Below are 111,884 nucleotides of genomic sequence, written 5' to 3'. Positions count from 1 at the left end.
TGTGGTCGATGCTGAGCACGTTCGTCCGTCCCGGTTCAGTGGGTGAGAGGTTCTTCGATGTCGCCGCGGTGGGTGGCGGACGGGTGAGAGGGCGCCGGCCTTGCCCGTAGCCGGTTGCCGGCCACGGTGACCGCCGCGCAGGCGACGAGCGACACCGCGATGAAGTACAGGCCGCTGTCGAAGTTCCCGGTGCTGTCCCGAAGCCATCCGACGATGTAGGGCGCCATGAAACTGCCGATGTTGCCGAGCATCGTCGTCATGGCGATGCCGACCGACATGGCGACCGGTCCGGTCAGATGTCCCACCGGGATCTGCCAGACGAGGAACAGGGCCGCGTAGATGCCGGACGTCAGCAGGACCGTGCCGAGCAGGGTGACCCACAGATTCGGGGCGTTGACGGTCAGCACGGTGCCGGCCGCGGCCAGCAGCGCTCCCCAGGCCACATGGTTCACACGCTCGTTGCGCCGGTCGGAGCTGGCGACCCAGGCAAGGGCGACGAAGGTCGCGGGGACGTAGACGAGGCCGGACAGAAGGCCGGTCTGAACCAGGCTGAGTTTCGTGTGGGTGTGCTCGGAGAAGCCGGAGACGATCAGAGGGAGGAACGAGGTGATGGCGGCGAAACCGACCCACAGGAGACTGACGGCCACCGAGAGGATGATCAAGCGGAGGTCGCGAAGACGGTCGAGGATGTCGCGTGCGCCGATCCTCGGCTTGTTCCCGGTCTTCTCCGCCGTGGTCAGCCGCAGCAGAGCCGCCTTCTCCGTGTCCGACAACCAGGTGGCACTCGCGGGGGAATCGGTCAGGAACCGCAACAGCACCAGGCCGATGACGATCGTCGGCGCACCTTCGAGAAGGAACATCCACCGCCATCCGGCCACACCGGCCGCACCGTCGGCGTACTGCATGATGTACGCCGACAGCGGGGTGCCGAGAATCGCGTAGAACGGGAGGCAGACCAGGGCGGTGATCCGTCCCCGCATCCTCTGCGGGAACCAGATCGTCAGGTACATGAAGATGCCGGGCAGGAGTCCCGCCTCGACGGCCCCCAGGGTGATCCGGACCACGACGAGGCTCTTCTCACCCTGGACCAGGCTCGTCAGCATGGCGACCACGCCCCAGGAGATGGTCAGCAGACCGAGCCATCGCCGGGGGCCGAGCCTGTTGAGTGCCAGATTGCTGGGGATCTGCAGGGCGATGTAACCCGCCGAGAAGATTCCGGTGGCGAAGCCGAAGGCCGCGGCGCTGATTCCGAGGTCCGAGTTCATGGTCAGCGCGGCCGTTCCGAGGTTGACCCGGTCGACATAGCCTGCGGTGTACAGCAGGAGAACCAGCGGTGCGAGGCGTCTGGCGGCCTTTCTCAAGGCCTGGCGCTCGACCAGTGAAGCGTCTGTCACGGCGGGGTCCTTCTCAAGCGGTCGAGGTGTCGTCACAGGTCGAGGAACGCACGTGCGTTGGTGGTGAGCGCTTCGGCGGCCGGTCCGTGGTCGGTGGCGAACCGGACCGGGTCGTTCTGGGCCATGTCGAAGGGGTGGTCGCTGCCGCAGACGACTCCGCCCTCGGACGCGTGCGCGCTCAGCAACCGGAGCAGATGGGGATCGTGCGTGACGGTGTCGAAGAAGAGCTCGCCGAAGACCTCGTCCGGTGGCCGGGTCGAGTCGCGGCGCACGTCGGCTCGGGTGTGCCAGCCGTGGGTCCACCGGCCGAGCAGCCCCGGTGCGCATCCTCCGCCGTGCACGAAGCAGATCCTCAGCCGGGGCAGTTGCTCCTTGACGCCCCCAAGGAGCAGGGCGGCGACCGCGGTGGCGGTCTCGACGGGGTTGCCGACGAGGTTGGAGAGATAGTGCTCCGACCACTCCGGCCGGGGCAGTTGCATCGGGTGGACGAGCACGGAGAGGCCGAGGTCTTCGGCGTCGGTCAGGATACGCCGCAGGGAGCCCTGATCCAGGGACCGGCCGTCGACCAGGGGCGGTACCGCGATCCCGGCCATGCCCTCGGTGCGTGCCAGCTGTTCCATCTGGACGCGGGCCTCGGCGGGATCGTCGAGGCTCACCATTCCGAGCCCCACGAGCCTGCCGCCGGCGTCGGCGACCACGCCCGAGAGCGCCTCGTTGAACGCCGCCACGTACGATCCCGCCCCGGCCGCGCCTCCTACCGGAAACGCGAACGGTGGCGCTGACAGGACCCGTACGCCCACTCCCGTGGTGCGCATGTCGGTGAGGATCGCGGCGACGTCGCTCATCGCGCGGGTCGGGATGGACAGCGGAATGTCGCCGAGATAAAGCGTGCCCTCACGGTCCTGCATCCGCCCGTACGGCGTCCCCGGAGGGAGATGGAACAGCTCGGCGGGCAGCCAGTGGGCGTGGACGTCGATCACGCCGTCGGCGATGGGTGCACTGATCACGCCTGCCCCTCCGGCCGGTCGTCCGAGCGGCCCTGGACGTCCAGGGGCGGGTTGGCGCTGTCCAGATGTTCGACGGTGGTGAACACCAAGGGGGTGTCGCCGATGTTCTCGATGTCGTGCAGGAGGTATTCGCCCGGGCCGAAGGTGAAGTGCCGGGTCTCTCCGGCGGAGTAGGAGACCTCCCGGACCGTGCCGTCGTGGGTGTGCTGGCGGCTGCGTCCCGCGTTCACCGCGGTCCAGAAGTAGTCCAGGACGTGCCGGTGAGCGTGCCAGCGCTCGCCGGGGGCGAGCCTGATCTCCCACACCCGTACCCGATCGGTCTCGCTGAGCAGCCGTGAGCCGACCCTGCCGTCGTGGGAGTGCTCCTCGAACTCGGCGCGCAGCTCATCGGACCAGCCGTCGAAACCGGTGGCGACCAGGTCACCGGCCAGCGGCAGGTCGGACAGGAAGGTGGCGTCGGACATTTCGTCTCCTTTCAGCGGTCGGGCCCGTAGAGGCCGAACCGCAGGCTGGGGTCGCCGGGTGTCCAGGTGTTGTGCGACTGCGAGCGTTCGCCCATCGCGATCACCCGCTCCAGCAACCGGGCACTGAGCTCGAGTTGCGCCGGCTCCCACTTGCGCAGGGCCGCGGGGATGTCGCCGTCGGCGGCGGTGAGGGCGTCGGCGAGCGCCCAGGCGTCCGCGGCCGCCTTGGCGGTGCCCGCGGCGGCATGCGGTCGTGCCGCCGCGGCGGCGTCCCCGACCAGGGCCACGCGGCCGTCGGCCATCCGGTTCGAGCGGACGTCGGACACCACCTGGATGTAGGGGTGTTCGGTGGCCGTGACGACCTCGGCCGCGGCGGGCGCGAGCAGCCGGGCGGCCGTCTCGCGCATCTCGTCGACGTAGCGGTCCTGGACCAGGCCCGGATGCAGGGACACGGTGCCGGTGAAGCCGCGCTTGTCGATGAGCATCTCCGCGAGCTCACCGCCGGGCGGGACGTTTCGGTACCAGACGTAGTTCATCAGCCGGTCCTGGCGACCGGTGCCGCGCTCGCCGGGGATCGGGTAGAGCGTGATGTGCGAGTGCGGGACCACGCTGTAGGAGATGGCGTCGCCCAGCAGAGCGCGGGTCGTCTCCGTCAGCTCGTGTTCGGGGACGGTGCCCCGCCAGCCGACATAGCCGGAGTAGTCGAACCGGGCGTCGGGGTCGAGCAGAGACCGGCCGATCGAGGTGATGCCGTCGGCGAAGATCACGAGCTCGACCTCGGCCCGGTGACCGCTGACGAACCGGACCGTGGCGTGGTCGCCGTCCTGCGCGACACCGCAGGCGAACTCTCCGAGGTGGTAGTGGTCGGTGCCGAAGTCGGCGAGCAGGGCCCGGTAGAAGGTGCCCCAGGAGGTGTACGTCCAGCGGCGCCGATCCCGATGAATGATCCCGTTGTCGTGGTCGAGGTACTGGACGTACTCCGTCGCGGTGCTGAGAGTCTCGAGACGCTGTGTGCTGCGCTCGGTGAACCAGCGGACGGTGTCGGGCTGGAGGACGATCCCGCCGCCCCGTCCGTCCAGCGCGGTGGGAGTGCGCTCGAAGACCTCGACCGAGAAACCGAGGTCGCGCAGCAGCAGGGCGGTGGTCAGCCCGCCGATGGAGCCACCGATGACGGCGGCGCGGGCACCTTCGTAGTGGGTCATCACCCGGTCTCCTCTGCGGTGGGGACCGCGTCGCGGTCGCGATGGGCGGTCGGCGTGTCGTCCGCCGACACGGGAGTGGCGGGTACGGGGTCGGTCGGCAGCGGAGCGCCGCGCGTCTCCGGCGCGAAGAACAGTGCGGCCGCGCCCAGCATCCCGACGGCGACGACGCAAGTGGTGGCGAGGCCGAGGTCTCCGCCGAACCAGGAGGCGGCGACGACCCCGGCGACCAGCGGACCGGCCGCGGTGATGTAGCGCCCGATGCCGTTGTAGAGCGCCATGCCCGTCGCCCGCACGCTCGGCGGGAAAAGCTCGGGCCCGTAGACCAAGATCCCGGAGAGGGCGCCGTAGAGGCCGAACCCGGCGACTGGAATGACCAGCAGGAACGTGGTGTAGCCGTGGGGGAGGGGGAACAGGAACACGACGCTCGCACCGGAGACCGCGAAGCTGGCGGCGAAGGCCTTACGGCGCCCGATCGCGTCGGCGAGGAGGCCCCAGGTGGCGTAGCCGAGGACGCCGCCCGCGTTGAACAGCATCGACGCGACCGCGACACGACTGTTGGCGACGCCGGGTGACAGGTCCGCCGACGCGGCGGCCTGCCGGATCACCTGCGGGTACCAGGTCGAGACGCTCCAGAAGGCGATCAGTGAGCCGGTGGCCAACGCAGTCCCGACCAGCGTGTGCTTCAACAGCGGGCGGGTCAGCAGCCTGCGCAGCACGAACCGGTCCTCCGCGGTGCGGTCGCCGCGGGCCTTCCGCTCCCGACGCGCGGCGATGGTGTCGCGAATCTCCGGTGGCTCGGGGACATGCCGGCGGATGAAGTACACGAGCAGCGCCGGAATGACGGCGATGCCCATCATCGGCCGCCAGCCGTGCCCGCCGAGAAGGTTGTAGGCCAGCGCGGCGATGAAGAAGCCCATGGCGTAGCCGGACATCATCACGCCGGACGCCCGGGCCCGGTAGCGGTTGCGCCAGGCCTCGGCGACCAGTGCCGCCCCGACCGGGGCCTCGACACCGGACCCGAGGCCGGCGATGAAGCGGAACACGCCAAGCTGCCACCAGGTGTCGGCGAGCGCGGCCAGCGCGGTGAACACCGCGTAGGTCACGATGCCGGCCGACAGCACGCGGACGCGTCCGAAGTGGTCGGCCAGGATTCCGAACAGGATGCCGCCGGTGCCCCATCCGAACAGGAACAGGGCGACGGTGAGGCCGCCGTAGAGGCCGATGCTGCCGGTGTCGGCGGCGATGTCGCTGTGCGGTAGCAGCTCCGTCATCGCCGGGCCCAGGACCAGCGTGTACAGGCTGCCCGCGAACCCGTCGAGGGCCCAGCCCATCGTCGTGCCCAGCAGAACGAGCCACTGCGTGCGTGTGATCTCGGTGTACCAGCGGCCGGGCGGTGACAGGGCGGACACACGGTTCGACATGGATCGTCTCCTTCGCCGAAGTCGAGCAGAGGTCAGTTGAGGCGGCCGGGCGTGTCCGCGCCGTACCAGTCGACGTCGTCGGACGCGGTGCGGGTCACGACGGTCTTGATCCAGGTGAAGTCCTCGAAGGACTCGGAACCCGCGTCACGGCCGGTGCCGGACTCCTTGATCCCGCCCCAGGGCAGAGAAGGCTCGAGCCGGTGGTGATCGTTGACCCAGACCATCCCCGCCGCGAGCCGATCCGCGACGCGGTGCCCACGGGCCAGATCACGGGTCCAGACGCCGGCGCCGAGGCCGAACCGGTTGTCGTTCGCCTTCGCGACGGCGTCGTCCTCGTCCTCGAACGGGACGACGACGGCGACCGGGCCGAAGATCTCCTCCTGCGCGACCCGCATGGAGTTCGCGGCGTCGCCGAAGACGGTGGGACGGACGAAGAAACCGCCGCTCAGCGGCTCGGGCAGGTCGGGGACGCCACCGCCGGTGACGAGCCGCGCGCCTTCTTCCATCCCCATCGCGATCACGCGCAGGACCTTGTCCCGTTGCACGGCGCTCACCAGCGGGCCGAGCTGTGTCCGCGGGTCCGACGGGTCACCTATCCGAATCGCGTCGGCGCGCCGGGCCAACGCCGCCACGAATCGGTCGTAGCCGCCTCGCTGCACGAGGAACCGGGAACCGGCCACGCAGGACTGCCCGGCCGCGACGAAGGCGGAGAACGCCGCGCCCTCCGCGGCGACCTCCGGTGCGATGTCGTCGAACACCACGATCGGGGTCTTGCCGCCGAGCTCCGCGGTGACGCGCGCGAAGCGCGCCGCGGTCGCGACGGCGGCGGAGCGTCCGGCCTCGGTGCCGCCGGTCAGCGTGATCTTGGCGATGTCCGGGTGCCCGGTGAGCCGCTCGCCGACCTCACGACCGCCCGTCACGACGGTCACCACGTCCTCCGGCAGGCCCGCCTTGCCCAGGAGTTCGACCAGCGCGAGCGTGGACAGGGGGGTGAGCTCCGACGGCTTGACCACCACGGTGTTTCCCGTGGCCAGGGCGGCGGAAAGGCTGCGCGCCAGGATGAGCAGGGGGTGGTTGAAGGGCGTGATGATCCCGCAGACACCCAGAGGCGCCCGGCGCTGGTAGGTGAGGTAGGGGCCGTCGGACGGCAGCACCGCGTCTCGCTGCGCGGCGAGCAGGCCGGCGTTGTAGCGGAACCACTCCGGAACCCGGGAGAGCTGGGCACGCGTCTCCGTCACCGGCCGGCCGTTGTTCCGGGTCTCCAGCTGGTAGAGCGACTCCGCACCCTCTTCGATCACATCGGCCGCGCGGAGCAACGACCGGCCCCGCTGGGTCCGGGTCAGCGTCGGCCACGGCCCCTCCAGGAATGCCGCCCGTGCACGGCGGACCGCGGCGTCGACCTCGTCGAGGGTGCTGTCGGGCACCGTCCGGATCACGGTGCCGGTGGCCGGATCGATGATCGGCCGGTCGCGCCCGGCCACGACACCGTCTGTGACGGGATGCGGGGAGTTCGTCGGCGTCGACATGCGATGCCCTTCCGGGTAGGGAGGCTCGGATCAACACAGTGTGACCACGGAGTACGGCCGGGACGATGTCTGGAAGAACATCGTTTTCCTGTAGGGATGTCATCTCGTACATTCACGGGATGGACAGCAGAGAGGCCCCGGGGCTACGAAGGTGGCTGGCCGCGATCAGCGCCCTGACCGCGGCGGTCAACGCCGGCACCGGACTTCGGGACGTTTTGGACCTCGTCGCCGCGACCGCCAAGGAACTGCTCGGCCTCGACTTCTGCGGCGTGCTCGTGCCGGACGCCGCAGAGCGGACCCTCGTCATCGCCGGCTGGAGTGGACTCACCGAGGAGTACGTCGCCCGCGTCAACTCCGACCGCCCGGTCCCTCTGGAAGCCGACGCGACCGGCGGCGCCCCATCCAGCCGGGCGTTCCGCTCCGCCCGGCCCTGCGCGATCGCCGACATCTCCCGCGAGCCGAACTTCATCTGGGGCGGCGTCGCTCGCGAGCAGGGCTACCGGTCGATGCTGTCCGTACCCCTGATCACCGCATCCGGGGTGATCGGCACGCTGAACAGCTATCGCTCAGCCGTGCACGAATTCGGCCCCGAGGAGATCGAACGACTTCAGCTGCTCGCCGAACACGCGGCCCTCGCCATCACTTCCGCGCGGGTCCTGGACGATTTGCGCCATCAACGCGACCTCATGATCCGCTCGGAGAAGATCCACGAACGCCTGCTGCGCGTCGCCGTCCGCGGAGGTGGAGTCGAGGGCATCGCCGGTGCTCTGCGCGATCTCCTCGGCGTTCCGGTCCTGGTGCAAGACGTACGCGGCGAGATCCTCGCCTACGCCGGAGAACCGCCCGCGCCCGACGCGAGGGATCTCCTCACCGTCGGGAACGGTCGGCGCGCGCCGGGGGCCGAGATCGTCCACGAGCAGGGCCGTCACGTCGTCGTCGATGTCATTCTCGAAGGAGAGGTCACCGCCCGAGTCTGGATCCCGGGCCAGGCCGGTTCACTCGCGCCCTTGGACCGCCGGGCCTTGGAACACGCCTCGATCGTGCTGTCCCTCGAACTGCTCCGCCGGCGCACCGCCCTTGAAGTCGAGCAGAACCTGCGCGGCGACCTCCTCACCGACCTCCTCGCCGGCTCCGACCCCGGTTCGTCTTCCGTACGTGACCGCGCCAGGCTGCTCGGCCACGATCTGACGCGGGACCATCTCATCCTCGTCGCCCAGCTGACCGCAGGCGGGCGCCCGGCTCCGGCAAGCACGATCCAGCGAGCGCTGGCCGACGCCGCCCGACTCGCGGCCGCCGTGCGTCCACGACCGCTCGTCGCGGTGCACCGCGACGTCATCGTCGCCCTGTGGCCGGTCGAGGCGACGGGCCCGGCGGCGCACAGACCCGCCGCCGACGCCCTCCGACGGGTCGTGGCCTCCGCTCACGGCGTCGACGACGTGACCATAGCGGTCTCCAGCCCCGCCCAGCGGGACGTCGTGAGTGCGTACCGCACCGCACGGGGCGCACTAGCCGTCGCCGGCCATGCCGGGCGGAGCGGAACGACGATCACGCTTGATGACCTCGGAGTCGCGGGACTACTCCTGCAACTCGGCGACCCCGCACGCCTGCGCGCATACGCCGACCGCACCCTCGGCACCCTGATCGACTATGACCGCGACCACGGAACCGCGCTGTTGCGCACACTCCGTGCCTACCTCGACTCATGCCTCGACCGCCGCGTCACGGCCCGCACTCTCACGTTGCATCCGAACACCGTGAGCCAGCGTCTGCGCCGGATCGAAGCGCTCACCAGCCTTGACCTCCGGTCCTCACAGGCCGTGGTCGACGCCCGCACCGCCCTCATCGTGCTCGACGTGGCAGAAGGAACCGACCGCCCAGAGGGCTCGACCACCTCGCGACCGTTCTGACCCGAGAACCACTCTCGTTGATGCCGCGTCGGCCCGGACCGGGTCGGCTTCATCAGGCTACCGTTGCTCCACATGACGCATGCCGAGATCGAGGTCACCGCGGAGTTGGTGCGGGATCTGCTGCGCGACCAGCACCCCGACCTGGCCGACTACCCGGTGAGGCTCGGCGCGCGTGGCTGGGACAACCAGCTGTGGCGGCTCGGCGACGACCTCGCCGTCCGGTTGCCCTGGGCGACGCCGTCCGCGGACGCGCTGCTGCGCAAGGAGCACACCTGGCTGCCCGCCCTCACTCCTCGCCTTCCGCTGCCCGTTCCCGTTCCGCAACGTCTCGGCGAGCCCTCCGCGCGGTTTCCGCGGCCCTGGATCGTCACCACCTGGGTGCCGGGCACACCTGCCGACCGTGCCCCCGTCACGCGCGCCGCGGAGGCGGCCACCGCCCTGGCCGCCTTCCTGACGGCACTTCACCAACCCGCTCCCGATGAGGCGCCCGCCGGCCGGGGCCGCGGAGGGCCGCTGACCGGCTACTCCGAGGGTTTTGCCAAGCAGCTCGCCTCGGCCACCGAGCTGGGACTCATCCCCGACCCTGACGCCGTCCGCGCGGTCTGGGAGGACGCCCTCGCCGCGCCCGACTGGGCCGGCCCGGCGCTGTGGCTCCACGGCGACCTGCATCCGGCCAACGTCCTCACCGCCGACGGCACCCTCTGCGGCGTGATCGACTTCGGTGACCTCTTCGCTGGCGACCCGGCCTACGACCTCTCCGCCGCTTGGAGTCTGCTGCCGGACGACACCGCCGATCGCTTCCACGCCGCCTACCGGCCGGCCCCGGACGCCGCGACTCTGCGCCGCGCCCGCGGATGGGCGGCCGGACGCGCCGTCGCCGGCATCCTCATCGCGGACGCCGGCGTCCACGGCCGGCCCGGCGGCAAGCCCACCTGGGGCCCGCCCGCCCACGCCGCACTGCGACGCCTCATCGCGACCCATCGCTGACCAACCGGCTTCCCCACGCGCGCAGAAGGCGGTGACGCGGTCGATGCTCGACCGAGCGGGCAGGGTACGGCTGTGGGAGCACCCGGCCCCGTACCCGTACGGCACCTTCGCGGGAAACCCGGCACGCTCGCGAGCGCGGCCCCGAGCCTGTGCCACCCTTCCGGGCCGTGACGCGCGCCGCGCCTGCACGGCCGGGGCGTGCGGGCGCGGCGGGTTGTCGCCCGATGCTGTCGGCACCACCCGGCATGATGGCTGCTCGTCCGCCGCCCGGCGGGCAAAGGACACACCGAAGGGACGGACTCTGATGGCTCTGCCGACGATGACGCCGGAGCAGCGTCAGGCGGCGCTCGAGAAGGCAGCCGAAGCGCGTGCCGCACGAACCGCGATGCTCAACGAGGTCAAAGCGGGCAAGCTGAGCCTGGCCGCCGTGCTCGGTCGCGATGACGATACGGCGAAGAAGACCCGCGTCTCCCAGCTCCTTCGGGCGCTGCCCGGCGTGGGCAAGGTCAGTGCGGAAAAGGCCATGGCCGATGCCGGCATCGAGGCGAACCGCAGGGTCGGCGGGTTGGGCGCCCGGCAGCGTGAGGCGCTGAACGTGACGTTCCCCCAGCAGTAGCGGCGGGACGTGAACCGGCGGCGGCTCCACGGCTGCCGCCGGTCGGCGCGTGCGGCCGGACAGAAGCCGCGGCCGCACGGTGAGGCGTTCGACGTCGCCGCGGACGATGCGGATTATCAGCTCGGCCGGGTCATCGGCGCTGGCGGCGGCCGCCGCGTTCGCCGATGCGCGGGTCGCCGTGCACACCGGCCGGTACGCCGATCCGGCGCGGTTGGTCGATGCCGCGCTCGCGTCGTTCCCGGAGAAGTGGTGGCTGGCCTACGCCCACGCGGCCGGGGCCGAACTCGCGGTCGTCGCGGGATCGCCCGACGCCGGCGAGCGGCTCGCGGCGGCCGAATCCGCCGCCGCCGAGAACGACTGGGCGGCGGCCTGCCTCGCGCGCGCCACCGCCCGCCACACCGGTGACGTCCGGCCGGCGATCGAGTCGGTGACCCGGTGGGAACGCATCGGCGCCCGGTTCGAGCGCGCGGTCACGCTGATGCTGGTGCCGGGACGAGCCGAGCGGAACTTCGAGCGCTCAAGGCCACGGTGCCGGCTCCGTAGTGGATTCCGTGGTGGCCACGGATGTTCCCTCGGCGGCCGCTGACCAGACTCATGGTCATCCCGCTGAAGGCGGGGCGGATCCTTAGGAGGAGAGACCATGGGGAACGTTGCGTCGAGCATGTCGATGTCGCTGGACGGGTTCGTCACCGGACCGCACGACAGCCGTGAACGGCCGCTGGGTGAGGGCGGTGAGGTTCTGCACGACTGGCTCGGGCCGGCCGGGACACCTGCCGACCAGGCCGTGTTGCAGGAGATGGTCGATGGTGCCGGGGCGATCGTGATGGGCCGCCGCTCCTATGACTTCTGCGTCGGTGAGGGAGGCTGGGGCGAGGGCGGCCCGGCCGGTGACGTGCCGTGTTTCGTGCTCACGCATCACGCACCGGACCCGGCCGGTGTGCCGCCGGTGTTCACCTTCGTCACCGACGGGATCAAGAGCGCCATCGCCCAGGCGCAGGCCGCCGCGGGCGATCGTACGGTCGGCCTGCACGGTGCGACCGCGGCTCAGCAGGCGCTGGAGGCCGGCCTGCTGGATGAGATCCAGGTGCACCTGGTCCCGGTGCTGCTCGGCGGCGGGGTGCGTCTTTTCGACCTGCTCGGCGCGGGCCCGGTCGAACTCACCCGCGACCGGGTCATCGACGCCGGCAGCGGAGTCACCCACCTGCGATACCGCGTCAACCGGTAACGCCACGCCGGTCGAGCCGCCACCTCGCGGCCAGGCCGCCGACCGATGACGTCGCTCGGTCCACCCCGCCATAGGGACACTCTCGCTCGCACGAATACGAAGGAAAGCACATGAGCAACATCGGCCACGCCGCCGCTCCGTCCGCGACCGTCATGACCTCACCTCGCACCGTCCCGCTGTGGCGTACCGGCGGGCTCGCCGCCATCGCCGCCGCCCTGGCCACCACCGTCATCGCCGCCGTCGCCACGAGCGCGGGAGTGTCTCTGAAGGTCGGCGGCCAGCCGATTCCGCTGTTCGCCTTCACCCAGCTGACACTGGCGGGCGCCGTGATCGGCATAGTGCTGGCCGCGGCGCTGCGGCGCTGGGCCGCGGCGCCCAGGCGCACATTCGTGGCGGTCACCGCCGTTCTCACGGTGCTGTCGGTCGTGCCCGACCTCGTCGTCTCGGCGGCACCGTCGACCAGGGCCGTCCTCATTGCCGCCCACCTCGTGGCCGCGGCGATCGTCGTCCCGCTCGTCGCCCGCCGCCTGCCCACCCGCATCCGCTGACACCGCGAGGGAGGCACCTGATCACGCGGGCCCCACCGCCCAGCAGAGAGGTGGGGCCCGCGTCGTACTGGTGCTGACGGGTTCGGCGTTCCAGTGCGCCGCGAGCGCCGCTGATCGTCCCGGGGGCTACTTCAGCGCGAGCGGGCTGATGGGGGAGCCGACCGCGCCGGCGACCTTGAGCGGTGGCGCGGTGAACAGGAACTCATACCTCCCGTCGTCCGCGCAGTCATCCGCCAGGGCCTCCAGGTCGAAGATCTCGCCGAGGGGGATGCCCACGTCGCGGAGCAGCACGCAGTGCACCGGGTTCGTGGCGGCGAGGTCCTCGCCGGGCGCGACTTCGATGCCCCAGTTGTCCATGGCCAGCGCCGCGAGGTCGTGGTCGCGGATCCACCGTACGCAGGCGAGGCCGAGTCCCGGTTCGGTGCTGATCCACCCGGCGCCGTCCCGCTCGGCGGCGAACTTCCCCCACCAGCCGGTCCGGACGAGCAGGATGTCGCCCGGACGGATCTCGGTGCCCTGCCGCTCGGCGACCGCGTCCAGGGTCTCCGGGCCGATCACGTGGCCGCCCTCCAGCCAGTCCACGCCGGAGTGGCGGGCGACGTCGAGCAGGACGCCTCGCCCGGTGACCCCGCCGGCGAGGGCGTCGATCGAACACCGGCGCGCGCCGTGCGGGCCGATCGTGTCCTCCGCGAAGCCGTTGTAGAGCATGCCGTCGTACCAGACGTGCGCGAACGCGTCCCACTGCGTGCCGGCCTGGAGCGGCATGACGACGTAGTCGTCGGACCACCTCGCGCCGCCCGGGTACTCCTGCCCCGCCCCGGTCTCGGTCATGAGGTGCAGCGGGGCGATCCGCCCGGGGAAGGCCGGCGGGCCGTCGCCGTCGAGCGGGACCCCCAGCTCGAACACCGCGCCCTTGCGCACCAGCCGGGCCGCCTCCACGATGTGCTGGGGCGTGATCAGGTTGGTGGTGCCGCGTTCGTCATCGGCGCCCCAGCGGCCCCAGTTGCTGACCGCGGCGCCGATTCGGCGGAAGTCGGCGGGCGTCATGAGGCGGCCCTGCGCTCGTGCAGCACCGCCGCCACGGCCAGGTCCTCCCAGGCCATCCCGACGCTCTTGAACACCCGCGGTCTCCCGTCGTCGGCGACGGCCCGGCCTCGTACGAGGTCGGCCAGCTCGATCAGGTCGGCCTCGTCGACCGCCCCGTGGGCGAGGGCGTGGACCACCTCTCCGGCCTCGGTCACGGCCGCGGCCCGCGACTCGACCACCACGTGTGCGCCGGCCATGACGTCGTCGCCCAGCTCACGGGCGTCGGGGTGGTGCGAGCCCATCGCCACGACGAGGGTGCCCGGCGCCAGGAGCTCCGCCTCGAACAGTGGTTCGCGCGCGCTCGTGCAGCAGATCACGGCGTCGGCCTCGTGTACGTCGCGCGCCGTGCCGGGCCGGACGCGGAGTCCGTCGTCGGCGCAGCGGCGGATCAGCCGCTCGGTCCGCTCCGGGTCGCGCCCGACGACGACCACGTCGCGCAGGCCGTACAGCGCGTGGAAGGTCTCGATGTGCGCGCGGGCCTGCGGTCCGCTGCCGAACACGACGGCCGAGCGGACCGGGCGGGTCGCCATGTGGCGTACCGCGAGGGCCGACACGGCCGGGGTCCGCAGCAGGGTGAGCTCGGCACCGTCCATCATGGCGCGCAGCCGGAGCGTACGGGCGTCCATCAGCAGGTACAGCCCGGAGATCGTCGGGAGCCCCTCACGCGGATTGCCCGGCGCCAGGCCGAGGACCTTGACGCCGACGTAGTCGGCGCTCTCCGACGGCATCAGCAGCAGCTCGCCGTGGCTCGTCGGCCGGGAGACGCGTCCGGGTTCCGCGGAGGGCCGGATGTCGGCCAGCAGGGCCCGCTCCAGCGCGTCCACCAGGAGCCGCGCGTCGGTGAGCCGTCGCAGCCTCCGGGCCTCGATCACCTCGGTGCTCATCGGCGTCTCCCATCGTCGATCGAGATCTCGGCGCTCTCGTCCGTCGCCGACACCGTCACCATCCCCTTTCGTGGAAGCGCGTCGAAGTCCTCGGCGGACAGGACGACGATCGGCACCTCGATCGAGTACAGCTCCCGTACGACGATCGCCGCGAGCGTCACGATCGCGTCGGGCCGCCGGAGCAGGACGGCCGCCGGCGACACACCGCGCCGCATCTGCTCGGCGAGCACGCTCGAACTCGAACTCGACCCGCGGCTCCCGGACATGACCAGCACCCGTCCGGCGGGCGAGGCTCCCCGTTGCGGGTGGTGCACGTCGGTGATCTCGCCGGTCGCCACGTCGGTGCCGCCCCAGAACGACAGCGGCTCGTCCAGGAGCAGCAGGGGAGCGGTCGCACACCCCGGGCTGAGCGGGACCCCGATCATGGCACCCGCCAGAGGCCGGGGTCGCGGACGACGCGCCCCGCGCGCGCGGACAGCACGCACTCGGGCAGCGAGGCGAACACGACATCGATGCCGAGGTTGGTCGGGGCGTACCAGGCCCACTTCGCGGAGTTGGTCATCACCACCCGTGCCGAGGTCCGCAGGACCGGGGCGATGTAGGTACAGGTGTCGACCAGGATCCGCGCGCCGGCCCGCCGGCAGGCCGCGGCGTCGCCGTTGCGCTCGGCTTCGGCGAGGACGGCCCGGCTCGTGGAGATCCAGAACTCGATGTCCTCATCGAACGGCGGGCCGTCGGCCACCAGCGCGGCGAGCGCGCGGAACTCGGCGACGGAGAAGTGCGGCGTGCCGACGCTGATCGCGTCGAGCCGCCCGTCCGGCGCCGTGGTGAGCTCGTCGCGAGCCGCGAGCAGATCCGCGGCGGTCACCTCGTGACGTCGTTCGGCTGCGCGTCCGCCGAAAGCGGTCGCGGCATCGGGCGCCTCCGGAGTCAGGCCGACGGCGTGGAACAGGGCGACGCCGCCGGCCGAGGCCGCCGCGGCGCCGAACGCCTTCAGGCGGTCCTCGTCCGCGTCGCCGGGCAGGCCGGTCAGCACGGGGACGCGCGTACCCGAACGGCGGCCGACGAGATGGCCGAGCGCCGCCCAGGCGACGTCCGACGCGAACGCCCCGGCCGGCACCCGCGAGCAGTCGAACAGGACCTGGCCCGCGCGGTTCTCGTCCCGGTGCAGACCGACGTACGGCGCGGAACCGGTCACCGCGGCGCAGATGTCGGCGAAGTCGCCGTACCGGTCGGTGCGGGCGCCGAGGACCGAGTTGGCGAACACGATGGCGTTCGACTCCGCCCACGCCACGTGCCGCCCGTACGCCGGTCGTTCCCGGAGTTGGTACGGAGCGCAGGTCCACGTGGGTTCCGCGCCGAGCGCGACGTAACCGTCCATCAGCCGCCGGGCGTCCGCCCGATCGGCGGCGTCGCCGCGCACCACGCTCGGGTGCAGCAGGTCCAGCGAGCCGACGTTGAGCGTCGTGGGAACGGCGACCCGGGCGCCGCCGGCGATCAGCCGCTCGACCAGGTCGATCCCCACCTGCCCGTGGAAGAGACAGCCGTCGACGTGCGCGGAGTCGACGGGGATCAGCCGGTCGGCGCCGAGCGCGCGGGCGAGCCGGACGATCACCCGCATGGCCAGCGCCGCCCCGTCGCCGCGACGGCCCGCGAGCATCTCCCGCTGCGCGGCCGTCAACTCCGGATCGCCGACGGCCTGCCTCATGCGGCCTCGCCCGCCCGTTCGCGGCTGTGGACGATCCGCCCGTCCTTGATGACCAGCCGGATCCGCGCGAGCGCGCCGATGTCGGTGCCGGGGTCGCCCTCGACCAGCAGCAGGTCGGCGAGCTTGCCGACCTCCACCGTGCCGGTGTCGTGAAGGACGTCCATGTTCTCGGCGGCGTTGCGGGTGGCCGCGCGGATCGCCTCCTGCGCGGTCAGCCCGTACTGGACCATGAGCTCCAGCTCGCGGACCAGATCCGTGTGCGGGTTGTACGGGGTGCCCGCGTCCGTACCGGCCGCGATCCGCAGACCGGACCGGACCGCCGCCACGAAGCTCTCGCGGTGCCGCTCCGCCTCGTGCACGGCCTTCTCGAACACCCAGGGCACCATGCCCGCGCTGTTCTCCGCGTTCACGATCGAGGCCACGGCGAGCAGGGTCGGCACGAGGTACGTGCCCTGCGCGACGGCGAGTTCGAGCGCCTCGTCGTCGAGGCGGATCCCGTGCTCGATCGAGTCGACGCCCGCGCGCAGGGCGTTCTTGATCCCCTGGTTGCCGATCGCGTGCACGGTGATCCGCCGTCCGGCGTTGTGCGCCTCCTGCGTCGCGACCGCCAGCTCTTCCCGCACCAGCCCGGTCTGCCCGGGATCGACGCCGGCGGTCAGGACACCGCCGGTCGCCATCGCCTTGATGAAGTCGGCACCGGCCTTGATCTCGGCCCGGGTCGCCGCCCGGACACCGTCCGCTCCGTCGGCCTCACGTCCGATGAAGTGGCCGTGGCCGCCGGTCATCGTGATCACGCGTCCGGCCGCCTTGACGCGCGGTCCGGGGATGAGGCCGTCGTCGATCGCCTTGGCCAGCTCGATCACGATCCCGTCGGCGGCGCCGCAGTCACGGACGCCGGTCACCCCGGCGCGCAGCGCCAGCTCGGCCATCTTGGCGCTCTTCAGCGTGGCGAGCGGCACCGAGTCCGACTCGATCTGCCGCGTGAAGTCCGGCCCGCCGTCGGCGGACAGGTGGACGTGCGCGTTGATCAGGCCGGGTAGCAGGCTGCATCCGGCCCCGTCGACGACCGCGTGCGGCGGAAACGACGGGGCGGAATCGGACGGGCCGATCCACTTGATCCGCCGGCCTTCGACGACGACCGCGAACCCGGGCCGACCCGGTCCGTCGTTGCCGTCGATCAGGTTCACGTCCCGGATCAGCAAGTCCGCCGCAACGTTACTCATGGGCCCTCCTCGTCCTGTATCACCGCTTTGATCGGATAGTGACAGGCGGCCCTGCGTTCGCGCGAGGGTAGAAGATCGGCCAGGATCGGCGGCTCCACCGCGCAGCGGGTCCGGTCCTCATGGGTCCTCGGCCCGTAGCGACATCGCGGGTGGAACACGCATCCGGACGGCGGATTCGCCGGATCGGCGGCGTCCTCGGTCGCGAGCCCGCCGGCCGCCGCCGGCGTCGACCGGCCGCTCGGGTCGGGCCGGCTGTCGCGCAGCAGCTCGGTGTAGGGGTGCGCGGGACGGGTGAGGACGTCGGTCGTGCCCTGCTCGACCACCGTGCCGAGATACAGGACGCTCAGGTCGGTGCACATGTACTGCGCGATCGCCAGGTCGTGGGTGATGAAGACGTAGGTCAGGCCGAGCCGTTCGCGCAGGTCGAGCAGCAGCTCCAGAATCTCGGCCTGCACCGAGGTGTCAAGCGAGGACGTCACCTCGTCCGCGATGATCACTTCTGGCCGGACCGCCAGGGCACGGGCGATGACGATGCGCTGACGCTGACCGCCGGAGAACTCGTGCGGCAGCCGCTTCGCGGCGGAGCCGTCCAGCGCCACCGATTCGAGCAGCTCGGTGATGCGTTCACGGTGGGCGCCGGCGCGAAGCCGGCCGCGCGGGTCGATCGCCTCGGCCAGCGTCCGCTCCACCGACATCCGCGGGTCCAGCGAGGAGTACGGGTCCTGCGGGACCAGCTGGATCCGGCGCCTGGCCGCGAAGCGCTCCCTTCGCGACAGCCGCCGTACGTCGGTGCCGTCGAGCCGGACCACGCCTCGTATCGGGGTCAGCCGCCCGACCAGCACCTGGGCCAGCGTGGACTTGCCGGACCCGGACTCGCCCACGATGCCCATCGTGCCGCCGCGGCGGACCGCGACGTTCACGTCGTGCAGCACACTCCGCGAGCGCGAGCCGGAGCCGTAGCCGGCCGACACCCCCACGGCGCTCAGCACGCTCTCGTCGGTGTGGGTCATGACCGGACCTCCGCGGCGGCTGTCTCGACATGGCAGGCGACGGCGTTGCCCGAAGGCTCGGCGACCAGCGGCGGAACGATCTCGGTGCAGACCGGCACGGCGAGCGGGCACCGGGGCGCGAAGGAGCAGCCCGGGCCCTGGTCCTCGGCCGCCGGGGCGCGTCCGGGCAGCGGCACGAGCCGCGCTCCGTCCCGCTCCGGCGCGGTGTCGGGTGAGGCGGCCAGCAGTGCTCGCGTGTAGGGATGCCGTACGTCGCGCCGGCGCAGGTCCTCGACCGACAGTTCCTCCACGACGCGTCCGGCGTACATCACGCAGATCCGGTCGCAGAGCGAGGAGACCACGCCGATGTCGTGCGAGATGAGGAGGATCGCGGTGCCGTGCGTCGTGTTGATCTGTTTCAGCAGGCGCAGCACGTCCGCCTGCACGGTGACGTCCAGCGCGGTGGTGGGCTCGTCGGCGATGATCAGTTTCGGTTCGGGCAGCATCGCCGCGGCGATCATCGCGCGCTGCCGCATGCCGCCGGAGAGCTCGTGCGGATACTGGCGCATCCGCAGCTCGGGCGAGGACACCCGGGTCTCGGCCAGCCGGGAGACCGCCAGGGCGTGGGCCTGCCGCCGGGACATCTTCGCGTGCACCCGGAGGACCTCTGTGAGCTGGGTGCCGATCCGCAGCGCGGGGTTGAAGCTGCTCGACGGGTCCTGGAAGACGATCCCCAGCTCGGTCGCCAGCCGGGCGGGCGGTGCCTTCGCCGGATCGGCCAGGTCGACGCCGTTCACGTTGAGGTGCGCCGCGGACCATTCCAGCTCGCGAGGCAGCAGCCGCGCGAGGGCGAGCGCGGTCAGGCTCTTGCCGGAACCGGACTCGCCGACGATCCCGACGATCTCGCCGGCGTCCACGGTCAGCGAGATCCCGTGGACCAGCTCCCTGCCGTCGGGCCGCCGGATCGACAGGTCGCGGACGGACGCCACCGGTGCGGCACCCCCGGCCCGGCTCGCGTCACCGGCCGTCGGCGGGTCGGTGGACCGGCGCACGGCGCGGTGCGGCCGCGACGTCCCGCGCGGGTCCATGTGCCGCACCAGGCCGTCGCCGACGAGCCCCGCGGCGAGGCCCGTGACCAGGATCGCCGCGGCGGGACCGAACGCCTCGCCGGGGTTGTCGTACAGGTTGCGCAGCCCGCTCGCCAGCAGGCTGCCCCAGTCATAGGACGGCGGCTGGACGCTCAGTCCGAGGAAGCTGAGCCCGGAGACGGTCACCACGCTGGTCGCGAACCCCACCGAGGTGAGCACGAGCAGCGGCGGGGCGATGTTCGGCACCACGTGCCGGGTGACGACGCGGAACCGGCCCACGCCCAGCAGCCGCGCGACCGTGACATAGTCCCTCTCCTGCACCGACAGCGCGAGCCGGTTGGTCAGCCGGGCGAACTGCGGGCAGAACGCCAGGCCGATCGCGCCGACCACCGACGCGCGGCCCGGGGAGAGGATCGCGGTGAACGTCAGCGCGATGATGATCGGCGGGAACGACAGCAGCAGGTCGATGACCCGGTCGCCCAGCGTACGGACGGCCGGCCCGGCGGAAACGATCACCGCGCCCAGGAAGGTGCCGAGTGCCGCCGCGATCGCGGTCGCGGCGACCGCCATCTCGATCGTCGACCGCGTGGCGACGACGGTACGCCAGAACACGTCCCGCCCCAGCGCGTCGGTGCCCAGCCAGTGCGCGCCCGAGGGGCCCTGGCGGATGTCGCCGGTCAGCGCGTCGGCGCGCGCCTGCCACAGGATCGGCCCCGCGACGGCGACCAGAACGATGACCGCTGCCAGGACGAGGCCGACGAGCAGCATCGCCGGAAGCCGGGTACGTACGCCTCTCATGAGCGCGCCCCCGTCAGCACTCGTGGATCGAGCAATCCGAGCGTGACGTCGACGATCAGATTGATCAGCACGGCGACCAGGCCGAGCACGAGGATGATCCCCTGGACCTCCGGATAGTCGCGGCGCACGATCGCGTGCACGATCTCCGCGCCGGCGCCCGGCATGTTGAAGACGTTCTCGGCGACGACCGTTCCCCCGAGCAGCGCCACGAGGATGAGCCCGCCGAGGGTCAGCGTGCTGGTCACGACGTTGGGCACCACGTGCCGCAGCAGCAGGCGTGTGTTCGACAGCCGCTTGCTCATCGCCATCGTGATGTAGTCCTGCGACAGCACCGCCGCCGTCTCGTTGCGCACCAGACGGGTGAGGACCGCGGCCGGCGCGATCGCGATGGACAGGGCGGGCAGGATCATCGCGGTGGGGCCCGAGCCGCCCTGCACCGGCAGCCAGCGCAGGGTCAGGGCGAACACGTAGACGAGCACGGTGCCGGCGATGTACTCCGGCATGGCCCCGATGACCGAGGCGCCGACCCCGAACGACGACGTCGCGACGCGGGCCCGCCCGCGCTGCTGGGCCACCCCGACGGCGGTGCCCAGCGGTATCGCGACGACCAGCACGATGACCAGCGCGCTCATCGCCAGCTCGACCGTGAGCGGCAGACGCTGCGACAGCATCGACGACACCGGCTGGCCGGTCGTGAAGGAGGTACCGAGATCACCGTGCGCCAGGCCGCGGAGGTACGTCCCGAACTGCCGCCACAGGGGTTCGGTCAGCCCCAGCCGCTCACGGACCTGCCGCACCTGCTCCTCGCCGGCGGTCAGCCCGACGATCTGCCGGGCCGGATCGCCCGGCACCCAGCGCACGATCATGAACGTCACGACGATGAGGAAGGCGAGCACGGCGACCACACCGCCGAGCCGCCGGGCGAGGTAACCGGCCCACGGGGAGCCGGCCACCCGCCGGGCGAGTCCGCGGCGTACGGCCGGTGCGCCGGCAGCGGTCGTCGCCATCGTCAACCGCTCGCCTTGCCGACGCGGATCGACGCCGGTACCGCGAACCCGTTGAGGACGCTGCCGCTGATGCCGCCCGCGAACAGCACGTGCACCGGCGCGGTGGCCAGCGGCAGGACATCGTTGCTCCGCAGCAGCGACTGCTGGAACGTCGTCAGCGCCGCGCACTTCTCCTTGGCGGAGCTGGCCGTGGCCGCGTCGAACGCCTGCTCGGCGGCCGGGTTGTTCGTCGCGCCCAGGTTGAGCCCCTTGGGCGGCGCGCCGTGGACGAAGAACTGCCCGACCGGCAGGAAGCTCGACAGCCGGTTGCCGTACACGAAGATCGTGACGTCCCAGTCGTTCTTGCCGCTGAACAGGTCCGACACCCACGCCTGGTTGTCCATCGTGTGCACCGTCGCGGCGGCGCCCGCGGCCTGCAGGGCGGACATGATCTGGTCGTTCGCGGCACCGCCGGCCAGGATGTTCGTGCCGATGACCTGGAGCTTGACCCCCTTGAGCACCTTGGCCGCCGCGGCCGCGTCGTACTTGGGGATCTGCGCGGCCGAGCCGCCGTCGAAGCACTCGTAGGTGGATCGGCCGAGGCTGGAGATGAGCTGGCCGGCGCCGAAGCTCTGGACCTTGTTCAGCACGGAACGGTCCAACGCCTGGGAGATGGCGAGCCGGACGTTCTGCTGGGAGGTCGCGTGGCCGGCGGTCTCGTTGAAGACGAGCATCGTGTCGGACTGCGGTGATGCCTGAGCGCTGATCCCGGCGGTGGACTTGAACCGTTCCCACACGTTCGAGGTGAACGAGGCGACCTGGAGTTCACCGGTGGAGGTCAGGTTGGCCCGCGTGTTCTCGTCGTCGACGACCTTGAGCACCAGCTTCTTCGGCGGCTCGCCCGCCGCCTGGTCGGCGTACGCCGGTCCCCATGTGTGCTTCGCCCGGCGGGCCATCGTGTAGCTGGACCCGGTGACCTGCGACTCGGAGACGAAGGCGCCCGTGCCGGCGGACTTCGTCCGCAGGCTCGACGGGTCCTTCGTGCCCGCCGGGCAGACGATGCCGGCGTACGGACCGGTCATCCCGGGCACGAGGTCCGACCAGGGCTTTCCCGTGGTGATCGTCACCGAGTCGCCGGACGAGGTCGCCTTGGCCGTGTTGCCCGGGCCGATGGCCTGGCCGATGAGAGGTGCCTTGGTCGCGGGGTCGAAGAGCCGGTTCAGTGACGCCGCCACCATCGCGCCGGTGAGGGAGGTGCCGTCCGAGCAGGTGACACCGTTCTTGAGGTGGAAGGTGGCGGTCTTCTTCGTGGAACTCCACTTGTCCGCCAGGCCTGGGATCAGCTTGCCCGCGGGGTCGAAGTTGACCAGCGTGTCGTACAGGGCCGCGAGGGCGACCGCGTCCTGGAACGTGCTCGCCTGGGTCGGGTCGTAGCTGCTGACCGGACCGTCGAGCGTCATGGAGACGACGCCGTTCGTGACGTTCGGAGGCGCCTTGCCGCTGGACTTCGACGAACCGCCACAGCCCGCGACGAGCAGAGCACTTACGGTGACACTCATGACGACTGCCTGGTGCCCGGTTTTGATTCTCATGGTGGTCCTCGGGTGATCTGGCCGGATGAGAAGTGCGGCGCCCCAGAGCGGGCTCGGATCGCGTTCATCAACTGAACTCGTGTTCGGCCATGGTGACGATCTGGATATCCGATGTCAATATGTTGAACGCCAGACCGTTGGAAGCGCGCGCAACGCCCGGCGCGAGCGCGCGTCAGAAGGAGGGCGGCGTCATCGCGCCGATGAGCGCCGCGTTGTGGCCGGTGGCGTTGCGGTACCAGTGCGGCAGGCCGGAGTCGTAGGTGAGCGAGTCGCCCTCGTGGAGCGTGTACACCGTGCCGGCGACGCACACGATGAGCTCACCCTCGGTGATCATGATGCATTCCTCGCCGACGTGCTTGAACGGCGCGCTCTCGTTGCTCCATCCGGCGGCGATCTGCACCTTGATCATGCCGAGCCTGCCGTTCATGTGCGGCGTGATCAGGGTGTACTCGAGATTCTCGTCGGCCGTCAGCAGCCGCCGGTGCGCGCCGGCGCGGACCAGTGACCCCGCCTCGGCGTCGGCGAGGAAGAACCGGCCGACCGGCACGTCGAGCGCCTGCGCCAGCTTGACGAGCGTGGTGAACGACGGATTTCCCTGACCCCGCTCGAGCTGGCTCAACAGTCCGGGACTCATGCCGGCGGCCTGGGCGAGGGTGGCGATGCTCATGCCGGCGGTGCGGCGCAGCTCGCGTACGAGGTTCCCCACGACCGCCATCGTCGGCGCCGAGGCGCTCGAGTCGCCGGCCTGGGCCGCCCTGGTGTCGCGAGGCATGCGAACAGCCTGCCCGAGTGGGCAGGCGTCGTCAATATATTGAACAACCTGCCACGACGCGCGTCGTCCGCTCCGCGCTCCTTGACGCCCGTCTTTTCGTAAGTATAGCTTACGCCACCTAAGCCACAGTAACGATGCGGTCGATCAATCCCACGAGCGGAAGGCCGGACTCCGTGGCCTCTACCAGCGTTTTCGACACTTCCCTCAGCGGTCTCCTCACCGGACGGGTCGCTCTCGTCACCGGTGCCGCCGGGGCACTCGGCGAGTCGATCTGCCGCACCTTCGCGCGCGCCGGCGCCGAGGTCGTCGGCGTCGACCTGGTCGACGGCGGCGCCTGCGACTTCGTCGCGGACGTCGCCACGGCGGAGGGCAACCGGCTCATGGTGGCCGAGGCCGTTCGCCGCCACGGGCACCTCGACGTGCTGGTCCTCAACGCCGGCGTGCAGTTCGTCGCGCCGATCCCCGAGTTCCCCGAGGACGAGTGGGACCGGCTCATGAACGTGATGGTCAAGGGGCCGTTCCTGGCCCTGAAGGCGGCCTGGGCGGAACTGACCGGCCGGCCCGCGTCGCGCGTCCTGATCACCTCCTCGGTCTCCGGTCTGGTCGCCGAGCCGTTCAAGGCCGCGTACGTCTCGGCCAAGCACGCGGTCAACGGCCTGACCAAGGTCGCCGCGCTGGAGGGCGCGCCGCACGGCCTGACCGCCAACGCGGTCGCGCCCGGCTGGATGTCGACGCCGATGGTCGAACGCCAGCTGCCGGAGCAGATGGCCCTGCGCGGCCTCACGAGGGAACAGGTGCTGGAGCTCCTGCTCGACCGCCAACCCGTCAAACGCCTGATCGGCACGGACGAGGTCGCCGCCCTGTTCGCGTTTCTCGCCAGCGACCTGTCCTCCTCCGTGACCGGGGTCTGCCTACCGGCCGACCTCGGCACGCTCGCGTCCTGAAGCACCACCTTTACCGAAGGGATCGGTCATGTTGCGCGACAAGTACGAGCCGTGCGTCCTCACCGCGGCGGTGACGGGCGGCGACGTCCTCCCGAGCCAGAGCCCCCACATCCCGTGCGGGGCCGAGGCCATCGTCGACGAGGCGATCGCCGCCGCCGAGGCCGGAGCCACCTGCGTCCACCTTCACGCCCGCGAGCTCGACGGACGCCCGACCGGCGACCCGGCCATGTTCCGCGAGATCGTCACCGGCATCCGTGAGCGGTCCGACGTCGTCATCAACATCAGCACCGGCGGCACCCCCGGAATGCCCGAGGACCAGCGCCTCGCCGGCATCCGCGCCGGCCGGCCGGAGATCGGCACGCTGAACCTGGGGACGATGAACTATGAGGGCTTCCCGAACCGGGCGCGCTGGCCGAAGGTCCAGCACGCCTGGGAGCAGGAGGTCCTGGACAAGTCCGGGGAGGGCGTGTTCACCAACACGCTCGGCACCGTCCGCCGCTTCGCGGCGGAGTTCCGCGACCTGGGCGTCACGCCCGAGCTCGAGGCCTACGACCTGGGGCACCTGTCCATGGCCCGCTTCCTGCTCGACGAGGGGACCCTCGAGGCCCCCATCCGGATCCAGCTCGTGCTGGGCGTGCTCGGCGGGGCCGGCAACGCCCTGGACGACTTCTTCATCCTGACCCAGGCGGCCGACCGTATCCTCGGAGCCGACGCCGCGAGCATCAGCGTGGCCGCGACCGGTTTCCCGGGCGAGTTCCGCCATGTCGCGACCGCGCTGTCGTGGGGCGCCGACTGCCGGGTGGGCCTGGAGGACAATCTGCGGGTCCGTCGTGACCGGCAGGCGAAGACCAACGCGGAACTGGTGAACGTCGCGACCGAACTCGCCGACCGGCTGGCCAGGCCGATCGCGACGCCCGACGCGCTGCGCGCCGAGCTGGGTCCGTGGTACAAGGCGACATAGAGGAGTGGAAGCGAATTGGCTGCTCGCCGGCCGTCAGCGCATCAGCAGGGCGGCGACAGACGCCAGGGCCACTTCGGCGGCCCGGCCGCCGACGGCACCCGTGCCGAGGAGGGCGCGCGTGCCGAGGAGGGCCCGGGCGAAGGGCCGCCACCGTTGGTCCCGGACAACGACACCGATGCCGACGCCGTCAAGGCCCTGCTCGGCCGCAACATCAACAACCTGCGGACCCAGCGCGGCATGGCGGTACGCGACCTGGCGGAGCAGGCCGGCGTCTCGGCCGCGTTCATCTCCCAGGTCGAGCACGGTACGGCGACGCCCTCAGTGCCGACGCTGGTCCGCATCGCCCAGGCGCTCCGGGCCCACATCGGTGATCTTTTCCAGGCGTCCCTGTCACGCAGCCAGATCGTCCGGCAGGACGAACGCGCGGCGTACGAGTATCCGGACCGCGGCATCACCGAGGCCCAGGTCAGCTCGGATCCCAGCGGAAGCCTGGAAGTGCTGTGGGTGAAGCTCGAGCCCGGCGGTGGAACCGGCCCGGAGCTGTTCGCGCACGGCGCGGACACCGAGTTCGTGTTCATCCTCAAGGGGCGGGTCGCCGTGACCGTCGGTTCGGAGGTCCACCGCCTCTCGGCCGGGGACAGCCTCACCTTCCCCGGCAAGGACCTGCACGGCAGCCAGAACCTGTCCCGCGGTTCCTCCGAACTGCTCTGGGTGCAGACCCCGGCCTCGTACTAGCCGGGGGTCCGCCTCACCCTGTCCCTGTGGTCGTCGGGAGACGCCGGTGAACCTTTCCGAGAAGCCGACCGGCTTCGTCACGATGCCCCAGGGCGACGTGGCCTACTGGCGCGTCGGCACGCCCGGCCGCCCACCCGTCGTGTGCCTGCACGGCGGGCCCGGCATGCCGCACTCCTACCTCGAGCCGCTCGCCCGGCTGGGCACCGACCGTGAAGTGATCTTCTACGACCAGGCGGGCTGCGGCCGGTCCGAGCGGAGGCCACCGCGGTCATCATGGTCGATCCCGTACTTCATCGAGGAACTGCGGACGGTCGTGGCCGCCCTCGGCCTGGGGGAATTCCACCTCTTCGGCAACTCCTGGGGCGGATGGCTCGCCCTGGAGTACGTGCTGGGCGACCCGCCGGCGATGCCGGTCTCGCTGCTCCTCAACAGCTCTCCGCCGAGCATCGCGAACTGGCTCGACGGGGTACACGCACTGCGCGCCCGGCTTCCCGAGGACGTGGTCCGGACGCTGGATGAGCACGAACGGGCGGGCACGGTGGGCTCACGCGAGTACCGGGACGCCTTCGCCGTCTTCAACCGCCGTCACATGTGCCGCGTACGGCCATGGCCGGCGCCGCTCAAGACCGCGCTCGGCGGCTTCGGCGACGAGGTGTACGCGGCGCTGTGGGGGAGCGGCGAGTTCGGGCCGGTGACCGGGGCGTTGAAGGACTGGGACGTCACGCCACGGCTGCCGGAGGTGACCGTGCCCACCCTGGTGACCTGCGGACGGCACGACGAGGCGGTGCCGGAGCACATGGCCACGCTGGCGGACGGCGTCGACGGCGCCCGGTTCACCGTCTTCGAGCACAGCTCGCACATGGCGTTCCTCGAAGAGCCGGACGCCTTCCTCGCCGAGCTGTCGGCATTCCTCACCGGTGTCGAGACGCGGCGCCGGTCTCTCTCGACAAGGAGGGGACGATGAGCGAGCCCAAGGTCGGACGAGTAGGCCCCAAGTCGACGGCGGAGGGCCGGACCGCGGTGTGCTCCAGCGCCCATCCGCTCGTGACCGACGCGATGCTCGACATCCTGCGCGACGGCGGCAACGCCATCGACGCCGCCATCGTCGGCTGCCTGCTCAACGCGACGATCCAGCAGGACATGACCAGTCACGCCGGCACGGTGACGATGCTGTTCTGGCACGCCGAGCAGGGCCGGTGCTACGAGCTCAACAGCATGGGCACCATCGTGCCGGGGCTCGCGCCGTTCCGGCCGGTCGCCATCTCCTCCGGTCCGTACACCGCGATACCGGAGGGCCCCTGCGCGGTCATCCCCGGTTTCATGCCGGGTCTGAAGGCGATGCACGAGCGGTTCGCGTCACGGCCGTGGGACCGGCTCTGCGCGCCGTCGATCCACTGGGCCGAAGAGGGGCACGAGGTCGACTCCTTCGAGCACCTCGTCCTGGGCCAGAGCGCCGAGCTGTACATGAACACCGATTCCGGGCGACGCCACTTCACCCCGGACGGCTACCTGCCGCAGGTCGGCCACCGCTGGCCGAAGCCGGAGCTGGCCCGGACGCTGACGCGGCTGGCCGCCGAGGGGCCGGACCTGTTCACCGAGGGGGAGTGGGCGCGGCTGTTCGTCGAGCGCGCGAACGAGGTCGGCTGGCCGATCGAGATGCGGCACATGCGCCAGGACGAGCCTCGATGGGGAGACGGCCTTCGCTACCGGCACCGCGACGTCGAGATCATCCAGCAGGCGCCGCCGGAGCGCCAGGCCGTCATGTCGGCGATGGTCCTCGGCATCCTCCAGGAACTGGGCGTCGCCGAGCTCGGGCACTACGCCGAGTCGGGGCGGTCGCTGTACTACATGGCGCACGCCCTGCGCCGGGCCGCGTACGAGACCGGGTTCATCAACGACCCGGAGGTGTTCGAGGACCCGAGCAGCGTGCTGATGTCGCGGGAGTACCACCGCGCGCTCGCCGCCGTACTCCGGATGAGCCGTACCAAGGTGGACCTCACCGAGCATGTGCGGCTCACGTCGACGGCGGGTGCGCTGACCGAGGCGACCGGCAGGTCGAAACAGTCCGTCGGAAGCTGCGAGCTCAGCGTCGTCGACGCGCAGGGCAACTGGGTCCAGCTCGTCAACACCGTGCAGGGTGGAGGAGTGCCGGGCCAGGTCATCGGCGGAGTACCGATGATCGGCAGCACCATGACGAGCAGCCTCACCGCGATGCTCGGCGGCTGGCTGACCGGCGGCGGGCGCATCCGTTCGGTCATCGGCAACACGCTGGTCCTGCGTGAGGGCCGGCCGTGGCTCGCCCTCGGCACGCCCGGCATCCCGCACATCACGGTCCCGCAGGTCATGACGAGCATCCTCGAACACGGCCTGGACCCGTACGCCGCGGACGACGCGCCGCGCATGATGCCGCTCGCCGACGACTACTCGGTGACGGTCGAGAGCCGGCTGTCGCCCGAGGTCGTCGCCGAGGCCGCCCGCATGGGTGTCCTGGTCCGCCCGATGGCGCCGTACCAGTACCAGATGGGCAGCTTCCACATGACCTGGCGTGATGAGGCGGGCGCGCTGCACGCCTCCGCCGGCCCACGCCGTGCCGGACAGGCCGCCGGATTCTGACGGCCGGGTCACCGAGGGGCGCGGGTCAGGGTCGTCCAGCGTGGGTCGACGTGGCCCAGCCACAGGTCCTGGTCGTCTGCCAGCGGTCGTTTCAGCGGTAGCGGCAGGAAGCGGCAGGCGAACGTCAGTCCCACGTCGTCTCCGTCGCCGTACACGGTGTGGTTCCAGGCGTCGGCCGTGGCCGGAGGCGCCTGCAGCTGGAAGTAGGTGGTCCTGCGCGGACGGCGGGTGTCGGGATGGGGTCTGTCCTCCACGGTGACCCGCCGCACCACGGAGGCGGTGAGCAGACCGGTCTCCTCGGCGACCTCGCGCAGGACGGCGTGCTGTAGGTCCTCGCCGGAACGGACGCCGCCGGCGGGGACCTGGGTGCCGGCCTGGGGCATACCGACGTGGTCGAAGACCAGGAGCTCAGGGCCCGGCAGATGCCTGGTCACATAGGCGGCGACGCGGATTCTGGGCCGGTTCACCCACGCATTCTCCGCCGCCACGGCATCACGCTCGGCGGGCGCACGCGACGGCGGCGGCGAGTCGGTCATCGGATGCGGGGCTGGTCATGCTGGGACACCGGCCCGAGTTCGGCTTCGAGGCGGGAAAGGAGGCCGCCGAGCAGCGCGTTCAGCCGCGCCAGCCCGTCACGGTCGAGGGCGGCGTCGAACAGCCGCAGTTCCTCGGCGGTGCGCCGCGCCGTGGCCTCGGCCCAGTGCCGGCGGCCGCGTGCCGTCAACCGTACGGGGCGGCTGCGGCCGTCGGCGGCGGGCACCGGCTCGACGAGGCCGGCCCGCGTGAGGCGTTCGATCCGCACACTGATCGTTCCCGAGGTGAGGGCGAGCGCGTCGGCGAGCTGCTTCGGCGTGCGCTCATACGGCGGGCCCGAACGCTGCAGCACGGACAAGGCCTCCCAGTCGCCCAGCGTGATCTGCTGCTCGTCGGCGACGCGTTCCAGCAGCCGTTCGAACAACCGCGCGATCCGGCCGATCCGCTGCCGCGCGGCCTCCACATCGGGGTCGACCCCGGGAGGCATCTGATCCATCCACGTGGCGATGCCGGCGCCGACCGAGTCGATGGGTTCCACGGGTTTGGCACTTCCTTGAGTCTCAAAGTACTTTGTTTGAGTATCAAGGTAAATCTACAAGGCGCAGAGGATGTGCACCGAGCATGCCTGTCAACGGAGTCGACGAAGGCCCGCGCGTCTGGTTCATCACCGGCACCAGCACCGGACTCGGCCGCGCGATCGCGGATGCCGCCCTCGCACGCGGCGAACGTGTGGTCGCCACGGCGCGCGACCCGCGGGCGGTCAAGGACCTTGCCGACCGCGCTCCCGAGCACGTCTGCGCGTACGCCCTCGACGTCACCGACCCGGCCACGGTGACGGCCGCGGTCGCCGCCGGCATCGAGGAGTTCGGCCGGATCGACGTCCTGGTCAACAACGCCGGGCACGGTCTCGTGGGTGCGCTGGAGGAGCTGTCGGAGGAGGAGATCCACGCGGTGCTGGGCACCAACGTGCTCGGGGCCGCGACGGTGACCCGCGCCGTCCTGCCGCACATGCGGGCCCGTCGCAGCGGGCACATCGTGCAGATGTCCTCGGTCGGCGGCGTCGTCGGCAACCCCGGTCACGCGATCTACGCGACGTCCAAGTTCGCCCTGGAGGGCATGTCCGAGGCCCTGGCCGGCGAGGTCGGTCCCCTCGGCATCCGCGTCACGATCGTCGAGCCCGGCCCGTTCCGTACCGACTTCGCCGGTCGGTCGATGCGATTCGCCACCCAGATCGCCGACTACCGCGACACCCCGGCCGGCGCGATGCGCGAGCGCTTCTCCGACCAGGACGGAGCACAACCGAACGACCCCGCCAAGGCCTCGCAGGCGATCCTGCGGGCGGTCGACGACGACACCTCGCCGCTGCGCCTGCCGCTGGGCCCAGAGGCCGTCACCCGCATCCGCCACAAGCTCCAGCGCCAACTGGCCGACCTGGACTCCTGGGAGGCGATCTCCCTCGACACCCGCTACCCCGACGCCTGAGCCACCTGCGCGTACGGCGCGACCGGGCTGCCCGACCCGAACTCCCTGGGCGTCGTACCGAGGGTGGTCACCCCCTCACCACGGGATGACGTCGTCCAGGGAATCGGGCCCGCGGAAGGCGCCGGTGGGGCCGTCGGAGGGGATCGTCGCGAGCAGGGCCGGGACGACCGCGCCGTCCGCCGGGGTGCGGTCGCCGCGGGGGAAGGGCGCGGCGGCGTTCTGGTCGGTCGGCACCAGGCCCGGGCCCGCGGCGTTGACCTTGATGCCCTCCGCACGGAGGGCGTTGGCGTAGATCACGGTCAGGGCGTTGAGCGCGGCCTTCGACGAGCCGTACGCGAGAGATCCCCGCGTCGACAGCGGGTTCGCCGGGTCACTCAGGAACGTCAGCGACCCGAGCCCGCTGGACATGTTGACGATCCGCGGGTTGGGGGAGCGGCGGAGCAATGGCACGCAGGCCGACGTGACAGTGACGACCCCGAACACGTTGACCTCGTAAACCTCGCGGAGCCGCGCGGCCGTGACGTCGGCGGCCCGTACGCCCCACTCGGTCATGATCCCGGCGTTGTTGACCAGTACGTCCAGCCGTCCCGCCTCGGTCTCGATCTTCTCGACGGCCGCCTCGACGGATCCGGGGTCGGTCACGTCGAGCCGTACGAACCGGACGTCCGGCCCGCCCACGGGTTCCTCGGCCGCCGCCTCCCGCGTCAGTTCCTCGACGGCCGAGTGGCCGCGCTCCGGGCTACGGGCGCCGAGGTACACGGTGATGCCCTGCCGGGCGAGCCGGCGGACGATCTCCCGGCCGATGCCTTTGTTGCCGCCCGTGACAAGTGCTACTTCGCTCGCGTTCATGCGTCCCACCTCAGCCACCGAGGCGCCGGAAGGAAAGGACCGGTCGGGTGTGGCCCCATACCCTGGCGGTATGCCGGAGCCGGAAATCCGTGAACTGCGCTATTTCTGCGCCGTCGCAGAGGACCTGAACATCACCCGCGCGGCCGAACGGCTCGGCATCGCTCAGCCGCCGCTGTCCCGGGCCATACGTCAGCTGGAGCGTCGGCTCGGGGTCGCCCTGTTCGATCGCAGCGAGCGCCGGCTGGCGCTGACCCGGGCCGGCGAGGTGCTGGTCCAGGAGGCGGCCGTCGTCCTCGGCGCTCTGGATTCGGCCGTACGCCGGACGCGGCGGGCCGGCCTTCCCGACCGCAGGCTCGTCGTCACCGCCAAGCCGGGGGTGGCCACGGAGTTGCTGCACCGGGTCTGCGAGCGGTTCCGTGCGGAACCGGACGCGCCGCAGGTCCAGGTCGTGCTGAGCGGGTTCGGCGAGCAGGCCGCCATGGTCCGCGACGGGCGCGCGGACGTGGCGATCGCCGCCTGCTTCGACGGTCACGGCCTCGACACCGAGCTGCTGAGCACCGAGCGACGCGTCGCCGCGCTCCCCTCGGGACACGCACTGGCCCGGCGCGATGTTCTCAGTACCGCCGACCTGATCGCCGAGCCGGCGCCCCGGTGGAGTGTTCCGGCGGTCGTCGACCGCGACCACTGGCTGGGCCATCCGGATCGGCCGGCCGACGGCCCGGTCGTACGGGACAGCGCGCAGTTGCTGGAGGTCGTCGCCCTGGGCCAGGCCGTGGCCCTGGTGCCCGCCTCGCTGGCCGCGAGGAACGTCCGGCCCGACGTGACCTACCGGCCGGTGCCGGACGCGGCGCCGTACCGGACCCTGGCCCTGTGGCGGACGGGCGGCCGCTCACCGTGGATCGCCAAGTTCGTCCAGACGGCCCTGAACGGCTCGCACTGAGGTCCCGGGCGGATCAGCGAGCGCCCGCCGTGAAGGCGGTGAGCAGGGCGCGACCGAAGTCCGATCGGCCCAGGCCACTGGCCGAGTTGATGTGGCCCGCACGGCTCACGCCGATGCGGTCGAGTCCCCAGGCGTCGGCCAGGCGCCGCGCGGCATCGACGGTGCAGTACGGGTCGTCGTCGCTGGAGACGACCAGCCCGGGCACGCCGAGGGGCGTCGTGTCCAGGCCGGTGAACGTGCCGGCCTCGGCGGGGAAGGCGGGTCCCGCACTGTCAGCCACGCGGTGTCACAGGCGGTCGGGGTGCGGGGTGCCCGCGCCGCGGAGCAGGGTGTCCACCACGAGCGTCGCGAGGGCGTCGGCGTCGTTCTCGTCCCGGTTCTGTGCGGCCTCGTGGATGAGGGCGTAGTAGACCCGGCGCGTCCACGCGATGTCGACGTCCGCGCGCAGAACGCCGGCGTCCCTGGCCCGGCGGAACAACCGTTCGCACGTGTCCCGTACCTCGCCGTGGACGCGCGCCACCTCCGGGTCGGCCGAGGTGGCCTGGCTCATCGCGAATCCCCAGCCGACCTTGACGCCGAGAACGTTCGCGGTCGTCTGGTAGAGGGCGACCAGCGGCGGAGCCGTGTCCGGGTGGGCGGCCTCGACCGCGGCGGCGAACCGCTGGGTGGCCCACACCGCCAGGGCGTCGACGAGCGCCTCGCGGGTGGCGAAGCGCCGGTGCACGGTGGTACGCGCGACGCCGGCGGCTTCGGCGATCTGCTCCATCGTTGCCGCGGGATCGTCGCTGAGGGTGCGTTCGGCCGCCTCCAGGATCGCCGTCATCGTCCGCTCGGCGTCCGCGCGCAGCGGCCGGGCCCCGGCGGGTGTCGACCGCCGCTGTGTCTTCATGGAGAGAGCATACGGCAGCGTCACAGTTCTTAGGCAACTTGCGTCATTAATGTTGCAACTTGTAGCGTCATCGCGTCCTTGATGATGCGCCTAGGGCGCTTTCGGAAGGTGGAACCCATGGAGTACACCCGCCTCGGCCGCAGCGGCCTTTCGGTGTCCCGGCTCGTCCTCGGCACCATGAACTTCGGGTCGCGAACGTCCGAAGAGGACAGCCACGCGATCATGGACCGAGCGCACGAGCACGGCATCAACTTCTTCGACACGGCCAACGTGTACGGCGAGCCGCAGGGTGAAGGCGCCACCGAGCAGATCCTCGGCCGGTGGTTCGCCCACGGCGGCGGCCGGCGTGACAGGACCGTCCTCGCCACCAAGGTCTACCTTCCGATGGGCGACCGGCCGGGCGACAGCGGGCTGTCCGCGCTGCACATCCGGCGCGCGTGCGAGGCGTCGCTCGAACGCTTGCAGACCGACCACATCGACCTGTACCAGATGCACCACATCGACCGGAGTACGCCGTGGGATGAGATCTGGGAGGCGTTCAGCGTTCTGCGCCAGCAGGGAAAGGTGCTCTACTTCGGCTCCTCCAACTTCGCCGGCTGGCACATCGCGCAGGCCCAGGAGGCCGCGCGGTCCCGGCACTTCCTTGGGCTGGTCAGCGAACAGTCGATCTACAACCTGATGTCGCGCTGGGTCGAACTGGAGGTCCTGCCCGCGGCGCGGGCGTACGGGCTGGGCGTGATCCCGTACTCGCCGCTGCACGGCGGTGTGCTCAGCGGTGTCCTGCGCAAGCAGCGTGAGGGGGTCGCCGCCCGCAGCGGCTCGGGCCTGTGGGCCGCCGCGTTCGCCGAGCGACGGGAGTCCGTCGAGGCGTACGAGAAGCTGTGCGCCGAGATCGGCGAGGATCCGGCCCACGTCGGACTGGCATGGCTGCTCGCGCAGGACGGAGTGACCGGGCCGATCGTCGGGCCGCGGACGGTCGAGCAGCTCGACGGCTCGCTGCGCGCGCTGCGGATCACGCTCGACGACGGCACGCTCGCCAAGCTGGACGAGCTCTTCCCGCCGCCCGCGCCCAACGGAGCCAAGCCCGCGCCTGAGGCGTACGCCTGGTGACCGCTGGTCGGTGTGCTGTCGGCGGTCAGGAGGTCAGGTCGGGTTGGTGGCGAGCACGCAGGCGACGGGCGGGTCCAGGTCGAGGGTCTTGACCTGCGGGTCGGCGAAGCCGGCCCGGGTGAGCAGGTCCTGGAGCTCCTGGGCGGCTCGGGCCGTGGTGTCTCGGGTGGCGCCGGGGCAGCGGGGCTGGCTGACGAGCGCGATGCGTCCTGCCGGGCGGAGCAGGCGGCGCAGTTCGTGCAGCCGCTCCACCGCATCGGGCCAGAACCCCACGGTGTTGACGGCGAGGACGGCGTCGAGCGGTTCGTCGAAGCTCGGCAGCCGCTCGACTGAGGCGTGCGTGAGGTGCACCCGACGGGCACGGACGGCGGCGGCATTGCGGCGGGAGGCCTGCCGGACCATGGCCTGGGAGTGGTCGATGCCGTAGACGTGGCCCCGGGTGGCGCAGCCGGCGAGTTCGGCGATGGCGACGCCGGGACCGAAGCCGATCTCGAGCACCCGGTCGGTCGGCTGTACGTCCAGCACCGACACCGCCCAGATGTTGCGCTGCCGGTTGGAGGGGCGGTGTGCGAACATCCTGCCGATCGCCCACCCGACGACGCCCTGGGGCTGATGGGCCTGTCGCACCAGATATCTGATCGCGCGTCGCTTGAGAGAGGTATCTGCCGTCTGCATGATCACCAGCCAACGACTTCAAGTACGCTTGAAGTCAAATGGGCGAGCAGCTGACGATCGGTGAATTGGCGAGCCGTACGGGTGTCGCCACCTCTGCTCTGCGCTACTGGGAGGAGCTCGGCCTGCTCCCGGCGCCGGCCCGGGTCTCGGGCCAGCGGCGTTACCCGCCCTCGGCGGTCGGGCTGGTCGGGATCGTGTTGTTGCTGCGGGACGTCGGTTTCACGTTGCGGGAGGTCAAGGCCTTCCTCGCGGCTCGTACGCCGGCCGGCGACGGCTGGCGGGAGCTGTACCAGCGCAAGCTCACCGAGCTGGACCAACGGATCGCCCAGGCGCAGGTGGCACGTACCGCCATCGCCCATGGCCTGGCCTGCCCGCACGACGACATCCTCGAGTGCTCCAACTTCACCGGCGGGGTCGCGGCGTTCCTGGCGGGATCCTCTCTCGAAGAGGCGCACGAGCAGGTTCACTCGCACTGACCCCCCGCGGCGTCTACTCGATCTCGGTGTCCTCGGGAGCACTTCTGGCGAGTGCGGCGAGCGTGGCCAGCGCCCGGGCGAGCGTGTCGGGCGGTGGTGCCGACAGGGCGAGACGAACGGCGTTGGGCGCGTGGGCCGCGACCACGGTGAAGGCCGCGCCGGGGGTGACCGCGATGCCGCGCCGGGCGGCGGCCGCGACGAACGTGTCGGCCCGCCACGGGGCGGGCAGCCGCCACCAGCAGTGGAACGACTGCGGATCGGCCTCGACGGCGAACTCCGCGAGGTGCTCACGTACGAGCCGCTGGCGTGCCGCCGCGTCGCGGCGCTTGATCTCCTGAAGGGCGGCGACCGTGCCGTCGGTGAGCCATCGCGTCGCGGCCTCGACCGCGAATCGCGGAGCGGTCCAGCCGCCCGAGCGCAGCGCCGAGGCGACCCGGTCGCCGACCGCCTCCGGTGCCACCGCGAAGCCGACGGTCAGCCCCGGGGCCACGCGTTTGGACAGGCTGTCGGCGACGATGACCTGGTCCGGCGCGAACGCGGCCAGCGGCGGCGGGCCGTCGCGCAGGAACGCGTAGATGCCGTCCTCGACCGCGTGGATCCCCAGATCCCGCAGGGCGGCGGCGACTTCGGAGCGCCGCCGTTCGGGCATGGTCACGCCGAGCGGATTGTGCAGTGTCGGCTGGAGGTAGACGGCGCGCAGCGGCCCGGCCGATCGGATGGCCTCCGGGAGCACCCCGAACTCGTCCATGGCGAGCGGGACCAGCGTGAGGCCGAGGCGGGCGGCGATGCCCTTGACCAGGGGATAGGTCAACTCTTCGACGCCGACCCGTTCACCGGCCGGGACGAGGGCCGTGAGCGCGGCGGCGATCGCCTGCCGGCCGTTGCCCGCCAGCAGCAGCCGCCCCGGATCGGGACTCCAGCCCGGACGGGACAGCATCGCGGCCGCGGCCTCCCGTACCGCCCGGGTGCCCGCCGCGCCCATGGGGGTGAGCGCGTCCGCCAGCACGTCCGGACGCAGCATTCCGCCCAGGCTCCGCGCGAGGAGCGCGGGCTGCTCCGGGGGTAGGGAGAAGTTCAGCTCCAGGTCCACCCGTGCGCGGGCCGGCTCGGCGAGCGCGGGTTCGCTCGACGGCGCGGCGGCGCGGATGAACGTGCCGCGCCCGACCTCGCCGACCGCGAGGCCGCGGCGGACCAGCTCGCCGTACACCCGCGCCGCGGTGGACCCGGCGATGCCGTGCCTGCGGGCGAACTGCCGCTGCGGCGGCAGCCGGTCTCCGGGCCTGAGCCGGCCGGCGGCGATCTCCGCCGCGAGCGCATCCGCGATCCGCCGATAGTCGTCCAATCCCGCCCTCGCTCCGACATTGCTCCGAGAGCAATTTTGCCATTGCACCGAGATATTGCTCTCAATAGCATCGAGTCGTCAAGCCGAGCAGGAGGGGCACACGGTGGGCACTTTCACCAACGGGCAGATCGCCATCGCCTATGACGACCACAACCCCGAGGGCGCCGAGCCGCCGCTCGTGCTCGTTCACGGCCACCCCTTCGACCGCTCGATGTGGGCGCCCCAGGTCCGGCACGTCGCGCGGGACGGGCGCCGGGTGATCGTCCCTGATCTGCGGGGCTACGGCCGGAGCGGTGTCGTCCCGGGCAAGACGCCGCTGCGGACCTTCGCCCAGGACATCGCCGGCCTGCTCGACCACCTCGGCGTCGCGGAGATCGTCCTCGGCGGCCTGTCCATGGGCGGCCAGATCGTCATGGAGTTCCACCGCCTGTTCCCGGACCGGCTGCGCGGACTCGTGCTCGCCGACACCACGCCGCAGGCGGAGACCGACGAGGGCAGACGGGTCCGCGACGCCATGGCCGACCGGCTGCTCCGGGAGGGCATGGGCGGCTATGCGGACGAGGTGCTGGCCAAGATGGTGGCGCCCGCCAACATCCGGCGGTTTCCCGCCGTGGCCGAGCACGTCCTGGCCATGATGCGGGCGACGTCCCCGGACGGCGCGGCCGCCGCGCTACGCGGCCGGGCCGAGCGCCCCGACTATGTGGCGTCGCTGTCGCGCGTCCGCGTGCCCACGCTCATCGTCGTCGGCGGCGATGACGAGTTCACGCCGATCGGCGACGCACGGCTCATGCACCGGATCATCCGCGGCTCCACGCTCGCCGTCATCGAAGGCGCCGCGCACATGCCCAACCTGGAAAGGCCGGCCGAGTTCAACGAGGCGCTGGGCAAGTTCCTCGCCTCGATCACCGGGATGGGATGAGGGCGCGGGCGAGGAGGCGCTGCAGTACGTCCTGCTCCTCCGAGGACAGGGGCGCCAGGGGAGAGTCCTGGGACAGCAGGCCGAGGAGGCGTTCGCGGAGTTCGGCGCCCTCGGGCGTCAGGATGAGCTGTTTCGCGCGGCGGTTGCCGGGGTGCGGGTGGCGTTCGAGGTAGCCCTGCTCTTCGAGGCGGTCGGCGACGAAGGTCGCGTTGGAGGGCTCGCAGCTCATCCGGTCGGCGAGTTCGCGCAGGGTCATGGGGCGGGTCAGCTCCCGCAGCGCGACGCCCTGCGAGGCGGTCAGCCCGAGGGTGGCCGCGCGGACGCGAAGGTGGGCTTCGATCTGTTTGGCCAGGCCGTTGACCAGCCCGCACAGCTGGCGATCGGCCTCGGTTCGGGTCTCGGGCTCCGCGGTCACGGCGTAAGTCTACTGCAACTCGAATGATTGCAATTAGAACGATTAGAGTTGTAACGTTCCGGTCGTGCCGCCGCCCGGCGGCAGCCCCGAGCGTGAGGCAGGACCATGGCCACGGCCATTTTCGATCCCGCGCGGTTGAGCCGCGCACCGCACCGTCGTTCGCTCCGCCTGGGCGACCTGACGATCAGCTACGTTCCCGACGGGCTCGTCCGGCTCAAGCCGCGCGGCTGGCTGCCCGCCGCCGACTGGGCCGCCTACCCGGACCACCTCGACGCCGACGGCTTCCTCGTCGCCGGCATCGGCGGGCTGCTGGTCGAGCGAGGCGACCGGGCGCTGCTGATCGACACCGGGTTCGGGCCGGAGTCCCACGACGACGACCCGGCCGACCCGCTGCTGGGCAGGGTGTACGGCGGCGAACTGCCCGACGGCCTGCGACGGCTGGGCCGCGAGCCGCGCCGGATCGAGGCCGTCGCCATCACCCACCTGCACACCGACCATCTGGGCTGGACCTGGAGCGCCGAGCCCGGCGCCGGCGCCCCTCCCTTCGCGCACGCCACCCACTTCGTCGCGGCGCCCGAGTGGCACCGGCGCGAGCTGGCCGCCGAGGGCGGGGCGACCGGGGAACGCCTGGCCGCCTTCGCGCCGCGCGTCCACGCGGTCGAGGACGGCGAGGAGATCTTCCCCGGTGTACGGGCCTCGTTCGCGGCCGGGCACACCGTCGGCCACACCACCTACACCATCACCGGTGGCGGCCGGCGGCTCCTCGCCTTCGGCGACGCACTGCACTCGCCGGTCCAGGTCGCCCACCCCGAATGGTCGTGCGGGATAGACCACGACCCCGCGGAGTCGGCCGAGCACCGCCGCCGCCTGGTCGAGGAGCTGAGCCGCCCCGACACCATCGGCTACGGCGGCCACTTCGCCGACGTGGTCTTCGGGCGCGCCGAGCGCCGCCCCGACGGCCGGTTCACCTGGATTCCCGTCGCCTGAAACATTCAGGCATTTGCCTAAAAGCCTTAGGCATGCGCATAATGCCTGTCGGCAGACGGGAGGTTCGTTATGGTTCGAGCGGGGCTGAGCGCGGAACGCCTGACGCGTGCGGGGGCGGAGCTGGCCGACGAGGTCGGCTTCGACCAGGTGACCGTCTCGGCGCTCGCCCGGCGGTTCGACGTCAAGGTCGCGAGCCTGTACTCGCACCTGAAGAACTCCCACGACCTCAAGACCCGCATCGCCCTGTTCGCCCTGGAGGAGCTCGCCGACCGGGTCTCCGCCGCGCTGGCCGGGCGGGCCGGCAAGGACGCCCTCGCCGCCTTCGCGGACGCCTACCGCGACTACGCACGGGAGCACCCCGGCCGCTACACCGCCGCCCGGTTCAGGCTCGACCCCGAGACGGCGGCCTCCAGCGCGGGTGTCAGGCACGCGCAGATGACGCGGGCGATCCTGCGCGGCTACGACCTGGGCGAACCGGACCAGACGCACGCGGTCCGGATGCTGGGCAGCGTCTTCCACGGCTACGTCAGCCTGGAGGCGAGCGGAGGCTTCAGCCACACCGCCGTCGACCCGCAGGAGTCCTGGTCCTGGATCGTGGACTCCCTCGACGCCCTGCTGCGGAACCGGACCACCCCCTGACCTGCCGTACGGCACCGAACACTCGATCAGCAAGGCCAAGACGATGAACACCGAACACCCCTGGGTCACCACACCCATCCGCGAAGACCTCCTGCGCGGCGCCCTCGACGTGGAGCACACGGCGTACGGGCTGCTGCCGCACCGGCTGCCCGCCCGGGCCCGCCGCCAGATCCCCGACGAACAGCTGGCCATGGCCGAGGCGCAACCCTCCGGCGTACGGCTGGCGTTCCGTACCCGGGCCACCACCGTCGAACTGGACACGCTGCCCACCAAGCGGGCCTACCGCGGGCTCCCGGCCCCGGCGGACGGCGTGTACGACCTGCTGGTCGACGGGCGGCTCGCCGCCCAGGCCACGGTCGGCGGCGGCCGGGTCCGCATGATCGACATGGCCACCCAGTCGGCCGAGCTGCACGAGGGGTCTCCCGGCACCGCCCGCTTCACCGATCTGCCCGCGCGCGACAAGGACGTCGAGATCTGGCTTCCGCACACGGAGATCACCGAGCTGATCGCCCTGCGCACCGACGCCCCGGTCGATCCCGCACCGGACCGCGGGCGCCGGGTGTGGCTGCACCACGGCAGTTCCATCAGCCACGGCTCGAACGCGGCCAACCCCACCGCCACCTGGCCGGCCCTGGCCGCCGCGCAGGGCGGAGTGGAACTGGTCAACCTGGGGTTCTCCGGCAGCGCGCTGCTCGACCCGTTCACCGCCCGCGCGATGCGGGACACCCCCGCGGACCTGATCAGCGTCAAGATCGGCATCAACGTCGTCAACGCCGACGCGATGCGCCTGCGCGCCTTCGTCCCCGCGGTCCACGGTTTCCTCGACACCATCCGTGAGGGACATCCGGCCACGCCGCTGCTGGTCGTCTCCGCCATCCTGTGCCCGGTCCAGGAGGACACGCCCGGCCCTCTCGCGCCCGACTTCGACGGCGGGACGGTGCGGTTCAAGGCCACGGGCGACCCGGCCGAACGCGCCGCCGGACGGCTGACGCTCAACGTCATCCGCGACGCGCTCGCACAGATCGTCGAACAGCGCGCGGCCGACGACCCGGACCTGCACTACCTCGACGGCCGGGACCTTTACGGCGAGGCGGACCACGCCGAGCTGCCGCTGCCCGACGCGGTCCACCCCGACCCCGCCGGACACCGCCGCATCGGCGAGAACTTCGCCCGGCTCGCGTTCGGCGCCGGCGGCCCCTTCGCCGCCCCGGAGACGAGCTCGGCCATGCGGTAGTTTCCTGTCGCGCGAGCGGGAGAGAGGTGGTCGGTGATGTCGGAGAGCGTCGAACTCCTGTCGTCCTCTTCGCCGCCGGAGCTGCGCGGCACCGCGCCGGCGCGGACGCCCCACGAGCTGGCGAGCCTGCTACGGGCGTCCGGGATGGCCGAGGCCGGGCTGCGCGCGACCGCCATGTGGCTGGTCTCGGGCCGGCGCGAGTCGCCGCACACCCGTACCGCCTACATCCGGGACGTGAGCTGGTGGGTGCGGTGGTGCGCGGAGCAGGGCGGGACGCCCGCCGAGGCGTCGACCTCGATGGCGGACCTGTACATGGCGGCGCTGAAGGCGTCGGGGCTGGCGCGGGCCACCATCGGCCGGCGGGTGGCGGCCGTGTCCTCCTGGTACACCTATCTGATCCGCGAGCGGTGCGCGGCCCTCAACCCCTTCGAGGGCGCCGAGCGGCCACGGCTGAACACCGCCGACTCCGGCACCCGAGGGCTGTCCCGCGAGCAGATCACCTCGATCCTGAGCCATTCGGCCGCGCACGAGTCCGCCCGCACCTACGCGCTGCTGTGGCTGATGTTCGCCACGGCGGGCCGGATCAGTTCGGTGCTGGACGCGCGGATCGAGGACCTCAGCCAGGACCGTCACCATCAGGTTCTGGACCTCCAGGTCAAGGGCGGGCGGACCAAGAGGTTCGCCATCCCCCCGGCGGCGCTGGCGGCGATCCACGACTACCTCGCCGAACGCGGCCACCCGGACAACGGGCTGATCTTCGTGTCGCGGAACGACCGCCGGCTGGTGCAGTCCTACGTGTGGAAGCTGGTCAACCGGGTGGCCCGCGCCGCCGGGGTCTCGTACGGCATCTCGCCGCACTCGTTCCGGCATTCGGCCATCACCATCGCGCTCAGCGACGGCCGGCCCCTGCACGTCGTCCAGGACTTCGCCGGCCACGCCGACCCCCGTACGACGCGCCGCTACGACCGGGCCCGCGAATCCCTCGACCGCTCACCCGCGTACGGCCTCGCCACGTCCGTCGCTCCGGAGATGTAGCCGCGAGGCCGCGTCAGTCCGGTCAGGACCAGTGCCGCATCGGGCAACGTTCGCCCTGATGCGGCGCTAGAGGGTGAGTACGATCTTTCCCCGGGCGTGGCCGGTCTCGCTCAACCGGTGTGCCGCGGCCGCGTTCTCGATGGTGAAGGCGGCCGCGACCGGCACGGTGAAGCGGCCCTGCTCGGCGAGAGCGGCGGCCACGGCAAGTCCTTCGACCGCCTGCGGGTCCGCTCCCGGGCCCGCCGAGCGTGTTCGGTGGACTCCGTACTCCGCGGCGTTCATGTCGGCGATGGTCACCACTCGGTCCGGGCTTCCGGTGAGGTCCACCAGATCGGGCAGCGAGCCGGATCCGGCGCAGTCCAGGACGACGTCGACTCCGTCTGGTGCCAAGCGCGTCCGGCTTCAGCGCCCAGGCCGCCAAGACGGCGTACTCGGCGTTCGCGCCGCCGAGTACCGCGACGTCGACGATGCCGAAGACCTCGTCGCCCGGCCGGATACCGGTTACCCCTGTGCCGACCTCGCCGACCACACCCGCGGCATCCATGCCGAGCACGTGGGGCAGGCGGAGCGGTGCCATTTCGCGGAACCGGCGCGCACGGAGGTGGCAGTCGGCGGGCGTGAGGCCCGATGCCCGCACGCCCACCCGGATGTGGCCTGGTCCCGCGTGTGGTTCCGGTACGTCGGCGACTTCCAGCACGCTCGCGGGACCGTACTCGGAGAATGTCAGCGCTCTCATGGCGTCGGACACGACGTCGCGGCACAGGCACGGCACGGCCTCGATCGATCGCCCGGGATGGCGTGAGGCGATGCCGTGGGTTCCGAAGCCCTGTTAGAGCACGGTCCGCACAGGCCCTAGTCCAGGCAGAACTCGTTGCCCTCGGGGTCGGTCATCACGATGAAGCCGGCGCTCATCGGGGGAGCGGGCTCGTGGCGCCGTACCCGCGTCGCCCCCAGCGCGACGAGCCGGTCGCACTCGGCCTCCAGTGCCGCCATCCGCTCCTGTCCCCGCAGGCCGGGGGCCGCGCGGACGTCGAGGTGGACGCGGTTCTTGGCGGTCTTGTCCTCGGGCACCTGCTGGAAGAACAGCCGCGGGCCGTGCCCGGCGGGGTCCTCGATGGCCGATCTCGTGTCGCGCTGCTCCGGTGGCACGCCGGCCCGCGCGAGGAAGTCCTCCCACGCGGCCAGCGGGTCGGCGCCCGCGGGCAGGTCGACTCCGGGTGGGCCCGGGTGGACGTAACCCAGTACCTCGCGCCAGAAGGACGACAGCGCCCGTGGGTCGTGGGCGTCGAAGGTGATCTGAATGTGGCGGCTCACTCGGGCTCCTCGTCTCATGACGGATGTCAGTTGGAGCCACCCTGGCACCTCTGGCGGACGGTATCGGTCCGCTATCTGGCAGGGTGTACGCGATGGACGGTGCGGAGCGGGGCACGACGGAACGGGTGTTCGCCCTGCTCGGGCTGTTGCAGCAGCGCCGGTCCTGGACCGGCCCCGAGCTCGCCGGCCGGCTCGGGGTCACCACGCGCACGGTACGGCGTGACGTCGAGCGGCTGCGCGCGCTCGGCTATCGCGTCCACGCCGGGCAGGGCGTCGGCGGCGGCTACCGGCTCGGCCCGGGCCAGGACCTGCCGCCGCTGCTCCTCGACGACGAGGAGGCGATCGCCACCGTGGTCTCGCTGCTCGCCGGCGCGGGTGGCGCGGCCGCGGGCGACGCCGCGCTCCGGGCGCTGACCAAGCTCGACCAGGTGCTGCCCGTCCGGTTGCGGCACGAGGTGCGCGCGCTCTCCGGCTCGGTGGAGTCCTTCGGCGCGGGCCGCGCGCCGGTGGACCCCGAGGTGCTCATGACCCTGGCGAGGGCCTGCCGCGACGAGGTCGAGGCCGGCTTCGGCTACCCGTCCGGGAACGAGGTGCGACGGCGGCGGGTCGAGCCGTACCGCCTGGTCGCCTCCGACCGGCGCTGGTACCTGTTCGCCTACGACCTCGACCGTGACGGCTGGCGCACCTTCCGCGTCGACCGGATGACCGAGGTGTCCGCGCGGACCTGGCGCTTCCGCCCGCGCGCGGCGCCCGACGCGGCGGCGTACGTGCAGGAGGGCGTGGCAAGCCGGGTCTACCCGCACCGGGCGCGCTTTCTCGTGTACGCGCCGGCCGGCACGGTGCGCGCGCAGATCCCGGCGTCGGCGGCCGTCGTACGAGAGCGGGAGGGCGAGCGGTGCGAGGTCGTCAGCGGCGCCGGCAGCCTGGACTCCGTGCTCATGCACGTGCTCCTGCTGGGGCACGCCTTCACGGTGCTCGACCCGCCGGAGCTACGGGCACGCTGTCGCGTGCTGGCGGAGCGGCTGCGGTCGGCCGGTGCGGCGCCGGTGCCGGACCTGGAGAGGCCAACAGCCGCGGGAGAGGACGTGTGACGATGAGCGAGCCGTATCCGCCGATCGAGCCGTACGACCAGGGGATGCTCGAGGTGGGGGACGGCAACCTCGTGTACTGGGAGGCCTGCGGGAACCCTGCGGGCAAACCCGCGCTCGTCGTGCACGGCGGACCCGGATCGGGCCGCGGCACCTGGACGCGCACCTACTTCGACCCGGAGCGCTACCGCGTCATCCTGTTCGACCAGCGTGGCTGCGGCCGCAGCACCCCGCACGCCGCAGATCCCGCGACCGACATGCGGCACAACACCACCGGGCATCTCCTCACCGACATGGAGCGGCTCCGGCGGCACCTGGGCGTCGACCGGTGGCTGCTGTACGGCGGCTCGTGGGGTTCCACGCTCATCCTCGCCTACGCCGAACGGCATCCCGAACGTGTGTCGGAGATCGTCATCTCCAGTGTCACCACCACCCGGCGCTCGGAGATCGACTGGCTGTACCGCGGGGTCGGCCGGTTCTTTCCCGAGCAGTGGGAACGCTTCCTCGCCGGCGCCCCGGGCACGCCCCGCGACGGGGACGTCGTCGCGGCGTACGCGCGGCTGATGGAACACCCCGACGCCGCCGTACGCGAGCGGGCGACGGCCGACTGGTGCGCCTGGGAGGACACGGTGCTGTCCGGCGAGACGAAGGGCGCCTCCCGCCCCTACGGCGACCGGCCCGCCTCGGCCCGGGTGGCGCTGGTGCGCATCTGCTCGCACTACTTCTCCCATGGGGCGTGGCTGGAGGAGGGCGCCCTGCTGCGCGACGCGCACCGGCTGGCCGGGATCCCGGGTGTCCTGGTCCACGGCCGGCTCGACCTGGGCGGACCACTCGACACGGCCTGGGAGCTGGCCCGCGCCTGGCCCGACGCCGAGCGGGTCGTCGTGGAGGACGCGGGCCATCTGGGCGGCGCCACGACACGCGGTCACGTCCTGGCGGCCCTCGATCGGTTCGCCGCCCCGTGAGACCCGATGTGCTCAGAAACCGGTGAGGGTGATCTTGCCGACGGCGGTTCCCGACTCCATGATCCGGTGGGCCTCCCGCAGATGGGCGGCGTTGATCACGCCCAGGTCCCGCGTGGCCGTGGTGACCAGGAGCCCCCGGTCCACCAGCCGCGCGATCTGGGTGAGGATGCGGTGCTGCGCCGCCATGTCCGGGGTCTGGAAGAGCGAGCGGGTGTACATGAACTCCCAGTGGAAGGAGATGCTCTTGGCCTTGAGCACGCCGATCGGCAGGGACTCGTAGTCGTCGATGGCGACGATGTGCCCGAACGGTTTGAGCAGGTCGGCGTAGGCGGTGAGGTTGCGTTCGGTGCCGGTGGTGCTGAAGACGTGGTCCAGGCCGTACGGCGCCGGTCCGGCCAGCTGCTCCTTCAACGGCTTGTGGTGGTCGACGACGTGGTGGGCGCCCATGCGCCGGGCGAAGTCGACGGTCTCCGGCCGGGACGCGGTGCCGATCACGGTGAGGCCGGTGAGGGTGCGGACCAGCTGCGTCACCATGGCGCCGACGCCGCCGGCCGCGGCGGTCACCAGCAGCGTTCCGGTCTGGTCCAGGGCGCCGAGGCGCAGGCCGAGGCGTTCGAAGAGTCCCTCCCAGGCGGTGAGGGAGGTCAGCGGGAGCGCGGCCGCCTCGGTGAAGGAGAGGGTGGCGGGTTTGCGGGCGACGATGCGCTCGTCGACGAGGTGGTAGCGGGAGTCGGCGCCGGGCCGGTCGATCGCGCCGGCGTAGTAGACCTCCTCGCCGACCGTGAACAGCTCTACCCGGTCGCCGACCGCGACGACGGTGCCCGCCGCGTCCCAGCCGAGCACCTTCGGCTCGCCGCCGGGGTCGTTGTTCTGACGCACCTTGTAGTCGACCGGGTTGACGGCGACGGCCTCGACCCGGACGAGCAGGTCGCGCGGCCCGGGGCGGGGGACGGGCAGCTCGACGTCCACCAGGCTCTCCTCGTCGTCGACCGGCAGGCTCTCGCGGTAGGCGACGGCGGGCATCGTCGTCTCGATCGTGCTCACGGTGGGCGGGCTCCTCGTTCTGGTTCGGGCGGTACGGGACTCGGCGCTGCACGGACTCGCGCAGGTCGGTAAACCTATTCGTGCGGTAGTGGTTACCCGCAAGGGCCACAGGTACCCATTGGGTACCGTAGGCCGATGACGACGCGCCCCTCGGCTTCCTGCACCGACCCCAAGGACGTCTATGCCGCCGCCTGTCCCTGCCGCGACATGCTGGACCTGCTCGCCAACAAGTGGAGCGCCCTCGCCCTGGGAGCGCTGGAGGGCGGTGCGCAGCGCTTCGGCGCACTGCGCACCCGCCTTCAGGGCGTGAGCCCGAAGGTGCTCACCCAGACTCTGCGCCGCCTGGAGGACCATGGCCTGGTCCACCGGGAGATCTACGCCGAGGTACCGGTCCGCGTGGAGTACAGCCTGACTCCGCTCGGCGCCGACGCCTGCGTTCCCCTCGCCCACCTGCGCTCCTGGGTGGAGCAGAACATCGACCGCTTTCCCCTGGAGCCGTGATCTGGCGGCCGCAAAAAGGGTTGGACGGGTGATGCTCGGGCTTGTAGCGTGCCGTTGACCGTGACACCGCCCGAGGAGGTGAGACCCATGAACGCTGTAGCGATGTGGGTGCTCCCCCTTCCCGTCACGGCCGGGCGACTGACGTAGGTGTCGCCGGGAGCGCCTCACCAACAAGGCACTCCCGAAAGGCGACACCATGCACTCTCAACAGGTCACCACCGACACCTTCGACGTGATCATTGCTGGATGCGGGCCGACCGGTGCGATGCTGGCCGCCGAACTGCGGCTGCACGACCTGCGGGTACTCGTTCTGGAGAAGGAAACCGAGCCCAAGTCGTTCGTCCGCATCGTCAGTCTGCACATTCGCAGCATCGAGCTGATGGCGATGCGCGGACTGCTGGATCGCATTCTCGAACACGGAAGGCGGCGTCCGGTCGGCGGATTCTTCGCCGCCATCGCCAAACCCGCGCCCAAGGATCTGGATTCCGCGCACGCCTATCTGCTGGGCATCCCGCAGCCGGTCCTCGAACGCCTGCTCGAAGAGCATGCGATCGAACTGGGTGTGCAGGTCCGGCACGGTTGTGCGGTGGCCGGTCTCGAGCAGGACGACGAGGGTGTGACCGTCGAGCTGGCCGACGGGGAACGGCTGCGTTCGCGCTATCTCGTCGGCTGTGACGGCGGGCGCAGTACGGTGCGCAAACTGCTCGGTGTCGGCTTCCCCGGCGAGCCCTCGCGAACCGAGACGCTGATGGGCGAGATGAAAGTGGGGGCGCCGCAGGAGGAGATCGCCGCCAAGGTGGCCGAAACCCATCGGCGATTCCAGCTCCGGCCCTTCGGCGAAGGGGTCTACAGCGTCGTGGTCCCGGCCGCGGGAGTCAGCGACCGTGCGGAACCGCCCACCCTCGAGGATTTCAAACGCCAGTTGCGCGCCATCGCCGGAACCGATTTCGGCGTGCACTCCCCGCGCTGGTTGTCTCGCTTCGGGGACGCCACCCGGCTGGCCGAACGGTATCGGGTCGGGCGGGTGCTGCTGGCCGGCGATGCGGCACACATCCATCCACCCACCGGCGGACAGGGCCTCAACGTCGGCGTTCAGGACGCGTTCAACCTCGGCTGGAAACTGGCCGCACAGATCCGCGGCTGGGCGCCGGAGACACTGCTGGACACCTACCAGGCCGAACGCCAGCCGGTCGCCGAGGACGTGCTGGACAACACCCGCGCCCAGATGGAGCTGCACTCCACCGAACCGGGCCCACAGGCCGTGCGCAGGCTGCTCACCGAGCTGATGGACTTCGACGAGGTGAACCGCCATCTGATCGAGAAGATCACCGCGATCGGCGTCCGCTACGACCTCGGCGAAGGCCCCGACCTGCTCGGCCGCCGCCTGCGCGACATCGACGTGAAACAGGGCCGCCTTTACGATCTGCTGCATCGCGGCCGCGGCCTGCTGCTGGACCGCACCGAACGCCTGACCGTCGGCGGCTGGTCGGACCGGGTCGATCACCTCGCGGATGCCACTGCGGGACTGGATGTTCCGTGCGTCCTGCTACGCCCCGACGGCCACGTCGCCTGGATCGGCGACGATCAGCAGGACCTGGACGACCACCTCTCCCGCTGGTTCGGCGAGCCCGCCGGCTGATCCTGCCGCCGTTCACCCCCACCGGTGCGGCCCGCTTTGACCTTCAAGCCGGTTGAAGGCCGACAATCTCGCTCATGGACGACTCCGAGGGGTTCGTGAGCATCGGTGCCTTCGCGCACCGGGTGGGGCTGGCGCCGAGCGCGCTGCGGTTCTACGACGACTGCGGCGTGCTGCGGCCGGCGTTCGTGGACGAGGCGACCGGCTACCGCTACTACCACCCCGACCAGGAGCCCCGCGCCGTCCTCGTACGGCGGCTGCGGAAGGCCGGGCTGCCGCTGACCGAGGCGACGCTGGTGCTGGACGGCCCCCGGGCGCAGGCCCGCGCCGTGCTGGAGGAACACCTGGAACGGGCGCGGGAGACGGCCGCGGCGGCGCGGTCGGCGATCGAGTCGATCCTGCGCGACCTGGCGCCGGGCGAGCCGGTGTGCGGGGCGCGGGTGGGCGGCGCGGAGCTGGCGAGCGCCGTTCGCCAGGTCGCGCCCGCCGTGGCCGACCCGGCGGTCGCCGGGGAGTTTCCCGTGCTCGGCGGGGTGCTGGTCGAGCTCGACGGGCAGGAGCTCCGCCTGGTCGCCACCGACCGTTACCGCCTGGCGGTGCGCACGCTGCGGGCGGAGCTCGTCGAGGGCGGCCCGGGCCGGGTCGTCGCCGACGCCGCGGCGATGAAGGAGGTCGCCGCCTGGGCCGTACGCCATGAGCAGGTCGAGGTGGAGCTCGACGGCTTCGGGGCGCGGGTCCGGGGCGGCGGCCGGGTACGGACGCTGCCGGCGGTCGAGGGGACGTTCCCCGACTACCGGATGCTCCTGGAGGACCGGCCCGCCGTACGGCACCGGCTGATCGCCGACCGGGCGGCGCTGCGGGACCGGCTCGCGGAGGCCGGTGAGACCGTCACCCTGCACGCCGAGGACCACCGCGTCCGCGTCGTCGGCGGCGAACCGCCCGAGGCCGCGGTGCCGGCGATCCGCATCGGCCCGCCGCTGTCGGTCGCCTTCGACCCGGTCGTGCTGGTCGCGGCCCTGGACGCCGGCGTGGGACCCGACGTCCTGCTGGAGGTCTGCGACCCGAGGTCGCCCGTTGTCGTGCGCTCCGCCGACCAGGGCAGCTTCACCACCTTGGTCATGCCGGTCCTGCCCCGGCCCGAACGACAGGCGTGAGGAGAGATACCGATGGATCCGCAGAACCCCGTCGTAGGGCTGTGCGCGGAGGGCATGCGCGCCGAGACCGAGGGCCGCGCCGCCGACGCGCGCGCGCTGTTCGAGCAGGCGTGGCGTACCGCCGCCGACGACTACGAGGCCTGTGTCGCCGCGCACTACCTGGCCCGGCACCAGCCGACGCCGCGGGAGACGCTCCGCTGGAACCAGGAGTGCCTGGAGCGGGCGAACCGGGTCGGCGACGAGCGGGTCACCGGCTTCTACGCCTCCCTGCACCTGAACCTGGCCAAGGCCCACCGGGACCTGGACGAACCCCAGGAGGCACGGCGGCACTTCACGGCCGCGGCCGCGCACGTGAACGACGCGCCGCCGGGCCCCTACGCCGACGGGCTCCGCTTCGCGATCGCCGAAGGGCTGCGCGAGGACGGCGCCGCCGAACGGGCGGACGACGACGCGCTGCGGGACCTGCTGCTGCGGCTGTGCGCGCGGCGGGACCTGCGGGCGCTCGGGCTGGTCCTGCCCGCCTACCTGGGTGACCTGGGGAGCGAGGAGGACCGGGCCCGGCTGGCCGGCGCCCTGCACACGCTGCACGCGACGCGGTGGCTGCCCGAGCGGGAGCAGGAGGCCCTGGGCCGGGTCATCGGCTCGCTCACCGCGGCCTGACGTCCGGCCCGGCGTTCAGCTCCGCCGGCGTGCCGTGGCGGCCAGGGAGCCCAGAAGCCGGAGCGCCTGGCTGCTCGGGGAGGCCGGTTCGGCGTGGTAGACGACGAGTTCCTGCCCGGGGCTGGAGCGGACGTCGAAGGTCTGCATCGTCAACGTCAGCGTTCCGACGTCGTGGTGGTGGAAGCGTTTGCGTTCGAGTGCCTTGCCGCGGGCGTCGTGGTGGGCCCATAGTTCGGCGAACTCGGGGCTTTGGTCGAGCAGTTCGGACAGCACCCGCCGGATGCGCGGGTCGTGCGGTGCCTTGCCGTAGCCGAGCCGGAAGCCGGCCACGGAGTTGCGTGCGACGTCGTGCCAGTCACGGTAGAAGGCGCGCGCGGCCGGGTCGGTGAACACGATGTGCATGAGGTTGCGCGAGTGCGACCAGTCGTGGAAGAGCGCGTCGGCGATGGCGTTCGAGGCGAGCACGTCGTAGGCGCGGTTGTAGACGATGGCGGGGTTGTCCGGCCAGGCGGCCATCAGCTGGAGGAGGCTCGGGTCGACGCGGTCGGGTACGGCGGCGACCCGGGCGCGCGGGCTGAGCCCGGCCAGGCGGTACAGGTGCTCGCGGCCGTCCTCGTCGAGGCGCAGGACGGCGGTCAGGGCGTCGATCACCTGCGCTGAGGGCGTGCGTTCGCGGCCTTGCTCGAGCCGGATGTAGTAGTCGACGCTGACACCGGCCAGCAACGCGACCTCCTCACGTCGCAGGCCGGGGACTCGCCGGTGGCCGACGCTGGACAGATCGGCCTCGCCCGGCGTGACCTGGGCCCGCCGGGCGCGCAGGTAGGCGCCGAGGTCGGAGGGTGTCATACCGACATCGTATGAGCGCGGGCCGGCCGGTTCCTGGGTGCGTTGCTCCCAGGAAGAGGGCGTCCTCCCGCATCGGTTCGGCGGGGCGCAGTGTTGAGGTCATGCCGACGAACCAGACACAGGAACGCCGGGCGGCCGACGGCAAGGTCGTTCTCGTCACCGGGGCCAGCAGTGGCATCGGCGCGGCCGTCGCCGCCCGGCTCGTACGCGAAGGACACCAGGTGGTCGCCGGGGCGCGGCGGACCGACCGGTTGCGGGCGCTCGCCGAGGACACCGCGGAGACGGCGGCCCGCTCCGGCGGGTCCCTGCATCCGGTGCGGCTCGACGTGACGGACCGCCGCGACGTCGCCGCCTTCACCGAGGCCGCCCGGGAACGCTTCGGGCGGGTCGACGTCTTCGTCAACAACGCCGGGGTCATGCCGCTGTCACGGCTCGACTCCCTGCTGGTCGATGAGTGGGACCGGATGGTCGAGGTGAACGTCCGCGGGCTGCTGCACGGGATCGCCGCGGTCCTGCCTCACTTCACCGCGCAGGGTTCGGGGCACTTCGTGACGGTCGCGAGCATCGGCGCGCACCAGGTCGTGCCGACCGGCGCCGTCTACTCCGGCACCAAGTACGCCGCCTGGGCGATCACCGAGGGACTGCGGCAGGAGAGCGATCCGGCGATCAGGGTCACGACCATCTCCCCGGGAGTGGTCACCTCCGAACTCGCCGACTCCATCACCGAGGAGGGAGCCGCGGAGGCCATGCGCACCTACCGGGCGCACGCGATCGGACCGGACGCCGTCGCCGGGGCCGTCTCCTACGCCCTCGCCCAGCCGGCCGACGTGGACGTCAACGAGATCGTCCTGCGGCCCGCCCGGCAACGCTGACACCCCTACCGACGATCGAGCAGAGGAAACATGACCACCAACCAGAACCTCCCGGCTTCCTGGGACCTCGGCGGAAGGGTCGCCGTCGTCACGGGCGCCGCGCGCGGCATCGGGCACGCCACGGCCACGCTGCTGCGGGAGCGCGGCGCCCGCCTGGTCGTCACCGACCGTTCCCCGGCTGTCCGGGAACTCGCCGCGAGCGACCCGGGCGACGTGACCGCGCTCGTCGGTGACGTGGCCGACGAGGAGTTCGCGCGGTCGACCATGCGCGCGGCCACCGACCGGTTCGGCCGGCTCGACATCCTGGTCAACAACGCGGGCCGTACGCTGAACAAGCCGATCACCGAGACCAGCGTCGAGGACTTCGAGGACATCCTGCGGGTCAACGCCGGCGGCAACTTCGTCTAGGCGCGCGAGGCCTTCCGGGTGATGGAGGCCGCCGGCGGCGGCGCGATCGTCTCGATCGCCTCGGTCTCGTCGGTCGTCGCGTTCGCCACGCAGACGGCCTACGCCGCCTCCAAGGGCGCCCTGGCCCAGATCACGCGGGTGCTGGCCATCGAGGGCGGCCCCAAGGGCATCCGCTCCAACGCCGTGCTGCCCGGAGTCATCGACACCGACATCATGGCCGGCGTCGTGGACGACGGCCGGGCGATGCTCGCCTCGTTCGGCGACGCTCACCCGATCGGCCGGATCGGGCGTCCCGAGGAGGTCGCCGAGACCGTCGCCTTCCTCGTGTCCGACGCCGCGAGCTTCGTCACCGGCGCGCTCGTGGCCGTCGACGGCGGATGGACCGCCCAGTGAGCGGCCGCACCGGCGGCGGGGCCGTGTTCGTCGTCGGCGCGGGACCGGGCATCGGCGCCTCGGCGGCCCGCCGCTTCGCCCGTGAGGGCCACCCGGTCGGGCTCATCGCCCGCGACCGGGCCCGCGTCGAGGGCATCGCCGATGTCCTGCGCGGCGGCGGACACCGCGCCGCCGCGGCCACGGGCGACATCACCGACCCCGGCGACATCGCCCGGGCGCTCGGCGAGCTGACCTCGGCCCTCGGGGTTCCCGAGGTCGTCTGTTTCAGCCCGCTCCCGGACGTCCGCCTCATCCGGCCCGTCCTGGACACGACCGCCGAAGACGTCGCAGGCGCCCTGGCGCTGACGGTCGTGGGCGCCACCGCCGTCGTCCAGGCCGTCCTGCCGGGGATGCTGGAGCGCGGCTCGGGCACGCTGCTGTTCACCACCGGCGGCGCGGCCGTACGGCCCAGCCCGGAGCGCGCCGTCAGCGCGGTCGTCTACGCCGGGCTGAGCAGTTACGTCGACCTGCTCGCGCAGGCGCTGCCGCCACGGGGGATCAACGTCGGCCGCGTCACCATCGTCGGCGCCGTGGGGCCGGGGCTCACCCACGAACCCGACGACGTCGCGGAACACCTGTGGCGCCGGCACGCCTCGCCGGCGGAGACGGTGACCGTACTGACCTGAGGTCAGCCCGCCTCGTCCGGCACGCCCACCGGCTGCTGGGAGCGGTGGCTCACGAGCCCCCGCTCGTTCAGGTCCTGCCCGCCGGCGGTCCCGAGCGGCGGGAACTGGAGGACATCGCCCGGCTGGGCCGGGAGAAAGGCGCGATGCGCGCGTTCGCCGCGTTCGGCGCGATGACGATGCCTCGCCCGCCGTGGATCTTCCGCTCCGCGGGGGGACAGGCGGCGCTCGTCCTCGCCGATCGGCTCGGTGTGTCCTGTGCGCGGTTCCCCGGAGGTCACACGGCTTACCAGCAGGGCCCGGAGGAGTTCGCGACTCGGCTCACCGCGATTCTGGACCGGTGTTCCTCCGCTGCCTGCGGGAGTACACCCTCGGGCACGCCCAGAGCGTCGCCGTGCTGCGGCTCGGGGCCGCCGCCCGCAGCCGAAAGCCCAGCCCCGGCGAGCCCGACGACAACGTGCCGGCCGAGGCCGCCGACGTCACCGAACCCGACGACCACTTCGAACTCGGCCTGGCCGCGATGCTGGACGGCTTGCAGTCGGCGCAGGCCGCCAACACCGGATGAAGGCTCACGGCCGACGCGGGTTCTCGTTCCCTTGAGCAACCCAGCGATCGAACCGTCACGAGGTCCCGGCCGTCCGATGCTGCTCAAGGGCCGCGTCACCGGCGGTGGTGTAGCGGGTGAGGGCGGGCACGGCGAGGCGGAGCAGGCCGGCGCCCAGCAGGACGGTGAGGCCACCGCCGACCGCGCTGACGGCCGGGGAGGTCAGCGAGGCGAGGGCACCGGCGCGGAAGTTGCCGACCTGGGGCCCGGCGGCGCCGATGACGAAATCGACGCCGGTGACCCGCCCGCGGAACCCGTCGGGCGTGGCGAGTTGCACGATCGTGGAGCGGACGATGACGCTGATCGTGTCGGCCGCGCCCGCGATGACCAGCAGCGGCAGGCCGAGCCACAGCGTGCGGGCCAGACCGAACCCGGCGATGGCGGCGCCCCAGACCGTCACGCTCGCCAGCAGGGCCCGGCCGGGCCGGGCGATGTGCCCGACCGCGCCGGACAGCGCCGATCCGGCCAGCCCGCCGACGCCGGGCGCGGCGGTGATGAGGCCCAGGGTGGAGGCGGCGCCGCCGAAGTGGGCGGCGTTCAGGGCGGGGAACAGCGCGAACGGCATGCCCAGGACCATCGCGTCGATGTCGGCGAGGAAGACGCCGGCCAGGATCGGCCGCCGGCGGATGAACCGCAGTCCGTCGGCGACGGCGGCGATGCCCGGCCGGGCCGGGCCGCCCTGCGGCGGCATGGCGGGCAGGCGGGCCAGCGCGTACAGGGTGCCGGTGAAGCTGACGACGTCGGCCAGGTAGCACAGCCGCAGGCCACCGGCGGAGGCGACGACCCCGGCCAGCGCCGGGCCGGCCATGAGGCCGACCTGGAAGGACAGCTGGGTCAGCGCGACCCCGGCCGCGACCTGCCCGGCGGGCAGCAGCCGCGGCACGAAGGTGCGGCGCGCGGGCGCGCCGACCGTCCCGAGCAGCGCCTGGACGGCCACGAGTGTGTACAGCGGCCACAGCGCCCGGAGGCCGGCGAACGCCTGGGCGGCCAGGAGCGTGGAGACCACGATGGAGCCGATGTTGGTGACCAGGACGAGACGGCGGCGGTCGACCGCGTCGGCGAAGGATCCGCCGAACAGCCCGAGCAGGATCATCGGCAGGCCCGAGGCCAGCCCGACCGCGCCGACGGCGGCCGAGGAGTGCGTCGTGCGGTAGATCTGCAGGGTCACCGCGAAGGTCGTCATCTGCCCGCCGACGACCGACAGGGACGATCCGACCCACAGGCGGCGGAAGTCCGCCGACCCGCGCAGCGGGCGGATGTCCAGTACCAAGCGGCGATGCCCGGCCACGTCTCATCCCCTCGATCCGCGTACGGTGGGTGCGACATGCGCACGATCACGCACTCCGGCGAGTACGAGCTGGACGTCCGGCGTTCGCGGTTCGTCTGCGCGCTCGCCCGCGTCACCACTGAGGCGGAGGCGCAGGAGTTCATCGCCGGGCGCCGCAGGACCCACCACGACGCGACCCACAACTGCACCGCCTATGTCCTCGGTGAGCATGGCGACCTTACCCGCAGCAACGACGACGGGGAACCGGCCGGCACGGCGGGGCGGCCGATGCTGGAGGTCCTGACGCGCCGTGAGCTGACCGGGACGGTCGCCGTCGTCAGCCGGTACTTCGGCGGCGTGAAGCTGGGCGCGGGCGGCCTGGTCCGCGCGTACGGGCAGGTGGTGCGCGCCACGATCGACCGGGTGGGGATGGTCGAGCGGCAGGCGGTGGTGACGGTGACGGTGGTGGCCGACCATGCTCTCGCCGGGCGGCTGAGCCGTGACCTGCACGCCTCGGCCTACACCCCGGCCGGGTCCCGGTACGGGGCGCGGGCCGAGCTGGACGTGCTGGTGCCGGAGGAGGAGCTGGCGGCGTTCGACGCGTGGGTGGCCGCGGCCGCCGGCGGACGGGTGCGGACCCGCCGCGGCCCGGTCGGACACGTGGACGTGCCGATCATCTGATGATCGTCGGATTGTTGCCAGAAGTTGTCAGGTACGGGCGGCAGGATCGAGGCGTTCCACCGACGAAGGGAAGACATCGATGACCGCCATAGCCTCGCTCGCCATGATCAACCTCGATTGCGCCGACCCGCGCGCGCTCGCGGAGTTCTACCACGGCGTCTTCGGCTGGGAGATCACGCACAGCGAGGATGAGTACGCCATGGTCTCCGACGGGCAGACCTCGATCGGGTTCGGCCGCGTCGAGGGGTTCGCCCCGGCGGACTGGCCGGCCGAGTCCACGCCCAAGCGTTACCACCTCGACCTGTACGTCGACGATCTGGACAAGGCGGTTGCGGCCTGCCAGGAGCTCGGCGCGACGCTGCCGGACACCCAGCCGGGCGGTGACCGCTGGCGCGTGCTGCTGGACGTCGCCGGGCACCCGTTCTGCCTGTGCCCGCGCGCCTCGTAGGCACGATGGTCACGCGCGCGCCGTGTCCGGTTCGGGCCGGGCACGGCGCAGCGGGAACAGCAGGGCGGGCAGCAGGGTCAGGGCGGTGAAGGCCAGCACCCACCAGAAGGCGGCGTCGAACGCCGCGGACGGCGCGCCGCGGTGGTGGGCCAGCCGGTGTTGCAGGATCGCGGTGAGCACGGCCGCGCCGACGGACGCGCCGACCGTCTGCACCGTGGTGATGGCGCTGGTCGCGCCGGGGATCTGGGCGGGCGCGAGCCCTTCGTAGGCGGCGGCCGAGACCGGGACGGCGACGGCCGCGACGCCCATGCCCCAGACCAGCAGCACCGCGCCGAGCGCGACGCCGCCGGTGTGCGGGCCGACCCGGGTGAAGGCCAGGGTGCCGAGGGTGGTGATCGCGATGCCGGCCAGGACGACGGGCCGGGCGCCGATCCGGTCGGTGAGCCGGCCGGTGACGGGCAGGGCGAGCATGGTGCCCAGGCTCTGCGGGGCCAGCAGCAGCCCGGCGGTCAGCGCGCCGTGGCCGCGTACCTGCTGGTAGTACAGCGGCATCAGGATCATCACCCCGAAGACCGACAGCCGGGACAGGAAGTTCAGCGTCGAGGCGGCCGCGAAGGGCCGGTGGGCGAACAGGCGCAGGTCCAGCAGCGGGGCGACCCGCCGCCGGCGCAGCCCGTGGACGGTGAACGCGGCCAGCAGTACGACGCCGGCGGCCAGCAGCGGGATCCGGGCGGTACGGGCGGACACCCCGTACAGGGTCAGGGCGAGCGCGGGCGCCAGCAGCGCCAGGCCGGTCAGGTCCAGCCACCGCGCGCCGGGTTCGCGCGGCGGGGCGGCCGGGATGCCGCGCCGGGCGAGCAGCAGGGCGAGCAGGCCGATGGGGATGTTGACGTAGAAGATCCAGCGCCAGTTACCGGCGTCGATGATCAGGCCGCCGACCAGCGGGCCCAGGATGGGCGCCAGCTGCCCGGGCACGGCCACCAGGGCCATGACGCGCCCGCGCCGGTCGGGGCCTGCCGCCTGGGCGAGGATCATCATGCTCAGCGGCACGATCATGCCGCCGCCGACGCCCTGCAGGGCGCGGAAGGCGATGAGGGCGCCGGCGGACCAGGCCAGGCCGCACAGCGCCGAGCCGATGAGGAAGACCGCCAGCGCGAACCGCCACATGGCGCGGGCGCCGAAGCGTTCGGCCAGCCGGCCGGTGACGGGGATGACCGTCGCGATGGCCAGCAGGTAGGCGGTGCTGACCCACTGGATCGTGGTGACCGAGGTGTGGAACGCGCGGGTGAGGCCGGCCAGGGCGACCGCGACCATCGTCATGTCGAGCATCGCGGTGACGGTGCCGACGATGACGGTGATCCCGAGCCGGAGGAGGGCGGGATCGAGGCGGGCGGGCGGTGTGCGGGACGTGGTGTCGACCATGGAGGCGACACTACACCGTGCAGTGTAGAAGAGCTACACTCCACGGTGTAGCCGAGGAGAGGGGACCCGTGCCCGACACGACCGCCCTGCGTCCGGGGTCGCCCGCCAAGCGCGCCGCGATCATCCGCGCGGCGCTTGAGGTGTTCGTCCGCGAGGGGTACGCGCGCGCCAGCGTCGACGCGATCGCCGAGGCCGCCGGGGTCTCCAAGCGCACGATCTATGACTATTACGGCGGCAAGGAGACCTTGTTCCTGTCGGCGGTGCGCGAGACGGCGGCGGCGCAGGCGGCGGCCTTCGGCGACCTGCTGGACCGTACGCTGGGCGAGGTCACGGACGTGGCGGCGGCGCTGACGGCGTTCGGCCGCGCGTTCGCCACGGAGATGGCCCGCTCGGCCGAACGCGCCGCGGTGATGCGCCTGGTGATCGCCGAGGCGTCCCACTTCCCGGACCTGATCCACGCCGAGCCGCGGGACCGCCCGGTCCAGAGCGCGCTGGCCGCCCGGCTGGCCGAACTGGGCGAGCAGGGCCTGCTGGAGATCGACGACCCGCTGGAGGCGGCCGAGTTCCTGGGCGTGCTGGTCACCGGCCCGGTCAACAACCGGTCCTGGTACGGCACGGTGCATCTGGACCAGGAGGAGATCGACCGCCTGGCCGCCGCGGGTGTCCGCGTCTTCCTGCGCGCCTACGGCCGCTGACCCCCGCGCGGCACCCATCATCGGCGAACCATTCGCCGCCATTGCTCCCGACGTCAATGGTCTGTGCACTCAGCGTAAATGACGCCCGGGTGACTCCAGGTGCACAATCGGACTCATCTCACCGAACGCACCGCGGAGAAAACCGAAATGGGGGGTCACGCTCGACTTGATCCGCACTGACCACCGCTGAACACGTCCACATCTCGCCACGAGGGGAGAATTCGTTGTTCAAGATCCACGCTCTTGCCATCGCGACGATATTCGCGGCGGTATGCACCGCCATCGGGCCGGGAGCCATGGCGGCGAGCGACAACTCGCCCGTGACTCGAACGCCAAGTCCGGCCGAAGACGGCATACCGGAGACTTTCGCCGCACACCGCATGTCACCGGAAGAATGTGCGCACCTCCATAATGCGCACCCAGGTACGCCCTGTGGCACGCTCTCCGAGAAGACCGTCACCGAGTACGGCGTCACGATGCGGGCCGAAGATGAGCACGGCGTGGTCCTGGGCAGTCAGACGATCATCAGCGACCACCCGATCGGCGACGATGACCAGGCCGTCGAACCCGATCCCGTGTGCCGGAAAAGCGATGCGATGTGCGCCGATGGCGCCGGGTGGAAGGGTTGGAAGGCCTCTTCGGGCTGCCGCTCGGCCTACGCCTGGATCCAGGAGAAGAGCTCGATGTTCAGGACGGTCTTGTACCGGTACGAGCACGACATGTACTACTGCTTCAAAAAGAAGCGGATCACGTCGCACTCCGAAGACTCCAAGATCACCAAGAACGACGGCCAGTCCTACCTTCGTGGCACCAAGTACTTCCGCTACTTCTACAACTTCGCCAACATGGGAAGCAGAAGCGGCTATGCCAGCAAGGGCACCGGCTCCATCGAGCGGTGCTGGGTCCACTATGGTTGCGTCGGTGTCCACTATCCGCATGTGGACCTGTACGCTCATGCGGACGGAACCTGGTACTGGAGCACCCAGGTCTAGAATGTGATCGCAGAGCGGACGCAACCCGAACAACGCAGCAGGAGGTTCCCGCGCGAATAGGCGGGAGCCTCCGCAATCCGTGCGGAGCAATCGTGCGCATCCTCAAGACAGCAATCGCCTTCCTCGCCGTCCTCGTCCTGCCCGTCGCTCTCCTTCCTTTCAGCATCGGGCCCGGCGAAATCGCCATAATCGGCATTCTTGCCATACTCGCTGGATACATCACATACCAACGTTCTGCGCCGAAAACAGAACGACCCGGAGGAGAAGGCAACACCTCCGCGTAGCCCGGCGCGCGTGTACGGCGGTCAGGGCAGTACGACGACCTTCCCGGCGGCCTGGTCGTTCTCCATGTGGCGGTGGGCCGCGACGATGTCGTCCAGGCCGAAGACCCGGTCGAGGTTGGGCCGGTAGACGCCGGCCTCGACCTGCTGGACGATCCGCCGCAACAGGGTCGCGCCCGCGCCGCCCTTGAGATCGTCGCTGTGGAAGGCCGTGAGCCTGGTCCCGGACGGGATCATCGCGATCGGTTCGAAGTCCGGGATCAGCCAGCCGCTGAGCGAGCCCGCCACGCACACCGTCCCGCCGCGGCGGACCAGGCGCAGCGAGTCCGCCGCCGTGCTCGCCCCGACCAGGTCCAGCACGTGTTCCGGGCCGTCGGGCCAGATCGCGTGCACGTCGTCCGTCAGTGATCCGCCGGTGTCGAGGAGCGCGTGGTCGACGCCGGCCGCGGTGAGCGCGTCGGTCTTGTCCTGCCGCCGGGTCGTGGCCGCGGTCTCGACGCCGTAGCCGGCCGCGATCGACGCGGCCGCCATCCCCACCGAGGAGGTGCCGCCGCGGATCAGCAACCGTCCCCGGTCGCCCGGCGTGATTCCCAGCGCGTCCAGCGCGCCCTGCGCGGTCAGGTACGTCTCGGGCAGCGCCGCCAGGACGTCCCAGGGCAGCGTGGTGGTGACCGGCATGAGCAGCGCGTTCGGCAACAAGGCGTACTCCGCGTAGCCGCCGTCGAACTCCCGGCCCATCTCGCCCATCACCGCCGCGACGGTCGTCCCGGCCGGCAACGCGGGGTCGGTGGAGACCGCGACGACTCCCACGCATTCGATCCCGAGGATCCGCGGGAACCTCACGTTCGGGGAGTGCCCCTGCCGGGTCCTCAGCTCCGACCGGTTCAGGCCCGCGCCCTTCACCCGCACCAGGCTCCAGCCCGCCCGGACCGCCGGGACCGGCACCTCACGGATCCGCAACACCTCCGGGCCGCCCGCCTGGACGCAGACCGCCGCTCGCATGGTCGTACCGCCTGAGTAAAGATCATCGTGCATGCGTCCACTGTCGCCGGACGGCACGGTGACCGGCCACCGGTAAAGTGCCAACTTATGCCCGTTGGCCGCCAACCTGCCCGACCTGGTCCGACGTCGCGGCTGTGGCCCTCCGGAGGGGCGCACCTGTGGCCGTCGGGGGGCACCAGCTCGGCGCACTCCCATCCACGCGGCCACCTGGTGTACGCGGCGCGTGGCGTCCTGTCGGTGCACACCGAGCGCGGCACGTCGATCGTCCCGGCCAATCGCGTGGGCTGGATCCCGTCCGGGTTCGCGCACTACCACCGCGCGCACGGCGACACCGACATGCGGATCCTGTTCCTGCCCGCGTCCCTGGCCCGGCTCATGCCCGGGCATCCGGCCGTGTTCCTGGTCTCGGACCTGGCCCGCGAGATCCTGCTCACCCTCACGGGGCCGCGCAATTACGACCGCGCGGCGGGCGGGTACGACCGGGCGGCGCGCGCTCGCCTCCGCCGCGTCCTCGTCGACGAACTCCCCGAGGCGCAGGAGCAGCCGCTCCAGCTGCCCGAACCCCGCGATGACCGGCTCCGGGCCCTCGCCCGGATCCTGTACGAAGAGCCGGCGGACAACACCTCTCTGGCCGAACTCGGGCGCAGGGCCGGTGCCAGCGCCCGCACGCTCAGCCGGTTGTTCCAGGGCGAACTCGGCATGACCTTCTATCAGTGGCGCACCCAGCTACGCGTCTACCACGCGCTCGTCCTTCTCGCCGACGGCCACGACACGACCCGCGTCGCCCACGCCTGCGGCTGGGCGAACCCCAGCGGCTTCATCGCCGCGTTCACCGACGTCATCGGCACCACGCCGGGCCGTTACCGGCGCCGCACCCCCTGATCGTCCGGGTTCTCACATCGCCGGTGTGTCCGGTGTGGGGCGGATGTAACCGGGCGCGGCGTCCGGCGTCACACGCGAGAAACGGGCGTTTCGTACGTTCGGCGGCGCTGTCGGATGTGACGAGGGGGCCGTTCGTTGACCGTGAGGGACCCGCGGGCCATCGCCAAGGTGCGGACGGTCTGCTCGTACTGCGGGGTCGGCTGCGGGATGGTCCTGGACGTCGCGACGGGCCCGGACGGGCGCCGTACGGTGGTCAGGGCCGCCGGGGACAAGGCGCATCCGGCGAACTTCGGCCGCCTGTGCACCAAGGGGGCCACGACCGCGGACGTGCTGGCCGCGCCCGGAAGGCTCACCGCGGCGCTGGTGCGTCCCGAGCGCGGCGCCGAGCCGGCACCGACGGGGGTGGACGCGGCGATCGCCGCCACGGCCGGGCGGCTGCGGGAGATCATCGACCGGCACGGCCCGGACGCGGTCGCGCTGTACGTGTCGGGGCAGCTGAGCCTGGAGGCGCAGTACCTGGCGAACAAGCTCGCCAAGGGTTTCATCGGCACGAACCAGATCGAGTCGAACTCGCGGCTGTGCATGGCCAGCGCGGGCACCGGCTACAAGCTGTCGCTGGGCGCCGACGGGCCGCCCGGCTCCTACCAGGACTTCGACGCGGCCGACGTGTTCCTCGTCATCGGCTCCAACATGGCCGACTGCCACCCGATCTTGTTCCTGCGGATGATGGAGCGGGTGAAGGCGGGCGCCAAGCTGATCGTCGTCGATCCGCGGCGCACCGCGACCGCCGACAAGGCCGACCTGTTCCTGCGGATCAGGCCGGGTACGGACCTGGCACTGCTGAACGGCCTGCTGCACCTGCTCGCCGAGGGCGGGCACCTGGACGAGTCCTTCATCGCCGACCGTACCGAGGGCTGGGAGGCGACGGCGGAGCTGCTGGCCGACTACCCGCCCGCCGCCGTCGCCGAGATCACCGGCATCCCCGAGCAGGACCTTCGTACCGCGGCCGAGTGGATCGGGTCCGCCGGGGAGTGGATGAGCTGCTGGACGATGGGGCTCAACCAGAGCACCCACGGCACCTGGAACACCAACGCCCTGATCAACCTGCACCTGGCCACCGGCGCGATCTGCCGGCCGGGCAGCGGCCCGTTCTCCCTGACGGGCCAGCCCAACGCCATGGGCGGCCGGGAGATGGGCTACATGGGTCCCGGCCTGCCCGGCCAGCGTTCGGTGCTGGTGGAAGCCGACCGCGCGTTCACCGAACGGCTGTGGGGCCTGGCGCCGGGCACCATCCGCGAGGACGGTGCCGGCAAGGGAACCGTCGAGATGTTCCAGCGGATGGCCGGCGGCGACATCAAGGCCTGCTGGATCATCTGCACCAACCCCGTCGCCTCGGTCGCCAACCGCAGGACCGTCATCGACGGGCTGGAGGCGGCCGAGTTCGTGGTGACCCAGGACGTCTTCGCCGACACCGAGACCAACGCCTACGCCGACGTGGTCCTGCCCGCCGCCCTGTGGACCGAGACCGAGGGCGTGCTGGTCAACAGCGAACGCGACGTCACACTCGCCCGGCCGGCCGCCGACCCGCCCGGTGAGGCACTGCCGGACTGGCTGATCATCGCCCGGGTGGCCTGCGCGATGGGCTACGCGGACGCCTTCTCCTACGCGAGTGCGGAGGAGGTCTTCGAGGAGCTCAAGGGCGCCTGGAACCCGGCGACCGGCTATGACCTGCGCGGCGTGACCTACCAGCGGCTGCGGGCCACCCCCGTGCAGTGGCCCGCCCCGGACCCGGGCGGCCCCGACCGCAACCCGATCCGGTACCTGGACGGGGACGGGCCGGTCTTCCCGACCGCGAGCGGCCGGGCGGTGTTCTTCGCCCGCCCGCACGTGCCCGCCGCCGAGATGCCCGACGACGCCTTCCCGTTCGTCCTCAACACCGGACGCCTGCAGCACCAGTGGCACACCCTCACCAAGACCGGCAAGGTCGCCAAGCTCAACCGGCTCAACCCGGCCCCGTTCATCGAGGTGCATCCGCGGGACGCGCGGGAACTGGGCATCGGCGAGGGCGACCAGGTGGAGGTCGCCTCCCGGCGCGGCCGGGCCGTGCTGCCGGCGGTGGTGACCGAACGCGTGCGGCCCGGCTGCTGCTTCGCGCCGTTCCACTGGAACGACCTGTTCGGGGAGTACCTGAGCATCAACGCGGTGACCAGCGACGCGGTCGATCCGCTGTCTTTTCAGCCGGAGTTGAAGGTGTGCGCGGTGTCGCTGGCCACGGTCGCCGCGCCGTCCCCTGGTGGCACCCGGACGCTCGTGCCGGCCGGGGCGGCTTCGGCGGCGGCCGTCTTCGGGGTGCGGGACGTGGCCCCGCCGGTACTGACCGAGCCCGAACGCCGCTACCTCGCCGGGTTCCTGGAGGGGCTGGAGTCGGGGGCGCCGGGCGTTCCCGTGCTGCCGCCCACGGCGCCGTTCAGCCGGGACACCGCCCTGTGGGTGAACGGTGTCCTGGCCGGCCTGCGCTCGCGGGTCCCGTGGTCCGCGGACGAACCCGCGGCGGACGCGAAGGGCGCCGGCCGTGAGGTCGCGGTGCTGTGGGCGTCCCAGACGGGCACCGCCGAGGAGTTCGCCGCGATCGCCGCCGAACGGCTCACCGGCGCCGGGCACCGGGTCACCGTCCGTTGCATGGACGACGCCGAGCCGCGGTCGCTGCCGTCCGCCGACCTGCTGCTGATCAGCAGCACGTTCGGCGACGGGGACGCACCGGACAACGGCTCGGGTTTCTGGGACGCCCTGGCCTCCGAGGACCTGCCGCGCCTGGACGGGGCCCGCTATGCCGTCCTGGCCTTCGGCGACTCCTCCTATGACGACTTCTGCGGGCACGGGCGCCGCCTGGACCGGCGTCTGGAGGAGCTGGGCGCCGTACGGCTGGCCCCGCGTACCGACTGCGAACCGGACTATGAGGCCTCCGCCCAGGCCTGGCTGGAACAGGTCCTGTCCGCCCTGGGGGCTCCTTCACCGGCCGTGACCGTCCCGGGGCCCGCGCCCGCCGCCCGGCCCGCCGGAGCGGGTGTCACGACGGCCCGGCTCACCGGCAACCGGCTGCTCAGCGGCCCAGGGTCGGGCAAGGAGGTCCGGCGGTTCACCTTCGACCTGCGCGACGGCGACGTCCCGCCGGTCTACCAGGCCGGTGACGCGCTGGGGGTGCGCCCGGTCAACTGCCCGGACCTGGTGGCCGAGTGGCTGGCCGTCACCGGACTGGACTCCGGCACCGCCGTCGAGCTCGACCGCGTCGGCGAGGTCCCGCTCGGGGAGGCCCTCCACCGGCACCTGGACATCACCAGTATCACCCCGGACCTGCTGCGTTTCATCACCGAACGCACCGGCGACCGCGGGCTGAAGAGGCTGCTGCGCCCGGACAACAAGGGCCAGCTCGCCCAGTGGTCCTGGGGACGTCAGGCCGTCGACGTGCTCGCCGAGCATCCGGTCCGCGCCACCGCCGGGGAATGGGCGCAGGTCCTGGGCCGCCTGCGTCCCCGCCTGTACTCGATCTCCTCCAGCCCGCTCACCCAGCCGCACGAGGTCGCGCTGACGGTCTCGGTCGTCCGGTACGGCAACCCCCGCGGCCGCGCCCGCAAGGGCGTCTGCTCGACCTTCCTCGCCGACGCCGCCCCCGGCTCCCCGATACCGGTCCACATCCAGCGTTCCGCCCACTTCCGGCCCCCGTCCGATCCGGCCACCCCCATGGTGATGGTCGGCCCGGGCACGGGGATCGCGCCGTTCATCGGCTTCCTGCATGAACGGCGCGCCCGTGGTCACCGCGCCCCCAACTGGCTGTTCTTCGGTGAGCAGCACCGCGCCAGCGACTTCTACTACCAGGAGGAGCTGACCGCCCTGCGGGACGAGGGCTACCTGGACCGGATCGACACCGCCTTCTCCCGTGACCAGCGCGCCCGGATCTACGTCCAGGACCGCATGCGCGAGCAGGGGCACCGGCTGTGGTCCTGGCTCCAGGACGGCGCCCACCTGTACGTGTGCGGCGACGCCTCACGCATGGCCAAGGACGTGGACCGGGCGCTGCGCGACATCGCCGTCACCCACGGCGGGCTGAGCGCCGACGGCGCCGCCGCGTACCTCAAGCAGCTCACCGCCGCCCGGCGCTACGTCCGCGACGTGTACTGACCGGATGATGCCTCAGGCCGGGTGGGCGGCATTGAGCCGGCCGGCTTCGCCGGCCCGGCCGAGCCGTTCGAGGGCGCGGGCGAGCGCGTGCGCCGCGGAGACACGCAGCGGCGATTCGGGCGGGGCGGAGTCGAACGCGGCTCGCAGCACCGGCTCGGCGAGGTCGGGCCGGTCGGCGTCGAGGAGGACGCCGCCGTGCAGCAGATCCATCTCCGCCGCCTCGGCCGGCCGGCCGAGTCGCCGGAACGCCGCCGCCGCGCGCGCGGCCCGGTCCGTGGCCTCCTGGGTACGGCCGGCGCCGGCCAGGATGTGCGCGGCGCTGCGGAAGGTCAGCGCCCAGCCGTTGGTCAGCTGCGCGGCGGGTTCGGGCGGCAGCGCGCGGGTGGCCTGTTCGGCCTGGGCCAAGGCGGTGAGGGCCTGCTGTCCCTCGCCGGCCCAGTGCAGGGACAGCGCCTCGGCCGCGCGGCACAGGGCGGTCAGGTGCGGGTTGCCGAGCCGGGCGGCGACGTCACCGGCCGTACGGTAGGTCTGTGCCGCCTTGGCGTCCTGGTCGAGCAGGTCGTGGATCTGCGCGGTGGGGATGAGGGCGTTGACGAGCAGCAGCGGGTCGTCTCGCGTGCGGGCGTCGCCCGCCAGCTTGTCGTACTCCTCCAGGGCGAGGGTGTGGTCACCGAGCATGCGGTAGCCCTCGGCGAGCAGGAGACGGTTGTCGTCGGCGATCCGCGGCCGGTCCAGCCGGCCGAGTTCGCGCAGCCGGTCCAGCCACGCGGCGACGTCGTCGGCCGCCTGCACGGCGTCCTCGATGCGACCGGCCGCGCGGTAGGCGACGGCGAGTTCGTATCCCTGCTCGGCGGTGTCGTCGTCGCGGGACCGGGCCTCGCCGACCGCGTCGATGAGGTCCTCCAGCGCGTCGGCCGGCCGTCCGGCGCCGATGAGCGCGAGGCCGCGGCGGTACCGCAGGTAGCCGCGGAGCCGCGCGGGCGCGGCCGGGGGGAGCGCGGCGAGTTCCCGTTCGACCATGGCGAGGAAGAGTCCCGGGGTGCCCGCCCGGTCGTGCGCCTTGCGCGTGGCCTCATGGGCGGCGATCAGCCGGCCGGGGGAGCCGGCGGCGGTGAAGGCGCCCCGCGCGACGTCGGCCAGGGCCATCACCTGCGCGGGCGCGGCGTTGTCGAACTCGCGCCAGCGCGCCTCGGTGAGGGCCAGCGAGCCGATGAGGACCGCGTCGCCGGCGAGCCGGGCGTGGTGGGCGCCGCGGGCCAGCGCGCGGTAGGCGTCGTTGTCCTGCCGGGCCTGGACGAGCGAGCGGGCGTGCAGCAGCTCACCGTAGGCGATCATCTGGTGGTCGCCGGTGCGGTGAAGTTCCCCGACGGCCCGCGCGACCGTCTTCACCCCTTTCCTGGGCTGGTCGTGGCGGCTCAGCCAGTGACCGAGCCGGCACAGGCACACCAGGTGGCGCAGGTGGTCCCCGGCCTGGCGGTGGGCGTCGGCGGCCCACTGGAACCGGTTCTCGGCCTCGGCGTCGTCGTCGGCGGCGAGCAGTGCGGTGAGTTCGGTGTGCCGCGCGGCCAGGTGCGGCGGGGGCGTGCCGACGGCGTCCAGGCAGCGGCGCGCCTCGGTGCGCTCTTCTCGCTGCTCGTGCCATTCGGCCTGGTTCAGCAGCGTCTCGGGCGGTGTTCCGGGCGGGATCGGCGCGGGCCGGGGCGCCTTGCGGGCGGTCGGGGTGAGCGGCAGGAAGTCGGTGACGGGTGCGGCGGCCAGCCGCGCGCGGATCCGGTCGCCCTGGTGGGTGGTGCCGTTGCGCCGGTCGAAGCGGGCGGCCAGCTCCCGCGCGGTGGTCTCCATCTCCTGGTGCAGCTCCGCCAGGGTCCAGGTGAGGTCCGATCCGGACCCGCGGACGGTTTCGGCGCCCCGGCCCGCCTCGACGAGCCGCCGCAGCAGGACCGCCCCGGCGGTGGCGAACTCCATCTTGCCGTTCGGCCGGTTCAGCGTGGGGTAGCCGCCGAGGTGTTCCCGCAGCGCGGACAGGCCGGTCTCCTCGTTGCCGGTCAGCGCGCAGAACTCCACTTTCATGCCGCCGTACTCGAACCGGTAGACGTCCTGGTACATCGCCCGGCGGGCCCGGTGGAAGGCCGTGGCGGCCTCCTCGAAGCGGCCGGCGCGGGCCAGCGGCAGCAGCATCAGGCACTGGATGGGCGCGGGCGGCTCGGTGAAGGTGACCTGCCCGGACAGCACCGGCCCGGCCAGGGCCAGCGCCCGTTCGACCGAGGCGTCGTCGCCGCGTAGGACGAGCCGTTCGACCTCGGCCTCGAAGTCCCACACCGAGTCGGGGTCCGGTCCGCCGGCGGTCTTCCACGCCCGGTGGCAGCGTTCCTCCTCAGGCCAGTCACGGGCGAGCTGGGCGACCCAGCGGCGGGCGTCGTGGACTCGGCGCAGGCTGTGGCCGCCGGCGCGGAAGCGGCGTTCCATGTCCTCGAAGGCGCCGTAGATCTGGGCCAGGCTGATCTCGGGGAACTCGGCCATCGACTGGGCGATGTGGGCGTACCAGTTGCGCAGCGCGTAGTCCGCCTCCGGCCCGAACTCGCCCGGGCGCGCGTCGTACTCGCTCAGGCAGCGGGAGAACAGCGGGAACGCCTTGTCCCACTGCCGGCCGACGCTGTAGGCGTTGGCCAGGTCGCGGCGCGCGGCGAAGGCCAGCCGGTGCAGGCCGCCGGCGTCGGCGTGCCGTACGACGTCCTCCATCAGCGCGGTCTTCGCCTCGCCGTACCGCATCTGCCGGGCGTGGTCGAGCATGGCGGCCAGTTCGGCCTCGGTCCGGCTCATCGGGTGCCTCCGGCGGCCATCGCCCACTCGAGCAGGCCGAGGAACGAGTGGTTGAGCAGCGCGCTGTCCTGCGGCCGCAGCGGGTGGTGGCCCGACAGCAGCGCCTGGCCGTACAGGGCCTGGACGCCCAGGGCGGCCAGTGACGGGTCGGCGGCTTCGGCGACCCGCCGTACGACGGGGTTGCGCAGGTTGAGGATCAGCTGCGGCCGTTCGCCGGCACCGGTGGCGTCCACGGCGCCGAGGACGCCGGCCCACAGTTCGTTCGCGGCCGACCGGGCCGACCGCATCTCCTCGGCCTGGGCCGCGGCGCGGCTCAGCACGTACAGGGCGGGCAGCGACGGCGGGTCGAAGGAGCGCGGCGCCATGTCGCAGCCGAGCGCGTGGAGGGTGTCGGCGGCGAGCCGCAGGAACGGTCGCAGGCGGGCCTCCAGGGCCGGGTCCGGCGGTTCGAAGTAGGTCGTCAGCTCGGCGGGTTCCAGGCGCCGTACGGTGATCGCCGGGTCCAGCAGCGGCAGCCGCCGCATGATCTCGATGTCGTAGGCGTATCCGCCGTTGACCAGGCCGAAGTTCTGCGCGCCGGCGACCGCGGCCAGCTCACGGAACTCATCGGCCGTCGCGGTGTAGCGCACGACCGGGTGGCGCCGGCGGAACTCGTCGAGGGTCATCGGCCCGGCCGCGGTCTCCATCGGCCACCAGCGGTCCACCACGCGCAGCATCTCCACGTCGTGCAGCGCGAGCGCCTTGACGCCCAGGTGGTGCACGGACAGGAAGCGCTGGAGCCGGTCCGGCGCGGTGGCGGCGAGGCGTACCAGCCAGTCGCGTACCTGTGCGCCCAGCGCCTCGCGGGTGTCGGCGAGCAGGTCGTCCTCATACAGCGCCTCGCGGCCGGCGGTCGGCCGCAGCTCGCCGGTGTCGACGACGCAGCGGACGAAGAACGCCCATTCGGGCAGCAGCTTGTCCACGCTGTCGGACAGCAGCATCCGGCGCAGGTACACCCGGTGTCCCGATCGGGCGGCCGGGTTGGCGGCCATCGGCAGCACGAACGCCAGCCCGGTCAGCCCGGCCTCGGGGACGGCCAGGTCGATCACGTCGAACGGGGCGAAGCCGAACACGCGCTCGGCGTACTCGCGCAGCGCCGCGGCCCGTACGGCGGGGGAGGGGTGGCGGTGCTGCCAGGGCAGGGCGCCGGAGTTCACCCGCCGGCCGCCGATGGAGATCTCCACCGGCAGCGCGTCGGCGTAGCGGACCGCCAGGTCGGCGACCATCGCGCCGGTCAGCCACGGCTCCATGCCGGGCCGGGGCCGGAGCGTCACCGTGGTTCCGGGTTCGGGCCGTTCCCGCGCGGCGGGCGTCACGCGGTACCGGCCGTCGGACCGGCCGGTCCATTCCACCGTCGGGCCGCCGCGGGCGGAGCGGGTCAGCACGCGTACCTCGTCGGCGACCAGGAAGCAGGACAGCAGTCCGATGCCGAACCGGCCGAGGAACTCGTGCCGCGCCATGCCGAGTTCGTCCCGTTTGGAGCTGCGGCCGATGGTGGCGAGCAGTTCGTGCACCTCGGGCTCGGACAGGCCGATGCCGTCGTCGCGTACCCGCAGCGTGCCGTCGCCGGTGGTCTCGGGCGGGTCGATGGCCACCACGGCCGGTGCGTCCGGGTCGGCCTGCCGGCGGGCGGTGATCGCGTCGACCGCGTTCTGCAGGAGTTCGCGCAGGTACACCTGGGGGCTGGTGTATAGGTGGTGGCTGAGCAGATCGACCACGCCTCGCAGATCAACCTGGAAGGCCCGCTCCACGCCCCGCCCCTCGTGCCCGTGTTCCCGTCAGGGAATCGTAGTGCCAGGCCGATCACCGGGACGCGGGTCACCACCATGATCCTTCAAATGGGACAATGCGGGACATGTCTCACCAGTCCGTGGCGAGGACGCGACGCGCCGCCGTCACGGCCGTCCTCATCCTGCTGGGTGCCCTCGCCGTGGTCTCGCTCGTCGCCGTCCTCGTCGTGACGCAGGCACCGGACGGCGTCCGTGACCTGCACGCCTACCAGCGGGCGGCACGCTGCCCGGCGGCCCCGTCCGGGTCCGCCGACTGCCGCTGGACCGAGCCGTTCACGGTGACCGGCGTCCATTACGCCCGCGGCCGCAACGACTCGCACCGCGCCTACCTGACCGGTCCCGACGGCAGGCGGTGGACGACGGCGTACGCCTCCGGCGGTCCCCTGCTGTACGGCATCGGCGAGGGCGACCGGGTCACCGGCACCCTCTGGCGCGGCCGGCTGACCGAGATCGCGACCGGGGGCGTGTCCCAGGAGACGATGGACGCCCCGGCCGACATGCGCGCCCGGGTCCTCGTCCTCGCGGTGATCGTCATCCCTCCCGGTCTGCTCCTGGCGGCCGCGTGCGTGTGGCGGCTGTGCCGCCTGCGCGCCGCCCCGACGCCGGGTCTGGTCGCCACCAGGGGCCTGGCCGCCGGGCTGTTCCTCGGCCCGTTGTTCAGCCTCCTCCCGCTGGGCCACCGGGCCGAGAACCCGTGGTGGGTCACGGGCGCCTGGCTGATCATCGCCACCCTCCTGACCGTCGTGGCCCGCGTCTACGTCAACCAGAAACGCGACCACGAGGACGAACCCGCCCTCGGCGAGCGGCACGCCGCGGCGGGCTAGGAGCCGGCCCTTGGCCGACCAGCGGAACCGAATACGGGAGAAACGGCCGCACTCCTGATCATCGGTCGGTGCTCGTCCGCCGGGGCTGCTGACGGTCGCTACGATCACGCCCCATGCGCGTTGATCGTCACAGCGTTCCCCAAGAGTCCCTCACGTCCGCTCTGGCGGCCGTCCCCGAGCGGCTGGGCCGCGACACCAAGCTCGCCGGGAACGGCGGCCCGTTCGGCATCGAGATGCTCGCCGACATGCTGCTGGACTACGCGGCGGCGCGCACCGTCGAGATCGACCCGCGCGTCGAGACCCGCGAGACGTGGCTCGCGCTGACCTCGGCCGCGTCGCTGTACCGGGACCATGCGCGCGCCCAGACCGTCCCGGCCGGCGGGGAGGTCCGCGCCTTCGTCGACTACCTGGGCGTCGGGTTCGGCTTCCTGCAGGAGCGGGACGAGAGCCTGAGCGCGCACGACTGGGTCCGGGCCTACCAGGTCGCGCTCGCCATCGGGACGGACGACGTCCTGCTCGGCCTCTACCCGCTGGTCCAGTCCCTGCCCGAGGACGACGACCTTCAAGGCCTTCGCGCCTTCTGGGCGAAACAGCCCGCCGAGACGTACCCGGACTCCTCCGAGGGCCGGATGCTGCACGCGATCGCCGAAGGCGACGCCGTCGCGTTCAACGCCGCCCTGGCCACGGCGCTGGAGCGGCACCGCGAGCGGGCCGGGAGGTACCCGCGCGACCTGATCGCCTGGGGGCCGCTGGCCCTGGCCGCGCTCGCGTTCGAGGCCGAACTGCCGATCGAGGTGGAGTCCGGCTACCTTCCCGAGCGGCTGTTCACGCGCGCCGGGCCCACGAAGCCGAGCGCGGACGGCCCGATCGCCCGCCCCGGCTTCGACGCCGAAGGCGCCGCCCGCTGGTTGGAGAACGTCAGCAAGCGCACCCAGCGGAAAGTGGAGCACGCGTTCAGTCCGGAAGTGCTCATCCAGTTCCGGTTCTCGGCGATGGCCGGTCCCGGGACGCACATGGTGATGGCGCTGTCGTTCCGCTCCGTACTGGACCCGCGCGCCGAGAGCGCCGCGTACATCGACGGGCTGGTCCTGGCGAGCGAGTCGTTCGCGTCGGCGTTCCGGCTGGCCTCGGTCCCGCGCGGCACGGCGATCGCCGTCACGCTGGGTGGACGCACCGAGGAACTGCCCGCGTCCGGGCCGAACAGCGACGCCTCCGACTGGATCTACGCGCGGGCCGCCGCGCTGGCATGGACGTCCCGCAGGCAGGCCGACATCGCGATCCTGGCCGCGTTCGACGCCGACGACCTTCACTCCACGATCCCGGACACCAACTCCTACGCGCGCGCGTGCCACGCCGTCCTGCGCGGACAGGACCCGCGTCCGCATCTGCGGAACGCGCTGGCCAAGACCTCCGGCGACGAACACTGGGAGTGCCTGCGCGCCCCCCGTGCCCGGCTGCTGGAGCGCATCGCCGAGGACGACGCGGACGGCTTCAACGCCGTCCTCGCCGACGCGCTCGGCCTCTACCGCGACTACTACAGCGCGGGCGACCGCATCGACGACCCGGACGGGCAGCTCTCCTTCGACGCGCTCGGACTCGCCTGCCTCGCCCACGACCGAGGCATCCCGGTGCGGATCGAGTCCGGCTACCTGCCGCGCGCGGTGATCGAAGGACTCAGCCGACGCTGAGGACCAGCCCGCTCGCCGAGACGCCCGCTCTCGGCCGTTCGGCTGTTGGTCAAGGGCCGAGTTCCGGCGGGCCCGTAACGCCGTCCGATGACCGCGCGCAGGCGGCCTTCGGCGGTCCCGGCCGTAGGCTGAAGGGATGGCGCTGAGGATCGGGGACGAGTGGATCAGCAGCGACCGCTGCCCGCAGGTCGCCATGGCCATCCCCGGCGAGGGCTGGGTCCTGTCCTGGCGGCGCGGGGTGTGGACCAGGGACGAGGCGATCAACGCGATGGCCCGCGCCGAGCACGGCGACCTGCACACCGACCCGGCCACCGCCGCCACCTGAGAGCCCGCCGATCCGCTGAGGCGGCGGCCGGTCGCCGCCTCAGCGCAGGACGGCGCGCAGTTCGATGTCGTCGTGGATCGCCGCCCAGCCGGCGTCCCAGCTGTGCCGCCGGTCGTCGGCCAGCACCGCCTCGATCGTCGCGACGTACCCCGAGGGCAGCTCCGTCACCTCCGCCAGATACCGCGCGGCCGCACCGGCGACGGGATGCGCGGTGCCCTCGAGCAGGTCGGCGACGGGCCGGAACAGGACGTGCCCGCTCTCGGCGGTGTCCCCGGTGATCGCGGCGAGGGCGTGCGCGGCCTCGACGGCCGTCCACGGTTCCAGGGCGCGGGCGAGGAGGCGAAGGGTCGGGACCGACGCGGACGCGTGCGGGCCGAGGTCGGCGAGGCGGCGGGTGACGGTGTGGGCGTGGGCGTCGCCGAGGCGGGGGACCAGGGCGCGCAGCGCGGGCCCTGGGTCGCCGGTGACACGCCAGTACGCCCAGGGCACGGCGACGGCGGCCGCGTCGCGCGCGTACGGCCGGCTCAGTCCGTCGCCGGGGGCGTCGAGCAGGCGCCGCAGCGCGGGGGCGGCGGAGGCCGCGCCGACGCCGATCGCGCCGAGCGTGTCGGCGGCCCAGTGCCGTAGCCGCCCGTCCAGGAGCCGGGCGACCCCGGGCGCCGCGGGGGCCGCGGCCGCACCCCACGCCTGGAGCGTCTGCAGGAGCGTACGGCCCAGGTCCTCCTCCATGTCCGGGCGCAGCCGCCGGAGGATCGCCGGGAGCAGCGCCGGCGCCCACCGCGCGCACGGCCGGAGGACCTGGTGGAGCCCCGGCGACCACAGCGGGTATCCGGAGGTCTTGCCGGTGTGGGAGGAGTGCAGGGGGTAGCCCGGCCGGTCGCGGCCCACCTGTTCGGCCAGTGCCGGCAGGCAGCGTTCGTCGCCGGACCAGGCCAGGCCCCACAGGGCCACGTCGGCGGCCGCCGGAGACCTCCCGGTCCGCGCCGGGTCGTCCAGGTGCGCGGCGAACAGGTCCGCGTCCGGGCCACCGGGCTCGGCGTGCGCGGCCAGCAGGTGCAGGGCGCGGACGCGGTTCTCCGCGTCGGGGTCGCCGGCGCGTTCGCGCAGGGCGGGCAGGAGACGGCCGTGCCGACGCGAGAACGACAGCAGGTTCGCCGCGGTGCGCAGCGCGCCGGTGCGGCGGCCCGGATCGGCGTGGCCCAGCAACGCCAGGCAGATCTCCTCTTGGGCGTCCGCGTCCCGGTCCAGCCGGGACAGCGCCCACCACACCGTCAACTCCGGCGCGCCGGAGAACCGCTCGCTGCCGGACCACGCCGAAAGATCCCCCGACAACGCCGTGAGCACGGGTTCGGTCGCGGTGGGACGGCCCGGCAGCGCCTCGCGGAGCGCGAGCGTGGCGGCGAACCGCAACTGCTCGTCGGGGTCGCCGAGCAGCCCGCGGAGCCACCCGAGCGTCTCGGGCAGCGTCGCGACGGTCAGAAAGCGGGTGAGCGCCCCGACGGTGAGGACCTGGTCGAGGCGGGTGACCCTGTCCTGGGCGGCCCACCGGTCACGCAGGGCGCCGACGACCGTGTCGGCGTGGGTGACCGCCTCCTCCAGCACCGACGTCACCGCCCGGCGTACCCGCGGATCGGGATCGTCCAAAAGCGCGATCAGCCGGGGCACGGCCCGGTCCCAGGCCGCGGTCCAGCCGTCGGCGACCGCGCGCGGGCTCGCCTCACGGGCCTCGTAGGCGAGCCGCCCCACGCACTCCAGCACCTCGCCGCGGCAGACGACCCGCGGCGACCCGGCCGCCTCCACCAGGTACGGCAGGGCCGCGACCGCCGCCGAGCAGACGGCGCCGCCCTGGTGGTACAGCTCGTTCAGCAGGCCGTCGGCGGCCTCGGCCGCCGTCGCCTCGTCCAGCAGCGCGCGAAGCAGCGACGGCATGTCGGCCTCGCCCCGGAACGCGTACGTCAGGTCACGCCACGGCACATGATCAAGACCGTCGAACATGCCGGGAAGGCTACCGGCGGGCCGCCGGTCAGGCGGCGGCCCGCAGGACGGCGCGCAGCGCGGTGGCGAGCCCGGCGGTGTCCAGCGGCCGCTGGTCGCTGAGCGCGCGCAACAGGGCCCCGTCGATGAGGAAGGCCGCCGCCTCGGCCGCGCCCGGATCGGCGTACGCGCCGAGCAGATCGACCAGGCCGTCGAACCACGCGCGGGCGAGCGGTCGCAGTTCGGGCCGGCGGACCGCGGCCAGGTACAGCTCGGTCTCGGTCAGCGCGCGGTCGCGGTCGGCGAGGTACTCCTCGGTCAGCGCGGCCACGGTCGCCGCGACGTCGTCACCGGCCCGCAGGGCCTGACGCCAGGCGCGCAGGCCGTCGGCGGCGGAGTGGGCGGCGTGCGCCAGGGCGGCCCGGCTCAGGTCGTCCAGGGTCGCGAAGTAGTAGGTCGTCGCCCCGAGCGGCACGCCGGCGCGGGCGGCGACCGCGCGGTGGGTCAGGCCGCCGACGCCGACCTCGGGGATCAGCGCGCACGCGGCCTCGATGATGGCGCGGCGCCGTCCCTCGGGGTCGCGGCGGCCGGTCAACGCGCGCCGCCCAGGTTCAGCACGACGACTCCGGCGATCACCAGCGCCACGCCGAGGGCCTTGGCGGCGGTGACCGGTTCGTGCAGGAACAGCGCGCCGATCACGACGATCAGCGTGGTGCCCAGCCCGGACCACACGGCGTACCCGACGCCGACCTGCATGCCGCGGGCGAGCGCCACCGACAGGGCGAGGAAGGATCCGGCGTAGGCGGCCAGGCACGTCACGGTGGGCCACAGGCGCGTGAAGCCCTGGGTAGCCTTGAGCAGGCTGGTGCCCAGCACCTCGGAGGTGATGGCCAGGCCCAGGAACACGTACGGCATGGGAGCCTCCCCGTTCGTGTACGAATGTACTAGTACGGAAGTACAAGTTTGCCGGTGGGCGCGGCGCTGTGCGAGCCTTTGGGCCTCGGCCTCCCCGGAAGGGATCGATCGTGACGCTCGGCATGGTTCTCGGCGACGTCTCCTCCCGCGCTTCGACGCGGGAGCGGTAGCCCTTCCCGCCCTCTCGCCTCACGCCCGTGCGCCGCACCGGGCGGAGTTCTCGCTGCTCCTCGTCGAAGTGCTCGTCGTGTCATCCACACGTTCGATCACGAGGAGTACCTGGTGCCCGCGATCCACTGGACCCAAGCCCGCACCGCCCAAACCGCCCGCTGGCATTCCGAGGACGCCTTCCCGCCGCCCGCGCGGGTCGTCGTCGCCGACGACCGGATGAGAGCCGCCACCGCCTACCGTCTCGCCTGTGAGGGCACGGCACTGCTGTGGCAGGGCGACTACCACGTCGCACGCCGGCTGCTGCAGGCGATGAACCGCCGGATCACGGCACCCGCTCCGGGCGACACCCCGCTGGAGTCCTTCCGCCGTCACCGCAGGTTCCGCGGCCACCGCGCCCGGGTGCTGAGCCGGCTGGTCGTCGTCCTGGACGACGATCACGCACTGGACCTGCGCCGGGCTCCGGACGTCCGCCGGGCGTGCACCGAAGCGTACGGCCCGCCGTACGAGCCGACGGCCGTGGCGCTCAGCGAACTCCTGGGCGTGATCGGTGCGCACCAGTGGCGCCTCAAGGGAGTGCGGGTCCCGGCCCTGGGCGCGCGCGTCCATCCGCATTACGGCGTCTTCTCACCCGTCAGGGGCGAGTACGTCGACCTGGTCGCCCGGGCGCCGCTCCCCGCCGCGGCGACCGGCCGCGCCTTCGATCTGGGCACGGGAACGGGCGTGCTCGCCGCCGTCCTGGCCCGCCGGGGGGTCGGGCACGTCACGGCCACCGACATCAGCGCCCGTGCGCTGGCCTGCGCCCGCGACAACGTCGACCGGCTGAACCTCACCGGTCGCGTCGAGGTGACGGGCCCCACCCTGTTCCCGGAGGGACGCGCCGCCCTCATCGTCGGCAACCCGCCCTGGATTCCGGCCCGGCCGACCTCGGACCTGGAACGGGGCGTCTACGATCCGGGCGGCGGCATGCTCCGCGGCTTCCTCGGCGGGCTCGCCGCCCACCTGGAACCCGGCGGCGAGGGCTGGCTCGTCCTGTCCGACCTGGCCGAACACATCGGCCTGCGGACCCGCCACGAACTACTGACCATGATCGAGAAGGCCGGCCTGCGCGTGGCGGGCAGGCTCGACACCAGGCCACGGCACCCGCGGGCAGCGGACACCACCGATCTCCTCCACGCCGCCCGCAGCGCCGAAGTGACGTCGCTGTGGCGCCTGTCGAGCACGTGAAGGGCCGTCGGACCCGTTGGTCCGACGGCCCTTCACGGCCGGTTCACGGTCGGGAGCCGGTCGGCGGTGGTTCGTCCGCCGGCCAGGTCCTCAGCGCTCCCCACGACCGAGGGCGGCGACCTCGTGTACGGCCTCGGCGACGGCCCGGAAGTCCTTCTTCAGGATCGCGCCGTGGTTGCTGGCGACCTTCGCACCGATCTGGATGTTCGGGTTGCGGACGGTCACCGCCTCCAGGCTGGCGCGTATCTGTTCCTGCTCGTCACCGTGGCTCCCGAAGGAGGTCCCGGACGCGACCACGTACCGCACCGGGACGCCGATGTCGTCCAGTACGGGGCCCAGCTCCCGTTCGCGGGAGAGCCTGCCGAGTTCGATGTTGCTGTCGGCCTGCTGTTCGGCGGTCATCCGCGGGGTCAGGCCGGTCGGGCGGAGCAGCGGTGTGAACCAGCCCATCCGCCGGAACAGTTTCCGGATCCGCTGTTCCATGGCCTCGTCGAGCCAGTCGTGGGGGAACGCGCCGTCGACCAGGACCGCGCCCAGGGTACGGCCGGGATTCCGGCCGGCCCAGTGCGCCGCGACGACCGCCCCGTAGGACCAGCCCACCAGCAGCGCCCGGTCCACCCCCCGGGCCGCCAGGACCGCGTCGACGTCCCGGACGGCGGCCTCGAAGGAGTAGTCCGCCGAACGCTTCGATCTGCCCCGCGCCCGCTCGTCGTAGGTGATGTGCCGCCATTCCGGTCCCAGCTCGGCGATGACCCTCCGCCAGTACCCCTGGGTGGCGAACTGGCCGTTGAGGTAGACCACCGGGACGCCGGGACCGCCGGTGTCGGTGACGGCCAGGGCCGTGTCATCGACCGGCACCATGCCGGTCCACTTCGAGCGGGTCGTGTTGTTGGTGGTGGTGTCCGTCATGGTTCTGCTCCTTCAGAGGCTGTGGGCGGTGATGTCGCCCTGGGTGGTGGTGACGCGGCCGTGGGTGGTGCCGGCGTCGAGGGTGGCGGAGACGCCGGCCGCGGCGCCGATGGTGATGTCGCCGGACTGGGTGTGGAGGGTGACCTTGCCGCCGGTGGCTTCGGTGATGGTGATGTCGCCGCGTGCGGTGGTGATCTGCGCGGGGCCGGTGAGGCGGCCGACCTGGATGTCGCCGTCGGTGGCGGTGAGGTGGAGGTTTGCGGTCTCGTCGAGTTTGATGTGGCGGTAGGCGCCGTCGAAGGTGACGTCGCCGAGGCGGCCGACGGTGCGCAGTTCGGTGCTGGCGGCGGTGGCCTGGACGTGGGAGCCGGCGGGCAGCTTGACCGTCACCTCGATGGAGCCGGACGGGCCGAGGTACTGGTTCTTGGCCGGGACCTGGATCTTCAGGACGCCGTCGGTGTACTCGGCCGTGGTCTGCTCGGCGGCTTTGACGTCGCGGCTCTTGGCGGGGTTGGCGGGTTGGATCTCGATGGTGGTGTCGGTGCGGTCGGCGGCGATCAGCTGGACCCGTCCGGCGGGGACGTTCAGGACGACGGTGATCGGGTGGGGGGTGTCGAACTTTCGCATCGTGTGTTCCTCGGTGCCGGCGTTGTTTCTGACATCGCAAACGCTACGTTGCCTTTCTGAATCCAGCAACATACTCGTTGCACATGAGATGTGTTTGCGCACGTGAACGCGAGAAAATCGTTGCGGCGGCCTTGATGCTTAACGCAACAGCGCACACCCATTCGTTGCGTTGGATTGGAAGTGAACGCTATGGGTGAAGCATGGCGGACCCTCGGCAGACCGCGCTGCGGCCCGGTACCGGACGCGGCCCGCAGGCCGTATGCGAATAACGAGGAGATCTTTGAGCACGCGGGCCAACGTCGCCGTGTCCGAACTCGCTCTCCTTCACCGCCCGCGACACAGGTCTCGTACACCCCGGCCTGCGGGTCCGCTCCGGCCGGCCGGTGTTCCGGTAGACGATCCCCTAACGGAACACCCGCCACCGCCCCCACGGCGATCGCCCTTCGCCACTTGGTGGCTGGGGACGCGTTCGGGTGCGGCCGCACCCGAGGATCAGTGGAGAGCCCTGACCGGGATGGGGGCGATCAGCCGCGGGGCAGGGAGATGACGAATCGTCCGGCCGCGTCGATGGCGATGTCTCCGTCGGCGGTACGGGCCAGTCGTCGGGCGAGGGCGAGCCCGAGTCCGACGCCGTCGTGGCCGTCGTCGGGGTTGGCGCGCCGGCCTGGTTCGAACACTGCGTTTCGGAGCTCCACGGGTACGCCGGGACCGTCGTCGGTGATGATGATTTCGACGTCGGCGGTGCACTCCACGGTGATCTGGTTCCGCGCGTAGCGGCGGGCGTTGTTCAGCAGGGGTAGGAGGATGCGCTCGACCAGGTTCGCGGGCACCCCGGCGGTCACGTCGTTGCCGGTGACCACGATCGGCGGCCCCTCGGTGTTGCGTTCGGCGAGGTCACGGGCGAGGTGGAGCGGCGAGCATCGGCCCCGGACCTGATCGGTGGGGATGGTGAGCATGGACTCACAGATCCGCTGCATGGTGGCGGCGCTCGCCGCGATCGCTTGGTGTGAGGCGTCTCGTTCGGTGGCGGTGCGGTTTCTGGTGATCAGCCAGTCGATCTCCGCGGTGATCTGGGCCAGTGGAGTCCGTAGTTCGTGTGAGAGTTCAGCGGTGAGTTGTTGTTCGTGGCGCAGGACGGCGGAGAGCCGATCGAGGAGCTGATCGAGGTTTCCCGCCAGCCCGGCGAGTTCGGCGGGACGGTGTTCCGCGCCGAACCGCTGATGGGTTCCGTGCTCTCCCCATCGCGCGGCCTGCTCGCTCATCTGTGTTACCGGCCGGAGTGCACCGCGAACGACCGCGCGAGTCAGCAGGTAGACGCCGAAGAGCAACAGCAGGGCGAGGACGGCGGAACCGGCCAGCACCAGACGGGCCAGGTCGCTGTAGGGGTCAAGATCAACCGCGCTGACCACCGTGCCCACGCGCCGGCCTTCGGACATCACCGGCAGCGAGTAAACCCTCCAGGCGTGCGGCGTCTTGATGTCCATGAAGGTCTTGCGCCGCCCGGCCATGCGGTCCGCGCTCGCCTGCAGCCCTCTGGGCGCCCGAGGGCGCTCGATGGCTGTGTGACCCTGGTAGATCCAGACTCCGACATCCAAAGCGCGGTCATCGGATGGTTCCAGCACTCGGATATGGCCGTCCGGCCAGGTCTGCAGGGTCGCTGCCACGGCCGCCGCCCGAGTCCGCAGCAGGTCATCGGCCTGTCTACGTAGCTGTGCGTGAAGCGCCAGGTTGAAGCCCACGGTGAGCAGCGCGACCCAGCTCGCCGTCGTGGCCAGCGCGACCAGAGCGAGGCGGCCACGCAGAGTCGCCGGCGCCAGGCCCCTCATGCGAATCGGTAGCCGACGCCGCGAATGGTACTGATGCCCCGCTCACATCCGGCTTCACGAAGCTTGCGGCGCAGGCGGGTCAGGTACTGGTCGAGGGTGTTGTCATTGACCTGGGCGCCTTCGGGCCAGGCCGAGCGCGCCAGGGCATGTCGCCGGACGACCGCGCCGGGGTCTGCCATCAAGGCGGCCAGCAGCCGGAACTCGGTGGGTGTAAGGGGCATCTGCGTGCCGTCCGCGGTCGCCAGGACGTGTGCGACCGGGTCCAGTCGCAGCCCGTCGACCTCGGTGGCCGCCTCGCGACCGGCTCTGCGCAACACCGCACGGACTCTGGCGGCGAGTTCGGCCAGGTGGAAGGGCTTGGCGAGATAGTCATCGCCGCCTGCGGAAAAACCCGAAAGCCGGGATGTGAGGCCGTCACGAGCGGTCAGGAAGATGACCGGCATGTCCAACCCGGCAGCGCGCATGGCCTGGCAGACGTCCCTGCCATCGGAGTCGGGCAGTCCGATGTCCAGCACGACCGCGTCGATCTGGTCATCTATCGTCCGCAGCGCGCCTGCTCCGTCCGCGGCGGTCAACACCTCGAAATGCTCCTCGCGCAGGCCCCGGGCGAGAACGTCACGAAGTCCGTGGTCGTCCTCGACGACCAGGACGCGGTGAGTGGTCACATCGTCAGGTTACGGACCCTCTGTAACCTGAGCCCACCTGCCTGCCGAAGCGCTCAGGTTTTGTTCAGACACGCCATGCCAGCCTTCCCCGATGACGACAACCCAGCAGATCCGGATGGGCGAACCGACCGGCCGGCAGTTGCTCAACAAGGTGCCTGAGGTCACGGTCTGGTTCTGGATCATCAAGATCCTCTGCACGACCGTCGGCGAGAGTTTCGCCGACTACATCAACGAAACCCTCGGCTTCGGCCTGACCAACACCATGCTGTTGTTCACCGCGGTATTCGCGGTCGCGCTAACGGTCCAGTTCCGTACGAAGCGCTACAGCCCGTTCCCGTACTGGCTGACCGTGGTGGTGGTCAGTGTCACCGGCACGCTGTACACCGACATGCTCACCGATAAGCAGCATGTCCCGCTGTGGTTGAGTTCGACGGTCTTCTCGGTCCTGCTGGCCCTCGTCTTCGGGGTGTGGTGGCTGCGCGAGCGGACCCTGTCGATCCACAGCATCACGACCTTCCCGCGTGAGGCGTTCTACTGGCTGACCGTCCTGGTGACGTTCGCGCTGGGCACCGCCACCGGTGACTGGACGCTGGAGCTGACCAACTGGACACCCGCGCAGTCGGTGTTCCTGCCCCTGGGCCTCATCGCGTTGATCACCGGGCTGTGGAAGTTCGGCGCCAACCCGGTGCTCTCGTTCTGGCTGGCCTACATCCTCACCCGACCGCTCGGCGCCAACATCGGTGACTGGCTCGCCTCCCCGAAGGTCGCGGCCAACCCCGGCGACCCGGTCGGACTCGGCCTGGGCACCTTCATCACGAGCCTGATCTTCCTCGGCGCCATCCTGGCGACGGTCATCTACCTGTCGATCAGCCGTAGCGACGTCGCCGAGAGCTACGAGGCGACGCACGCGCCGTCAGTCACCACCAACCCGCGCCGGGAGCGCATCGCACTGGGAGCCTTCGGCGTGATCGCCGCCGGCACCGCCGCGCTGATGGTCTGGGCCCACAACCAGCCCCACGTCACCTGCGACCCGACCGGCCAGAGCGAGACGATGCCGGCCTGCCCGAAGCCGGCCCTGACCGGCGACCAGACGACCGCCGCAGTGGCGAAGTACGAGAACCTCGCCCAGACGGCGATCGCCCAGGACCGGGCCGGGAAGGCCGCAGCCTCCCATGCCACCGTGCAGAAGATGCGCGATGACTGGGACGCCGACGCCACCTCGCTGCAGGCGGTCAACAAGAAGACCTGGACCCTGCTCGACAACCAGATGGACGCGGTCCTCAAGACGTACGCCATCGACCACGGCCACATCAGGCCGGCCCCAGCCGCCAAGCAGGAGAAGCAACTCAAGGTCCTGCTGGCCGACTTCAAGAGCCACCGCTTCTGAACGGGCGTGAAGTAGGCGGATCACCCGCCGCGTGACCTGCCCAATCTGCCGTTGCTGGTCGACCCCCCTACCAGGCGGGGGACAACACCCAAGGGCGTCGGAGCCCGCGGAGTCCTTTTGCGGAGGATGTCCGTGGGTCAGGGGCGGTGGTGGGCGAGGGCGGCGTGGGGGTCCTCGGTGCCCGTACGGGCCGGGTCGGCGTGGATGAGGGCGGCGGTCAGGCGGGGCACGGCGTGCAGGAGGGCGTGTTCGGCTTCGACGGCGATGTGGTGGGCGGCGTGGAGGGTGAGTGATCCGTCCAGGACGACGGTGGCCTCCGCGCGGAGGCGGTGGCCGATCCAGCGGGTGCGCAGTTCGGCGACGTCCTGCACGCCCCGTACGGCGCGCAGCGCGGCCTCGGCCCGGTCGACGACGGCGGGGTCGACGGCGTCCATCAGGCGTCGCAGCACCTCGCGGGCGGCGTCCTTGAGCACGAACGCGATGGCGACGGTGATGAGCAGGCCCACGATCGGGTCGGCCAGCGGCAGGCCCAGGGCCGCGCCGCCGGCGCCGAGCAGGACGGCGAGCGAGGCGAACCCGTCGGTGCGCGCGTGCAGGCCGTCGGCGACCAGGGCGGCCGAGCCGATCCTGCGGCCGGTGCGGATCCGGTAGCGCGCCACCCACTCGTTGCCGGCGAACCCGATGAGCGCGGCGACCGCGACGGCCGGCAGGTGTGTCAGGGCGCGGGGGCCGGTCAGCCGGTCGATCGCGGTGACGGCGGCCAGCACCGAGGAGGCGGCGATGACCGCGACGATGACGACGCCGGCGAGGTCTTCGGCGCGCCCGAACCCGTAGGTGAACCGGCGTGTGGCCGCCCGGCGGCCGAGCACGAACGCCAGCGCCAGCGGCAGTGAGGTCAGCGCGTCGGCGGCGTTGTGCAGCGCGTCGCCGAGCAGCGCGACCGAGCCGGACCAGGCCGCGACGGCGGTCTGCAGCGCGGCGGTGAGACCGAGCACGGTGAGGGAGACCCAGAGGGTCCGCATGCCCTCGGCGGAGGATTCCATCGCCCCGTCGACCTTGTCGGCGGCCTCGTGACCGTGCGGGACGAGAAGGTGCCACAGCCCGTGCCACAGCCGCGCCGCACGCCCGGCGTCGTCGTGGCGGTGACCGTGCCCCGCCGCGTGCGCGTGGTGGCCGTCGGGGTGCTCGTGCGCGCTCGAGCCCCGCGAACCGTGATGATGAGAATCGATGCGGTGCTCACCGGCCCCGTGACCGTGGGCATCGATGTCCCGGCGGGCGGTCGTACCGGCGTGATGCTGCGGCGAGCCGCCGGCGAGGGTGTCACACACGTCTGGCACCTGCCCTTCTACGAAAGCACCCGGCCCCACGCCCCTCCCTCCCGGGGGCTCCAGCCCACTTCCAGTGTCCAGGGCGGGGGTGGGGGGCGGAAGGTGCGGGGGACGGCTGTGGAAAACCTGCGGCGGCCGGTTGGACACCGTACCGCTCAGACCCCATTATGTGCATATGAGCGCACGCATGCATCTATCAGGTGCGCATGGTTCGCAGGTACCGGCCGGGGAGCGGGTCGAGGCGGCCGTCGCGGTGCTCGGCCTGCTGGCCGACCGCACCCGGCTGGTCCTGCTGCGGCGGCTGTGCGACGGGGAGGCGGACGTGAGCACGCTGACCGAGGCCTGCGGGGCGAGCCGCACGTCGGTCAGCCAGCATCTGGCCCGCCTGCGCCTGGCCGGGCTGGTCACCACCCGCAAGGACGGCCGCCGGGTCGTGTACGCGCTGCGTCACGGGCACATCCAGCGGCTGGTGCACGAGGCGCTGAGCGTGGCCGACCACCAGCTCGCCCAGCTGCCCCCGCACGACTGAACCCGCCCGTGATCGGCTGCCGCTCGTGACGGTGAACACGCCGGTCGTCCCCGCAGGTCCAGACGGCCCCCGGACGCGTGGCACGGGGTGAGCTCCGGCATCCGACCGGCCGGGGGAGTGCGGACCTCATGCCGGCCGCCGACGAGCCCGTACGGCGCCAGTCCACGCAGCCTCGAGGCCGCCCCCGGTGGCGCCGAATCAACGGCTCTCCGTGCGTCGAACCGCGCCGGTGACCGGAGCGGTCAGGATCGGAGAAGCGCGCGCGGTGGAGGCGACGCTAGCGTGGCCGCCACAGGATCGAAGAGCGCCGCCCCGCCCCCGGCGTCACCGCAGGGTCCGACCCCGGCCCCGTGAGTCGAAGCGCACAAAAACCGACATACTGCTCGTCGAGGCTGGTCAGATCGAGCCAGGCGACACCGACGGAGGCCGCGAACGCGGCTCCGCCCGACAGATGGAGACAGGATTGAGCACGAACACCCCGCAGTCGCCTGCGCCGCACGCCGCCGACAGTCACGACCTGATCCGCGTGCTCGGCGCGCGGGAGAACAACCTCAAGGACGTCAACGTCGAGATTCCCAAGCGGCGGCTGACGGTGTTCACCGGGGTGTCGGGGTCGGGTAAGAGCTCCCTGGTGTTCGACACGATCGCCGCGGAGTCGCAGCGGCTGATCAATGAGACCTACAGCGCGTTCGTGCAGGGGTTCATGCCGACACTGGCGCGGCCGGAGGTCGACGTCCTGGAGGGGCTGACCACCGCGATCATCGTCGACCAGCAGCGGATGGGCGCCGACCCCCGTTCCACGGTCGGCACGGCCACCGACGCCAACGCGATGCTGCGGATCCTGTTCAGCCGGCTCGGCAAGCCCTACATCGGCTCACCTCAGGCGTTCTCCTTCAACGTCGCCTCGATCAGCGGGGCGGGCGCGGTCACCCTCGAGCGCGCCGGGCGGACCACGAAGGAGCGCCGCAGCTTCAGCATCACCGGTGGCATGTGCCCACGCTGCGAGGGCCGGGGCTCGGTCAACGACATCGACCTGTCCCAGCTGTACGACGACGCCAAGTCCCTCAACGAGGGCGCGCTCACCATCCCCGGGTACAGCATGGACGGCTGGTACGGCCGCATCTTCACCGGCTGCGGGTTCTTCGACCCGGACAAGCCGATCAAGAAGTTCACCAAACGAGAGCTGAACGACCTGCTCTACAAGGAACCGACCAAGATCAAGGTCGACAACATCAACCTGACCTACGAGGGCCTGATCCCGCGGATCCAAAAGTCGATGCTGTCCAAGGACGTCGACTCCCTGCAGCCGCACATCCGGGCGTTCGTGGAGCGGGCGGTCACCTTCACCACCTGCCCCGAGTGCGACGGCACCCGGCTCAGCGAGGAGGCCCGCTCCTCCAAGATCGAGGGGATCAGCATCGCCGACGCCTGCGCGATGCAGATCAGCGACCTGGCCGAATGGGTCGGCCGGCTGGCCGAGCCGTCCGTCGCGCCGCTGCTGACGGCGCTGCGCCACACCCTGGACTCCTTCGTCGACATCGGCCTGGGCTACCTGTCGCTGGACCGGCCCTCGGGCACGCTGTCGGGCGGTGAGGCGCAGCGCACCAAGATGATCCGCCACCTCGGGTCCTCGCTCACCGACGTCACCTACGTCTTCGACGAGCCGACGATCGGGCTGCACCCCCACGACATCCAGCGGATGAACGACCTGCTGCGGCAACTGCGCGACAAGGGCAACACCGTCCTGGTCGTGGAGCACAAGCCGGAGGCGATCGCGATCGCCGACCACGTCGTCGACCTGGGGCCCGGCGCCGGTACGGCGGGCGGCACCGTCTGCTTCGAGGGCACCGTCGAGGGCCTGCGGGCCAGCGGCACCACCACCGGCCGCCACCTCGACGACCGGGCCGCCCTGAAGGAGACGGTGCGCGAACCGTCGGGGACACTGCAGATCCGCGGCGCTTCACGGCACAACCTGCGCGACGTCGACGTGGACGTCCCCCTCGGCGTGCTCGTCGTCGTCACCGGCGTCGCCGGTTCGGGCAAGAGCTCGCTGATCCACGGGTCGGTGTCCGGCCGCGACGGTGTGGTGTCGGTCGACCAGGGCGCGATCCGCGGTTCGCGGCGGAGCAACCCGGCGACCTACACCGGACTGCTCGACCCGATCCGCAAGGCGTTCGCGAAGGCCAACGGCGTCAAACCGGCCCTGTTCAGCGCCAACTCCGAAGGCGCCTGCCCGACCTGCAACGGCGCCGGCGTCATCTACACCGACCTGGCGATGATGGCCGGGGTCGCCGTCACGTGCGAGGAGTGCGAGGGACGCCGCTTCCAGGCGTCGGTGCTGGAGTACCACCTCGGCGGCCGCGACATCAGCGAGGTCCTCGCGATGCCGGTGACCGAGGCGAAGGAGTTCTTCGGCGCCGGCGACGCCCGCACACCGGCCGCCCACAAGATCCTCACCCGGCTCGCCGACGTCGGGCTGGGCTACCTCACCCTCGGCCAGCCGCTCACCACCCTGTCCGGCGGTGAACGCCAGCGGCTCAAGCTCGCCACCCACATGGCCGCCGACGGCGGCGTGTACGTCCTGGACGAGCCGACCACCGGCCTGCACCTCGCCGACGTGGAGCAGCTGCTGGGCCTGCTGGACCGCCTCGTCGACTCCGGCAAGTCCGTCATCGTCATCGAGCACCACCAGGCGGTCATGGCACACGCCGACTGGATCATCGACCTGGGTCCCGGCGCGGGCCACGACGGCGGCCGGATCGTGTTCGAGGGCACGCCCGCCGACCTGGTCGCCGCGCGCGGCACCCTCACCGGCGAGCACCTCGCCGCCTACGTCGGCGCCTGAACCACGACCGGCCCCGTACGGCAGGTCAGGTGGAGGCGAGACGGGCCCGCAGCCGGTCACGGGCGGCGGGCCACTCCGAAGCGATCATCGAGTAGCACACGGTGTCGCGGACCGAGCCGTCGGGCCGGATGCGGTGGCTGCGCAGCACCCCTTCGCGGCGCGCGCCGAGACGTTCGATGGCGCGCTGGGAACGCTCGTTGCGGTGGTGGGTGTGCCAGCCCACCCGGATGGCACCCAGCACGTCGAACGCCCGCTCCAGCAGCAGGAGTTTGGCCTCGGTGTTCAGCGCCGTGCGCTGCCAGCGGGCGCCGATCCAGGTGTGCCCGATGCTCAGGCCGCGGTGCGCCGGTTCGATGTCGTAGTACGACGTCGTGCCGGCGACCCGCCCGGTCGCGAGGTCGATCTGCACCCAGGGCAGCCGGCCGGCGTCCACCGCGCGGACGTCCGCCTCGACCATGCGGCGCATCTCCGCGACGTCGGCCGGCTGCCGGACGTTCAGCCACCGCCAGACCTGCGGGTCCCGGCCCGCCTCGTACAGCCCCTCCGCGTGCTCGGGCCAGAGCGGTTCCAGGCGGACGTACTCTCCGGCCAGCGACGGACGGTCGAACCATGCACTGCTGCTCATGGCCCGCACGTTATCGGCGTTGAAGAACACCCGAAAAGGGCGGGTCGCGGCCACGGGAACCCGCCCGGCAGGGGAGTGGCCCCCCGATCCCGGCCGTACATTGACTTCGAGCGCGCTCTAAATCCTAGCGTCGTGGCTCATGAGCACCCCCACGCCACCGGACACCACGGCCGGCAGCCGCAGGCGCCGCCTCCTCGTCCTCGCGATCTGCTGCACCAGCATGATCGTCACCGTCATGGACATCTCCATCGTCAACGTCGCACTCCCGGCGATCCGCGCCGACCTGCACGCCTCGACACCCGGCCTGCAGTGGACCGTCGACGCCTACACCCTCGTCCTCGCCGGCTTCCTCGTCCTGGCCGGATCCGCCGCCGACCGGATCGGCCGCCGCCGCGTCTTCCAGCTCGGCCTGGCCGCCTTCGGGCTCGGCTCCCTCCTGTGCGGCCTGGCACCCGGCATCGGCTGGCTCATCACCGCCCGTGCCCTGCAGGCCGCCGGCGGCACCATGCTCAACCCGGTCGCGATGGCGATCGTCGCCACCACGTTCCCCGACCCCGCCGAACGGGTCCGGGCCATCGGCGTGTTCGGCTCGATGACCGGCCTGGCGCTCGCACTGGGCCCCATCCTCGGCGGCGCCCTCGTCGACGGCCTCGGCTGGCACTCCATCTTCTGGATCAACGTGCCGATCGTGGCCGCCGCGATCACCGCCACCGCCCTGTACGTGCCCGAGTCCCGCGCCGCCCGCGCCCGCCGGTTCGACCCGGTCGGCCAGACCCTGATGATCCTCATGCTGGGCGGCGTCGTCTACGCGACCATCGAATCCCCGACGCGGGGCTGGACCTCACCGGTCATCCTCGCCCTGCTCACCGTCGCCGCCCTCGCCGCACTCGGCCTCCTCGCCTACGAACCCCGCCGCGCCGACCCGCTCCTGGAACTACGCCTGTTCCGCAGCGTCCCGTTCAGCGCCGCCATCGCGATGGCGCTGCTGGCGATGTGCGGGTTCGGCGCGTTCCTGTTCGTCACCACCCAGTACCTGCAGAACGTACGCGGCCTGCCGGCGCTGACCACCGGGCTGTGCCTGCTCCCCGTCGGCGCGCTCGTGCTGGTGCTGTCCCCGCTCACCGGCCGGCTGGTCGCCACCCGCGGCCCGCGCGTACCCCTCGTGATCGCCGGCGCGGCCCTGGCCCTGGGCGGCGTCGCCTCACTCGGCCTGGGACCGGCCACCCCGCTGCCGGCCGTCCTCGCGGTCTACCTGCTGTTCGGCGTCTTCCTGGGCACCGTCAACCCGCCCATCACCAACACCGCGGTCTCCGGGATGCCCCGCTCGATGACCGCGGTGGCCACCTCACTGGCCTCCGCCGGCCGCCAGACCGGCGTCACCCTGGGCGTCGCGATCGCCGGAACGGCCGTCGGACCGGCCCTGACCCGCGGCGGAACGGCCTACACCGGCGCCGAACACCGCGTGTGGTGGCTGATGCTCGGCCTCGGCACCGGCATCCTCACCCTGGGACTGATCAGCACCGGACACCGCGCCCGGCACACCGCCACCCGGGCCGCGGCACTGTTCGACGGCGTCGACACCGGCCCGGCACACCACACCGCCGTCCCCGCCGCCGCCCCTGAGCGATAATCCCAATTCCATCGCGAAACCCGCCCCCGCGAAACCCGCCCCCGCGAAACCCGCCCCCGCGAAACCCGCCCCCGCGAAACCCGCCCCCGCGAAGCCCGCCCCGGCGAAAGGCGAAAGACCATACGCAGCCTCCTGTTCACCCACCACGAGACCCCGCCCGAGCCCGCACCGGAACACCTCCACGACCTGAACCTCGACCAGGTCATCGAGGCGATCGCCCGCGACCACCACGGCGCGAACCTGGAAACCTACTTCCACCGGCCGCTACGCGACCCCGCCCTCATCGCCTTCCGGCAGGACGTCTTCCAGGACCTGCAGGAACCCGAGCTGCACCAGGCCGCCGAACGGTTCACCACCGCGATGGCCCGGACCCGCCGACGCCTCGAACTCATCCAGCGGATGAAACACCCCCCGCAGTCCAACCGCTGGTTCCTCGACATCGTCCTGGAGCACGAGACCACCGTTCTGCGGCTCCTCGACGGGCTGCGCACCGCCACCGCGCGGGGCCTGCGGGCCCTGCGCGAGGACCTCGCCGCGCACACCGCCACCCCCCGGTTCACCGAACCGGGGGAGCGGGCCCGGCGGCTACGCGACCGGCTCGCCCAGGTCCACTACGACCTGCTCCTACGCGGCGACACGATCACCATCGCCACGCACGACCCCACCGACCGGTTCGACTTCGCCGACCAGGTCCTGGCCGCGTTCGCCCGGTTCCGCACCGACCGGCCACCCGCCGAGCCGCCCGCCCCGTCACCGGAACCGCCCACCGTCATGAGCCTGGACACCCTCGAAGCCGGCGTCCTGGACCTCGTGGCCGAACTGCACCCCGCCGTCTTCGCCGACCTCGCCGCCTTCCGTACCGCCAACCCCGCCCTCATCGACGAGCGACTCACCCGGATCGACCGCGAGCTCCGCTTCTACCTCGGCTACCTGCGGTTCATCGCCCCCCTGCGCGAAGCCGGACTGCCGTTCTGCCGGCCCGAGGTCTCCACCACCGAAAAAGGCATGCTCGCCCGGGACGCGTTCGACCTCGCGCTCGCCGCCGCACTCACCCGCACCGGCGGGCACGTCGTCGGCAACGACATCGAACTGCGCGACGGCGAACGGATCCTGCTGGTCTCCGGACCCAACCAGGGCGGCAAGACGACCCTGGCCCGCACCTTCGGCCAGCTCCACCACCTCGCCGCCCTCGGCTGCCCGGTCCCCGGACGCCAAGCCCGCCTCTTCCTGCCCGACCGGATCCTCACCCACTACCCGCGGACCGAGACCGGCCGCACCGGCAAACTCGAAGAAGAACTCCTGCGGATGCGCCGGATCCTCGACCAGGCCACCCCCGACAGCGTCATCGTGCTCAACGAGATCTTCACCTCCACCACCACCGAAGACGCCCGCGCCCTCAGCACCGCCGTGCTCACCACCCTGTCCCGCCTCGACGCACCGTGCCTGTGGGTCAGCTTCCTCGACGAACTGTCCCGGCTCGACCCCAAGGCGGTGAGCGTGGTGAGCACCGTCACCGACGACGGCGCCCGCACCTACAAACTCCTGCGCCGCGCCGCCGACGGACACGCCCACGCCCTCGCCATCGCCGAGAAACACGGACTGACCTACGCCCGGCTCACCGCCCGGATCAGCCGATGAGACCACGGCTGATGTTCCCCGACGCCGACTTCGCACCGGCCGCCGACACCGCGCCCCTTCACGACCTCATCGAAGACCTGGAACTGCCCGGCCTGTGGGCCGGCATGGCACGCGGCGACGGCCGACTCACCCTGATCGCCCGGACCGCGACCCTGACCCCGCTGACCGACCCGGCCGCCATCGCCCACCGCCAGGACGTGCTCGGCGACTGCCTCCGCGACCCCGCGGCCGCCCGCGCCCTGTACGACCTGGCCGACGCGGCGGACACCGCCGGACAGGCCGGCACCCGCGCCGGCGCCAGGAACCCCGAGGTGCTCCTCAACCGGTCACTGCGCACCCTGGAACTGCTCTGCGGCCACCTGCGGACGCTCAACGCGTTCACCGCCGCCCACGCACCACGGTTCCGCTCGGCCGCCTTCACCCGCCTGTTCGAAACGATCCGCGACCACCTCACCGACGACTACCTCGCCGAACTCGAGGCGCTCGTGCGCCGGATCGACTTCGACCACGGCGTCATCGCCACCGCCCACCTCGGCGACGGCAACGGCAGCACCGGATTCCGCCTGCGGGAACCACCCGCCAAAGGCCGCGGCTCCGCCACCTGGCGACGCCTCAAACGGTCCCGCCTCACCTACACCATCCCCGGATACGACGACGACTGGCGCGTCCTGACCTCCTTCCGCGGCCGCGTCCTCAAAGTGATCGCCGACGCCGCGACCGAAGCCGCGAACGACGTCCGCGGCTTCTTCACCGCCCTACGCGACGAACTCGGCTTCTACATCGGCTGCCTCAACCTCGCCGAGACACTCACCGACCGCGGACTGCCGATCTGCCTGCCCACACCCCGCCCACCCGCCGACCACGCCCTCACCGCCCAGGACCTGTACGACCCCTGCCTCGCCCTGCGACACCACGGGCCCGTCACCGGCAACGACATCACCGCCGACGAAACCGACCTCATCGTCATCACCGGCGCGAACGGGGGCGGCAAGACCACCTTCCTGCGCGGCGTCGGCATCGCCCACCTGATGATGCAAAGCGGAATGTTCGTCACCGCCCGCGCCCTCACCGCCTCGATCACCGGCCGCGTCCACACCCACTTCCGGCGCGAAGAGGACCAGACGATGTCCAGCGGCAAACTCGAAGAGGAACTCATCCGCATGAGCGCCATCGCCGACGCCCTCCACCCCGGCGACCTGGTCCTGTGCAACGAGTCGTTCATGTCCACCAACGAACGCGAAGGCTCCACCATCGCCGCCGAGATCGTACGGGCCCTCACCGACCTGGGCATCCGCGTCGTCTTCGTGACCCACCTGTACGACTTCGCCCACCGGATGCGCACCGACCGGCCCGCGCGCAGCCTGTTCCTCGGCGCCGCACGCGGCCAGGACGGCGAACGCCCGTTCCGCCTCACCCCGGGAGTGCCCTCACCCACCGCCCACGCCGCCGACCTGTACGCCCGCGTCTTCGGCGAACCACTGAACCCGCCCGCCGAAGACGCCTGAACGCTCAGGCCAGCACCGCGAGCTCCCCGGCGCCGATCCGCTCCCGCAACACGAACTTCTGCACCTTGCCCATCGCATTGGCCGGAATGGCGTCCGCGACATACCAGTGACGCGGCGTCTTGTGCGGAGCCAGCACCGCCCGCAGATGAGCGTGCAGCTCCGCGGCCGCCGGCACCGGCCCGGCCGGCACGATCACCGCGGCGACCTGCTCACCCCACTCCGGATCGGGCACCCCCAGAACCGCCGCGCCCGCCACACCCGGATGACCGGCCAACGCCAACTCGATCTCCCGCGGATAGATGTTCTCCCCACCACGAATGATCATGTCTTTGAGACGGCCCGTGACACGCAGGAAACCACGCCCGTCCATGACCCCCAGATCACCGGTCCGCAGCCACCCGTCCGCGTCGACCGCCGCCGCGGTCGCCTCCGGCATCGCGAAATACCCGTGCATCACCTGATAGCCGCGCGCCAGGATCTCGCCCTCCACACCGACCGGCAGCACCGCCCCCGCCCCATCGACGATCTTCACCTCCGCCTGCCACAACGGCCGGCCCGTCGTCTCCCGCCGATCCGCGACCCCGTCATCCGTACCGGTCTGCGCCAGGATCGGACTCAGCTCCGTCTGCCCGTACACCGTCGTGAACCGCGCATCGAACCGCCGCTCCGCGGCCTCCACCAACGCCGCCGGCACCGCGTCCCCACCCGACGCCAGAATCCGGCACCCACTCAGGTCGAACCCATCAAAACCCGGATACGCCAGCAGCGCCGAATACATCGCCGGCACCCCCGCGAACAGATCCGCCCGCCACTCCTGCAAAGCCCCCAGCACCAGCTCGGGCACGAACGACTGGACGAGCACCAGCGTGCCCCCGAACGAAGCGGTCCCCAGCACCGACAACCCGCACCCCGCCGTATGGAACAGCGGCAGAGCCGTCGCCCACACCCCACCCCGCGGAAAACCCGCACGCGCCAGGACATACGACGCGTTCGTCACCATCCCGCGATGGTGCAGCACCGCGCCCTTGGGAAAACCCGTCGTCCCCGAGGTGTACTGAATCTGCATCGGATCCCCGGGCCGCACCCGCGGCAACTGCCGCGCCGCGGTACCCCGGATGTGCTCCGCCCACCCGGTGAGACTCACCGTCTCCCGCAGATCCGGCAGCCGGTCACGCACCCCCGCCACGATCGCCGCCATGTCCGTGCCACGGAACGCGTCGACATGCACGACCCCCACACTGCGCGACTGACGCAGCACATACTCCAGCTCCGCCTCACGCAACGCCGGATTCGCCGTCACCAGCACGACCCCCGCCAGCGCCGCGCCGTACTGCAGGATCACCCACTCCGGCACATTCGGCGCCCACACCGCGACATGCTCACTGGGGGAGAACCGGCTGCCCAGCCACGCCGCCGCCCGCTCGGCGTCCGCGAGCAACTCCCCGTACGTCCACCGGCGATCCGTACGCGCCGCACCCGTCAGCGCCGACCCCGCCGGAGCCACCTCGACGAGCGCCACGCGACCCGGATCCGCCGCCGCCACCCGCCGCAGCAGCTCACCCGCGGTCAACTCCAGCACCGGCCGGGACGTGTCGGCCGCCCAGTACGACTCGGTGATCAACGCGGGTCCTCCAGATCACGCGCGGACGGCACCGGCCCGCCACCCTCGGGAATCCACCGGCCCGAGTCACGCCACCGGACCGCCTCGTGAAAACCGTGCTCGGCCGCGAACCGCTGGAACCAGCGACCCTCAGGGGAGTGACGGGCGATACCGTCGAACAGCGTCGCCAGAATCTGAGTGCCCTGCAGCCCCATGTTGTCGTACGCCTGATTGATCATGAGCTTCTGCATGACCAGCTGATTGACCGGCACACCGGCGATCCGATCGGCCAGCGCCTCCACCCGCTCACCCAGCCGCTCGGCCGGCACCGACTCCAGCACCAGCCCCCACTCCGCGGCCTGCCGGCCATCGATCGTGTCACCCGTCAGCAACATCCGCTTGGCCCGCTCGGCACCCAGCCGGTACACCCACATCGCCGTCGTCGGACACCCCCACACCCGCGACGGCATGTACCCGATCCGGGCGTCATCGGCCATCACCACCATGTCGCACGACAAGGCGATGTCACTGCCGCCCGCCACCGCGTACCCGTGCACCTGCGCGATCGTCGGCTTCAACGAACGCCACAACGAGAAGTACTCATCGGTATGACGCTTCATCATCCGGTAGTCCCTGACCGGATCCCAGGCCTCACCCTGCGCCCCGGCACCGCCCTCGGCATAGTCCTTCAGGTCATAACCGGAACAGAACGCGCGACCGGCACCCCGCACGATGATGACGTGCACCTCCGGATCCTCATCGGCGCGCTCCACCGCACGCGGCAGCGCACGGGCGAGCTCATCGTCGATCGCGTTGAGCCGGTCGGGACGATTGAGGGTCAGGTACGCCTTGCGGTCCTTCGTCTCATAACGGACGGTGTCGCTCACGGGCTCCCTTTATTCGATTAGCGTCGTACGGGTACGGCGTCAGAGCGGGCGGACACGGAGATTATGCGCCATCCACCCCGCGCCGATCAGCGGGCCACCGCCGCCGCCGCCGGCAACGCGTACATCTCCACCGTCAACCCGACGAACGCCACAGCCGCCCCCACCCGGTACGCGGCGAACCCACCCGCCTTACGCAACACCACGGCATACACCGGCGTGGTCTCGTAACTGTGCCCGACGACCGTCACCGACCGGGCCGCCCCCGCCAGATCGACCGCCGCGCGAGGAAGAGAGAAACGCTCATGGTCGGCCACCGTGGCGTCGAACACATCCTCCACCGGCGACGCCGCGGCACGATCCGCCGTCGCCAACGGCACCGCACCAGACGGCATCCGCACCGTCCACGCGGCCGGATCGTAGACCGCGCCGTCCGTCAGATAACTCCACCGCACCCCGCCGATCGACCAGCGCCCCTCACGGGAACCGACCGTGGCCGCCCGCAGATCCACCACCGACACACCATGACGACCCAGAACCCGCAGCGTACGACCACCACCACCCGCCGGCCGCACCTCCAAAGCCGTGTCCGGATCCAGCCCGAACACACGCCGATGCCCCGTGTCGGCCGCCAGACGCACCGCACGCCCCAGCCGCCCGTTCGCGGAGAAATGAGTGTCGATCAGACCATCGGTGAACAAGCCAAAGCCACCCGCGGGCAGATCCGCCAGCACCCGATCGTCATCGAAATAGCCGACACGGCTCCCATCACGCAGCCCCTGATAACTGGCCCCACCGGTGACCATGTCCGGCCCCGACTGGATCTGCGCGCCGGCACTGCTGCCCGCGACCAGCGCACCCTGCGCGTACCGGGCCCGGATCGTGGCCATCAACCGCGTGTCGGTGTGCGCGGCACCGTGCAGCAACGTCGTGACCAGCCGATACTGATCACCACCGCCGAAGACGAACCCGGTCATCGAGGCGGCCTGCGCGGCGACCTCACGACTGTCGGCCGCCTTCGGATGATCCAGATCGACGGGGATCCACTGCACCGACCCCGCACCGTACCTCTTGAGGATGTCGACGTAGAAACGACCGTTGGTGACGCTGTTGGCCGCGCCGAGCCGGCCGGCCTGCGGGTCCTGACTCGGCGGAAGGGACGCCGCGGTGATCACACCGATACGGGCATGCGCGCCGCCCGCGTCCTGGACGATCCGCCGGTAGATCTCGGCGTTGTCATCCGACAACGCCCCACCCACCATGATCAAGGTGCCGTGCGGCGCGACGCTCGGACGCGGCGCCGCGGTGGTGCCGGACGCGGGGGAGGTGGTGGTCATCGTCGCCGCCAGAACGGTAGCCGCGGACAACATCAGCAGTCGTTTCATCAGGGGTCTCATCCGGGATGTGCGGCCGAAGCCGACCGGTGTCATTGGACCATTGACACGGCACTGCGGGCGGGGTCGTCACCGTCAGGTACGCGTATCCACCGGCCGCGGCAACGTCGCCGCGCGGTGAGGCGAGCTTCAGCCTACCCGCGAAAAACGACATAAGCGCAGGTCAGAACACGTGTTGCGCACTCTGCCACAGCGATGTGGCGCACGCTCACCGGCACCTGTCGTTCTCTGCCGTCACAGGCGCCCGCCGAGCGCGACTCACGACGACGTGGCGTCCGGGGGAGAGGAGCTCAACAACGACTCCAGCACCCCGTACGCCGGACTCGAACCCGCCGCCATCCGCAACTCACGCGCCGTCGACTCCACATAGTGCTGACCCGTCGCGATCGACGAATGCCCCAGCAGCTCCTTCAACTCATGCGCCGACGCGCCGTTCTCCGCCAGCCGCGTCGCGAACTCATGCCGCAGCGTATGCACCAACGCACCACGCGACACCCGATCATGCACGCCCGCGTACCGGTAACACTGCGCCACCAGATACTGCAGACCACCTCGCCGCAACGGCCGATTCTTCGTATCGACCAGCAGGGGAGCGCTCAACGGAAGACCCGACAGCCCGAACCGCTCCATCCGCGACAGCAGATACGCATCCACCAGCCGCTCCAACGGCCCCTCCACCGGCACACTCCGCGTCTTACCGCCCTTACCGGTCAACCGCACCCGGCGATCACCGGGGGAGCCACCGAACGACCCCAGCGTCACCCCCAACATCTCCGCCGAACGAGCCCCCGTCACCAGCGGAAACGCCAACGCCACCAGATCCCGTTCCACCCACGGATCCCGCGCCTCCCGCGCGCCCGCCGCGATCCGCTCCAGCAGCGTCCGCGCCGTCCCATCACCCTGAAACGGCTTCGGCGCCTTCGACGGCGCCTTCGGATGCGGCACCGCCGCCATCGGATTGCCCTCCACCAGCTCCTCGGCGACCGCGAAGTTCATGAACCGGTTCCACGCCGACCACGCCCGCAGAATGCTCGCCGCCGCATGATCATCGGCGAACTCCGCGAACGCCGCACGCAACACCCGGCCCGACAACCGATCCACCCGAAGCTCCGCCGGCGGAACATCGCACAACCGCGCCGCGATCCCACCGATGATCCGCAGATCACTGTCATAACCGGCCAGCGTGCCCGCCGCCGGCTTCGCCGGCCGCAACGACAAGAAGAACTCCGCCTTCGCGTCCACGAACAACGTCACCGGCCACCTCCCACACCGCCCAGGGGACGCCCAAACCACTGTCAGCGACACGTATCACCAAGGCACGAATTTTCCCACTGATCACACCCCCGAGCCAGCGTGGCGGCGGTGAGTCGGGGGCCGCCGCTCAGCGCACCTCGACGTCGACGCCGCGCCGTTCGAGCACCTCGATGACACGTGCGTTGTCGAACCGGCGGAGGATCGGCGCCTCGCTTCCCGCGGTGTAGCACATACGCCGGCAGCGCAGCGTCCGCAGAGACGTCAGGCTCTCCAAGGGGGAGAGGTCCGCGTCGGGCTCGCCGTCAAGGCTGAGATATTCGAGCGTCAGCCCGGCCAACGGCCGCAGGTCCCGCACGTTCTGGTACTCCAACTGAAGTTTCCGCAGCGAGCCAAGCCCGGAGAGCGGCCCGACATCGGTCACCGCTCCACCTCCGCGCAGGCTCAGCCGTCGCAGTGCGGCGCAGCCGGCCAGGGGAGTGAGGTCGCTCACCGCGCCGTCGCCGACGGACAGCGACTCCAGGTCCGGCAGGACCGTGTCGATCCCTTCCAGGGACTCGATGCGGAACTCGTCGGTCTCCCCATCCCAGAAGGTCCAGATGGCGTAGACGACCTCGTTTCCCCCCGCCTCCCAGACCAGCTCGCGCACCGACGCGCACTGCTCCGCGGTCACGGGGATGTCGAGCAACGCGCCAGCGACCTCATCGCGGTACCTGTAGTCGCGGTCGTCGTCGTCTTCGTCACCGGCATGCGCACGGTTGAATTCGTCGATATCAAAGGGAGGCAGCACCTTCGTCGCCATAAGCATGTCCAGCACCGCGAGCCGCAGATTCCGGTGCGACGGCCGTCAACCACCGGGGGAGCCACGTCACCACGTCAGCGGCCCGCAGCTTCTACTGGTAGCGGCACGTATCGTCAGGGCACGTATTCTCCCAGCGATCACGATGGTCTGGCTGCAGGCCGGGGACGGGGTCGGTCTAGCAGGTCCGGGGTCGTGGTCGGCGTTCATCAACCAGTACTCCACGAGGTCGGGCATCGAGGCCACGAGCAACGACTTCCTGCCTCGAATGGCCGCTCGGTTCGGCGGGTTGTCGCACCGCCGCAGACATGATCATTGAAGGAATCCGGGTCTGCTACCCGGGAGTCACGGTCGCCGACCTGTCCTGGAACTTCCCGACCGGGGGACGCGTAAGCGAAATGGCGCCCATCGTCGACGCCCGTTAACAGCCGGGAAGGGGCGTGGACACCGCACAACCCGCGACCCTTCTTTCATGCATAATATAAATTATGCATGAAACGTGGTGGTTTCCGAGGCCGCCACGCTGATCACGGCCCGGATCGGGTCCAGGCCGCACGAGGCGCGTTCGTCGTACGGGAACACCGTGCGTCGCGCCGGCGATGCGCGGCTCGCGGGCACCGACGTGGCCGGCGGCTCGCCGGGCATTCAGGGGTCGTCGCGCACATGTTCCATGGAACGCCGGTGGATACGGACGGCGCCTTCCGCCTTTGATTCCGCCAGACGTTCGGCCGCCACGCCAGGGACTCGCGCGCCAGAGGTATTCTGTCCCCGCGCCTGGCATTCCCCGCCCGACCGGGCGCTCGCCGACAGAGTCTTATACCGAACAGAAGATGGATTCTGTCCGGTATAGGGAGTTCGTACCGATTTGCACTGACATGGACGAGTGGACGTCGAACGAGTACCCCCGGCTCGTTCTCGACACGGCTCAGTACGCTGCTCGCCTTCAAGCCGACAACAGCGCTGGACGTTGCTTCATCTGCGACCTCGTCGACGACGAGAACAGCGAGCCGGGCGCCCTGATCTATCAGGATGAGCTGTGCGTGGTCCTCTTCCCCAGCACGCCACGCCTGCTCGGCTACACCATGGTTGCCCCGCGTGAACATCACACCGGCGTCGTCGCGGACTTCACCGAGGATGACTACGTGGCCCTCCAACGCCGGATCCATCGCCTCGGCAGGGCCATCACCGCTCTGGTGCCGACGGAACGGCTCTACGTCTTCAGCTTCGGCAGCCACCAAGGGGTCGCCCACGTCCACTGGCACGTGGTCCCGCTGCCACCCGGGGTCCCTTTCGAAGAACAGCAGTTCAACGCCGTCAACCGGCCTGACTACCTGCAGATCCCGGCCAAGGAGCGGGCGGAGCTGGCCGCACGGATCGCGGCGGCGATGGCCGGCCACGATCAGTGACGCCGGCACCCCTTCCGCTCCCCCGCGCCCGTCGAGCGATCACCTGATGTCGGCGTGGGCGATCGGAGCCGGCGGGGACTGGGGACGCTGAGCCTGCTGAGCCCGAACAGGCAGGTGGCCAGGGCCGCGACGGCGCAAGCGGCAGCGCAGGCCTATCCCCCGCGGGCGCCGGCGGTGTCGATGATCTGGCCGGCGGCGGCCGAGCCGACGGCGATGCCGACCGAGATCGCCGAGGTGAGCCAGGACATGGCCTCGGTTCGCCGATTCGGCGGCGCCCGTCGCTCGACGAGGCTGAACCCGCTGATCAGCATCGGTGACACGGCCAGCCCGGAGCAGAGCATCACCACGGCGAGCACGGTCAGTCCGGGCATCGCCCAGAACGTGGCCGTTCCCGCCGCGGCCGCGCCCAGGGTCAGCGTGAAACGGCGACGCAGCGAGGCGCGCCAGGTCCGCGATCCGTACCACAGCCCGCTGGCCGCACTGCCCAGGGCGTAGCCGCCGAGGAGGAAACCGGCCAGCGGTTTGTGCCCGTGCTCTTGGGCGAAGGCGACGGCGGCCAGGTCGATCGCGGCGAGCATCGCGCCGAAGAACAAGCCCACCGGCGCCAGCGTGACCAGGCCCCGCGCGGGCAGCAACTGCCCGCGGACACCGCGCCCCGCCCCCGCTGGGATCACGGGCGGCTCGGTGGCACGCTGCGCGGCCAGCAGCAGCGAACCGGCCACGCACGTGGCCGCCGCCAGCTCCAGCCCCGACGCCGGATGGACCTCGGTGGCCAGCACGGTGACCAGCACCGGTCCGGTCACGAAGATCACCTCGTCGGCCACCGACTCCAGCGAGAACGCGGCCTGCAGCAGCGGCGAGCCGCCCAGGAGCGCGCTCCACCGGGCCCGTACCATCGAGCCGAGCTGCGGCGTGGCGGCGCCGGCCAGTCCGCTGCAGGCCATCAGCGCCCAGCCCGGTGCGTGGAGTCGCACACAGGCGATGAGACCGGCCGTTGACGCCGCGTAGAAGAGTGTCAGCGGCGGGAGCACCCGGCCCTGGCCGAACCGGTCGGCGAGCCGGGCGGTCAGGGGTGACACCAGCGCATATCCGGTCGACCCGGCCGCGGCCACCTCCCCCGCCAGCCGTACCGGCCCGTGATCGAGGCGACCAGCAGCACGGTGCCGAGGCCGACCATGCCGACGGGAAGGACGTCCAGGTGGAGACCGTCGTCCTGCGGGCCGTCGCCGAGTACGCGCATCTGGACACCGGTGAGGCCGAGACCGACGAGATCGGCTGTGAGTACCTCGACGGGCCGTTCGTCGTGCCAGAGGGATGCGAGCATCGGGTCCGCTTCTCGATGCGGCTGCCCTGGGAGACCCCGATCACCGAGCCGGCCGGGCAGGCGCTGGGACCGCTGGTGAGGCTACGGACCCTGCTCGAAGACGAGGACGCGTAGGACGACGCGGACCATGACCTCATCCACGTCGCCGCACTCCCCCTCCACGAGACGATCATGGACGCCTTCGCGGCGGCGGGCTGGACCTTCCCGTCCAGCCGGCTCGTAGGCGAACGCGTGCCCGCGGCGGACCAGATCTTCGACTTCCACCAGTCGTTCACGCTCGCCGAGCGCGGTCCCGCAGGCGGCGGACCAGGCGATCTGGAGGTCGTCTTCCTCACCAACGCGGTCGGCTGCGACGTGTTCGTCCGGCCTGCCGCGCCGGAGTCGCGGTACTGGAACGACAAGCCTCCCGCCCGCCGCTTCGTCGCGGCACACCACGACCTCGACCGGGTCGACCGGTCCGCGGAGATCCAGCGCTGGATCCGCGAGATCGTGCATCGCTGACCGTTCGGCGGACGGGCCGCTCCCCCGGGCCCGTCTCGGCTGTCCGTCCCTCCCCCTACGGTGTCCGATCATGACGCCTGTTGAGGCATCGCCGTCCGACCGGGCCGGCTCCCCCGCTTTTACCTCGCCTGGCTCGCCGGAGTGCTCGCCTCCACGCTGCGCTGTTCTTGCTGGTCGGCGGTGCCGTCGGGGACCGGTTCGGGATCGGTCAAGGGCGGGGCCGTCAGGCCCGCCTCACCGTCTTTCGTTCCTGTCGCGCAGCCAGCGCTCGAATTCGGTGGCGACGATGCGCTCGTCATGCACGCCGGTTGCGTCGTCGGAGGCCAGCCAGACGATGGGCGGGCCCATCACCGCGGGCTCCAGGAACTCCCGACCCTCGGGCACGGCGTCGCGGGGAAGCATCCAGGTGACGGTCGGGCCCGGCCCGCGAGGAGCAGTGGAACCGGATCCGGCGCTAAGAGGTGATGACGGGGTCTTGAGCGCCGGAACCTTTTGTGTGGGGCCGCGACCAAGGTCTTCCTCAGGGGCAGCGACCGTTCGATGTGTCACTCGTTGATTGCCTGGTAGAGGGTGGTCCAGAAATCCTGCATGGCCCGCGCCGAGTCCGGGGTGGACATTCCGGTCTGGGTGAGCAGGATGCCGACGAGCTGGTTGTGCGGGTCGGCGTAGGTCGTGGTGCCGGCACCGCCGTCCCAGCCGAACTGGCCGATGGGCGCGTAGTCGCCGCGGTAGGTGCGCACCGTCATCCCGAAGCCCCAGCCGCCGGTCTGCCCCTGACCGTGTGACAGATGGACGACGCTGCGCGCCCAGGCCTGGAGGGCGGCTGTCTGCTCGGGCGTGAGGCGGTTGGTGGTCATCAGCTCGACGGCGGGCCGGGACAAGATCCGCTCGGTGCCGTGCATCCCGTGGTTGAGCAGCATCCGGAAGTAGGCGTGGTAGTCATCGACGGTCGAGTCGAGTCCGCCGCCGCCGGACTGGAACGCCGGAGGCTTGCTGTGGTGTCCCCCTTCGGCCTCGTCCTCCACGAGGAACTCTCCGGTCTGCGGGTCGGGGGCGTACAGGGGCGGCAGCCGATCGATCTTGTCGGCGGGCACGTGGAAACCGGTGCCCTTCATGCCCAGCGGGTCGAAGATGCGTTCGCGCAGGAACGCCTCGAACGACTGGCCGGTGACCCTGGCCACCAGCACCCCCAGCACGTCGTCGCTGACGTTGTACAGCCACCGCTGTCCGGGCTGGTACATCAGCGGAAGCGTGCTCAGGCGGCGCATCCACTCATCCGGCTCCACCGCCGGCAGCATCCATCCGTTCTCGCCGTAGACCCGCTGCTCGAAGTAGGCGCTCATCATCGGCGAGCCCATCGCCGTCGTGTCCAGGCCGAGCCCGCAGGTGGAGGTGAGCAGGTCCCGCACGGTGATCGGACGCCGCGCCGGCACGGTGTCCTCCAGCGGGCCGTCGGGCCGCTTGAGCACCCGCCGGTCGGCCAGTTCCGGCAGCCACGGGTCTATCGGGTCATCAAGTCGCAACCGGCACTCGTCCAACAGGACCATGGTCGCGGCGACCGCGACCGGCTTGGTCGTGGAGGCCATCCGGAAGATCGTGTCCCGGCGCATCGGCGCGCCCCCGTCATGGCGCATCGTCCCGATCGCTTCGACATGGGTCTCCTCGCCCCGGCCGACCAGGGCGACGAGTCCGGGGATCTTCTTGGACTCGACATGCTGCTGCAGTACCTCGCGCAGTCGGCGCAGCCCTGCTTCGGACAAGCCGCTGTGGCTGTTTCCCATCATGAATCTCCTTGGACGCAGTGGTCGGTCTTGACGGTGCCGCGGGCATGCGGCGTGAGGCGGCCGGCCGGGCATGGCCGACCGGCCGCCTGGTGCAGACAGGCGATGAAAGTGCTGCTCGGCCCCTTGAGGGGCGATGTGCTGCGGTGGGATCAGACCGTCTTGTCTTGTGTTCCGGTCTCGCTACCCGGCGGCGCGCTCGATGTCGTCGGTCAGCTGCTTGCGAGCCCGGGCGGGGACGTAGCCACCCTCGGTGTAGTTCTGGGCGAAGGCCTCGGCGAACTCCACCGGGTCCTCCCCGACGATCTCGCGGATCGGCGTCCGGTTCACCGCGGCCTGCTCGAACAGGTCGGCGAGGTCTTCGAACATCGACGCATTGCTGTCTTGGTCGGTCGGCACGAAGTGCATCAGGTACCGCTCGATCGCTTCGGCCGCCGTGCGGTAGCTCTCGGGAAGCTCCTTGACGCGCGCCTTGTACGCCCTCCAGCGTTTCTTGGGCCCGATCACCTTCGAGATGAAGCCGCTGTTTTCGGCATCGGACATGGTTACCTGCCCTTCCCTTCGCGGAGCTGTTCCAGTCGTTCCGCGAGGAAGCTCCACGTCCTCCAGAACTCTTCGAGGTACTCCCGTCCCTGAGCGTTGAGGGAGTGCACCTTGCGCGGCGGCCCCTTCTCCGAGGGGACCTTCTCCACGTCGAGAAGACCGCGCTTTTCCATCCTGAGGAGCAGCGCGTAGATGGTTCCTTCGGCGATGTCGGAGAAACCCTGCTCCCGCAGTCGCGCGGTGATCTCGTAGCCGTAGGCGGGCCGGCCGGACAGCGACGCGAGGATGATGCCCTCCAGCGTGCCCTTGAGCATCTCCGTCAGCAGCTTGGCCATGGAACACCTCCCCCCCTGCACTAGTCAGCGTTGTTGAGTACCAGTACAACGTAACACTGACTACCGGTACCTAGCAAGACGGAATAGCGGGTGTTCGTCTCTCATGCATCCGGGGCGCGGCAGCCGCCCTCCCTCGGCCGAAGGGCGTGATGGCCGGGGCCGGCTTCAACAACCTCACCGCACCGTTTGTTGAGAGGATGGCGGGCGTGACGAGCCCTCTGGAACTGCCCGCCGACCCGTTCGACGTCTTCCCCGCCCGGCCCACCGAAGGTAGGGACGGGCCCCGGTCGTGGCGGCTTTTCGGGGAGGCGATGGGCGCGACCGGTCAGGCGGTCGGCGAGTGGGTGCGGCCGCATCAGCGACGGGCCGTTGGGACGCCGCCGCGACGGCGACGTGGAACCGGCACCTGTCCGTTCTGACGTCCTTCATCACCTCGGCGCAACGGCAGGAACTGCTGGCGACCAACCCGGCCCGGCGCCTGGAGCGGCGCAAGCCCGTCCGCCGCGGCGACCGGTCCATCGGCCGCGCCCGCCTGCAGGCTCTGTTCCGCGACGACCGCAACGCGCTGCGCGAACGGGTGCTTGTGGCAGATGCTGTACGAGACCGTCGCCCGAGCGGACGAGGTCCTCTCCCTCACACCGAGGACCTCGACACCGAGTTCCGCCGCGGAGGTGTTCGTCCGGCCTGCCGCGCCGGAGGGGCGGTACTGGAACGACAAACCTCCCGCCCGCCGCTTCGTCGCGGCACACCACGACCTCGACCGGGTCGACCGGTCCGCGGAGATCCAGCGCTGGATCCGCGAACTCGACGGACGTGCGGGCGTCGGCTCAGCTCGATCCGGTCAGCAGAAGGCGATCCCGATGCCCGCGCCGTCAACCCAGTCCCGTCTTTGAACGACCAGCACGCGACGGTCGGGCACCCGGCATCGTCCAGGACGTCGAGGTCGAACAGGAACGCTTGGTAGTCGTTCTGGCCGGCCTGCGCGACGAACCGTTCGGGGCCGAGGACGATCTCCGGGTACGAGTCGTGGCCCGGGTCGGCGAGCCGTTCGACCGCGACCGGTTCACCGCTGGGGCCCGGGTCGTCGCGGTCGCGTGGCCAGGCGCGGTAGGCCAGAACCGCCCGGCCGTCTGGATCGGTCAGCAGGGCCAGTGTGCGGTCCCGGATGGTGGCGGTGAGGTTCGGCGCATGGTCGGCGACCGGAGCCCAGACCCGGTCCGGTGCGGCCGACCATCCGGCGTCAGGCTCGATGCCCCCCACGGGTCGGCGGCGAACGGCCGGTCGCCGACGCCGTCGCGGAAGAACAGACCGCAGACGGTGTACGCGACGCGGTTCACATATCGGATGACCTCCTGGACCGCCAGCACGCGGGAATCGCGGTGAGGCCGAGCCCGCGGAGATTCACCGATGTCTGGGCACTCCGTACGGCATCGGCGACGCGCGCCGCGGCCTGTTCCTGCGCCACCGCGTCGATGGTCATGGTGGCCTCCGCGTGTTCGATGTCCGGGGTCGAGCGCGCGCGATTACCGCCGATGCGACGTGCCGGCGAGCAGGGGCGCCGGATCTGTCGCGCTGCGGCGACACCGCTCCCCCGGGCCCGTCTCGGCTGTCGGTCCCTCCCCCTACGGTGTCGGGCCATGACGCCTGTTGAGGCTCCGCCGTCCGGCCGGGACCGGCTCCCCCGCTCTTACCTCGCCTGGCTCGCCGGAGTGCTCGCCTCCATGCTCGGTGACGTGGTCCTCTACTTCGCGCTGGGCTGGGCCGCGTCCGCGCACGGCGGGTCCGTCGCCGCTCTCGTGCTGTCCGCGATCAACCTGCCGCGGGCGCTGTTTCTGCTGGTCGGCGGTGCCGTCGGGGACCGGTTCGGCGCGCGGAGGATCATGTTGATCGGCGACGGTGTGATGATCGCCGTGACGGTGCTGCTGGCGCTGGTCGCGTTCCGGTGGGAGGCGGCGACCTGGGTGCTGGTCGGGGCGGGGCTGGTGATCGGCGTGGTGGACGCCTTCTACCTGCCGGCGTCCGGATCCATGCCCCGGCGGCTGGTCGGAGCGGAGAAGCTGCCCAGGGCGCTCGCGCTGCGGCAGACGGGCGGCCAGGTGGTCGCCCTGGCGGGTGGTTCGCTGGGTGGCCTCATCGTCGCGGCCGTGGGCCTTCCCGGGGCCGCGCTCTTCGACGCGGCGACGTTCGGGATCGTGCTGTGGGTGATGGTGTCGGTCCGTCCCGCTCGGCAGACCGCGAAGGCCGTCGTTCGCGCGGGTGCCTTCCGGGAGGTGGCCGACGGTCTTCGGGTCGCGTGGCGGGATCCGGTGTTGCGTGCCGCCCTGGTCCTGGTGGCGGCCGCGGCCGGGGCGTTGCTGCCGGTCATCTCGCTGCTGGTGCCTCTGCTGGCCCGGCATCGCGGGTGGGGGCCGGGCGCGGCGGGGGTCGTCGTGGCGGCGCAGAGCCTGGGCGTCATCGGTGTCGCGGTGCTCGTCGCCGGCCGGGGCGGCAGTGGGCGGCCGGGGCGGACCGCCGCTCTCGGTCTGATCATCGGTGGGTGTGGGACGGCTCTTCTCGCCTGCGCGTCCTCCCCCGTCGTGGCGGCGGGAGGTGCCCTGGTCGTCGGGCTGGGGTCGGGGGTCTTCAGCACTCACGTCGCGCCTCTGGTGCTCGCGACCACGCCCGAGTCTCACCTGTCGCGTCTGCAGGCGCTGCTGACGCTGGTGCAGAGCGCCGCTCTGCTGGTGATGAACAACGCTTTGGGCAATGTCGCCGCCGTGGCCGGTCCCGCGCTCACTCTGGGTGTTTGTGCCGGTGCCGCCACGCTCACCGGGCTGGGGGGCCTGCGCTCTCCGCGGCTGCGCCGCGCACAGCCGGCTCGGTGACCGGCCGCTCCCGTGTCTCTCTGGTGCGGATGTTCTTGTGTCGTGAGTGTTGGTTTGCTGGAAAAAGCCAGCCTGCTTTACGCAGTAAGGTTCAGGAGGGAGGCCAGGACGGCGGCGTTGCTGCGCGGCACGTCCTTGGTGGCCGTCACGAGCACGACCCGCCGGTCGGCCGCCAGCTCCTTCAAGCGCCGCAGCGCGTCGGCGGCGGGAGGGTCGGCCAGCTCGGCCTCGTAGCGGCGGCGGAACTCCTCGTACCGCTCCGGGTCGTGGCCGTACCAGCGCCGCAGTTCCGTCGACGGCGCGACGTCCTTCAGCCACAGGTCCAGGTGCGCGGCCTCCTTGGAGACGCCGCGCGGCCAGACCCGGTCAACCAGCACCCGGTACTCCCCCGCCGTGACCTCGTCGTAGATCCGTACGACGCCGACCTCGCGCACCCACCACCTCCGCGTCGACGGCGCCGCCCGTCGGCGCCAGGGACCATCCTTCCCACCGGAGCACCTCGTGTATCGCCGGCCACGCTCGTCGAGGCCCCCCTGGTCCTCATCCGGGTTCCCGGCGCAGGCGGGCCGGGTCGACTTCGGTCACGGCCGTCCTCCCGTCCAGCACCCAGCCCTTCCCGTACGCCGCGGCGAAGGCTTCTTCGCCCAGCGCGGCGCGCCCTCGGCGGGTGAGTTCGCGCACCTGCGGATCGGTACGGTCGTGCGCGCCGCGCAGCCGGGAGGCGGCGCCGAGCAGGACGGCCGACTCGTGATGCCGCCCGTACGCCTCGGCGAGCGCGGCCGTACTCACCGCCACCACGGACAGGATCGGCAGGTCCCGGGTCTCCAGCGCCGCCGCGTACGCCTTTTCGAGTGCCTTCTCCGCACCGGTCAGGTCACCCGTCTCCAGGCAGAGCGAGGCCCGTACGCCGTCGGTCAGCGTCCGTGCGTGGGCGCCGGGAAACGTGATGTCGCCGCCTAGACGCCGTTCGGCGTCGTCGAGCAGGTCCCGTGCCCGGTCCAGGTCGCCGAGCCGCACCCGGAAGGCGGCCTCCCACGCGTCGACCAGGGCCGGCATCTCCGGCGCGCTCGCGCGCAGCGCCCGTTCTCGGGCCGATTCGATCACCGCGATCGCCCGGTCGGTGTCACCGCGCCGCAGCCGCAGGTCGATCCAGCGCAGGTCGCTGAACACCTCGTCATCGAGGCTGACCGGGCCGAACTCACCGGCCAGCGACCGTGCCTCGTGCAGGTCGGCCAGCGCGCCGTCGAGGTCGCCGTCGTACTGGCGCAGCTGGGCGCGCATCGGCAGCGCGGTGGCCTGGCCCCAGCGGTCGCCGACCTGCCGGAAGCAGGCCAGGGCCGCCTCCACGTCGGCGCGCATCCCGTCGAGCTCGCCGCTGTTCTCGGCGGACTGGGCCCGGAACATGCGGGCCAGTCCGGACAGCCACATGTCGTCGCCGTCGGCCAGGTGCTCGGTGAGCGCGAGCGTGGTCTTCTCCTCCTGGAGGAACGCGAGCGGGAGCACGGTGAGCGCGCCGTACGGGCCGGGCAGCTGCGGGTATGTGAGGAGCCGGTCGGCCAGCTCGCGTATCCGCGCCTGGTCGTCGGCGGTCGTTTCCGGCCGGGTGATGACCCGGTTGATCAGGTGGATCGCGTGGGCGCAGTCGCGGTCGGGCGTGGGCTCGGCGCCGGGCACCGCCAGTGCCTCGCCCAGCCAGTACGCCGCGTCGGAGTGCCGGCCGGACATCTGCCAGTACCAGGTCAGGTTCAGGGCGAGAGCGGTCGCGGCGGTGGCGTCGCCGGTGTCGCATCGCCGGCGTAGGGCGGCCAGCGCGTTGTCGTACTCGGCGCTGATGACGCGCATGGCGGCCGGCTGGCCGGGTCCGCGCAGCTGCGGGTCGTACCGGGAGATCAGCTCGGCGAAGTGGCCGGCGGCCAGGTCACGGACGGTGCCGAGGTCGCCCGTCTCGGTCAGGCGGCCGGTGCCGTACTCGCGTAGCGTCTCCAGCATGCGGTAGCGGCCCGGGTCGGGCGCGAGCTGCAGCAGCGACCGGTCGACCAGGCCCGCGAGCAGCTCGGGGATCTCGGCGGCCGGCACCGCGGTGCCGGCGCAGACCGCGGTGGCCGAGGCCGGTGTGACGCCGCCGGGCAGGATCGAGACGCGTTCGGCGACCGTACGCTCGTGCTCGCTCAGCAGGTCCCAGCTCCAGGCGATGACCGCTCGCAGGGTGCGGTGCCGGGGCAGCGCGGTGCGGCTTCCGGTGGTGAGCAGCCGGAATCGGTCGGACAGCCCGTCGGCCAGCTCGGGCAGGGACAGCGTCCGCAGCCGGGCCGCGGCGAGCTCCAGCGCCAGCGGCATCCCGTCCAGGCCGCGGACCACCCGCCGGATCTCGGGCAGCGTCGTCTCGTCCACGTCGAAGCCCGGGCGCACGGCCGCGGACCGCTCGGTGAACAGGCGTACCGACGCCGCCCGCCGGGCCTGCTCGACGCCGTCGTCCGGTCCGGGCAGTGCGAGCGGGCCGAGCGGCACCAGCGCCTCGCCGTCGACCGCGAGGGGTTCGCGGCTGGTGGCGAGCACGCGCAGCCCGGCGCATCGGGACAGCAGTGCCGCGATCAGGTGAGCGACGGCGTCGATCAGGTGCTCGCAGTTGTCGACCAGCAGCAGGGTCTCCCGGCCGCCGAGCCGGTCGAGGAGGACGTCCAGCTCGTCGCCCTCGACCCGCGTCCGTGCCTCGAACATCGCGCCGCCGTGCAGCCCGATCCCGGCGAGCACGGCCGCGCCGACCTTGGCCGGCTCGGTGACCGAGGTGAGGTCGATCAGCCAGGCGCCGTCGCGGTACTCGTGGCGGTGGCGGCGGGCGGCCTCGACGGCGAGGCGGGTCTTGCCGGCGCCACCGGGGCCGAGGACGGTGACGAGGCGCCCGGCGGCGAGGAGCGTGCCGATCCGGGCGAGGTCGTCGTCGCGCCCGATGAAGCTGGTGAGCGGCGCGGGCAGGTTACTCCGCCTGGTCTGCGCGGCGTCGGCGGCCGGGGCGGGGCGCTCGGCGCGCAGCAGGCGCAGGTGGCGCTCGCGCAGGGCGGCGCCCGGGTCGGTGCCGAGGACGTCGGCCAGGGTTTCGCGGACCCGCTCGTAGCAGGCCAGGGCCTCGGCCTGGCGGCCCTGGGCGGAGAGCGCGTCCATGAGCAGCGCGGCCGCCCGCTCGTGGACGGGATGCTCGGCGAGCAGAGCGGTCAGGCGGATCGCGGCCGCGTCGGCGCGGCCCAGGGACAGCTCGGCGGCGGCGAGGTCGGCGACGGCCTCGGCCGAGGTGTGGGCCAGCCGGGTCGCGGCGGCGGGCGCCACCGCGGCGACGACCGTGGGCTCGGCGCCGGGACGGTCGCCCCACAGTGCCACGGCCTCGCCGAGCACGGCCGCCGCGGCGTTCGGGTCGCCGGCGCGCAGGCGGTCACGGCCGGCGGCGGCGAGTCGCTCGAACCGCAGCGCGTCCACGTCGGTCGCGTCCGCCTCCAGCCGGTAGCCGCCCGCGGCCTGCGTGACGTCGCCGGCCGAGCCGAGGGTCCGGCGCAGCCGCGAGACGAGGGCCTGCAGGGCGTGGGCGGGGGCGGCCGGCGGGTCCTCGGCCCAGATCGCGTCGACCAGGGCGCCTTGGTCGACCGTGCGCCCGCCGGCGAGTGCCAGCCGTACGAGCAGGCGCCGCAGCCGCGCGCCCGGGACGGGCACGGCGGCGCCGCCGCGAGACGTCTG

The 111,884-nt window shown here is 71.8% G+C and carries 106 protein-coding genes and 3 pseudogenes (2 of these 109 running past the window's edge); 51 read left to right on the top strand and 58 right to left on the bottom strand.

Annotated elements, in window-relative coordinates:
• The 7 genes in view from ACQEV1_RS26860 to ACQEV1_RS26830 are tightly spaced (at most 32 nt apart) and all read right to left on the bottom strand, a layout consistent with a single transcriptional unit that may run on beyond the window.
• Positions 1–19, bottom strand: the 5' end (the start) of a protein-coding gene (locus ACQEV1_RS26860; RefSeq protein ID WP_433396901.1) for a VOC family protein. The gene continues 650 nt to the left of window position 1, outside the view; the window shows 19 of its 669 coding nt (coding positions 1–19); it begins with the start codon at positions 17–19; its stop codon lies beyond the left edge, outside the window.
• 16 nt (positions 20–35) lie between these two features.
• Entirely contained in the window at positions 36–1,394 is a 1,359-nt protein-coding gene (locus ACQEV1_RS26855; RefSeq protein WP_433396900.1) for an MFS transporter, read from the bottom strand.
• A 32-nt stretch (positions 1,395–1,426) separates the two neighbouring features.
• On the bottom strand, positions 1,427–2,401 hold the full coding sequence (locus ACQEV1_RS26850) for an amidohydrolase family protein (RefSeq protein ID WP_433396898.1): 975 nt from the start codon (positions 2,399–2,401) through the stop codon (positions 1,427–1,429).
• On the bottom strand, positions 2,398–2,865 hold the full coding sequence (locus tag ACQEV1_RS26845) for a hypothetical protein (protein ID WP_433396897.1): 468 nt from the start codon (positions 2,863–2,865) through the stop codon (positions 2,398–2,400). The genes ACQEV1_RS26850 and ACQEV1_RS26845 overlap by 4 nt, the downstream gene beginning before the upstream one ends.
• An 11-nt stretch (positions 2,866–2,876) precedes the next feature.
• Positions 2,877–4,067 carry an FAD binding domain-containing protein gene (locus ACQEV1_RS26840; protein WP_285575743.1) on the bottom strand — a complete coding sequence of 397 codons (1,191 nt, stop codon included), beginning with the start codon at positions 4,065–4,067 and terminating at the stop codon, positions 2,877–2,879.
• A complete protein-coding gene (locus ACQEV1_RS26835) occupies positions 4,067–5,488 on the bottom strand; it encodes an MFS transporter (protein WP_285575741.1) in 1,422 nt (473 codons plus the stop codon). Before ACQEV1_RS26835 ends, ACQEV1_RS26840 begins: the two co-directional genes overlap by 1 nt.
• Before the next feature lie 32 nt (positions 5,489–5,520).
• Positions 5,521–7,014: an aldehyde dehydrogenase gene (locus ACQEV1_RS26830; RefSeq protein WP_433396894.1), complete on the bottom strand. Its 1,494-nt coding sequence runs from the start codon at positions 7,012–7,014 to the stop codon at positions 5,521–5,523.
• 119 nt (positions 7,015–7,133) lie between these two features.
• On the opposite strand from ACQEV1_RS26830, the gene ACQEV1_RS26825 reads away from it, so the two are divergent.
• The 6 genes from ACQEV1_RS26825 (at position 7,134) to ACQEV1_RS26800 (ending at position 12,297) form a co-directional block, all read left to right on the top strand.
• Entirely contained in the window at positions 7,134–8,921 is a 1,788-nt protein-coding gene (locus tag ACQEV1_RS26825) for a helix-turn-helix domain-containing protein (RefSeq protein ID WP_433396893.1), read from the top strand.
• A gap of 72 nt (positions 8,922–8,993) precedes the next feature.
• Entirely contained in the window at positions 8,994–9,908 is a 915-nt protein-coding gene (locus tag ACQEV1_RS26820; RefSeq protein WP_433396891.1) for an aminoglycoside phosphotransferase family protein, read from the top strand.
• Between the two features lie 304 nt (positions 9,909–10,212).
• Positions 10,213–10,524, top strand: a complete 312-nt coding sequence (gene mihF / locus ACQEV1_RS26815; protein WP_433396889.1) for an integration host factor, actinobacterial type — start codon at positions 10,213–10,215, stop codon at positions 10,522–10,524.
• 106 nt (positions 10,525–10,630) lie between these two features.
• On the top strand, positions 10,631–11,110 hold the full coding sequence (locus ACQEV1_RS26810) for a hypothetical protein (protein WP_433396887.1): 480 nt from the start codon (positions 10,631–10,633) through the stop codon (positions 11,108–11,110).
• A 54-nt stretch (positions 11,111–11,164) separates the two neighbouring features.
• On the top strand, positions 11,165–11,749 hold the full coding sequence (locus ACQEV1_RS26805) for a dihydrofolate reductase family protein (protein WP_433396885.1): 585 nt from the start codon (positions 11,165–11,167) through the stop codon (positions 11,747–11,749).
• Between the two features lie 110 nt (positions 11,750–11,859).
• Positions 11,860–12,297: a DUF6069 family protein gene (locus ACQEV1_RS26800; protein ID WP_285624238.1), complete on the top strand. Its 438-nt coding sequence runs from the start codon at positions 11,860–11,862 to the stop codon at positions 12,295–12,297.
• A gap of 126 nt (positions 12,298–12,423) precedes the next feature.
• On the opposite strand, the gene ACQEV1_RS26795 is transcribed toward ACQEV1_RS26800, so the two are convergent.
• The 10 genes from ACQEV1_RS26795 to ACQEV1_RS26750 all read right to left on the bottom strand — a co-directional run bounded on the left by ACQEV1_RS26795 (position 12,424) and on the right by ACQEV1_RS26750 (position 23,423).
• Positions 12,424–13,344 carry a cyclase family protein gene (locus ACQEV1_RS26795; protein ID WP_433396883.1) on the bottom strand — a complete coding sequence of 307 codons (921 nt, stop codon included), beginning with the start codon at positions 13,342–13,344 and terminating at the stop codon, positions 12,424–12,426.
• Complete coding sequence (locus ACQEV1_RS26790; protein WP_433396881.1) at positions 13,341–14,267, bottom strand: ornithine cyclodeaminase family protein; 927 nt, start codon at positions 14,265–14,267, stop codon at positions 13,341–13,343. Before ACQEV1_RS26790 ends, ACQEV1_RS26795 begins: the two co-directional genes overlap by 4 nt.
• On the bottom strand, positions 14,264–14,692 hold the full coding sequence (locus ACQEV1_RS26785) for an aconitase X swivel domain-containing protein (protein ID WP_433396879.1): 429 nt from the start codon (positions 14,690–14,692) through the stop codon (positions 14,264–14,266). Before ACQEV1_RS26785 ends, ACQEV1_RS26790 begins: the two co-directional genes overlap by 4 nt.
• Positions 14,689–15,975 carry an aconitase X gene (locus tag ACQEV1_RS26780; RefSeq protein WP_433396877.1) on the bottom strand — a complete coding sequence of 429 codons (1,287 nt, stop codon included), beginning with the start codon at positions 15,973–15,975 and terminating at the stop codon, positions 14,689–14,691. The genes ACQEV1_RS26785 and ACQEV1_RS26780 overlap by 4 nt, the downstream gene beginning before the upstream one ends.
• Entirely contained in the window at positions 15,972–17,198 is a 1,227-nt protein-coding gene (locus ACQEV1_RS26775; protein ID WP_433396876.1) for an amidohydrolase family protein, read from the bottom strand. Before ACQEV1_RS26775 ends, ACQEV1_RS26780 begins: the two co-directional genes overlap by 4 nt.
• Positions 17,195–18,208, bottom strand: a complete 1,014-nt coding sequence (locus ACQEV1_RS26770) for an oligopeptide/dipeptide ABC transporter ATP-binding protein (protein WP_433396874.1) — start codon at positions 18,206–18,208, stop codon at positions 17,195–17,197. Before ACQEV1_RS26770 ends, ACQEV1_RS26775 begins: the two co-directional genes overlap by 4 nt.
• Entirely contained in the window at positions 18,205–20,073 is a 1,869-nt protein-coding gene (locus tag ACQEV1_RS26765; protein ID WP_433396872.1) for a dipeptide/oligopeptide/nickel ABC transporter permease/ATP-binding protein, read from the bottom strand. The genes ACQEV1_RS26770 and ACQEV1_RS26765 overlap by 4 nt, the downstream gene beginning before the upstream one ends.
• Entirely contained in the window at positions 20,070–21,080 is a 1,011-nt protein-coding gene (locus tag ACQEV1_RS26760) for an ABC transporter permease (RefSeq protein ID WP_285624255.1), read from the bottom strand. Before ACQEV1_RS26760 ends, ACQEV1_RS26765 begins: the two co-directional genes overlap by 4 nt.
• Before the next feature lie 2 nt (positions 21,081–21,082).
• Positions 21,083–22,618 (bottom strand): ABC transporter substrate-binding protein, encoded by a 1,536-nt coding sequence (locus ACQEV1_RS26755; protein WP_433396870.1) that lies wholly within the window; start codon positions 22,616–22,618, stop codon positions 21,083–21,085.
• A 205-nt stretch (positions 22,619–22,823) separates the two neighbouring features.
• Positions 22,824–23,423 carry a helix-turn-helix domain-containing protein gene (locus ACQEV1_RS26750; RefSeq protein ID WP_433396868.1) on the bottom strand — a complete coding sequence of 200 codons (600 nt, stop codon included), beginning with the start codon at positions 23,421–23,423 and terminating at the stop codon, positions 22,824–22,826.
• Between the two features lie 173 nt (positions 23,424–23,596).
• Between ACQEV1_RS26750 and ACQEV1_RS26745 the strand changes: the two genes are divergently transcribed.
• From ACQEV1_RS26745 to ACQEV1_RS26725, 5 genes are read left to right on the top strand one after another with little or no spacing between them, the layout of a single operon-like run.
• Positions 23,597–24,367: an SDR family oxidoreductase gene (locus ACQEV1_RS26745; RefSeq protein ID WP_433396866.1), complete on the top strand. Its 771-nt coding sequence runs from the start codon at positions 23,597–23,599 to the stop codon at positions 24,365–24,367.
• 28 nt (positions 24,368–24,395) lie between these two features.
• The gene (locus ACQEV1_RS26740; RefSeq protein ID WP_285624263.1) at positions 24,396–25,328 is read left to right on the top strand and encodes a 3-keto-5-aminohexanoate cleavage protein; all 933 of its coding nucleotides are present in this window, start codon (positions 24,396–24,398) and stop codon (positions 25,326–25,328) included.
• Positions 25,329–25,343: 15 nt separating this feature from the next.
• Positions 25,344–26,063 carry a helix-turn-helix domain-containing protein gene (locus ACQEV1_RS26735; protein ID WP_433396863.1) on the top strand — a complete coding sequence of 240 codons (720 nt, stop codon included), beginning with the start codon at positions 25,344–25,346 and terminating at the stop codon, positions 26,061–26,063.
• A gap of 46 nt (positions 26,064–26,109) precedes the next feature.
• Positions 26,110–27,027 carry a proline iminopeptidase-family hydrolase gene (locus tag ACQEV1_RS26730; protein WP_433396861.1) on the top strand — a complete coding sequence of 306 codons (918 nt, stop codon included), beginning with the start codon at positions 26,110–26,112 and terminating at the stop codon, positions 27,025–27,027.
• Positions 27,024–28,676 (top strand): gamma-glutamyltransferase, encoded by a 1,653-nt coding sequence (locus ACQEV1_RS26725; protein WP_433396859.1) that lies wholly within the window; start codon positions 27,024–27,026, stop codon positions 28,674–28,676. Before ACQEV1_RS26730 ends, ACQEV1_RS26725 begins: the two co-directional genes overlap by 4 nt.
• An 8-nt stretch (positions 28,677–28,684) precedes the next feature.
• On the opposite strand, the gene ACQEV1_RS26720 is transcribed toward ACQEV1_RS26725, so the two are convergent.
• Both ACQEV1_RS26720 and ACQEV1_RS26715 read right to left on the bottom strand, forming a co-directional pair.
• The gene (locus ACQEV1_RS26720; protein ID WP_433396857.1) at positions 28,685–29,143 is read right to left on the bottom strand and encodes an NUDIX hydrolase; all 459 of its coding nucleotides are present in this window, start codon (positions 29,141–29,143) and stop codon (positions 28,685–28,687) included.
• Between the two features lie 65 nt (positions 29,144–29,208).
• Positions 29,209–29,748 carry a MarR family winged helix-turn-helix transcriptional regulator gene (locus ACQEV1_RS26715; protein WP_433396855.1) on the bottom strand — a complete coding sequence of 180 codons (540 nt, stop codon included), beginning with the start codon at positions 29,746–29,748 and terminating at the stop codon, positions 29,209–29,211.
• Between the two features lie 83 nt (positions 29,749–29,831).
• Between ACQEV1_RS26715 and ACQEV1_RS26710 the strand changes: the two genes are divergently transcribed.
• On the top strand, positions 29,832–30,692 hold the full coding sequence (locus tag ACQEV1_RS26710) for an oxidoreductase (RefSeq protein ID WP_433396853.1): 861 nt from the start codon (positions 29,832–29,834) through the stop codon (positions 30,690–30,692).
• Positions 30,693–30,767: 75 nt separating this feature from the next.
• Here the strand turns inward: ACQEV1_RS26710 and ACQEV1_RS26705 are convergent, their stop codons facing one another.
• Positions 30,768–31,541, bottom strand: coding sequence for an SDR family oxidoreductase (locus ACQEV1_RS26705; RefSeq protein WP_433396852.1), 774 nt, complete (start codon positions 31,539–31,541; stop codon positions 30,768–30,770).
• Positions 31,542–31,611: 70 nt separating this feature from the next.
• Between ACQEV1_RS26705 and ACQEV1_RS26700 the strand changes: the two genes are divergently transcribed.
• Positions 31,612–32,481 (top strand): LysR family transcriptional regulator, encoded by an 870-nt coding sequence (locus tag ACQEV1_RS26700; RefSeq protein ID WP_433396850.1) that lies wholly within the window; start codon positions 31,612–31,614, stop codon positions 32,479–32,481.
• Between the two features lie 13 nt (positions 32,482–32,494).
• On the opposite strand, the gene ACQEV1_RS26695 is transcribed toward ACQEV1_RS26700, so the two are convergent.
• The gene (locus ACQEV1_RS26695; protein ID WP_433396848.1) at positions 32,495–32,761 is read right to left on the bottom strand and encodes an RBBP9/YdeN family alpha/beta hydrolase; all 267 of its coding nucleotides are present in this window, start codon (positions 32,759–32,761) and stop codon (positions 32,495–32,497) included.
• Between the two features lie 6 nt (positions 32,762–32,767).
• On the bottom strand, positions 32,768–33,370 hold the full coding sequence (locus ACQEV1_RS26690; protein ID WP_285624289.1) for a TetR/AcrR family transcriptional regulator: 603 nt from the start codon (positions 33,368–33,370) through the stop codon (positions 32,768–32,770).
• Positions 33,371–33,487: 117 nt separating this feature from the next.
• Between ACQEV1_RS26690 and ACQEV1_RS26685 the strand changes: the two genes are divergently transcribed.
• Complete coding sequence (locus ACQEV1_RS26685; protein ID WP_285624291.1) at positions 33,488–34,480, top strand: aldo/keto reductase; 993 nt, start codon at positions 33,488–33,490, stop codon at positions 34,478–34,480.
• 33 nt (positions 34,481–34,513) lie between these two features.
• Here ACQEV1_RS26685 and ACQEV1_RS26680 read toward each other — a convergent pair whose 3' ends face one another.
• Entirely contained in the window at positions 34,514–35,155 is a 642-nt protein-coding gene (locus ACQEV1_RS26680) for a class I SAM-dependent methyltransferase (protein ID WP_433396845.1), read from the bottom strand.
• Positions 35,156–35,193: 38 nt separating this feature from the next.
• On the opposite strand from ACQEV1_RS26680, the gene ACQEV1_RS26675 reads away from it, so the two are divergent.
• Entirely contained in the window at positions 35,194–35,631 is a 438-nt protein-coding gene (locus tag ACQEV1_RS26675; RefSeq protein ID WP_285624297.1) for a MerR family transcriptional regulator, read from the top strand.
• A 13-nt stretch (positions 35,632–35,644) separates the two neighbouring features.
• On the opposite strand, the gene ACQEV1_RS26670 is transcribed toward ACQEV1_RS26675, so the two are convergent.
• Entirely contained in the window at positions 35,645–36,973 is a 1,329-nt protein-coding gene (locus ACQEV1_RS26670; RefSeq protein ID WP_433396843.1) for a PLP-dependent aminotransferase family protein, read from the bottom strand.
• A 103-nt stretch (positions 36,974–37,076) separates the two neighbouring features.
• Here ACQEV1_RS26670 and ACQEV1_RS26665 point away from each other — a divergent pair, with 103 nt between their 5' ends.
• A complete protein-coding gene (locus ACQEV1_RS26665; protein WP_433396841.1) occupies positions 37,077–37,892 on the top strand; it encodes an alpha/beta fold hydrolase in 816 nt (271 codons plus the stop codon).
• On the opposite strand, the gene ACQEV1_RS26660 is transcribed toward ACQEV1_RS26665, so the two are convergent.
• Positions 37,876–38,307 carry a MarR family winged helix-turn-helix transcriptional regulator gene (locus tag ACQEV1_RS26660; protein ID WP_433396840.1) on the bottom strand — a complete coding sequence of 144 codons (432 nt, stop codon included), beginning with the start codon at positions 38,305–38,307 and terminating at the stop codon, positions 37,876–37,878. The genes ACQEV1_RS26665 and ACQEV1_RS26660 overlap by 17 nt on opposite strands.
• Before the next feature lie 105 nt (positions 38,308–38,412).
• On the opposite strand from ACQEV1_RS26660, the gene ACQEV1_RS26655 reads away from it, so the two are divergent.
• The 4 genes from ACQEV1_RS26655 (at position 38,413) to ACQEV1_RS26640 (ending at position 42,202) form a co-directional block, all read left to right on the top strand.
• Positions 38,413–39,294: an MBL fold metallo-hydrolase gene (locus ACQEV1_RS26655; RefSeq protein WP_433396838.1), complete on the top strand. Its 882-nt coding sequence runs from the start codon at positions 38,413–38,415 to the stop codon at positions 39,292–39,294.
• Positions 39,295–39,363: 69 nt separating this feature from the next.
• Positions 39,364–39,933: a TetR/AcrR family transcriptional regulator gene (locus ACQEV1_RS26650; protein ID WP_285575679.1), complete on the top strand. Its 570-nt coding sequence runs from the start codon at positions 39,364–39,366 to the stop codon at positions 39,931–39,933.
• Positions 39,934–39,976: 43 nt separating this feature from the next.
• Positions 39,977–41,167, top strand: coding sequence for a GDSL-type esterase/lipase family protein (locus ACQEV1_RS26645; protein ID WP_433396836.1), 1,191 nt, complete (start codon positions 39,977–39,979; stop codon positions 41,165–41,167).
• Between the two features lie 36 nt (positions 41,168–41,203).
• Positions 41,204–42,202, top strand: coding sequence for a tyrosine-type recombinase/integrase (locus tag ACQEV1_RS26640; RefSeq protein WP_285624312.1), 999 nt, complete (start codon positions 41,204–41,206; stop codon positions 42,200–42,202).
• Positions 42,203–42,268: 66 nt separating this feature from the next.
• Here the strand turns inward: ACQEV1_RS26640 and ACQEV1_RS26635 are convergent.
• Both ACQEV1_RS26635 and ACQEV1_RS26630 read right to left on the bottom strand, forming a co-directional pair.
• A pseudogene (locus ACQEV1_RS26635) lies at positions 42,269–42,938 on the bottom strand (zinc-binding dehydrogenase).
• 116 nt (positions 42,939–43,054) lie between these two features.
• Positions 43,055–43,516 carry a VOC family protein gene (locus ACQEV1_RS26630; RefSeq protein WP_285624315.1) on the bottom strand — a complete coding sequence of 154 codons (462 nt, stop codon included), beginning with the start codon at positions 43,514–43,516 and terminating at the stop codon, positions 43,055–43,057.
• 92 nt (positions 43,517–43,608) lie between these two features.
• On the opposite strand from ACQEV1_RS26630, the gene ACQEV1_RS26625 reads away from it, so the two are divergent.
• Complete coding sequence (locus ACQEV1_RS26625) at positions 43,609–44,607, top strand: helix-turn-helix transcriptional regulator (RefSeq protein ID WP_285624318.1); 999 nt, start codon at positions 43,609–43,611, stop codon at positions 44,605–44,607.
• Between the two features lie 2 nt (positions 44,608–44,609).
• The gene (gene pip, locus ACQEV1_RS26620; RefSeq protein WP_433396833.1) at positions 44,610–45,569 is read left to right on the top strand and encodes a prolyl aminopeptidase; all 960 of its coding nucleotides are present in this window, start codon (positions 44,610–44,612) and stop codon (positions 45,567–45,569) included.
• Between the two features lie 12 nt (positions 45,570–45,581).
• Here pip and ACQEV1_RS26615 read toward each other — a convergent pair whose 3' ends face one another.
• The gene (locus ACQEV1_RS26615) at positions 45,582–46,613 is read right to left on the bottom strand and encodes a zinc-binding alcohol dehydrogenase family protein (RefSeq protein ID WP_433396831.1); all 1,032 of its coding nucleotides are present in this window, start codon (positions 46,611–46,613) and stop codon (positions 45,582–45,584) included.
• 135 nt (positions 46,614–46,748) lie between these two features.
• On the opposite strand from ACQEV1_RS26615, the gene ACQEV1_RS26610 reads away from it, so the two are divergent.
• The 4 genes from ACQEV1_RS26610 (at position 46,749) to ACQEV1_RS26595 (ending at position 50,564) form a co-directional block, all read left to right on the top strand.
• A complete protein-coding gene (locus ACQEV1_RS26610) occupies positions 46,749–47,114 on the top strand; it encodes a winged helix-turn-helix transcriptional regulator (RefSeq protein ID WP_433396829.1) in 366 nt (121 codons plus the stop codon).
• A gap of 196 nt (positions 47,115–47,310) precedes the next feature.
• A complete protein-coding gene (gene rox / locus ACQEV1_RS26605; RefSeq protein WP_433396827.1) occupies positions 47,311–48,753 on the top strand; it encodes a rifampin monooxygenase in 1,443 nt (480 codons plus the stop codon).
• Positions 48,754–48,827: 74 nt separating this feature from the next.
• The gene (locus ACQEV1_RS26600) at positions 48,828–49,904 is read left to right on the top strand and encodes a MerR family transcriptional regulator (protein WP_433396825.1); all 1,077 of its coding nucleotides are present in this window, start codon (positions 48,828–48,830) and stop codon (positions 49,902–49,904) included.
• Between the two features lie 12 nt (positions 49,905–49,916).
• Positions 49,917–50,564 carry a hypothetical protein gene (locus ACQEV1_RS26595; RefSeq protein WP_433396823.1) on the top strand — a complete coding sequence of 216 codons (648 nt, stop codon included), beginning with the start codon at positions 49,917–49,919 and terminating at the stop codon, positions 50,562–50,564.
• A gap of 15 nt (positions 50,565–50,579) precedes the next feature.
• Here the strand turns inward: ACQEV1_RS26595 and ACQEV1_RS26590 are convergent, their stop codons facing one another.
• Positions 50,580–51,410 (bottom strand): helix-turn-helix transcriptional regulator, encoded by an 831-nt coding sequence (locus tag ACQEV1_RS26590; RefSeq protein WP_433396821.1) that lies wholly within the window; start codon positions 51,408–51,410, stop codon positions 50,580–50,582.
• Positions 51,411–51,511: 101 nt separating this feature from the next.
• Here ACQEV1_RS26590 and ACQEV1_RS26585 point away from each other — a divergent pair, with 101 nt between their 5' ends.
• From ACQEV1_RS26585 to ACQEV1_RS26575, 3 genes and pseudogenes are all read left to right on the top strand, one after another.
• Entirely contained in the window at positions 51,512–52,282 is a 771-nt protein-coding gene (locus ACQEV1_RS26585; RefSeq protein WP_433396819.1) for an SDR family oxidoreductase, read from the top strand.
• Between the two features lie 30 nt (positions 52,283–52,312).
• Positions 52,313–53,083 (top strand): annotated as a pseudogene (locus ACQEV1_RS26580) (SDR family NAD(P)-dependent oxidoreductase).
• Positions 53,080–53,748, top strand: coding sequence for an SDR family oxidoreductase (locus ACQEV1_RS26575; RefSeq protein WP_433396817.1), 669 nt, complete (start codon positions 53,080–53,082; stop codon positions 53,746–53,748). Before ACQEV1_RS26580 ends, ACQEV1_RS26575 begins: the two are co-directional and overlap by 4 nt.
• 2 nt (positions 53,749–53,750) lie before the next feature.
• On the opposite strand, the gene ACQEV1_RS26570 is transcribed toward ACQEV1_RS26575, so the two are convergent.
• A complete protein-coding gene (locus tag ACQEV1_RS26570) occupies positions 53,751–54,026 on the bottom strand; it encodes a hypothetical protein (RefSeq protein WP_433396815.1) in 276 nt (91 codons plus the stop codon).
• 59 nt (positions 54,027–54,085) lie between these two features.
• Between ACQEV1_RS26570 and ACQEV1_RS26565 the strand changes: the two genes are divergently transcribed.
• Positions 54,086–54,310 carry a hypothetical protein gene (locus tag ACQEV1_RS26565; protein WP_433396813.1) on the top strand — a complete coding sequence of 75 codons (225 nt, stop codon included), beginning with the start codon at positions 54,086–54,088 and terminating at the stop codon, positions 54,308–54,310.
• A 55-nt stretch (positions 54,311–54,365) separates the two neighbouring features.
• On the opposite strand, the gene ACQEV1_RS26560 is transcribed toward ACQEV1_RS26565, so the two are convergent.
• Positions 54,366–55,637 (bottom strand): MFS transporter, encoded by a 1,272-nt coding sequence (locus ACQEV1_RS26560; RefSeq protein WP_433396811.1) that lies wholly within the window; start codon positions 55,635–55,637, stop codon positions 54,366–54,368.
• Between the two features lie 36 nt (positions 55,638–55,673).
• Between ACQEV1_RS26560 and ACQEV1_RS26555 the strand changes: the two genes are divergently transcribed.
• Together ACQEV1_RS26555 and ACQEV1_RS26550 are read left to right on the top strand one after the other, a co-directional pair.
• Positions 55,674–56,297, top strand: a complete 624-nt coding sequence (locus ACQEV1_RS26555) for an IMPACT family protein (RefSeq protein WP_433396809.1) — start codon at positions 55,674–55,676, stop codon at positions 56,295–56,297.
• 79 nt (positions 56,298–56,376) lie between these two features.
• A complete protein-coding gene (locus tag ACQEV1_RS26550) occupies positions 56,377–56,745 on the top strand; it encodes a VOC family protein (protein ID WP_285624354.1) in 369 nt (122 codons plus the stop codon).
• A gap of 9 nt (positions 56,746–56,754) precedes the next feature.
• Here ACQEV1_RS26550 and ACQEV1_RS26545 read toward each other — a convergent pair whose 3' ends face one another.
• The gene (locus ACQEV1_RS26545; protein WP_433396806.1) at positions 56,755–58,167 is read right to left on the bottom strand and encodes an MDR family MFS transporter; all 1,413 of its coding nucleotides are present in this window, start codon (positions 58,165–58,167) and stop codon (positions 56,755–56,757) included.
• Between the two features lie 68 nt (positions 58,168–58,235).
• On the opposite strand from ACQEV1_RS26545, the gene ACQEV1_RS26540 reads away from it, so the two are divergent.
• The 3 genes from ACQEV1_RS26540 to ACQEV1_RS26530 all read left to right on the top strand — a co-directional run bounded on the left by ACQEV1_RS26540 (position 58,236) and on the right by ACQEV1_RS26530 (position 60,138).
• Positions 58,236–58,862, top strand: a complete 627-nt coding sequence (locus ACQEV1_RS26540; protein ID WP_433396804.1) for a TetR/AcrR family transcriptional regulator — start codon at positions 58,236–58,238, stop codon at positions 58,860–58,862.
• 224 nt (positions 58,863–59,086) lie between these two features.
• Positions 59,087–59,854 carry a hypothetical protein gene (locus tag ACQEV1_RS26535; protein WP_285624361.1) on the top strand — a complete coding sequence of 256 codons (768 nt, stop codon included), beginning with the start codon at positions 59,087–59,089 and terminating at the stop codon, positions 59,852–59,854.
• Positions 59,855–59,946: 92 nt separating this feature from the next.
• Complete coding sequence (locus ACQEV1_RS26530) at positions 59,947–60,138, top strand: hypothetical protein (RefSeq protein ID WP_285624364.1); 192 nt, start codon at positions 59,947–59,949, stop codon at positions 60,136–60,138.
• A 21-nt stretch (positions 60,139–60,159) separates the two neighbouring features.
• On the opposite strand, the gene ACQEV1_RS26525 is transcribed toward ACQEV1_RS26530, so the two are convergent.
• On the bottom strand, positions 60,160–61,170 hold the full coding sequence (locus tag ACQEV1_RS26525) for a zinc-binding dehydrogenase (protein ID WP_433396802.1): 1,011 nt from the start codon (positions 61,168–61,170) through the stop codon (positions 60,160–60,162).
• A gap of 54 nt (positions 61,171–61,224) precedes the next feature.
• On the opposite strand from ACQEV1_RS26525, the gene ACQEV1_RS26520 reads away from it, so the two are divergent.
• Positions 61,225–62,019 (top strand): AraC family transcriptional regulator, encoded by a 795-nt coding sequence (locus ACQEV1_RS26520; protein WP_433396800.1) that lies wholly within the window; start codon positions 61,225–61,227, stop codon positions 62,017–62,019.
• A gap of 141 nt (positions 62,020–62,160) precedes the next feature.
• The gene (locus ACQEV1_RS26515) at positions 62,161–66,195 is read left to right on the top strand and encodes a molybdopterin-dependent oxidoreductase (RefSeq protein ID WP_433405976.1); all 4,035 of its coding nucleotides are present in this window, start codon (positions 62,161–62,163) and stop codon (positions 66,193–66,195) included.
• 12 nt (positions 66,196–66,207) lie between these two features.
• Here the strand turns inward: ACQEV1_RS26515 and ACQEV1_RS26510 are convergent, their stop codons facing one another.
• Entirely contained in the window at positions 66,208–69,015 is a 2,808-nt protein-coding gene (locus ACQEV1_RS26510) for a hypothetical protein (protein ID WP_433396798.1), read from the bottom strand.
• Positions 69,012–70,805: an HSP90 family protein gene (locus ACQEV1_RS26505; RefSeq protein ID WP_433396796.1), complete on the bottom strand. Its 1,794-nt coding sequence runs from the start codon at positions 70,803–70,805 to the stop codon at positions 69,012–69,014. The genes ACQEV1_RS26510 and ACQEV1_RS26505 overlap by 4 nt, the downstream gene beginning before the upstream one ends.
• A gap of 104 nt (positions 70,806–70,909) precedes the next feature.
• On the opposite strand from ACQEV1_RS26505, the gene ACQEV1_RS26500 reads away from it, so the two are divergent.
• The 3 genes from ACQEV1_RS26500 to ACQEV1_RS26490 all read left to right on the top strand — a co-directional run bounded on the left by ACQEV1_RS26500 (position 70,910) and on the right by ACQEV1_RS26490 (position 73,681).
• Positions 70,910–71,668 (top strand): hypothetical protein, encoded by a 759-nt coding sequence (locus ACQEV1_RS26500; RefSeq protein ID WP_433396794.1) that lies wholly within the window; start codon positions 70,910–70,912, stop codon positions 71,666–71,668.
• A gap of 113 nt (positions 71,669–71,781) precedes the next feature.
• Positions 71,782–73,356, top strand: coding sequence for an Imm49 family immunity protein (locus tag ACQEV1_RS26495; RefSeq protein WP_433396792.1), 1,575 nt, complete (start codon positions 71,782–71,784; stop codon positions 73,354–73,356).
• Between the two features lie 136 nt (positions 73,357–73,492).
• Positions 73,493–73,681 (top strand): hypothetical protein, encoded by a 189-nt coding sequence (locus tag ACQEV1_RS26490; RefSeq protein WP_285575638.1) that lies wholly within the window; start codon positions 73,493–73,495, stop codon positions 73,679–73,681.
• Between the two features lie 39 nt (positions 73,682–73,720).
• Here the strand turns inward: ACQEV1_RS26490 and ACQEV1_RS26485 are convergent, their stop codons facing one another.
• Genes ACQEV1_RS26485 through ACQEV1_RS26475 form a run of 3 tightly spaced genes read right to left on the bottom strand, consistent with a single transcriptional unit; the run spans position 73,721 to position 76,570 of the window.
• Entirely contained in the window at positions 73,721–75,676 is a 1,956-nt protein-coding gene (locus ACQEV1_RS26485; protein WP_433396790.1) for a hypothetical protein, read from the bottom strand.
• A 28-nt stretch (positions 75,677–75,704) separates the two neighbouring features.
• The gene (locus ACQEV1_RS26480; protein ID WP_433396788.1) at positions 75,705–76,250 is read right to left on the bottom strand and encodes a TetR/AcrR family transcriptional regulator; all 546 of its coding nucleotides are present in this window, start codon (positions 76,248–76,250) and stop codon (positions 75,705–75,707) included.
• Positions 76,247–76,570 carry a DMT family transporter gene (locus ACQEV1_RS26475; protein ID WP_285624384.1) on the bottom strand — a complete coding sequence of 108 codons (324 nt, stop codon included), beginning with the start codon at positions 76,568–76,570 and terminating at the stop codon, positions 76,247–76,249. Before ACQEV1_RS26475 ends, ACQEV1_RS26480 begins: the two co-directional genes overlap by 4 nt.
• A 282-nt stretch (positions 76,571–76,852) precedes the next feature.
• On the opposite strand from ACQEV1_RS26475, the gene ACQEV1_RS26470 reads away from it, so the two are divergent.
• Positions 76,853–77,965, top strand: coding sequence for a methyltransferase (locus ACQEV1_RS26470; protein ID WP_433396786.1), 1,113 nt, complete (start codon positions 76,853–76,855; stop codon positions 77,963–77,965).
• Positions 77,966–78,055: 90 nt separating this feature from the next.
• Here the strand turns inward: ACQEV1_RS26470 and ACQEV1_RS26465 are convergent, their stop codons facing one another.
• The 4 genes from ACQEV1_RS26465 to ACQEV1_RS26450 all read right to left on the bottom strand — a co-directional run bounded on the left by ACQEV1_RS26465 (position 78,056) and on the right by ACQEV1_RS26450 (position 81,992).
• Positions 78,056–78,874, bottom strand: coding sequence for an alpha/beta fold hydrolase (locus ACQEV1_RS26465; RefSeq protein ID WP_433396784.1), 819 nt, complete (start codon positions 78,872–78,874; stop codon positions 78,056–78,058).
• 12 nt (positions 78,875–78,886) lie between these two features.
• Complete coding sequence (locus ACQEV1_RS26460; RefSeq protein WP_433396782.1) at positions 78,887–79,501, bottom strand: DUF4097 family beta strand repeat-containing protein; 615 nt, start codon at positions 79,499–79,501, stop codon at positions 78,887–78,889.
• A 524-nt stretch (positions 79,502–80,025) separates the two neighbouring features.
• Entirely contained in the window at positions 80,026–81,327 is a 1,302-nt protein-coding gene (locus tag ACQEV1_RS26455) for an ATP-binding protein (protein WP_433396780.1), read from the bottom strand.
• A complete protein-coding gene (locus tag ACQEV1_RS26450; RefSeq protein ID WP_433396779.1) occupies positions 81,324–81,992 on the bottom strand; it encodes a response regulator transcription factor in 669 nt (222 codons plus the stop codon). Before ACQEV1_RS26450 ends, ACQEV1_RS26455 begins: the two co-directional genes overlap by 4 nt.
• Before the next feature lie 91 nt (positions 81,993–82,083).
• On the opposite strand from ACQEV1_RS26450, the gene ACQEV1_RS26445 reads away from it, so the two are divergent.
• The gene (locus ACQEV1_RS26445) at positions 82,084–83,379 is read left to right on the top strand and encodes a COG4705 family protein (protein WP_433396777.1); all 1,296 of its coding nucleotides are present in this window, start codon (positions 82,084–82,086) and stop codon (positions 83,377–83,379) included.
• Between the two features lie 137 nt (positions 83,380–83,516).
• Here ACQEV1_RS26445 and ACQEV1_RS26440 read toward each other — a convergent pair whose 3' ends face one another.
• Positions 83,517–84,707 carry a cation diffusion facilitator family transporter gene (locus ACQEV1_RS26440; protein ID WP_433396775.1) on the bottom strand — a complete coding sequence of 397 codons (1,191 nt, stop codon included), beginning with the start codon at positions 84,705–84,707 and terminating at the stop codon, positions 83,517–83,519.
• 187 nt (positions 84,708–84,894) lie between these two features.
• On the opposite strand from ACQEV1_RS26440, the gene ACQEV1_RS26435 reads away from it, so the two are divergent.
• Positions 84,895–85,236 (top strand): ArsR/SmtB family transcription factor, encoded by a 342-nt coding sequence (locus ACQEV1_RS26435; protein WP_433396773.1) that lies wholly within the window; start codon positions 84,895–84,897, stop codon positions 85,234–85,236.
• A gap of 463 nt (positions 85,237–85,699) precedes the next feature.
• Positions 85,700–88,081, top strand: coding sequence for an ATP-binding cassette domain-containing protein (locus ACQEV1_RS26430; protein WP_433396771.1), 2,382 nt, complete (start codon positions 85,700–85,702; stop codon positions 88,079–88,081).
• A gap of 25 nt (positions 88,082–88,106) precedes the next feature.
• Here the strand turns inward: ACQEV1_RS26430 and ACQEV1_RS26425 are convergent, their stop codons facing one another.
• The gene (locus ACQEV1_RS26425; RefSeq protein ID WP_433396769.1) at positions 88,107–88,706 is read right to left on the bottom strand and encodes a GNAT family N-acetyltransferase; all 600 of its coding nucleotides are present in this window, start codon (positions 88,704–88,706) and stop codon (positions 88,107–88,109) included.
• 139 nt (positions 88,707–88,845) lie between these two features.
• On the opposite strand from ACQEV1_RS26425, the gene ACQEV1_RS26420 reads away from it, so the two are divergent.
• Positions 88,846–90,336, top strand: coding sequence for an MFS transporter (locus ACQEV1_RS26420; protein WP_433396767.1), 1,491 nt, complete (start codon positions 88,846–88,848; stop codon positions 90,334–90,336).
• A gap of 264 nt (positions 90,337–90,600) precedes the next feature.
• On the opposite strand, the gene ACQEV1_RS26415 is transcribed toward ACQEV1_RS26420, so the two are convergent.
• Positions 90,601–90,744 (bottom strand): hypothetical protein, encoded by a 144-nt coding sequence (locus ACQEV1_RS26415; RefSeq protein WP_285624413.1) that lies wholly within the window; start codon positions 90,742–90,744, stop codon positions 90,601–90,603.
• Here ACQEV1_RS26415 and ACQEV1_RS26410 point away from each other — a divergent pair.
• Complete coding sequence (locus ACQEV1_RS26410) at positions 90,736–91,974, top strand: MutS-related protein (protein WP_433396764.1); 1,239 nt, start codon at positions 90,736–90,738, stop codon at positions 91,972–91,974. The genes ACQEV1_RS26415 and ACQEV1_RS26410 overlap by 9 nt on opposite strands.
• Entirely contained in the window at positions 91,971–93,479 is a 1,509-nt protein-coding gene (locus ACQEV1_RS26405) for a MutS-related protein (RefSeq protein ID WP_433396762.1), read from the top strand. Before ACQEV1_RS26410 ends, ACQEV1_RS26405 begins: the two co-directional genes overlap by 4 nt.
• Positions 93,480–93,483: 4 nt before the next feature.
• Here ACQEV1_RS26405 and ACQEV1_RS26400 read toward each other — a convergent pair whose 3' ends face one another.
• From ACQEV1_RS26400 to ACQEV1_RS26380, 5 genes are all read right to left on the bottom strand, one after another.
• On the bottom strand, positions 93,484–95,100 hold the full coding sequence (locus ACQEV1_RS26400; RefSeq protein ID WP_433396760.1) for an AMP-binding protein: 1,617 nt from the start codon (positions 95,098–95,100) through the stop codon (positions 93,484–93,486).
• On the bottom strand, positions 95,097–95,966 hold the full coding sequence (locus ACQEV1_RS26395) for a crotonase/enoyl-CoA hydratase family protein (protein ID WP_285575581.1): 870 nt from the start codon (positions 95,964–95,966) through the stop codon (positions 95,097–95,099). The genes ACQEV1_RS26400 and ACQEV1_RS26395 overlap by 4 nt, the downstream gene beginning before the upstream one ends.
• Positions 95,967–96,052: 86 nt before the next feature.
• Positions 96,053–97,348 (bottom strand): cyanophycinase, encoded by a 1,296-nt coding sequence (locus tag ACQEV1_RS26390; RefSeq protein ID WP_433396758.1) that lies wholly within the window; start codon positions 97,346–97,348, stop codon positions 96,053–96,055.
• Positions 97,349–97,615: 267 nt separating this feature from the next.
• Positions 97,616–98,611, bottom strand: coding sequence for a tyrosine-type recombinase/integrase (locus tag ACQEV1_RS26385; RefSeq protein WP_433396756.1), 996 nt, complete (start codon positions 98,609–98,611; stop codon positions 97,616–97,618).
• A 127-nt stretch (positions 98,612–98,738) separates the two neighbouring features.
• Positions 98,739–99,437, bottom strand: a complete 699-nt coding sequence (locus ACQEV1_RS26380; RefSeq protein WP_433405974.1) for a DUF6892 domain-containing protein — start codon at positions 99,435–99,437, stop codon at positions 98,739–98,741.
• Positions 99,438–100,282: 845 nt separating this feature from the next.
• Here ACQEV1_RS26380 and ACQEV1_RS26375 point away from each other — a divergent pair.
• Positions 100,283–100,813, top strand: a complete 531-nt coding sequence (locus ACQEV1_RS26375; RefSeq protein WP_285624432.1) for an HIT family protein — start codon at positions 100,283–100,285, stop codon at positions 100,811–100,813.
• 152 nt (positions 100,814–100,965) lie between these two features.
• Here ACQEV1_RS26375 and ACQEV1_RS26370 read toward each other — a convergent pair whose 3' ends face one another.
• Complete coding sequence (locus ACQEV1_RS26370; protein WP_433396754.1) at positions 100,966–101,892, bottom strand: MFS transporter; 927 nt, start codon at positions 101,890–101,892, stop codon at positions 100,966–100,968.
• Between ACQEV1_RS26370 and ACQEV1_RS26365 the strand changes: the two are divergent.
• Positions 101,826–102,638: pseudogene (locus ACQEV1_RS26365) on the top strand (sporulation protein). The gene ACQEV1_RS26370 and the pseudogene ACQEV1_RS26365 overlap by 67 nt on opposite strands.
• Positions 102,639–102,872: 234 nt before the next feature.
• Here ACQEV1_RS26365 and ACQEV1_RS26360 read toward each other — a convergent pair.
• From ACQEV1_RS26360 to ACQEV1_RS26345, 4 genes are all read right to left on the bottom strand, one after another.
• Positions 102,873–103,040 (bottom strand): hypothetical protein, encoded by a 168-nt coding sequence (locus tag ACQEV1_RS26360; protein ID WP_433396752.1) that lies wholly within the window; start codon positions 103,038–103,040, stop codon positions 102,873–102,875.
• A gap of 143 nt (positions 103,041–103,183) precedes the next feature.
• A complete protein-coding gene (locus ACQEV1_RS26355; RefSeq protein WP_433396750.1) occupies positions 103,184–104,422 on the bottom strand; it encodes a serine hydrolase domain-containing protein in 1,239 nt (412 codons plus the stop codon).
• Positions 104,423–104,602: 180 nt separating this feature from the next.
• Positions 104,603–104,962 (bottom strand): DUF1048 domain-containing protein, encoded by a 360-nt coding sequence (locus tag ACQEV1_RS26350; RefSeq protein ID WP_433396748.1) that lies wholly within the window; start codon positions 104,960–104,962, stop codon positions 104,603–104,605.
• Positions 104,963–104,964: 2 nt separating this feature from the next.
• Positions 104,965–105,297, bottom strand: a complete 333-nt coding sequence (locus ACQEV1_RS26345) for a PadR family transcriptional regulator (protein WP_433396746.1) — start codon at positions 105,295–105,297, stop codon at positions 104,965–104,967.
• Positions 105,298–105,887: 590 nt separating this feature from the next.
• Here ACQEV1_RS26345 and ACQEV1_RS26340 point away from each other — a divergent pair.
• Entirely contained in the window at positions 105,888–106,190 is a 303-nt protein-coding gene (locus tag ACQEV1_RS26340) for a hypothetical protein (protein ID WP_433396744.1), read from the top strand.
• 440 nt (positions 106,191–106,630) lie between these two features.
• On the opposite strand, the gene ACQEV1_RS26335 is transcribed toward ACQEV1_RS26340, so the two are convergent.
• Positions 106,631–106,777 carry a hypothetical protein gene (locus ACQEV1_RS26335; protein ID WP_285624450.1) on the bottom strand — a complete coding sequence of 49 codons (147 nt, stop codon included), beginning with the start codon at positions 106,775–106,777 and terminating at the stop codon, positions 106,631–106,633.
• Positions 106,778–106,934: 157 nt separating this feature from the next.
• Between ACQEV1_RS26335 and ACQEV1_RS26330 the strand changes: the two genes are divergently transcribed.
• Positions 106,935–108,161: an MFS transporter gene (locus ACQEV1_RS26330; protein ID WP_433396742.1), complete on the top strand. Its 1,227-nt coding sequence runs from the start codon at positions 106,935–106,937 to the stop codon at positions 108,159–108,161.
• Positions 108,162–108,238: 77 nt separating this feature from the next.
• Here the strand turns inward: ACQEV1_RS26330 and ACQEV1_RS26325 are convergent, their stop codons facing one another.
• Entirely contained in the window at positions 108,239–108,595 is a 357-nt protein-coding gene (locus tag ACQEV1_RS26325) for a DUF488 domain-containing protein (protein WP_433396741.1), read from the bottom strand.
• A 106-nt stretch (positions 108,596–108,701) separates the two neighbouring features.
• On the bottom strand, positions 108,702–111,884 hold the 3' portion of the coding sequence (locus tag ACQEV1_RS26320; protein ID WP_433396739.1) for a BTAD domain-containing putative transcriptional regulator. Its footprint extends 45 nt past the window's final position; the window shows 3,183 of its 3,228 coding nt (coding positions 46–3,228); its start codon lies off the right edge, out of view; it ends in the stop codon at positions 108,702–108,704.

The sequence above is a fragment of the Actinoallomurus sp. CA-142502 genome (assembly GCF_050936355.1).
GTDB lineage: Bacteria > Actinomycetota > Actinomycetes > Streptosporangiales > Streptosporangiaceae > Actinoallomurus > Actinoallomurus iriomotensis.
The sequence above is the reverse complement of the archived record's forward strand: the minus strand, read 5'-3'. Positions and strand labels throughout refer to the sequence as shown.

What these genes read in the sequence shown, in the direction of transcription:
- ACQEV1_RS26845 (WP_433396897.1), bottom strand. Translation starts at nt 2,865, where the DNA reads ATGTCCGACGCCACCTTCCTGTCCGACCTGCCGCTGGCCGGTGACCTG.
- ACQEV1_RS26840 (WP_285575743.1), bottom strand. Translation starts at nt 4,067, where the DNA reads ATGACCCACTACGAAGGTGCCCGCGCCGCCGTCATCGGTGGCTCCATC.
- ACQEV1_RS26835 (WP_285575741.1), bottom strand. Translation starts at nt 5,488, where the DNA reads ATGTCGAACCGTGTGTCCGCCCTGTCACCGCCCGGCCGCTGGTACACC.
- ACQEV1_RS26830 (WP_433396894.1), bottom strand. Translation starts at nt 7,014, where the DNA reads ATGTCGACGCCGACGAACTCCCCGCATCCCGTCACAGACGGTGTCGTG.
- ACQEV1_RS26825 (WP_433396893.1), top strand. Translation starts at nt 7,134, where the DNA reads ATGGACAGCAGAGAGGCCCCGGGGCTACGAAGGTGGCTGGCCGCGATC.
- ACQEV1_RS26820 (WP_433396891.1), top strand. Translation starts at nt 8,994, where the DNA reads ATGACGCATGCCGAGATCGAGGTCACCGCGGAGTTGGTGCGGGATCTG.
- mihF (WP_433396889.1), top strand. Translation starts at nt 10,213, where the DNA reads ATGGCTCTGCCGACGATGACGCCGGAGCAGCGTCAGGCGGCGCTCGAG.
- ACQEV1_RS26810 (WP_433396887.1), top strand. Translation starts at nt 10,631, where the DNA reads ATGCGGATTATCAGCTCGGCCGGGTCATCGGCGCTGGCGGCGGCCGCC.
- ACQEV1_RS26805 (WP_433396885.1), top strand. Translation starts at nt 11,165, where the DNA reads ATGGGGAACGTTGCGTCGAGCATGTCGATGTCGCTGGACGGGTTCGTC.
- ACQEV1_RS26800 (WP_285624238.1), top strand. Translation starts at nt 11,860, where the DNA reads ATGAGCAACATCGGCCACGCCGCCGCTCCGTCCGCGACCGTCATGACC.
- ACQEV1_RS26795 (WP_433396883.1), bottom strand. Translation starts at nt 13,344, where the DNA reads ATGACGCCCGCCGACTTCCGCCGAATCGGCGCCGCGGTCAGCAACTGG.
- ACQEV1_RS26790 (WP_433396881.1), bottom strand. Translation starts at nt 14,267, where the DNA reads ATGAGCACCGAGGTGATCGAGGCCCGGAGGCTGCGACGGCTCACCGAC.
- ACQEV1_RS26785 (WP_433396879.1), bottom strand. Translation starts at nt 14,692, where the DNA reads ATGATCGGGGTCCCGCTCAGCCCGGGGTGTGCGACCGCTCCCCTGCTG.
- ACQEV1_RS26780 (WP_433396877.1), bottom strand. Translation starts at nt 15,975, where the DNA reads ATGAGGCAGGCCGTCGGCGATCCGGAGTTGACGGCCGCGCAGCGGGAG.
- ACQEV1_RS26775 (WP_433396876.1), bottom strand. Translation starts at nt 17,198, where the DNA reads ATGAGTAACGTTGCGGCGGACTTGCTGATCCGGGACGTGAACCTGATC.
- ACQEV1_RS26770 (WP_433396874.1), bottom strand. Translation starts at nt 18,208, where the DNA reads ATGACCCACACCGACGAGAGCGTGCTGAGCGCCGTGGGGGTGTCGGCC.
- ACQEV1_RS26765 (WP_433396872.1), bottom strand. Translation starts at nt 20,073, where the DNA reads ATGAGAGGCGTACGTACCCGGCTTCCGGCGATGCTGCTCGTCGGCCTC.
- ACQEV1_RS26760 (WP_285624255.1), bottom strand. Translation starts at nt 21,080, where the DNA reads ATGGCGACGACCGCTGCCGGCGCACCGGCCGTACGCCGCGGACTCGCC.
- ACQEV1_RS26755 (WP_433396870.1), bottom strand. Translation starts at nt 22,618, where the DNA reads ATGAGTGTCACCGTAAGTGCTCTGCTCGTCGCGGGCTGTGGCGGTTCG.
- ACQEV1_RS26750 (WP_433396868.1), bottom strand. Translation starts at nt 23,423, where the DNA reads ATGCCTCGCGACACCAGGGCGGCCCAGGCCGGCGACTCGAGCGCCTCG.
- ACQEV1_RS26740 (WP_285624263.1), top strand. Translation starts at nt 24,396, where the DNA reads ATGTTGCGCGACAAGTACGAGCCGTGCGTCCTCACCGCGGCGGTGACG.
- ACQEV1_RS26725 (WP_433396859.1), top strand. Translation starts at nt 27,024, where the DNA reads ATGAGCGAGCCCAAGGTCGGACGAGTAGGCCCCAAGTCGACGGCGGAG.
- ACQEV1_RS26710 (WP_433396853.1), top strand. Translation starts at nt 29,832, where the DNA reads ATGCCTGTCAACGGAGTCGACGAAGGCCCGCGCGTCTGGTTCATCACC.
- ACQEV1_RS26705 (WP_433396852.1), bottom strand. Translation starts at nt 31,541, where the DNA reads ATGAACGCGAGCGAAGTAGCACTTGTCACGGGCGGCAACAAAGGCATC.
- ACQEV1_RS26700 (WP_433396850.1), top strand. Translation starts at nt 31,612, where the DNA reads ATGCCGGAGCCGGAAATCCGTGAACTGCGCTATTTCTGCGCCGTCGCA.
- ACQEV1_RS26690 (WP_285624289.1), bottom strand. Translation starts at nt 33,370, where the DNA reads ATGAAGACACAGCGGCGGTCGACACCCGCCGGGGCCCGGCCGCTGCGC.
- ACQEV1_RS26685 (WP_285624291.1), top strand. Translation starts at nt 33,488, where the DNA reads ATGGAGTACACCCGCCTCGGCCGCAGCGGCCTTTCGGTGTCCCGGCTC.
- ACQEV1_RS26680 (WP_433396845.1), bottom strand. Translation starts at nt 35,155, where the DNA reads ATGCAGACGGCAGATACCTCTCTCAAGCGACGCGCGATCAGATATCTG.
- ACQEV1_RS26675 (WP_285624297.1), top strand. Translation starts at nt 35,194, where the DNA reads ATGGGCGAGCAGCTGACGATCGGTGAATTGGCGAGCCGTACGGGTGTC.
- ACQEV1_RS26655 (WP_433396838.1), top strand. Translation starts at nt 38,413, where the DNA reads ATGGCCACGGCCATTTTCGATCCCGCGCGGTTGAGCCGCGCACCGCAC.
- ACQEV1_RS26650 (WP_285575679.1), top strand. Translation starts at nt 39,364, where the DNA reads ATGGTTCGAGCGGGGCTGAGCGCGGAACGCCTGACGCGTGCGGGGGCG.
- ACQEV1_RS26645 (WP_433396836.1), top strand. Translation starts at nt 39,977, where the DNA reads ATGAACACCGAACACCCCTGGGTCACCACACCCATCCGCGAAGACCTC.
- ACQEV1_RS26640 (WP_285624312.1), top strand. Translation starts at nt 41,204, where the DNA reads ATGTCGGAGAGCGTCGAACTCCTGTCGTCCTCTTCGCCGCCGGAGCTG.
- ACQEV1_RS26625 (WP_285624318.1), top strand. Translation starts at nt 43,609, where the DNA reads ATGGACGGTGCGGAGCGGGGCACGACGGAACGGGTGTTCGCCCTGCTC.
- pip (WP_433396833.1), top strand. Translation starts at nt 44,610, where the DNA reads ATGAGCGAGCCGTATCCGCCGATCGAGCCGTACGACCAGGGGATGCTC.
- ACQEV1_RS26610 (WP_433396829.1), top strand. Translation starts at nt 46,749, where the DNA reads ATGACGACGCGCCCCTCGGCTTCCTGCACCGACCCCAAGGACGTCTAT.
- rox (WP_433396827.1), top strand. Translation starts at nt 47,311, where the DNA reads ATGCACTCTCAACAGGTCACCACCGACACCTTCGACGTGATCATTGCT.
- ACQEV1_RS26600 (WP_433396825.1), top strand. Translation starts at nt 48,828, where the DNA reads ATGGACGACTCCGAGGGGTTCGTGAGCATCGGTGCCTTCGCGCACCGG.
- ACQEV1_RS26595 (WP_433396823.1), top strand. Translation starts at nt 49,917, where the DNA reads ATGGATCCGCAGAACCCCGTCGTAGGGCTGTGCGCGGAGGGCATGCGC.
- ACQEV1_RS26590 (WP_433396821.1), bottom strand. Translation starts at nt 51,410, where the DNA reads ATGACACCCTCCGACCTCGGCGCCTACCTGCGCGCCCGGCGGGCCCAG.
- ACQEV1_RS26585 (WP_433396819.1), top strand. Translation starts at nt 51,512, where the DNA reads ATGCCGACGAACCAGACACAGGAACGCCGGGCGGCCGACGGCAAGGTC.
- ACQEV1_RS26555 (WP_433396809.1), top strand. Translation starts at nt 55,674, where the DNA reads ATGCGCACGATCACGCACTCCGGCGAGTACGAGCTGGACGTCCGGCGT.
- ACQEV1_RS26550 (WP_285624354.1), top strand. Translation starts at nt 56,377, where the DNA reads ATGACCGCCATAGCCTCGCTCGCCATGATCAACCTCGATTGCGCCGAC.
- ACQEV1_RS26545 (WP_433396806.1), bottom strand. Translation starts at nt 58,167, where the DNA reads ATGGTCGACACCACGTCCCGCACACCGCCCGCCCGCCTCGATCCCGCC.
- ACQEV1_RS26525 (WP_433396802.1), bottom strand. Translation starts at nt 61,170, where the DNA reads ATGCACGATGATCTTTACTCAGGCGGTACGACCATGCGAGCGGCGGTC.
- ACQEV1_RS26520 (WP_433396800.1), top strand. Translation starts at nt 61,225, where the DNA reads ATGCCCGTTGGCCGCCAACCTGCCCGACCTGGTCCGACGTCGCGGCTG.
- ACQEV1_RS26510 (WP_433396798.1), bottom strand. Translation starts at nt 69,015, where the DNA reads ATGAGCCGGACCGAGGCCGAACTGGCCGCCATGCTCGACCACGCCCGG.
- ACQEV1_RS26500 (WP_433396794.1), top strand. Translation starts at nt 70,910, where the DNA reads ATGTCTCACCAGTCCGTGGCGAGGACGCGACGCGCCGCCGTCACGGCC.
- ACQEV1_RS26495 (WP_433396792.1), top strand. Translation starts at nt 71,782, where the DNA reads ATGCGCGTTGATCGTCACAGCGTTCCCCAAGAGTCCCTCACGTCCGCT.
- ACQEV1_RS26490 (WP_285575638.1), top strand. Translation starts at nt 73,493, where the DNA reads ATGGCGCTGAGGATCGGGGACGAGTGGATCAGCAGCGACCGCTGCCCG.
- ACQEV1_RS26485 (WP_433396790.1), bottom strand. Translation starts at nt 75,676, where the DNA reads ATGTTCGACGGTCTTGATCATGTGCCGTGGCGTGACCTGACGTACGCG.
- ACQEV1_RS26475 (WP_285624384.1), bottom strand. Translation starts at nt 76,570, where the DNA reads ATGCCGTACGTGTTCCTGGGCCTGGCCATCACCTCCGAGGTGCTGGGC.
- ACQEV1_RS26465 (WP_433396784.1), bottom strand. Translation starts at nt 78,874, where the DNA reads ATGACGGACACCACCACCAACAACACGACCCGCTCGAAGTGGACCGGC.
- ACQEV1_RS26460 (WP_433396782.1), bottom strand. Translation starts at nt 79,501, where the DNA reads ATGCGAAAGTTCGACACCCCCCACCCGATCACCGTCGTCCTGAACGTC.
- ACQEV1_RS26455 (WP_433396780.1), bottom strand. Translation starts at nt 81,327, where the DNA reads ATGAGGGGCCTGGCGCCGGCGACTCTGCGTGGCCGCCTCGCTCTGGTC.
- ACQEV1_RS26445 (WP_433396777.1), top strand. Translation starts at nt 82,084, where the DNA reads ATGACGACAACCCAGCAGATCCGGATGGGCGAACCGACCGGCCGGCAG.
- ACQEV1_RS26435 (WP_433396773.1), top strand. Translation starts at nt 84,895, where the DNA reads ATGCATCTATCAGGTGCGCATGGTTCGCAGGTACCGGCCGGGGAGCGG.
- ACQEV1_RS26425 (WP_433396769.1), bottom strand. Translation starts at nt 88,706, where the DNA reads ATGAGCAGCAGTGCATGGTTCGACCGTCCGTCGCTGGCCGGAGAGTAC.
- ACQEV1_RS26420 (WP_433396767.1), top strand. Translation starts at nt 88,846, where the DNA reads ATGAGCACCCCCACGCCACCGGACACCACGGCCGGCAGCCGCAGGCGC.
- ACQEV1_RS26410 (WP_433396764.1), top strand. Translation starts at nt 90,736, where the DNA reads ATGAAACACCCCCCGCAGTCCAACCGCTGGTTCCTCGACATCGTCCTG.
- ACQEV1_RS26405 (WP_433396762.1), top strand. Translation starts at nt 91,971, where the DNA reads ATGAGACCACGGCTGATGTTCCCCGACGCCGACTTCGCACCGGCCGCC.
- ACQEV1_RS26390 (WP_433396758.1), bottom strand. Translation starts at nt 97,348, where the DNA reads ATGAAACGACTGCTGATGTTGTCCGCGGCTACCGTTCTGGCGGCGACG.
- ACQEV1_RS26375 (WP_285624432.1), top strand. Translation starts at nt 100,283, where the DNA reads ATGGACGAGTGGACGTCGAACGAGTACCCCCGGCTCGTTCTCGACACG.
- ACQEV1_RS26360 (WP_433396752.1), bottom strand. Translation starts at nt 103,040, where the DNA reads ATGCTTCCCCGCGACGCCGTGCCCGAGGGTCGGGAGTTCCTGGAGCCC.
- ACQEV1_RS26355 (WP_433396750.1), bottom strand. Translation starts at nt 104,422, where the DNA reads ATGATGGGAAACAGCCACAGCGGCTTGTCCGAAGCAGGGCTGCGCCGA.
- ACQEV1_RS26350 (WP_433396748.1), bottom strand. Translation starts at nt 104,962, where the DNA reads ATGTCCGATGCCGAAAACAGCGGCTTCATCTCGAAGGTGATCGGGCCC.
- ACQEV1_RS26345 (WP_433396746.1), bottom strand. Translation starts at nt 105,297, where the DNA reads ATGGCCAAGCTGCTGACGGAGATGCTCAAGGGCACGCTGGAGGGCATC.
- ACQEV1_RS26340 (WP_433396744.1), top strand. Translation starts at nt 105,888, where the DNA reads ATGCTGTACGAGACCGTCGCCCGAGCGGACGAGGTCCTCTCCCTCACA.
- ACQEV1_RS26335 (WP_285624450.1), bottom strand. Translation starts at nt 106,777, where the DNA reads ATGACCATCGACGCGGTGGCGCAGGAACAGGCCGCGGCGCGCGTCGCC.
- ACQEV1_RS26330 (WP_433396742.1), top strand. Translation starts at nt 106,935, where the DNA reads ATGACGCCTGTTGAGGCTCCGCCGTCCGGCCGGGACCGGCTCCCCCGC.